This window comes from Streptomyces sp. NPDC038707 (assembly GCF_040636485.1).
Classification (GTDB): Bacteria; Actinomycetota; Actinomycetes; order Streptomycetales; family Streptomycetaceae; genus Streptomyces.
In genome coordinates, this window is the sequence record NZ_JBEZUP010000022.1 from 1 (window position 1) to 115343 (window position 115343).

Sequence of the window (115343 nt, forward strand, 5' to 3'; positions counted from 1 at the left end):
CACCGGCACCCCCTACCACCTCCACCCCGTACAGGCCACCGGCACCGACGAGACCGTCAAGTCGGCCTCGTACACGACCGGTTCGGGCACCTTCACCGTACCCGCCCGCACGGTAGCGGTGTTCACCCGCTGAGTCGGTCCGTCCCCGCACGCACAACGGGTGCCCCTCGCTCGGCGAGGGGCACCCTTCGGTCGTTCCGTGTCAGGACAGATGGACTCCAGTGGCGGCGAGCAGCGCGCCGTTCGCGGCCCGCTGGGTGACGAGGAGCTGGGAGCGCAGCGCGGCCGGGACGCGGTCGCGGTCGCGGGGGTCGACCGTGAACGCCGGGTCGTCCGCCAGCTCCGGGTGCGCCGCTTTCTGGGCGTCCGTGAGCTTCGTCGGGACCAGCCGCAGCCAGTGCCCCTCGTCGGACAGCGCGCCGTCCTGGACGGTGATGCCTCCCTCGGGGGCGTACACGAGCTGCTGGCTGGTGGAGTCCGTGGTCCTCACCTTCCACACGACCGTGTCCGTGTCGATCCAGTGGGCCTTGGCCGTGCCGAGGTCCAGGTCGGGGGCGCTGCCCACGGTCGGCAGCAGGTAGTCGCCGTCACCGCCGATCAGCCACGTCTCCTTGCCGTAGGTGGCGAAGTCCAGCGACCGGTCGGCGGCGATGTCCTTCTGGTCGCCCTTGTGGACGATGTAGCTGAGTGTGGTCGCACCGTCGGCGAGCGGTACTTCGAAGGTGACACCGAAGGCGTCCCTGCCGGTCGGCACGAGCGGCGCCGACCAGTCCGTGGGGTGCTTGGCGCCGGTCCAGGTGTGCAGGCCCCAGCCGTCGTAGTCCCCGTCGGCCCGGTGGTAGTGGATCACGGCCTTGGCCGGGTCGGGTGCCGGGTAGGTGCCGCGCGGTGCCGTGTCCGACTGACCGTCGTCACCCTGCCGGATCCAGACCTCTCCCGTCTTGTCCAGGTCGACGGTGCGCGACGGCCCGTCCGCCGTGCCGTTGCCGGTGACCGTGTAGGTCAGGCTCCGCGCCCCGTCCTCGGGCTTGACCCAGGCGAACGCGCCGTAGGCGTCACGTCCGGTGAACTCGGCCGACTGGCCCGCGGATTCGAGTCGCCATCCGGTGTAGTCGCCGTCCGGGCGCAGGTAGTGCACGACGGCGTAGGGGCGGTGCAGGGCGCTCGGCGGCCGGGGAGCCGCGGTCTGGCCGGCCTCGGTCGTGGCGAGGGCGCTCGCGGTGCGGCCCGCGAGGTCGACGGCCACGGCCTTGTAGCGCAGGGGGGTGCCCCGCCGGACGGTGTCGGGCAGGTGCTGGGTCACCTTGTACGGGGCGTGGTCTGCGGTGCCGAGCGTCTGCCACGGGCCGTCGCCGACCTGGGCGGCGAAGACCACGCGATTGAGGCCGCCGCCGCTGACGTCGGCGGAGATGTCGACGTCGCCGGTGGCACCCGCCGCGGGGGCCGTCAGTTCCAGGGCGGGCCGGGTGGCCGGCGTGCCGAGCCGCTGCGCCGCCTCCAGCACCACGGTCGACAGCGGCGGGACGGTGATGGTGACACGGGTGTCGGCGCCGCTGGTCACCGTGGCGGGGGTGCCGTACAGGCCCCGGTAGGCCGTCCGGGCAGTGCCTGTGGGGATGCGCACGGTCCGTGGCGCGGTGGCGTTGTTGGAGGCGACCAGGTAGTGGTCGCGCCGCCGGGGGTCCGTCCGGGTGAAGGCGTAGACGGAGCCTTGTGCGTAGCGTTCGGTCTGGACGCCGTCGCGCAGGGCGGGGTGGTGCCGGGTGAGCCGGGACAGGGCGGCTGTCGCCCGGTACAGGGGGTGGGAGGTGTCGTAGGCGTCCGAGGCGGCCGTGCGGTCGGTGCCGATCTCGTCGTCGTCCAGGTAGTCCGGCACCTTCGAGGCGAACATCGTCTGACGGGCGTCCTTGTCGCCGCCGGCGCCGGTGAAGCCCTGCTCGTCGCCGGAGTAGACGACCGGGTTGCCCCGGGACAGGAACATCAGCTCGTGGGCGAAGCGGTCCCGGCGCAGCAGTTCGGCGTCGTCGGCCTTCGGGTTGTCCTTGAGGAGGAAGCCGCCGATGCGGCCCATGTCGTGGTTGCCGAGGAAGGTCACCTGCTCATAGGCGTTCGCCTTGTCGGTGGTGTAGCGGTAGTCCTGGGCGAAGACGTCGGCGAGGCGGTCGGCCGGCCGGCCCTGGGAGGCGTACTGGCGGACGGCGTCCTGGAGGGGGAAGTCGAGCGTCGCGTCGAGGCGGCCCCGGCGTACGTACGGGGAGGTGACGGCCGGGTCGGAGGACAGGGTCTCACCGAAGACGAAGAAGTTCTTCCGGCCCTTGCGGGCCGCGTAGGCGTCGAGCGCCGTCGCCCACTGCGTCCAGAAGGCCATGTCGACGTTGCGGACGGTGTCGACGCGGAAACCGTCGACGCGGAAGTCCTCCACCCACTTCTCGTAGATCTCCTCCATGCCGCGCACGACTTCGGGGCGTTCGGTCCACAGGTCGTCGAGACCGGTGTGGTCGCCGTAGAGGTTGCTCTCGCCGGCGAAGGTGGAGTCGCCGCGGTTGTGGTACATGGTGGAGTCGTTGAGCCAGGCGGGGACCTTCGCGTTCCGTTCGGCCGGGGCGACCTGCGGGGTGTAGGGGAAGCCGCGGGCGTCGACCTTGTGCATGCCCTTGCTGTCGTCGAAGGGGCGGCCCTCGGTGTCCAGGTAGGGGTAGGCGCCCTTGCCGCGGTAGGCGGACGTCTTCTCGGTGTTGGTGACGGTGTCGGCCGTGTGGTTGGTGATGACGTCGAAGAAGACCTTCATCCCCTTGGCGTGGGCCTTGCGGATGAGTTCCGCGAGGTCCGCGTTGCTGCCGAAGTGCGGGTCGACGCGGGTGAAGTCGGTGATCCAGTAGCCGTGGTAGCCGGCGCTCTCGCCGTTGCCCTGCACCGGCTTGTTCTTGAAGATCGGGGCCAGCCAGATCGCGGTGGTGCCGAGCCCCTTGACGTAGTCCAGCTTGCTGATCAGCCCCTTGAGGTCACCTCCCTGGTAGAAGCCCTTGTCGGTGGGGTCGTAGCCGGTGGCGGTGCGGTCTCCGGTCAGTCCGCCCCGGTCGTTGGCGGCGGAGCCGTTGGCGAACCGGTCGGGGAGGAGGAAGTAGAACTGCTCGCGGGTCATGTCGTGCCGGGCCGGCACCGCGGCCAGCCGGGCGTCGGACGGCGGGGCGGGCGGGCGGCTCGCGGCGCTCGCCGGCGGGGCGGCGTGCAGGGCCGTGGCGAGCAGCGCGGCGGTGGCGGTCACGGTGGCGGCGCGGGTGACGGCGGCCGTCAGATTCCGGCCGTGCGGGTGTGCGGGCGGTCCGCCCGGGTTGCCGCGGGCGGTGGGTGCTGGGTTCACGGTGCGGCTCTCTTCCTTTCGTACGGTGTGCTGGGGAGGTCAGCCGGACGGCACGCGCACGGTCGTCGCTCCGAGCAGGGCCCCGTCCTGTCCTCGCTGGGTGGCGATCAGCTGGCGGCTCGCCCGGGCCTCGGCGATCCGGTCGCGGTCTCGTGGGTCGACGGTGAAGGCCTGGTGGTCCGCGAGGCCGGGAGGGGCGGACCGTTGGGCGTCGGTGAGGTGTGTGGGAATCAGGCGCAGCCAGTGCCCCTCGTCCGACAGGGCGCCGTTCTCCAGCCGGATGCCGCCGTCGGGTGCGTACACGAGTTGCTGACTGGCGACTCCGGCGCCGGTCCCCCGCCATACGACGGTCGTGTCGTCCAGCCAGGTCGCGGCGGACGTGCCGAGGTCCAGGCCGAAGGCGCCGCCGAGGGTGGGGGTGAGGTAGGCGGGGTCGCCGGCCACGCGCCACACCTCGTGGCCGTAGAGGGAGAAGTCGAGGGTCTCGTCGGAGGGGACGTCCTTGTCCTCCTTCCGGTGCAGGAGGTAGCTGAGCGAGTCGGCGTGAGCGGTCAGCGGGACCTCGAAGACCAGGCCGAAGGAGTCCCGGCGCACCGGGCGGATCGGGTCGTTCCACTCCGGCGGACGGGCCGCTCCCGTCCAGGCGTGCAGGCCCCAGCCGTCGTAGTCGCCGTCGGGGCGGTGGTAGTGGACGACCGCCGTCGCCGGATCCTGGGCCGGGTAGGCGTCGGCGGGTCTGGTGCCGGTGACCGTGTCGCCGCCCTGCTCGGTCCACACCTCGGGGGTCGCGGTGAAGTCCAGCGTGCGCGCGGGGCCGTCGGGGGTGCCGTCCTTCTCCACGGTGAAGGGGATGCCGGTGGCGCCTTGGGCCGGGGCCAGCCAGGCGAACGCTCCGTAGGCGTCCCGGCCGGTGAAGGCGGCGGTCCGGCCGTCGGGCGTGCGCAGCAGCAGGCGGTCGTAGTCGCCGTCGGGGCGCCGGTAGTGGACGACGGCCCAGTGGCGTGCCGCGGTGGGTGCGGGCGCCGTCGCCGCCCGGCCCGCGGTCGTGGTGACGAGGGCGCTCGCGGTCCGGCCGGCCCGGTCGACGACGACCGCCTTGTAGCGGAGCGGGGTTCCCTCGGGGACGTCCGGGGCGATGGTCTGGGTGACCCGGTAGGGCGCGTGGTCGGCGGTGCCGAGCGTCTGCCAGGGGCCGGTGCCGGTCTGGGCGGCGAAGACGACCCGCGGGTCTCCGCCGCCGGTGACGCCGGCGGAGACTTCCACGGTGCCGTGGGCGCCCGGGGCCGGAGCGGTGAGTGTCAGCGAGGGCGCGGCCGCGGGCGGGTGCGGTGGCCGTGCCGCCCGGTACACCACGGACGACAGGGCCGGGACGGTCACGGTGACCTTTCCGTCCGTGTCGCCGCGCACGCCGCCGGTGGTGCCGTACAGCGCGCGGTAGGGCATGCCGGGCGAGCCGGCCGGCAGGGTGACGGTCCGTGCCTCGGTGGCGTTGTTGAGCGCCACCACGTAATCGCGTCCGTCGCGGACGTCGGTACGGGTGAAGGCGTAGACGGAGCCTTGTGCGTAGCGTTCGGTCTGGACGCCGTCGCGCAGGGCGGGGTGGTGCCGGGTGAGCCGGGACAGGGCGGCTGTCGCCCGGTACAGGGGGTGGGAGGTGTCGTAGGCGTCCGAGGCGGCCGTGCGGTCGGTGCCGATCTCGTCGTCGTCCAGGTAGTCCGGCACCTTCGAGGCGAACATCGTCTGACGGGCGGCCACGTCGGCACCCGAGCCGGTGAAGCCCTGCTCGTCGCCGGAGTAGACGACCGGGTTGCCCCGGGACAGGAACATCAGCTCGTGGGCCAGGCGGTCGCGGGCGAGGAGTTCGGCGTCGTCCGCGCCCGGGTGGTCCTGGGCGATGAAGGCGCCGATGCGGCCCATGTCGTGGCTGCCGAGGAAGGTGACCTGGCTGTAGGCGTTGGTCTTGTCGGTGGTGTAGCGGTAGTCCTGGGCGAAGACGTGGGCGAGGTCGTCCGCGGGGCCGCCGCGCGAGGCGAAGTTGCGGGCGGCGGCCTGGAACGGGAAGTCGAGCGTGGCGTCGAGCCGGCCCTGGGTGACGTAGGGGGCGGTGACGGCCGCGTCGGCGGAGAACGCCTCGGCGAAGAGGAAGAAGTCCCGGCGTCCGTGCCGGGCCGCGTAGCGGTCGAGAGCGGTGGCCCACTGGGTCCAGAAGGCCATGTCGACGTTCTTGGCGGTGTCGACCCGGAAGCCGTCCACGCCGAAGTCGTGGACCCACTTCTCGTAGATCCGCTCCATGCCCCGGACGACCTCCGGTCGTTCGGTCCACAGGTCGTCCATGCCCATGAAATCGCCGTCCAGGGCGCTCTCCCCGGCGAAGGTGGAGTTGCCCCGGTTGTGGTACATGGACGGGTCGTTCAGCCAGTCGGGCACCTTGCGGTCCCGCGGGTCGGCGGAGACGCGCGGGGTGTACGGGGCGCCGTCCGCGTCCGCCGGGCGCATGCCGGCGCTGTCGTCGAAGGGGCGGCCCTCGGTGTCGAGGTAGGGGTAGGCGCCCTTGCCGCGGTACCCGTAGCGTCTCTCGGCGTAGTCGATGGTGTCCGCGGTGTGGTTGGTGATGACGTCGAAGAACACCTTCATGCCCTTGGCGTGGGCCTTGTCGATCAGTTCGGAGAGGTCTGCCTCGGTGCCGAAGTGCGGGTCGACGCTGGTGAAGTCGGTGATGGCGTAGCCGTGGTAGTTGGCGGTGGCCCTGCCGTCGCGGACCGTCACGGGTTTGTTCCTGAACACCGGTGCGAGCCAGATGGCGGTGGTGCCGAGGCCCTTGATGTAGTCCAGGTGGTCGATCGCGCCCCTGAGGTCGCCGCCCTGGAAGAAGTCCTCGTCGGTCGGGTCGTAGCCGGTGGTGGTGCGGTCGCCGGTCAGTCCGCCCCGGTCGTTGGCGGCGGAGCCGTCGGCGAACCGGTCGGGCAGCAGCAGGTAGAACTGCTCGCGGCTCGTCGCCGGGCGGGCCGGCTGGTGCGCGAGCCGTGCGTCCGTCGGCGGCGGGGGCGGTTCGGCGGCCGCCGCCGGGGACGAGGATGGCCCGGCGGCCGTCGCCGGGGGCGCCGACGGGGGCAGGACGGCTGTGCACAGCGCGATGGCCAGGACGGTTGCGTGGTGTCTGGGTCTGCCGACCACTGACGCGTCTCCTCGGGGTGTCGGTCGGGGGCGAGGACGGGGTGCCGCCGTGCGGGGGCGCGGGACCGCCCGGCACCGGTGGTACGGGCCGGGCGGTCACCGGGGGCCACCGTTCGTCCGCCGTGACCGGCGTTCTCCGGGTGGGGCGGTCAGCCGCGCCAGGTGTCGTTCAGCGTGACCACACCGTCGGCCGGCACGGTGGCCGTGCGGTTGGAGCCGCTCTCCCAGGTGACGTTGCCGCTCGCGTCCTTGCGGATGTACTTGTACTCGAACGCGGTGCCCGCGGGCAGGGACTGGTCGAGCTTCCACACGGGGTAGCTCGCCGGGTCCATCTTGAGGGCGTTCGAGGTGTTCCAGTTGCCGAGGGCGGAGGTGCCGCCGACGACGTAGATGTCCTGGCCCCACTGGGTGGTGGCGTTGACGTGGAACGAGGCTCCGGTGGCGGGATCGGGGTCGGGGTCGACGGTGGTGTCGCAGTTCTTGGCCCCGACGTGCAGGGCGAGGGCGGAGTCGGCGCCCAGGGTGGCCGTGAACCGGCCGGACGAGTCGACGGTCACCCCCTTGCCGCTCTGCACGTCGCAGTAGCTCCCGGCGGGCAGCGAGGTCTGGAAGGTGCGGGTGAGGGGGGAGCCCTCGTGGTTGATGACGACGTACGCCTTGTCGCCGCGGCCGAAGGCGATCTGGTTGTTGCCGTTGTCCCACCAGTCGGTCACGGCCGTACCGGCTGCCGTGTTGCGGAGCTTGACCATGCTCGCTATCTCGCGCCAGGCGTGCTGGCACTTCCAGCCGTCGGTGTAACAGGCGTTGACCTGACCGTTGTTCGGGCCGCCGGCGTCCTTGTCGCTGAACTCGTAGCCGGAGTGCACATCGGGTGAGCCGTAGGGCCAGGCCAGCATGAAGACGTGGGCGAGGGTGTACCGGCTGCCGTCCTTGTAGGTGAGGCTGCCTCCGTTGCGTTCGGTGTCGTGGTTGGTGACGAAGACGGACGCCTTGGCGCTGGAGACGTAGCCCCAGGCCTCGCCGAAGTTCTTCAGTTCGGCGAGCTTCTCGTTGGTGAAGACGCGCTTGAGGTCGTAGGCGTAGCGGAACTCCTGGACGTCGCCCGTGTTGTAGAACTCGGGCGGCTGGACCGCCTCGCCGGGGGCGCCGATGGTCTCCTGGTTCCAGTACACGCCGGGGTTGGTCAGGCGGGACTTGATGTTGGCGAGGTCGTCCTCGGGGATGTGCTTGGCGGCGTCGACGCGGAAGCCGTCGACGCCGAGGGACAGCAGGTCGTTCAGGTAGCCCGCGATGGTCTTGCGGACGTACTCCTCGCCGGTGTCGAGGTCGGGCAGGCCGCCCATCTCGCAGTGCTGGACGTTCCAGCGGTCGGCGTAGTTGCTGATGCTCGTGGTGCAGTCGTCCATGTCGGCCGCGGAGTACGTGCCGGGGTAGTTGTACTTGCTGAAGGACGACCCGGCGGTGCCGGTGCCGGAGGCGTTCGCCATGTGGTTGATCACGGTGTCGGCGACCACCTTGACGCCTGCGGCGTGACAGGTGTCCACCATGTTCTTGAAGTCCGCGCGGTTGCCCAGCTTGGTGCCGATCTTGTAGCTGACCGGCTGGTAGGCCGTCCACCAGGAGGGGCCCTGGATGTGTTCGTTCGGCGGGGAGACCTGGACGTAGCCGTACCCGTCGGGGCCCAGCCGGTCCGTGCAGGCCTTGGCGACGGACTTGAAGTTCCATTCGAACATCACCGCGGTGACGTCCTTGGCGCCGGGCGCGCTCGCTTGCGCCGGCGTCGGTGCCGTGACGGCCACAGCGGCTCCCGCCAGAAGGGCGAGTGCAGCGGCCACGGTCTTTCGGGCCATGGTTGCTCCAGTGGGGAAGTGGGGTGTACCGGAGTCAGCCTCGGTCGACAACGCGCCATGCCAGGTAAGGCCGTTCACTGGTTCTTTCTGCAAGAAATTGCGGTCGAGACCGTACGGCGCCGCTCACCGCAGGTCAACCCCTCGCGCAGAAATGGCAGTTGAGCAGGCAATAGTTGAAGGAGCTGCGCGGAAAGTCTTTCGCAACGGTTTTCAGAGTGTTACGTTCGACGAACTCCGGCCCCCGGCCGCGGGGTTCGCACCCGGTGCGTCCCCGACGCGCCCGGCCGAGCGGTCGGGGTCACACGGACTCCAGCAAGGGCTCCCACCAGGCCCGGTGGGTCCGGTACCAGTCCGCCGTGGCGGCCAGTGCCGTCTCGAAACCGACGCGTGGCCGGTATCCCAGCTCCGCGGTGATCTTGCTGTGGTCCACCGCGTACCGCCGGTCGTGCCCCTTGCGGTCCTCGACGTGCGTGATGCGTTCCGGGCCCGCTCCGCACCACCGGAGCAGACGGTGTGCGAGGTCGAGATTGGTCAGCGAGGTGCCGCCCCCGATGTTGTACGTCTGCCCCGGCCGTCCCGCCGTGCGCACCAGCTCCACCGCCCGGACGTGGTCGTCCACGTGCAGCCAGTCGCGCACCTGCCGCCCGTCGCCGTACACCGGCAGGTCACCGCCGCTCAGCAGGGTGGCGATGAAGCGCGGGACGACCTTCTCGGGATGCTGGTAGGGGCCGAAGTTGTTGGAGCAGCGGGTCACCCGGACGTCCAGGCCGTGGGTGTGGTGGTGGGCCAGCGCGACGAGGTCGGCCGCCGCCTTGGAGGCCGCGTACGGCGAGCTGGGTCTGAGCTGGTCCTCCTCCCGTGCGGCCCCCTCGGGTATCGAGCCGTAGACCTCGTCGGTGGAGATCTGCACGAAGGTCCGCACCCCGTGCCGCAGCGCGGCGTCCAGGAGCGTGTGGGTGCCCAGCACGTTGGTGTGGGTGAAACCGGTGCCGTCCGCGATGGAGCGGTCGACGTGCGACTCCGCCGCGAAGTGCACGATCTCGTCGTGCCCGGCCGCCAGCCGCCGGACCGTCGCGGTGTCGCAGACGTCGCCGTGCACGAAGGTCAGGCCGGGGTGGCCGCGCACCGGGTCGAGGCGGGCGGGGCTGCCCGCGTAGGTGAGCTTGTCCAGGACCGTGACCGTGACACCGGGCGGCCCCGCGGGGCCGAGCAGCGCGCGGACGTAGGCGGATCCGATGAAGCCGGCTCCGCCGGTGACGAGGATGCGTGAGGTCATGAGGTGAGCTGCACCTTGCTGTGGTCGCCGAGCACGAGACGGTGGGCGCGGGGCGGGCGGGGCGCGGCGGTCACCACGGCCTCCCGGCCGATGAGCGACCGCTCGATCCGTGCGGCCCCTTCGACGCACGCGCCCTGGAGGAGCACCGAGAACTCGATCGCGCTGTCCTCGATCCGGCAGTCCTCGGCGATGGCGGTGTACGGGCCGACGCTGGAGTTGTTGATGACGGCGCCCGCCCCGACCACCACGGGACCGACGATCCGTGATCCGCGCACCACGGCACCGTCCGCGATGCGGACCCGGCCCACCAGCACGCTGTCCGGATCGACCTTGCCGTCCACCCGCCCCTCCACCCGGTCCAGGACGTGCCGGTTCGCCTCCAGCAGGTCCTCGACGCTGCCGGTGTCGCGCCACGGCCGGGTGGTCGTCTCCGCGCGCACCGGCAGACCGCGGTCGATCATCCACTGCACCGCGTGGGTGATCTCCAGCTCGCCGCGCCCGGAGGGATGGATGGCGCGCACCGCCTCGTGCACGGCCGGGGTGAAGACGTAGACGCCGACCAGGGCCAGATCGCTGCGGGGCCGTTCCGGCTTCTCCTCCAGTCGCCGCACCACCCCGTCGCCGTCGACTTCCGCGACGCCGAAGGCGGTGGGGTCGGGCACCGGGGTGAGCAGCAGCCGGGCGGCGTCCCGGTGCGCGGCGGCGCGCCGGACGAATCCCGCGACGCCGTCCTCCAGGTGGTTGTCCCCGAGGTACAGCAGGAAGTCGTCGTCTCCGAGGAAGGCGCGGGCGACCGCGACCGCGTGGGCGAGTCCCAGGGGCCGGGGCTGGTGCAGATAGGCGATGCTCAGACCGAAGGCCGAGCCGTCGCCGATCGCGCGGCGGACCTCGTCCCCGTGCCGGCCGACCACCACGCCGACCTCTTCGATGCCCGCCTCGGCTATCGCCTGCAGGGCGTAGTGCACCACCGGTCTGTTGGCGAGGGGGAGGAGCTGCTTGGCGCTCGTGTGGGTGAACGGCCGCAGCCGGCTGCCGGTACCACCCGCCAGTACCAGGGCTTTCATCCCGGGCACCGGTGTCGCGGCGGGGACTGGATCTGTGGTCTCACGGATGTCTCCTTGAGCGAGAGTCGCGGTGTCACCGGTGGAGCTGTCCCCGACTCAAGCAGACGCCGCACCAGGGGCGCAAGGTCGTTCCGCAACTTTCAGCAACTTCTTGCATACGGTGCCGCGTTGGTGTTTGACTCACTCCGGCACCGCCCAACGGCGCTGTTCGCACCAGCAGTTCGCACAGAAGGAGGTGGGCCGCGATGACGGCTCGGCACCAGCGGGAACGGCTGGCGCGGGAGGCCCGGCATCTGGCTCCGGGCGCCTCCGAGGAGGCCGCCGTCGGGCGCCGGGTCTTCGCCGAGGGGCGTGGCCCGGTCCTCACGGACCTCGACGGCAACCAGTACCTGGACTTCGCGGCGGGCACCCTGACCCAGTCGCTGGGACACGGCCATCCCGAGGTCGTGGCGGCGCTCACCGAACAGGCCCGGCGCCTGTGGAACGTGCACGACTCGGCGACGCCGGACCGGGCCGCCCTGCTGGAACTGCTGGCCGGGCTGCTGCCGGAGCGGCTGGACACCTACGCGCTGTTCTCCACCGGCGCGGAGGTCGTCGAGGCCGCGCTGCGCGTGGTGCAGGCCACCGCCGCACCGGGCCGCAACCGGATCGGCGCGCTGCGCGGGGGCTTCCACGGCAAGACGACGGGCGCGCGGATGCTGGTGCACTGGGACGTGGGCCACCAGTCCTTCGCCGGCAACTCCGTCCTCGGGTACTCGGCCTACTGCTACCGCTGCCCGCTGGAACTCACCTATCCCTCCTGCGGGGTGCGGTGTGCCTCGCTCGTGCGCAAGCACATCGCCGACAAGCCGAACATCTCCGCGCTGGTCTTCGAACCGGTCCTCGGCGCCGCCGGTGTCATCGTGCCGCCCCCGGGCTACTGGGAGCAGATCGCCGACGCCTGCCGGTCGGGCGGCGTCCTGCTGGTGGCCGACGAGGTGCTCACGGGCGGCGGCCGCACGGGCACGTTCCTGGCGAGCGAGCAGTTCGGCCTCGAACCCGATCTGGTGACCCTGTCCAAGGGACTGGCCAGCGGATTCCCGTTCGCCGTGCTGGCGGGGCGGGCCGATCTGCTGCACCATCCGGCGGCGTCCGGAGCCGGCGCCTACGCGTCGACGTACGCGGGCAACCCGCTCGGCATCGCGGCGGCCCGGGCCACGCTGGAGGTCGTCGAACGCGACCGCCTGATCGAGCGCGTACGGGTCCTCGGCGAGCTGCTGCACGAACGGCTGAACGCCCTCGCGGGCCGTTTCGAGAGCCTCGGGGACGTACGCGGCCTCGGGCTGCTGTACGGACTGGAGTTCGTCACCGACCGGGCGAGCCGCACCCCCGCACCGCACCTCGCGCGGGCCGTCTACAGCACCGCCCTCGACCTCGGCCTCAGAGTCGCCCTGGGCGGACACATCCTGCGGCTGGCACCGCCCTTCACCATCGACGAGCCGCTCCTGCACGAGGGCGTGGGACTGCTGGAACAGGCCCTGGAGCGGGTGCTGTCGTGATCGTCGCGGAGAACCTCGTCAAGGAGTTCCGGCTCGCCGAGCGCAAGCCTGGCCTGGCCGGCAGTCTGGCCACCCTCTTCACCCGCGAACACCGCCTCGTCCGCGCGGTCGACGGCGTGTCCTTCACGATCCCGGCCGGCGCGAAGACGGCGTACATCGGGGCCAACGGGGCGGGCAAGTCGACCACGATCAAGATGCTCACCGGGATCATGACACCCACCAGCGGGCGCTGTCTGGTCCGCGGCATCGAGCCGTACCGGCACCGGCAGGCCAACGCCCGTGGCATAGGGGTGGTGTTCGGGCAGCGCAGTCAGCTCTGGTGGGACCTGTCCGTACCGGACTCGTTCCGCATCCTGCGCCGGATCTACGACATCCCCGACGCGGTGTACCACCGCAATCTCGCCCTGTACCGGGAGTTGCTGGACATCGACGCCCTCGGGACCACGCCCGTGCGCCAGTTGAGCCTGGGACAGCGGATGCGGGCCGAGATCGCGGCGAGCCTGCTGCACGATCCGGCGGTCGTCTTCTGGGACGAGCCGACCATCGGGCTCGACATGGTGCTCAAGGACGCGGTACGGCAGTTGGTCAACCGTGTCCACGCGGAACTGGGCACGACCGTCGTGCTCACCAGCCACGACCTCGCGGACATCGCCGCCATCTGCGACAGCGCGCTGGTCGTGGACCGGGGGCGGGTGGTGCACCAGGGCAGCATCCGGGATCTGCTGCGCACCGCCGACCGGCGCTCGGTCGTGTTCGACCACCGGGGCCGGCCGGATCCCGGGCCCGTCCGCGCGGAGATCGAGCGGGGGCTGCCCGGGGTGAGTGCCGCGTCCGTGGAGGACGGCCGGATCAGGGTCGACTACCCGGCGGACCGGTTCACCTCCCGAGAGGTGCTCGGCTTCCTGCTCGACCGCTTCGACCTGGCGGACTGCTACGCGCCCGAACCCGACCTGGAGGACGTCCTGCGCAGGATCTACGGCGGCCACCGGGAGTCCCCGCCCGCCGGGGCCCCCGACGGACACCGGGAAGGCACGGCATGACCGGCCCGCGTCCGCCACGGGAGGAGGTCCCCGGGCGCCGCGTCCCGTCCGCCCGTGTCCGGCGTTACCTGCCGTTCGCCACCGGAGGGCTCCAGTCCCTGCTCCAGTACCGGTCGACGTTCGTGACCACCGGGATCACGGCCGCCGCCGGCGCGGCGATCACCGTGTTCCTGTGGCGGGCGGTGTACGCGGGCGCCCCGCCCGGCGGCGGGCCGGGCGGCTTCACCGCCGAGAGCATCACCACCTACCTCCTGGTGGCGCAGGTGCTGCAGGTCCTGCACGCCAACCGGGTGGACGACGAGGTCGCCGCCGAGGTCTACCGCGGTGACGTCGCCGTCATGCTGGTGCGGCCCGTCAGCTACCCGTTGATGCGGTTCTTCGCGTCCCTGCCGGTGGTCGCGGCCAACGCCGTGCTGGTCGGCGTCCCCGTGCTCGTGCTGTTCGCGCTGCTGGTGCCGCTCACCGCGCCGCGGCCCGTGGACGTCGTGCTGTTCGCGGTGTCCACCGCGCTGTCCGTGCTGCTCGCCTTCCTCGTGAACCTGCTGACCGGGATGACGGGCTTCGTCACCACGAACACCTGGGGGGTGCGGATGGTGAAGCAGAGCGTGGTCGCCTTCTTCGCCGGACAACTGGTGCCCCTCGCCCTGATGCCGGGGTGGCTGGCCGCACTGGCGTCCGCGCTGCCGTTCAGGGGCATGGTCGACGGGCCGCTCACCCTGCTGCTCGGCCGTTACGACGGGGTGGCCGGCGCGGCCGGCGTGCTCGCCCGGCAGATCGGCTGGGTGGCCGCTCTGGCGCTGCTCACCGGCGTGCTGTGGCGGGCCTCGCTGAGCCGTCTGGAGGTGCTCGGCGGATGACCGGCACGGTGTGGCGCCATGTGCGGCTGGCCTTCTTCCTCGGCGGGGTCGGGCTGCACCGGCTGAGCGCGTACCGGATGGACTTCGCCCTGGGGGCGGGGGCCTTCCTGGTCCGCGTGGGGCTCCAGACGGCCGTGGTGGGGCTGGTCTTCCGGCAGGTGCCCGCGGTGGACGGCTGGACCTATCACGAGGTGCTGTTCCTGCTGGGCTTCTCGCTGCTGCCGCGCGGCCTGGATCACCTCTTCACGGACCAGCTGTGGGAACTGGGCCGCAAGCTGGTCCAGCGCGGCGAGTTCTACCGCTATCTGATCCGCCCCGTGAACCCGCTGTTCTCGCTGCTGTCGGAGCGCTTCTTCCATCCCGACGGACTCGGTGAACTCGCCGTGGGTGCCGTGCTGGTGGGCTGGTCCGGCAGCGAGCTGGGCCTCAGCCTCACCGCGGTGCAGTGGCTCGCGGTCCCGTTCCTCGTGCTGTGCGGCGCCCTGATCCACGCCTCGGTGAAGCTGCTGTTCGCGTCGCTGTCCTTCTGGACGGTCACCAGTCTGCCGTCGATGTACGCGGCGAACCAGGTGTCCGAGTTCGCCGCGTACCCGCTGGACATCTACCACCCCTCGTTGCGCGCCGTACTGACCTGGGTGCTCCCGTTCGCCTTCACCTCGTACGTGCCGTGCGTGTACCTGCTGACCGGTGCCGCCTCAGGGGTGGTCTGGCTGCCGGTGGTGACCGCCGGAGCCCTCGCCGTCGCCCTGACCGTCTGGCGGCACGGCATCAACGCCTATGAAATGACCGGGAGTTGAACAAGCACGTGATCCGCGACGATGACCTCGAACCCCTGCTGCGCGGCGCGCCGTGGATGCCGCGCGATCTGCGGGCGGCCGACCGGTACCGGGCGGTCGACCATGCCGAACTGGACTCCGGCGAGTTGCTGCTGGTGGTGGCCGCGGCCGGCGGACCCGCCTCGGGCGAACGGATCTTCCTGACCGCGCGCCGCGCGCCGTCGGGCGCCCTCACCACGGCCCCCGACGACGGGCCGCACGGACTCGCGGCCGTGCGCCGTGTGCTCACCGGCGCACGGCTGCGCACCAGCGGCGGCGGACAGCTGGACTTCCGCCGGGCGCCCTCGGCACCGGCCGGGGAGGTCCGGTGGCTCCCCTTCGACCAGGGCTGGTCCTCCAACTCCCTGTCCCTGGTGGAGGTGAACGGCTCCGCCTACCTCCACAAGACCTACCGGAGCGTGGACCGGGCGGTCCACGAACCCGAACTGCTGCGCCTGATGAGCGGCACCGGTCACACGCCCGAGTGGGCCGGGGACTACACCTACACGGACCCCGTGCACGGGACCCGGCACCCCGTGGGGGTCCTCTACCGCCATGCCCCGGGCCGGGGGATCGACGCGCCGCTGCGCGAGAACCTGCGCTCCCTGTGGCCACGGCTCGCGGACGGCGCCGTGCCGGAACGGCTCGTCCACGCCCATCTCGTGCCGCTGGAGGCCAGGTTGCGCGCCGCCGGGGCTTTCCTGCGCGGCTTTCACAGGGACCTGGCGGCACGCCTGGGCACCCCCGCCGCCGGGTACCCGGTGGCGGACGCCCTCGCGCGGTCCTCGGCGCGGCTGGCCGAGCTGGCCCGGACCGACGCGCCCCTCCCCCGGGCCGCGCGCGCGGCCGCCTTCGACGCCCTCGCCGCCGAGCTCGACCGTCTCGGGCGCGAGCTGGACGGCCGGACGACGGCTCCCGGCGCCGGCCCCTGCCACGGCGACCTGCACCTGTCGCACCTGCTGTGCGCCGACGCGGCCGACGGCACCTGGCGCATGAGCGTCATCGACCTGTCCACGCCCGCCCTGTCACCCGACGACCCGGAGTACGCCGCCCAGTCCCCCGTGCAGGATCTCGTCGCCGTGCGGCGCGCACTGGAGTACTTCGCCGCCGACGAGGCCGCCTTCGAGAGCTCCCGCCGGCTCGGCGTCGACTCGACGGAGACCATGTACGGCTCCCTGGACGGCGCGCCCGGTCTGCCGCCCGCGGACCGGGCCGTGCTGGAGAACGTCTTCCGCGCCGCCGACCTCTGGCGCGAGCGCGTACTGCGCCTGCTGCTCGGCCCCGCCACCGACGACCCGCTGCGGCGGCTGCTGTACCTGCGCCGGCTCCTGCACGAGCTGGGCTACAACCACGACCACGCCCGGCCCTACCACGCCGCGATCGACCTGCGCCACGCGCTCGCGCTGGCCTCCCCCGCCCCGACGACTCCCGCGAGGACATGACCGTCGTGAACGCGCCCAGGATGCACATCATCGAGACGTACTTCGAGTGCTGCGGATTCGACCACACCTTCCTGCAGGGCGGCACGTCCGTGTACCTGTGGAACCTGTCCAGGGCCTTCGCCGCCCGGGGACACCGGGTCTCCATCGTCACCCCCGCCCACGGCCGGCTCGACGACCTGCGCCGGCGCTACGAGGTGGAGGACCTGCCCTACGAGGACGCCTACACCCTGCCGGTGGCCCTCGACCCCCGCGTCTGGCAGGGCTTCCCCGCACAGGCCGACCTGGCGCTGCGCACCACCGCCCACCGCATCCGGCTGGCGGGCGTAGACCTGTACTTCCTGGCCAACGAGTACTTGAACCGCCTGCCCGACACGTTCTACCCGCCGTACTCCGCCAAGGGCCGGGACCTGGTGTTCTTCAAGCCCCTGGTGTTCCAGGCGGACAGCGTGCGCTTCCTGCGCGGCTGGTTCGGCGGCGAGAAGGCCGTCGTCCACGCGCACGAGCCGTACTACCACTACCTGCTGCCGGCCGCCCTGCGGGACGATCCGACGAAGCTGGTCGTCAGCAACGTGCAGAGCAACATGCCGATCGCCAAGAAGGTGTACCGGCCGGAGGTGGAGCGCCTCTTCGAACTGCTCGGCGTGGAAGTCGAGTTGCCGGACCCCGAGCCCGATACCGACGCGCCCGCGGCGATCGTGCAGTACCAGCAGCTCACCCACCTGCACTACACCTACCCGCCGGACCACGTGGCGATCTACGAGCTGACCGCCGAGCACGCCGACCTGATCGACTTCCTGTCGTCCGGCCAGCTCGACTTCTACGCGGGGTTCCGGGACACGCCGTTCGAGGCACTGTTCCGGCAGTTGCCCATCGCCGACGTGGTGCGGCGCAACGCCCACAAGATGTTCGTCGGCGGCTGCGCCATCTCCGACCAGTGGCTGGCCTGGGACCCGGCCGGCGTGGACCGGGCGGAGGTGCTCGGCGGCCTGGGCCTGGACCCCGCCCTGCCGACGTTCTTCCACAACGCCCGCTACGCGGTCCACCACAAGGGCCAGGTGGAGCTGATGCGGGCCGTGGACCGGGTGCTGGGCGAGGGCCTGGAGGCCAACTTCGTCATCCGCTGCATCTCCGGCAACGGCATCGACGACCCCTTCTTCCACGAGGTGGCCGCCCGCCATCCGGGCCGCCTGCACTTCGAGTGGGAACGCGTCGAGGAGGAGCGGGTCTTCTCCTACGCCGCCGCCTGCGACTTCGCCCTGTTCCCCTCCAAGTTCGAGATGGACACCTTCCTGATCGCGCAGGGCGAGGCCATGGCCGTGGGCGCGGTGCCGATCGCCACGGACCAGCGCGGCATGGAGCACTTCCGGCACGCCGACGGCCCGCAGACCACGACCGGGTTCGCGGTGAACCGCTCCTTCGCGGAGGACGACGACCTGCTCACCTCCGCGCTGGCGGAGCGCATCCGGCAGGCGGCGGCCCTGTGGTCGGAGGAACCCGGTCGCTACCGCGAGCTGTCCGAGCGGGCCGCGGCCGTCGCCCGGGTCTTCACCTGGGACCACTGCGCCGACCTGCACCTGGCGGCGTTCACCGGCCTGTGGGAGGGCCGGCCCGCCGCCCTGTCGACCGAACTGGCGTCGCGGCACGGCTGGTTCGGCCTGCTGCCGGACGCGTCGGTCACCACCGCCGCCGCGCTCGCACACGGTGACATCGCGGCGTACGAACGCCGTGCGCCCTTCGACGCGGACGCCGCGACGGCGATGTTCCGCGCCGCCTGGGAGCGGGCCGACTTCGCCGCCTGCGAGCGGGTGCTCGACCGGCTCCCCGGCGCGGTGCCCGCGGCGGAAGCCGCCCGGCTGCGCGACCGGTCCCGGATCCTCGGCGACGGACGGCTGGAGTACCGGCTCCCGCACGCCGAACGGGTGGAGGTCGTCGAGCCCCGGCGGGGCCCCGGCCGGGCCCTGCCCGAGGTGCGCACCCTGGAACGGACGGCGCCGGGGACCTTCGTGGGCGAGGCTCCGAGCCCCGCCGGCCGGCTGCTGCTCACTCTGTCCACCGGCCGGGTGACCTGGGACGAGGTGCGTCATGGCTGATCTGAGCACGGTCCGCGCGGTGCTGCTGGCGGGCGGTGAGGGACGCCGGATGGGCCCGCTCGGCACGGGACGGCTCAAGCCGCTGGTCCCCTACGGGGGCACCTGCCGGCTCATCGACTTCAGCCTGGCCAACGCCCGCGCCTCGGGCCTTCCGGAGGTGCTGCTGCTGCCCCAGTACGAGGAGCGGCTGCTGATGGACGACCTGCACCGGACGTGGAACACCGGCCCCGGCTTCCGGGTGCGCTTCGGTCCGTACGACGGCGCCTACGCCGGCCGGCACCTGCCCGCCGCGCTGCCGCCGCGCACCTGGCCACTGGAGCGGGGCACGGCCGACGCGTTGCTCCGCAAGGCGGAGTACGTCTTCACCGAGGGCACCCGGGACGTCCTCGTCCTGCACGCGGACCACGTCTACCGGTACGACTACGGCCCGCTGGTCGAGGAGCACCGGGCCTCCGGCGCGGCGCTGACCGTCGCCTACCAGCGGATCGACATGCGCTGGGTGCACCTGTTCGGCATGGTCCGCTTCGATGACGGCGGCCGGCTGACCGAGTTCACGGAGAAGCCCGAGAACCCCACCTCCGACCTGGTCTTCGCCGCGTTCTGCGTCTTCGACGCCGCCGTGCTGCGCCGGTACCTGACCGAGCTGGACGGCACCGACTGGCAGCACGACATCAGCCGGGACGTGATTCCCGCGATGCTCGCCGCCGGGGAGCACATCCGCGGCCACGAGGTGCACGGCCACTGGGAGGACATCGGCACCGTCGAGCGCTACCACCGCGCCCACCTGGCGCTGGCCGCCGGGCCCCGGGCACCCCTGCCCCTCGGGCGGATGCCGCGGACGGTGCGGCCGGGGGTCGGGCGGCGCTGGGTCGCCGACGCGCCGGGAGTACGTACGTCGGTGGTCCCCGCGGACCTCGCCAACGCCGGGCTCGTGCACGACAGCGTGATCTTCCCCGGCGTGCGGATCGGCGCGGGTGCCCGGGTGCGCCGCAGCGTGGTGCTTTCCGGCGCGGTCATACCGCCCGGCGCCGACATCGACGGAGCGGTCGTCCTGGAGGACGGACGCGTTCAGCACGTTGCCGAAGGAGTGAGCGCATGACCCTGCCCCAACACCACACCCGCGCCGGGCGCCCGGCCGACTACGACGTCCTGGTGGTCGGCGGGGTCGGGGTGGACACCATCGTGCGCGTGGACGAGCTGCGCGTACCGCCGGGCGACTCGGTCTTCGTGGAGCCGCTGAAGGACTACGTAGGGCACACCGGCAACGGTGTCGCGCTGGGCTGGCACGCGCTCGGGCTGCGCACCAAGTTCATCGACTTCCTCGGCGACGACCCGCAGGGGCGCATGGTGCTGGAGCACTACGCGCGCCAGGGGCTCGACTTCAGCCACCTGATCTCGCCGCACGGCACCCCGCGCTCGGCGAACCTGGTGGACCCGCGGGGCCGCCGCTTCTCCTTCTACGACGGCCGCCATCCCGCCGGCCTCAGGCTGCCCCGCGACTTCTACCTGCCGTTCCTGGAGCGGTCGGCCCACGTCCACCTGTCGATCATCGGCCACAACCAGGACATGTACGGGGACGTCCACCGGCTCGGCGTGACCAGCTCCACCGATCTGCACGACTGGGACGGGCACAACCCGCACCACCGCCACTACGCCCTCAACTCCGACTACGTCTTCCTGAGCGCGGCGGCGATCCACGACCGGCTGGAGAGCGTGCTGCGGATGATCCTCGACGAGGGCCGGGCCCGGTTCGTGGTCGCGACCGACGGTGCCGACGGCTGCCATGTGCTGGAGCGGGGCGGCACGGAGGTCCGCCACTTCCCCGCCGTGCGCCCCGAGCGTCCGGTGGTGGACAGCAACGGCGCCGGGGACGCCTTCGTCACCGCGTTCCTGCACTCCTGGTTCGAGGGGCGCCCGCTGGAGGAGTGCGTGCTGAGCGGTTCGGTGGCCGGCGCCTTCGTGTGCGGGAGCGTCGGCACCCACACCGAGTTCATCGACCTGCCGGGGCTGCGCGCGGCCGCCGCGCGCGCCGCGGGCGACCGGTGAGGGCCGCGCCCGTGCACATCATCCACTTCGCCTACGAGTGCGGGGGGTTCGACAACCGCCTGATGCGCGGCGGACTGTCCCCGCTGGTGTGGAACCTGTCGCGGGAGTACGCGGCCCGCGGTCACCGCGTCTCGCTGGTCACTCCCGCCCACGGGCTCCTCGAGACGCTGCGGCGGGACCATCCGATCGAGGACCTCCCCTACGTCCACGAGCACCGCGTGCCGCTGGTACCGGACCCCAAGGCGTGGCCGGACCACCCGGCGGAGATCGGCCTGGACCTCACCACCCGGGCCCACCGGCTGCGCAAGGACGGCGTCGACGTGTACTTCCTGTCCGACGCCTTCCTGGATCTGCTCCCCGACCGGCTGTATCCGCCGCCCGGCACCGAGGGCAGGGATCTGGCGTACTTCAAGCCGCTCGTGTTCCAGGTCGCGGGCGCCCACTTCATCCGGCGCTGCCTGCGGGGCGAGGACGCGGTGGTCCACGGCTTCGAGCCGTACTACCACTACCTGCTGCCGCCGCTGTTCGCCGGCGATCCGGCCCTGCGGACGGTGAGCACGGTCGCGGCCAACGCGCCCGTCGCCCAGGCGGTGTACCGCCCGCAGGTGGAGCGGGTGCTGCGCCTGTTCGGCGTCGACGCGGACCTGGACGCGTTCGCGGCACCGCTGCCGGCCGAGGACAGCCCGGAGGCGGTCATGGCGCGGGTCCTGGCCGGCACCCGGATGCACGTGGAGGCCGGGCCGGACCACATCGCCTTCCTGCCGCTGATCCTGGCCCACGCGGATCTGGTCGACTTCGTCTCGCCGGGCCAGCGCGACCACTACAGCACCTTCCGGGACACCCCGTTCGAGTCGCTGTTCCAGGCCCTGCCGGTGTCCCGGATGCTGCGCGAGCGGGCCGCGAAGCTGTTCACGGGAGGCTGCGGGATATCCGACAGCTGGCTGGCCCGGGATCCACGTGCCGTGGACCGTGACGCGGTCCTGCGGGGCCTCGGCCTCGACGCGTCGCTGCCCGTCTTCTACCACGCCGCCCGCTACGCGGTGCACCACAAGGGCCAGCTGGAACTGGTACGCGCCGTCGAGGAGGTCCTGGCGGGCGGTACGGAAGCCGCGTTCGTGCTGCGGTTCGCCACCCACGGCGGCGCCGGGCCGACCGCCCCGGCCGCCAACGCCTACTTCCAGAGCGTCGCCGACCGCTTCCCGGGCCGCGTGCACCTGGACTGGCGCCTGGCCGACGAGGACACGCTGTTCGAGCAGGCCGCGTGTGCCGACTTCTGTGTGTTCCCCTCCAAGTTCGAGCTGGACGGCTTCCTCATCGCCCAGGCCGAGGCGATGGCCTGCGGGGCGGTGCCGGTCGCGACCGCGCAGACCGTCACCGCGCACTTCGGGCACGCGCTGCCCGCGGACGACCCGAGGGCGACCGGCCTGTCGCTGCCCGGCTCGTTCCGCGACGACGACCCCGCCCTGGCCGCCGCGCTCGCCGAGCGCATCCGCCAGGCCGTGGCGCTGCGCCGCACGGCCCCCGGCGACTACGCCCGGCTGTCGGCCAACTCCCGTGCGACGGCACGCGCGTTCACCTGGGCGCGCAGCGCGGACCGGCGTCTTTCGGCCTTCGCGGACCTGCTGCGCGACCGGCCCCGGCCGTTCCCCGTCGAGGACGCCGTACGGTACGGCTGGTTCGACGCCCTGCCCGCCGCCGCCTGGTCCCGGCACCGGCACCTCGTCGCACGGTCCGCCGCGGAGCTGGGCGACACCGCGGCCTACGGACGCTGCGCTCCCCTGGACGGGCCGGCGTACGAGCGGCTTTTCGAAGCCGCGTACGCCCGGGCCGACTTCGTGCGGTGCGCCGAGACGGCCCGGGCGGCCGGGCGGGAGGACTGGGCGGCCCGGGTGCGCGCACGGTACCGGGTGCTCCCGGACGCGGCGGGCGGCCGGCTGCTGGAGTACCGGCACCCGCACGCGCGGCACGTGGAGATCGCGGTGCCCGGCACCGTCGCTCCCGCCACGCGAGGGGAGTCGCGCGCCGAGGCGTTCGCCTCCGACGAGGCCGTACCCGCGGACACCGGCATGGTGCTGGCGGCCCTGACTCCCGTCGGGGACGGCGTGTTCCGGGGCCCCCTGCCCGGCTCCCCCGCCGGACACCGTCCGCTCGCCCTGCTGACCCTGGACTCCGGGCGGGTCACCTGGGACACCCTGCCCGGCGACGCCCTCGCGGAGCGTCCGCCGTTCCGGCTGGTGGCGACCGATCTCGACGGCACCCTGCTGCGCAGCGACCAGACCGTCTCCGCCCGGACCCTGCGCGCCCTCGCCCGGGCGGCCGAGGCCGGGGCCCGGCATCTCGTGGTCACCGGAAGACCCGCCGCGGCCTGCAAGCAGTACCTGGCCGCGCTCGGCTACCGGGGGCTCGCCGTGTGCGGGCAGGGCGCGCAGCTCTACGACGCCGGAGCCGACCGGCTGCTCAGCTCGGCCTCGCTCGACCTCGGCCTCGCCCGGGAGGTGGTGGAACGCGTCGAGGCGGCCCTCGGGCCCATGGAACTCGGCGTGGTCACCGCGCCGCCGGAGAGCCGCTTCAAGGTCACCCCCCGGTTCGGCGAACGCGTCCGCCACGGCTGGGACGTCACGGCCGACCGCGGCCTGCTGTGGACGGACCCCATCGACAAGCTCGTCCTGCACCACACCGGCGTGCCGGAGGACGAGGTCGAGTCCGTGACGCGGGCGCTGTGCGGGGACCGGGTCACCGTGGTGCACTCGGTGCGGGGAATGGTGGAGGTGCTGCCGGCGGGCACCACCAAGGCGGCCGGGGTGGAGCGGGCCGCGAAGCTCCTCGGCTACGACGCGGCGGAGACCGTGGCGTTCGGCGACATGCCCAACGACCTGCCGCTGCTGGCCTGGGCAGGACACGGCGTGGCCGTGGCCAACGCGCACCCGGCGCTGCGGGCCGTGGCCGACGAGATAGCGCCGAGCAATGACGAGGACGGTGTCGCCGTCGTCCTGGAACGCCTCTTCGGCGTCCCCAAGGAGCCCTCATGACCGATGTGCTGCGCGAGCTGGCCCGCGCCCACCGCATAGCCACCGCCTACACCACGGACCGGGGGCGGCGGGTGGAGGTGTCCCCCGACACCCTCGTGGCCGTGCTCGCCGCGTGCGGTGTGGACTCGGCCACCGGCGCGGCGGCCCGCGCCGCCCTCGCGGCCCACCGCGAGCGTGCGGCGGCCCGGCTGCTGCCCGAGTGCGTCGTCGTACGCGGGGGTGCCGTGCCCCCGCTCGGCCTGCCCGGCGACGCCACGGCCGAGGTGGAGCTCGAAGGAGGGGGCGCCGCCGCCCTTTCCGGGGCCCTGCCCGTCGGCCGGCACACCCTGCACGTCACCGCGCCGGGGCGGAGCCGGTCCGCGCCGCTCCTCGTCGTACCGGAGCGGCTGGCCGGGCCGGCGGGACGGCACTGGGGGTTCCTCGTCCAGCTGTACTCGGTGCTCTCGCGCCGCTCCTGGGGCATGGGCGACCTCGGTGACCTGGCGGAGCTGGCGTCCTGGTCGGGCCGGGCACTCGGGGCGGACTTCGTGCAGCTCGGTCCGCTGCACGCGATGGAGCCCGGTCCGCTGCCGGACCCCTCGCCGTACCGGCCCGGTTCCCGGCGCTACCCCGATCCCATGCACCTGAGGGTGGAGGCGATCCCGGAGTACGCGTACCTCACGGGCGAGCTACGCCGTACCGCCGACCGGTGCGTCACCCGGGCACGGGCGCTCAACGACGGCGTGCTGCGCGGTGACCTGCTCATCGACCGGGAGACGGTACGCCACCTCAAGCACGAGGCGCTGCGGGCCGTGCACCAGGTGCCGCTCTCCCCCGGCCGGGCCGCCGCGTTCGCCGGGTTCACCGCGCGGGAGGGCGACGACCTGACGGACTTCGCCACCTGGTGCGCGCTGGCCGGCGTGCACGGCGCGGCCTGGCGTTCCTGGCCGCCCGCCCTGCGGGACCCCCGGTCGCCCGCCGTGGCCCGCGCCCGCGAGGAACTGGCCGCCGAGGTCGACTTCCACCGCTGGCTCGCCTGGGTCACCGACGGACAACTGGCCGCCGCGCAGACGGCGGCCACCGACGCCGGGATGGGGATCGGCCTGATCCACGACCTGGCCGTCGGGGTGGCCCCGGAGGGCGCCGACGCCTGGGCCCTGCAGGACTGCCTGGCCGCGGGGATGAGCGTGGGCGCGCCCCCGGACGACTTCAATCCGCACGGCCAGGACTGGGCGCAGCCCCCCTGGCGTCCGGACGGGCTCGCCGCGGCCGGGTACCGGCCGCTCGCCGCGCTGCTGCGGGCCGGGCTGCGGCACGCGGGCGCGCTGCGCGTCGACCATGTGATGGGCCTGTTCCGGCTGTGGTGGGTCCCGGAGGGCCGGCCGCCGTCCGAGGGCACGTACGTCCGCTACGACGGCGAGGCCATGCTGGGCGTGCTGATGCTGGAGGCGCACCGGGCGGGTGCCGCCGTGATCGGCGAGGACCTCGGCACGGTCGAGGCGGGCGTGCGCGAGGCCCTCGCCGCGCGGGGTGTCCTCGGCACGTCCGTGCAGCGATTCGAGTACCTCGGGGGCTCGGCGGGCCGGCACGGTCCGCTGCCGCCCGAGCGGTGGCGGCGCGACTGCCTCGCCACCCTGACCACGCACGACCTGCCGCCGACCGCGGCCTGGCTGAGCGGTGAGCATGTCGCGCTGCGCGCCCGCCTCGGCCTGCTCACCCGCCCGGAGGCGGAGGAGAAGGCCGAGGCCACGGCCGAGCGCGACGGCTGGCTGGCGGAGCTGGAGCGGCTCGGCCTGCTGCCCGACCCGGAGGGCGACGTGGTCGCGCTGCACCGTTTCCTGTGCCGGACACCGGCGCGGCTGCTCGGTGTCTGGCTGCCCGACGCGACCGGCGACCGCCGGTCCCAGAACATCCCCGGCACGTCCGCGGTCCACCCCAACTGGCGGCTGCCCGTGAGCGATGCCCAAGACCGCCCCGTACCGCTGGAGGACCTGCCCGCGCAGCCCCTCGTGGCCGCTGTGGCCCGGGTCTTCGAGCACCTTCCGCGACGTGGTGAGAGCACGTGAGGAGAGAGATGACAAGCCAGGTTCTCGATCGGGTCGGGCACCCCCCGGCAGGGGTCCGCGAGGATGCCGGCGGTTTCGACCTGAGCGCACCGGACGGCACCCGGTACCGGGTCGACCTCGGCACCGGAGTGCTCGACCCGGACGGCACACTGCTCCCCGGCTACCTGGAGGACCGCCGGGTCGTGGCCTTCGTCGGGCCGACCGTCGACCGGCTCTACGGCGACCGGCTGCGTGCCTGTCTCGCGGCCCACGTCCGGCCCGGCCAGTGGTCCCTGCACGTGATACCCACCGGTGAGCACCACAAGACGCTCGCCGCGGCGGAGCGCGTGTGCGCCCTCGCCAAGGCGGACGGGCTGGACCGGCACGGGGTGATGCTGGCCGTCGGCGGCGGCATCGTGGCCGACGTCGTCGGCTTCGCCGCGTCCATCTACGCCCGGGGCATCCGCTACATCAAGGTCAACACCACCCTCGTCGGCCAGGTGGACGTCGGGGTCGGGGTGAAGACCGGGGTGAACGCCCTGCGGACGAAGAACATGTTCGGCGCCTACCATCCGGCGCACGCCTCCCTGAACGACCCCGCCTTCCTCGCGACGCTGCCGCACCGGGAGATCCGCTGCGGGCTCGCCGAGATCGTGAAGATGGCCGTGATCCTGGACGAGGACCTGTTCCGGGCACTGGAGCGGCACCCTCACGTGTTCCGGCGCCCGGACGGCGAGGGGCGTCCGGAGCACGGGGAGCTGGAGACCTACGTCCTGCGCACGTCGATGCGGCTGATGATGGAGGAGCTCTGCCCCAACCTCCGGGAACACGAGCTGGCCCGGCTCGTGGACTTCGGCCACACCTTCAGTCCGGTGGTGGAGACGGCCGGCGACCACCGGCTGGAGCACGGGGAGGCGGTCGCCGTCGACATGGCGCTCTCCGCCCACCTGGCCCGTCTGCTGGGTCTCGCGGACGACGAGACCTGCGACCGGGTCGTGCGGCTGCTGCGGCGGATCGGGCTGCCGGTGTTCGATCCGGGCACGTGCACCGCGGAGCTGATGACACAGGCGCTGCACGCCTCCTGGCAGCGCCGGGGCCGCAAACTGCACCTCGTGGTGCCGACGGGTATCGGCAAGGCGGCCTTCGTGGAGGAGCTGACGGACGTGCCCGCGGACGTCCTGGCGGCCGCGCTGAAGGCGCTCGCGGCGGACGGGGAGCGGCGCGATGCCTGAGGCCGTGCCCAACCTGCGGGACCTGCTGGCCGCCAAGGAGCGGGACCACGGCGGTCTCGGCACGATCCACGCCCACCGGATCTTCGCCCGCCGGCCGGGCTCGCCGGGCGCGGAGTTCATCGACCTGGCGGTCCTGCCGCCGGGCACCTCGATCGGCCGGCACCGGCACGGCGCCGACCGCGAGACCTATGTCGTGCTGGACGGCGACGGCCTGATGTACCGGGACGGGGAGGAGTTCCGGGTCGGTCCGGGCGACGTCGTGGTCAACGGGCCCTACGGCGAGCACGGTCTGCTCAACGACGGTGAACGGGAGCTGCGGCTGCTCGTCTTCGAGGAGGGGTGGCATGAGCGGCGGTCCGGCTGACGGGGTGTTCACCGTGGTCGACGTGGGCGGCACCACGCTGCGGGTGGGCGACTACGATCCCACGACCGGGACCGTGCGCCGGGTGCGCCGGGTGCCCGTCGACGGCATGCGCCGCGATCCGGGTGCTCCGGTCCCGGCGCTGCAACGGCGGGTGGTGGAGCAGATCGTGCGGGAGGTCGCCGCGCACACCGGCGGCCGGCCGCCGCGGGCGCTGGGCGTGGCCTTCGCCGGGCCGATCACGGCCGCCGGTCTGGTGCTCGCCGCGCCCACGGTGTGGGGGCGGCGCGGGGATCCGCTGCCGCTGGGCGAGTTGCTGACGGAGCGGACCGGCACGCCGGCCGTCGTCGTCAACGACCTGACCGCGGCGGCCTGGCGGTACGCCGCCACCGAGCCCGGGGACTTCTGCCTGCTCACCGTCAGTTCCGGCATCGGCAACAAGGTGTTCCGCGGTGGCGAGGTCCTGCTGGACGCCGACGGCCACGGCGGCGAGCTGGGCCACTGGGTGTGCGACCCCTCCCCCGATGCGCCGCTGTGCGACTGCGGGGGCCGCGGTCACCTCGGCGCCGTCGCCTCCGGGCGGGGCGTGCTGGCCGCGACCCGCAGGGCCGCGCACGCCCGGCAGGCCGCCTTCCGTGACTCCCTGCTCGCGGCGGCGTGCGAGGGCCGGGCGGACCGCATCGGCAACCGGGCCATCGCGGAGGCGGTCCGCGCGGGCGACCCGTTCACCACGGAGGTGCTGCGCGGCACCCTGACCCCGCTGGCCCAGGCCGTCTCCGGGGTGTTCGCGTCGGTCGGGGTGTGCCGTTACATCCTGGTGGGCGGCTTCGCCCTGGCGGTCGGCGAGCCGTACCGGCGTCTGCTGGTGGCCGAGCTGGTGCGGCTGGGATGCTTCGGTCTCGACGCCGGGCAGATCGACGCCATGGTGTCGCTCGGGGCCGCGGACGACGACCACGGACTGATCGGTGCGGGCCGGCTGCTGGCGGACCGGATGCCGGCGTCGTTCGCCCAGGGGGCGTCATGACCGGGCCGGTCCTCGTCGTGGGCAGCGGCCTGGTGGGCACCGGGATCGCCCGGTCGGTGGCGCCGGGGCAGCCCGTGACACTCGCCTCGCGCCGTCCTCCCGCGGTGCCGCCCGCGGCGTACGGGGCCCGCTGGGCCGCCCTCGACGCCACCGACCGGGCAGCCTGCCGGCGGTTGCTGGACCGGCTGCGTCCCGGTGGCATCGTCCTGGTGCACGGCCCGTCCGACGTCACCTGGTGCGAGACCCACCCCGAGGAGGCCCGGGCCGTGCACGCCGGCGTGGCCGAGACCTTCGCCGGTCTCGCGCCGGACGCGCGGATCGTGCTGATCTCCACGGACAACGTCTTCGACGGCGGCTCGGCGGACAACACCGAGAGCAGCGCCGTCTCGCCGGCCAACGCCTACGGCCGGGCGAAGGCGGAGGCGGAGCGGGTGCTGCTCGCCACGGCGGCCCGGGCGGTGGCCCTGCGGGTCAGCCTCGTCTACGGCCACGAGCCGGCCGACGCGGGCAAGTGGCTGAACTTCTTCGCCGCGTGTGCCCACCGGCTGCGGCAGGGGCAGCGGATCGAGGCCCCGGACGACCACTGGACGACCCCGGTGCTGCTGGACGACGTGGCGGACGTGACGACGGCCCTGCTGCGCGCCGGGCATCCGCTGCCCCCGGTGCTGCACCTGGGCGGCCCCGACCGCCTCACCCGTGCCGCGTGGGCCGCCGTCATCGCCCGGGAACTGGCGGCGCCCGCCCACCTGGTGACACCGGTACCGCGGGCCCTGACCCGCTACGCCTCCCGTCCGGTGAACGCCTGCCTGAGCAGCGAGCTGCTGGCGTCCCTGCCCGCCACCGGGGACATCACGGTGCGCGGGGTGCGCGAGGGAGCGCGCCTGCTGGCACCCGCCTTCACCGGATCCCCGGCCGCCTGAGTCCCGCGGGACACCACCGTCCCCCCTTCTCGCACGTTCCCCCACCCGATCTCTCAGCGGAGCGACCATGAAGATCCCGTCTCTTGCGTCCGGTTACGACGTCGTCGTCCTCGGCGGCGGAGTGGCCGGATGCGTGCTGGCGGCACGTCTGAGCGAGGACCCCGGCCGCACCGTGTGCCTCGTGGAGGCGGGCCCCGACTACGGCCCCCGGCAGCAGGACTGGCCCGGGAAGATCCTCGACTCCCGGGCCCTGCCCCGCGAGGACGTGTGGGAGCGGCACACCGCGTTCTACCGCATCCGGGCCCGTGTCCTGGGCGGCTCCTCGTGCATCAACGGAGCCTGGAACACGTGGGGTTCGCACGCCGACCACGCGGAGTGGACCCACGCCGGAGGTGCGCGGTGGTCGGCCGGCGCACTGGAGCCGTACCGGCTGCGGGCCGTGGAGCGCATGAGGCTGCGCACCGTACCGGACCCGGAGCTGTCCGACTGGGCACGTGCCGCCCTGACGGCCGCGCGCGAACTCGGCTACCCGGAGGTGGACATGGGCACTCCGGGGCCGCCCGGTCACGGCCGGCCGCTGCTCAACTCCCTCGACGGGCTGCGCTGGAACGCCGCCTTCGCCTACCTGGATCCGGCGACCCGGGCGCGGCCGAACCTGACGATCATCGGCGGCGCTCTGGTGGACCGCCTGTCCGTGCGCGCGGGCCGGGTGACCGGTGCCCGCGTCCTCCTGGACGGGCGGCCGGTGACCCTGGCGGCCGGCATGTGTGTCCTCACGGCCGGCACCTTCGGCTCGCCCGCCGTACTGTTGCGCAGTGGCATCGGGCCGGCCGCACACCTGGCGGAGACCGGCATCCGGTGCGTGACGGACCTCCCCGGTGTCGGCGCCAACCTGTCCGACCAGCCGGGTGTCTTCGTGCCGCTGACCCCGACGGACGGCCTGAACCGGGCGCTGGCGGCGAAGGAGTCGGCCGGGGAACTGTACGTCAGCCGCATGCTGATCCGGGCGGCCGGCGAGTTCTGCCCGGACGGCGCGTGGGACCTGCACCTCCTGCCCACGGCCGGCCCGCCGCTGTTCGGCTCGCTTCCGCCCGGGCAGTACGAGGCCGGCGTCTCCGCCTTCCTGATGAAGCCGGTCTCGCGCGGGTACGTCCGGCTGCGCTCGGCCGACCCCCTGGAGCCGCCCGCGATCGACCCCGGCTTCCTGAGCGACCCGGCGGGCCGTGACCTCGCCGTCCTGCGGACGGGCCTGCGGAAGGCGGAGGCGCTCGCCGCGGTCATGAAGCCACTTGCGGGCCCCGCGGAGGCGGCACCGGCCCACACGCTGCCCGACTCCCGCCTGCGGGAGCGGGTGGGCACCTACTGGCATCCCGTCGGCACCTGCGCCGTGGGCCCCGCGGACGATCCACGGTCGGTGGTCGACGGGGAGGGCGCGGTCCACGGTGTGGCGGGGCTGCGCGTCGCCGACGCCTCCATCCTGCCGACCGTGCCCGCCGCCAACACCCAGCTGCCGGTCCTGGCCGTCGCCGAGATGCTCGCCGACGTCCTGCGCGGCTGACCTCCCGTCCACCGCACACACCCACCACGGAGACCGAATGGCCGCACAGACCGACATCCGCACGCACAAACTGCTGTACGGCTGCATGGGACTCGGCGGCGGCTGGGACACCGAGCCGTACACAGCCGCCGACATCGGGCGCGCGGAGGCCGCGATCGAGGCGGCGCTGGCCGCCGGCATCACGGCGTTCGACCACGCCGACATCTACCGGCACGGCAAGGCGGAGGCCGTCTTCGGCGAGGTGCTGGCCCGCAACCCGGGACTGCGGGAACGCATCGTGCTGCAGACCAAGTGCGGCATCCGGCTGCCCCACGGCGGCCGGCCCGGACGCTACGACCTGCGGGGCGCCGGCATCGTGCGGCGGGTCGAGGAGAGCCTGGTCCGGTTGCGCACGGACGTCCTGGACGTCCTCCTGCTGCACCGGCCCGACCCGCTGACCGGCCCCCGGGAGATCGCCGCCGCGCTGGACTCCCTCCACGCCCGGGGACTGGTCCGGCAGTTCGGCGTGTCCAACATGAGCGGTCCGCAGATCGCCGCCCTGCAGGCCCACACGGACCTCCCGCTGGTCGTCAACCAGCTGGAGATGAGCCTGGCCCGGCGGGACTGGGTGGAGGCGGGTGTCCTGTTCAACACACCGGACGCCTCCCGCAACGGCTTCGCGCCCGGCACGCTGGAGTGGTGCGCGGCCCACGGCGTCCGGCTCCAGGCGTGGGGCCCGCTCGCCCGGGGCCGCTTCACCTCGGGCGACGGGACGCGGACGGGCCGGCTCGTCGCGGAACTCGCCCGGCGCAAGGACACCACACCGCAGACCATCCTCCTGTGGTGGCTGCTGCGTCACCCGGCGGGCATCGCTCCCGTCGTCGGCACCACCCGCCCCGAACGCATCGCCGCCTGCGCGGACGCGGCCCGCCGCGAACCGGACCTCACACACGAGGAGTGGTACGACCTGTGGACCACCGCGCGTGACGCCCCGCTGCCCTGAAAGAGCCGACCAGGAACGGCGGACCCGCACGAGGCGACGGATCAGGTCAATCAGCCTGGACCCCTTGACGATTGATTGACCATTTCTTTACTTTCGGAGGGTCGAGGGGTGATCGCCGAACCCTTCGTGCCGAGGTGCCCGGCCCGCCCCGCCGCAGGAGGTCCGGCGACGGCCTCCCGACAGGAGCCCCATGCCCGTATCCGCAGCCCAGGTCCCCGGACCCCCGCGCGCGCCGCGGCCCGCCGGCCCGGCGGCCCCGGCGCGGGAACGCACGTGACGCGGACGGCCCCGCCGGCCTCGGTGACGGGACTCTCCCCGGAACGGCGTCGTCGCGCCCTGCGGGTGGTCGTCGTCTCGCAGGTGCTCGGCGGTGCCGGCATGGCGGCCGGCATCACGGTCGGCGCGCTGCTCGCCGAGGACCTGCTCGGCTCGACCCGCCTGGCGGGACTGCCGGCCGCGCTCTTCACCATCGGCGCGGCTCTCGGAGCCGCGGTCCTCGGACGCGTCTGTCAGCGCTTCGGGCGCCGCCGTGGCCTGGCGCTCGGCAACGCGGTCGCGGCACTGGGCAGCGCGGGGGTGGTCGCGGGAGCCGCCGCGCGCTGGCCCGTCCTGCTGTTCTCCGCGCTGTTCGTGTACGGCGCGGGCACGGTCACGGGGCTGCTGGCGCGTTACGCGGGCGCCGACCTCGCCCCGCCCGAGCGGCGCGGCCGGGCCGCCGGAACCGTGCTGTTCGCCATGACCCTGGGCGCGGTCGCGGGCCCGAACCTGACCGGCCCCACCGGCCGTCTCGCCGGTGCCTGGGGCCTGCCACCGCTGACGGGCCCCTTCCTGCTGGCGGTGGCCGCGTACACGGCCGCGGCCGTGGTGCTCCTGGTGTGCCTGCGCCGGGACCCCCTGCTCCTGTCCGGGCCGCGGCGGACCGACGCCGCCGCGGCCGGGCCCGGCACCGGTCCTCCTCACCCCGGACGCGCTGTCCCCGGGGTCGTCACCGGTGCCACCGTCATGATCACCGCGCAGCTGGTGATGGTCGCCGTGATGACCATGACGCCCGTCCACATGACCGGCCACGGCCGTACCACCCAGGCGGTGGGTCTGGTGATCGCCCTGCACGTGGGCGCCATGTTCCTGCCGTCCCCGCTGAGCGGCCTGCTCGCGGACCGGTGGGGCGGGCGCCGGGTCGGCGCCGCGGCCGGCGTCGTCCTGCTGGGCGCGGGCCTGGCCGCGGCCCTCGCCCCACCGGCCTCCATCGCGCCGCAGGCCTGCGCGCTGGTCCTGCTCGGCATCGGCTGGAACCTGGCCCTGCTCGGCGGGACGGCCCTGATCACGGACGCCGCCCCGGCACAGAACCGCGCCGCGGTGCAGGGCATGGCGGACGTGGGGATGTCCGTGGCCGGCGCGACGGGCGGCATGGTGTCGGGCCTGGTGGTGAGCGGCAGCGGTTACCCCACCCTGGCGACGGCGGCAGGGGCACTCGCCCTCGCGGTGATCCCGGCGGTGGCACTGAGCAGCGGGCGCCGCGCCCCGTGAGACGGGCGTCCGCCCTCGGTGCCGCACGGCGGTCCGGATCCGCGCACGCGCGTCACCCACGCCGTGCACGACGAGGCCGGTCATCTGTGGCACCTCTCCGCGGACCGCCGGACGGACCGTCACCCCCCTGCCATCGTCCCCGTGCTCGACCTGTTCCGGACGCCATCGGGAACGGCTTGGCTGCTTTCAGGCCAATCTTGAACCTCTGCTTCCGCATGCTCGCGCGTGTGCCGCCGCGGGACGGGACACCTCCCCCCGGTCCCGGCGGTGCGGCGCGCACCCCCTCACGGAATAGACCAGCGGTATCCGCCCGCGGCCGGTCGAGTACCCGCCCCAACGCCTTGCCGTCGCTCGGGGAGAGTAGACCAGTGCCTTCTCCTTCCGGCCGTACTGTCTGCCGAGCGGGATCAGGTGCGCGGGCCCGCCGACTTGGGGCAGGGATTCACACCGCTGTGAACTGGGGAAAAATATGCGCCAGCACGTCCGCGGCCGTTGACATGCGGCGAGAGCGGCTGACTAACGTATGGCCCGCTCCAGGAACGGTGCATCCACCACGTTCCGTGCCGCCGGACACCTCCAACAGCTCGAAGCGTCGAACTGAAAAGCAGACAGAACCTGAATCCGTGACAATCAGCCGAAGACGCATGGGTGAATCGCGCTCGTTCGAAGACGAACCCTCGACAGGATGAGGCAGTATGGAGAATTTCGCGTCGTTCACAGCGATGGAACTGGTCGATCTCATCAAACAACGAGCTGTGTCCCCCGTCGAAGTCGTGCGGGCGAGCCTGGAGCGCATCGAGGAAGTCAACCCCGCTGTCAACGCGTTCGTGACCGTCTGTGCCGACGAGGCGCTGCACGCGGCGAAGGAAGCCGAGAAGGCGGTGCTGTCGGGAGCCGAACTGGGCCCGCTGCACGGCGTGCCCATCGGCGTGAAGGACCTTGACCCGGTCACCGGAGTGCGTACGACGCGAGCGTCGAAGATGTTCGCCGACGATGTTCCCCACGAGACGATCCTGTGCGTCGAGCGCCTGGTGAAGGCCGGTGCGATCGTGGTGGGCAAGACGAACACGCCGGAGTTCGGCTTCAAGGCGACCACCGACAGCGCGCTGTTCGGTCCGGCGTCCACGCCCTTCAACGTGGCGATGAACGCGGGAGGTTCCTCCGGCGGCAGCGCCGCCGCGGTGGCCGCCGGGATGGTTCCGCTGGCCCAGGGATCGGACGCCGGTGGCTCGTTGCGCGTGCCCGGCGCGTTCTGCGGCGTCTTCACCATGATGACCACCTTCGGGCGCGTGGCCGTGCCCGCCAGGCCGAACGCCTTCCGCCGGCTGAACCCCATGGTCTGCTACGCGCCGCTGGGCCGCACGGTCCAGGACGTGGTGCTCGGCCTCGATTTGATGTCCGGCCCGCACCCGAGGGACCCGTACTCCTTCCCCGTCGGGGAATCGCTGGCCGCGGCGCTCTCGCCGTCGATGGAGGGAATGCGGGTCGCTTACACACCCGATCTCGGCGGCTATCCGGTGGAGCCGGAGGTCGAGAGCGCGGTCCGGGGAGCGCTGTCCGCGTTCGAGAACGCAGGGGCCGAGGTCGTGGAGGCCGATTTCGAACTCCCGGTGCCGCACGCCGAACTCACGGCCAAATGGCGCAGGTATCTGTCCCTGTGCCACGCGGAGTCCGCCGAGGTCAGTCTCGCTCAGGGAATCGATTTCCTGGGTGAGCAGGGCAAGGAAGTGGACCCGGCCTATCTGGACAGCGTACGGACGGGTGCCTCCATGAGCGCCGTCGAGTTCCGCCTCGCGGATCTGCTGCGCACCCGGGTGCTGGACACCTTCGAGGATCTCTTCGACACCTTCGATCTGGTGATCAGCCCGGTCAACTGCATCACGGCCATCCCGAACGACGACACCCGTACGACGGTCGGTCCCAGCCAGGTCGCCGGGCAGGAGGTCGACCGGTTCGTGGGCTGGTCGATGACGAGCCCCTTCAACCTGATCGGCAGTCCCGCCGCCACGGTGCCCGTCGGCCGGGCGTCCAACGGCGTGCCGATCGGCATGCAGATCGCCGCGCGCCGGCACCACGACGCGGCCGTCGTGCGCGCGGCCTCCGCGTACCAGGAGCGGCTACCCTGGCAGCACCACTATCAGGCCCTGGACCCGTCGCTCTCGCGCTAGTCGGGGGGGCACTTCCTCCCCCGCGGACGTCGCGACGCGGTGCCGGCGGGCCGGCCCACTCCGCTCGAGGCCTGCGGCTCGGCTCGTACGAGGCCGGTCGTCATTGAGAAAGGACAACCCCTGTGACCGACAACGGCTCGAACACGCCACATGCCCGGGCAGCACTCTTCGACCTCGACGGCACCCTTGTCGCCACGGAACACCGCAGCCGGGCCGCGTGGACCCGGTTGTTCCGCACCCACGGCGTCGAGGTGAACGACGCCGTGCTCGCCACGTTCGTCGGCCGGCGGGGCCAGGAGTCGCTGGCCGACCACGTGCACAAGTTCCCCGGCAGCACCGTGCAGGAACTCTTCGAGGAGGCGGTCGGGTACCTGAACGGTCCCGACATCCCGCCCCCGTACCCCGTCCCGGGCGCCGAGGCCCTGGTCAAGGAGCTGCACGCGCAAGGCACTCCCCTGGCCGTGGTCACCTCGGGCCTGCGGGAACACGCTCTCGCTCTGCTCGATCACATCGGCGGAGCGGGACTCTTCTCCGCGGTGATCACGGCCGAGGACGTACGGAAGGGCAAACCCGACCCCGAGGGATTCCTGGCGGGGTGCGCGGCGTTGGGCGTCGACCCGTCCCAGGCGGTGGCGTTCGAGGACGCGCCCGCCGGGATCGCCGCCGCCAAGGCGGCGGGGCTCACGTGCGTGGGCCTGACCACCACGCATGACGCCGAGGCCCTCGCGGCGGCCGACGTGATCGCCGCGGACTACACCGAACTGGCCTGGCCGCCGCGGAAGAAGACCGCGGCCTGACTCGTTCCCACGGACGGACCTCACCATGCACCGCAAGCAACCCGACTCGGATGACATCCGATCCGCCACCGAGGCGGGAGCCACCGGAGGGGACGGCAGCGGAGCCCGTTCCGCGGTCCGCCGCTGGCGGCTGCTCGCGGTGCTGCTCTCAGCGCAGTTCATCGCCAACATCGACACGGCGATCGTGAACATCGCCACGCCCGCGTTCCAGAGCGATCTGAACGCCTCCGGCGGCCAGGCCGGTCTGGTGGTCTCCAGCTACGTGGTGGCCTACGCGGTCCTCCTCGTGACCGGGGCTCGGCTGGGGGCGAGTCATGGATACCGGCGCATCTTCCTGGTCGGCACGGCTCTGTTCACCGTCGCGTCGCTGGCCTGCGCGCTGGCCCCGGAGCCCGTGTTCCTGATCATCGCCCGGACGCTGCAGGGAGCGGGCGCCGCGCTGATGGTGCCCCAGGTGCTGAGCGGTATTCAGCAGCACTTCGCCGGTCAGGAACGGGTCCGGGCGCTGGGGTACTACGCGATCGCCCTGTCCACCGGTGCGGTGGCCGGCCAGACGCTGGGCGGTCTGCTGATCGCCGCCGACCTGTTCGGCACCGGCTGGCGGCCGATCTTCATCATCAACGTACCGGTCGGGCTGGTGCTCATCTGGGCCGGAGCGAGGACGATGCCCCCGGACGAGGCGGCCGACGAGGCCCAGGATGTCGACGTCCGCGGGATGGTGCTGCTGGCCTGCGCCGTGTTGCTGGTCATCGTGCCCCTGCTGCTCGGTACGGACCTGGGCTGGCCGGCCTGGACATGGGTGTCCTTGGCGGCGAGCGTCCCGGTGGCGGCGCTCTTCCGGCGAAGTCAGCGTCTGCGTACCGCACACGGCGGACGGCCCCTCATCGCCGAGGAGGTCGTCCGTGATCCGGCGATCCGCTGGTCCCTCGTCGCCCATGGCGTCACCACCATGACCTACTTCTCCCTGCTGTTCGTGCTGGCGATCTACCTCCAGGACGGCATGGGACGCGGGCCCGCCTACGCGGGACTGGCCATGGTGACCTGGGTGGGCGCCTTCGGCCTCGCCGGTCCCCTGCTCACCCGAGTGCCCGCCGACCGGCGCCCGTTCATGCCGGCGCTCGGCTGCCTGGTCCTGGCCGCCGGCTACGCCTCCGTATGGCTCTACCTGGTCTCGGGCCAGCGCACCGGACTGCTCCTCTTCCTTCTCCTGGGCATCGGAGGGCTGGGCCTGGGCATCAGCTCCAACTCCCTTATCGGCCAGATGACCTCGGTCCTGCCGGACCGCTACGCCGCCGACCTGTCCGGAGTCATCAGCACCAACGCTCAGCTGTGCGGAGCGCTCGGCGTGGCCGCGCTGGGCGGCGGATACCTCTTCCTGGACAAATCCGGGTCCGGTGAATCCGCGGCCCACGCCCTGCGAACGGTGTTGGCCGTCTTCGTCGCCGCAGCCCTCTTCTCCGCGCTCGCGGCACAACGGGGCCGCCGCTCCGGGAACCCGGCACCCCCACAACGGACTTCCGGACAGGCCGACGCGTAACGGCCCACTGGCCGGCCGAAGCGGGCCGTCCGGCGGGCCGAGGTACACGGACGGTGGTCCTCAGGCGGGCGTCGTGACCGCGCCCCGGACGGCGTCCACGAGGTCGCTCTGATAGTGGGCGACGCCGTCCCGGAAGACCAGCGGGGTACGCGGGAGGCTGCCGAAGTCGGTGAAGGGGTCGCCGTCGACGACGGTCAGGTCCGCGAGCTTTCCCGGCTCGACGGTGCCCAGGTCCCTGTCCACGCCGAACAGCCGCGCGGGGACGGCGGTGGCGCACCGGAGGGTCTCGGCCGGGGTGAAGCCGTGGGCGTGCAGGGCGCGCAGGGCCAGATGGAGCGAGAGGCCGGGCGGGACCAGAGGCGCGTCCGTGCCCACGGCGAGCAGGGCGCCCGCGGCGGCGAGACGGCGGTAGGCGCTCATCTCGGTGGCGAGGGCCCGCCGTTGCCCGTCGGTGGGCGGGGTCCCGGCGCGTTCGCGGACCGTGGTGACGTCCCAGGGCGGCATGAGGGTGAGCACCCGGGGATCGTCGGCCAGGGCGGGGTCGGCGCCCAGCAGGTACTGCGCGGGGAACGGGGTCATGATCAGGGCGAAGCCGTCGTCGGCGTACTGCTGGACGAGATCCTGGTGGATCCGGCCCAGGGGCGTCGTCGCATGGCCGTAGGGCAGGCGCTGGGTGGCCTGCAGATGGGTGGTGAGGTCCTGCCCGGCGGCCCGGCCCGGTGCGCACAGGTGGCTGCCGCTGGGGACTCCGAGCCGGTGGGCGGCCTCGGCCGCCTGCGCCATGACCTGGCCCGAGGCGCGGACGTAGGTCTTGACGAAGTCGACCCGCAGGGCGGTGGCCCGTTCCAGGGTGCGTCGCACACCGGCGGTGGTGCGGTGGGCGCGGCCCATGGCGTACGCGGTGCGCGCGCCGTCGATGAGTTCGGCGCAGGCGAGCAAGCGCGGGCCGGTGCTGTACCCGGAGGCCAGGGACTCCCGCAGCCGGATCGCCTCGTACAGGGACGCGCCGAGGCAGGCCGTCGTGGTGATGCCGTAGGCGAGTGCGGTGAGGCTGTGCCGGGCGCCGTAGGTGGCGCTGTAGGGGTGGGTGTGGCTGTCGAACAGACCGGGCAGGACGGTGTGCCGCGAGGCGTCGAGGGTGTGGTGGCCGGGGCGGCGCCGGCGGTGGGGTTCCACGGCGGTGATCCGGCGGCCGTCGATGAGGATGTCGGCGTCCTGGCGCGGGGCGGTGCCGGTGCCGTCCCACACCTGTCCGGCGTGGACGCGCAGTCGCCCCTGGTCGCGGGCCGGGCGGTGGACGAGGGGAACGGACAGCGTGCGGGGTCCGGACCCGGCCGTCTCGAGGAGCCGGAGCCGGCCCGAGGAGAGGTAGAGCAGGGTGTTCGTCTCGCGGGCCCAACTGGGGTGGTCGGCCGGTTCGTCGGTGAGCCGGCGGGCGGGGCCGGCCGGGGTGCCGTCGCCGGTGACGGGCAGCAGCCAGAGCGCCGACTCGGCGACGAGCGCCATCCCCCGCCCGTCGGGCGACCAGACCGGGCCGGCGGCGGCGCGGTCGGACAGGGACTGGTGGGCGGCGGGCAGATGGCGCCGCTCGCTGCCGGTGCGGGTGTCCAGGACACGGATCAGGTGGTAGCCCTCGCGGAAGCGGTGGTTGAGCCGGTTGCGGTCGCAGAACGCCACGTGGCGTCCGTCCGGCGACCAGGTCGGCGCGCCGGGCGGGCCGTCGGCGGCCAGCGGCCGGGCCAGTACCCGCTCCGCGCCGGTGGCCAGGTCGCGCAGCAGCACGTTGCCGCTGGTGTCCTGGCAGGCGAGGCGGGTGCCGTCCGGGGACGGCGCCGGGTACAGCCGGCCCGGACCGGTGACCGGCTCGTCGTGCCCGCTGTCCAGGTGCAGCCGGCGTACGGCCGTCAGCCCGTCCCGGTCGGTGCAGTACAGCAGGGCCCGCCCGTCCGGTTCCCAGGCGGGCATCTGCACATGGTGCACGGCGGCGGCCTGGAGCACCTTGCGGGGCGTGCCGCCGACGGGCTGCACCCACAGGGCGTTCAGTGCCACGAAGGCGACGCTGGCGCCGTCGGGCGCGAGGGCGGGCAGATGGATGCCGCGCACCGGCCCCGCGGCGTCCGGGGCGAGCGGCTTGGTGCGCCGTCGGGGTCGCGGCACCGGCATCCGGGCGGTGAACGGGATGTCCCGCACCGAGCCGGAGGCGCCGAGGGTGCGGAGGCGGAGCCGGCCGTCGGCGACGTAGAGGAGCCGGTCGTCGCCCAGCCAGCACGGCGGTGCCGCGGCCGGGTCCTCGTCCTCGGTCACCGCCCGGCCGTCCACCAGGAGCGTGGCCCGCGCGGCCGGCAGGGACGGGGAGGCCGTGGTGCCGGACAGGTGCAGACAGGCGATCCGGCCCGAGGGCGACACGGACGGGCACAGCAGCCGTCCCTCCCCCACCCTGTGGAGCACGTGCCCGGTGCCGCCCCCGACGGGCACGCGGATCAGCGTGAGACCGCCGTCGGTGGCGCCGTCGGGCGTGTGGGCGGCGCGGACGCACACCACCGAACGCCCGTCCGGCCACCACACCGGGTCGCTGTCCTCATAGGAGCCGCCGGTGACCCGCGCGGCGGCACCGCCGTCCGGGTCCGCGGTCCACAGTCCGTACGGCGCACCGGTCACCGCGTCACCGCCGCGCTCCGAGGCGAAGACCAGTCGGCCGCCGTCGGGCGACCAGGCCACGCCCCGGTCGTCCCAGGGCCCGTCGGTGACCTGGCGCAGCCCGCCGCCGTCGGTGCGCAGGGTCCACAGATGGAAGCCGCCGCCCCGGTAACCGCCCACCGCCAGCCGCCTCCCGTCGGGGGACAGGGCCGGGCGGGTCGCCTCCAGGTCCCAGTCGGTGATCCGCACCGCCTCCCCGCCCTCGGGCGGCACGCGCCACAGCACCCCCTGCACCTCGGCGACGAGCACGGACCCGTCCCGGGAGGACGTCACCGATCCGCCGGTGGACTCGCGGTACAGCAGCGTCCGCTGATCCGCGGCGGCGGTCGCGGCCGTGGCCGGTGGCGCCGTCGGGGCCGCGACCGCGGTCAGCCCGGCGGCGGAGGCCCGCAGCAGGTCCCGGCGGCTGACCCACCCGTGATCCGTCGTCATCGCTCTCCTCACCAGGTCTCCGGACGGCCGCCCGTGGCCGGCACGGCCGGGTCCATGGTGTCGGGCACCGGCGCCGGGTGCGGGACGGCGCGCGGGATTTCGGACATCCGCCGCAAGGCCATCGAGTTCGTCAAGGCCGTCAAGGCTGTGTGGGCGCCGCGTATCCGAAACCCGCGCCCCACCAGGGGTTTTCCAGCGGTTCAACAACGGGTGATGGGCTGACGCCCGTTGACGCCCGTCCATCCTGGACGGGCTGCCCCAAGGAGTGGCTTTCATGCACAGACCGTCCCGTCGTCACCTCACCGTCGCCACCGCGCTGCTGGCGTCCACCGCCGCCGCCGTCGCGTTCACCACCGGCGCCGGTGCGACCGACACCAAGCAGCAGGCCGAGGACGCCATCAAGGGCGGCAAGGCGAAGAACGTCATCCTGCTGATCGGCGACGGCATGGGAGACTCGGAGATCACGCTCGCCCGTGACTACACCGTCGGCGCCAACGGCCGCCTGAACATGGACAAGTTCCCGCTCACCGGTGAGTACACCACGTACGCCGTGCACAAGGACGGCACGCCGGAATACGTCACCGACTCCGCCGCGAGCGGCAGCGGCTGGGCGACCGGTGTGAAGACGGTCAACGGCCGCATCTCCAAGACGCCCGGCTCCGACAAGGCCGTCCGCACGATCCTGGAGCTGGCGCAGAAGAACGGTTACGCCACCGGCAGCGTCACCACCGCCGAGCTGACCGACGCCACCCCCGCCGTGCTCGCCTCCCACGTCACCGACCGCTCCTGCCAGGGGCCGGCCGACATGGCCAAGTGCCCCGCCGACACGATCGCGGCGGGCGGTCCCGGCTCGATCGCCGAGCAGTCCGTCAACCACAAGGTGGACGTCCTCTTCGGCGGCGGCAGGCAGCGCTTCGACCAGAAGGTCACCGACGGCGCGTACAAGGGTCTGACCGTCACCGAGCAGGCGAAGAAGCTCGGTTATCAGGTCGTCACCGACGACGCCTCGATGAAGGCGGCGAAGCCGGGCAAGCCCGTCCTCGGCCTGTTCGCCTCCGGGAACGTGCCGGTCGAGTGGACCGGCAAGCCGGCCGCCCTCGGCGGCACCGACCCGCAGCGCTGCGTCACGTCCAACCCGAACCGGCCGGCCACCACGCCCAGCCTGGCGGACTCCGCCACCAAGGCGATCCAGCTGCTGGAGGACAAGCAGCGGCGGCAGCACTCCAAGAAGGGTTTCTTCCTGCAGATCGAGGGCGCCTCCATCGACAAGCAGGACCACGCGGCCGACCCCTGCGGCCAGATCGGCGAGACCGCCGCCTTCGACCGCGCGGTGAAGGTCGCCCGCGCCTACGCGGCCAAGCACCCGGACACGCTCGTGGTCACCACCGCCGACCACGGCCACACCAGCCAGATCGTCCCGCTGGAGGCCACCCCGCCCGGCCTGTCCTCCACCCTGGTGACCAACGAGGGCCAGCAGCTGAAGGTCAACTACTCGACCAACACGCCGGGCCAGTCCCAGGAGCACACCGGCACCGAGGTGCGCATCGCCGCACAGGGCCCGCTGGCCTACCGTGTGCTCGGCGTCACCAACCAGACCGACCTGTTCACCACCCTCCGCGAGGCCCTGCGCCTGAGCTGAGCGCCCTGACGGAAGAAGGGGAGACCACGCCACCGGTCTCCCCTTCTCCGGGGTGGGGTCGGGTCACTTGAGGTAGGGGCCGTCGGTGCCGATCTGGCCCGGCGCGGCGTTCTTGCCGCCGAGGTCGAGGACGTAGACGCGCAGGTTGCCCTTGCCGGGGGCGCCGATGGCCAGGGTGCCGTCGGTGACCTGCCGGACGTCGCCCGTGACGGCGTCCTTGTAGGTGCCGTTGGGGATGCCGGTGTAGGTGGCACCGTCGGTGACGGCGACCAGGGCGAAGCTGTCCACACCGGTGGCGGCGTCGGTGTAGCGGCGCTTGAAGTTCATGCCGCCGCCCGAGACACCCTCGGTGGAGTACTGGCCCATCTGCAGGGCCGGGACGGCCCGGCGGATCTGGTTGAGCCGCTGGACGTGCTTGACCAGGGGCTGGGCCAGGGTGGTGGCGACCTGACCGGTGGCGTTCGTGACCTTGGAGAAGTCGGAGGCGGTGACGGTGCCTTCGAGGTGGTCTCCGTAGTAGGCGCGGCCGGTGGTGGCGAGCGGGCAGGTGGGCCCGCAGTCGATCTTCTTGCCCGCCTGGAACTCGATCTCGGAGCCGTAGTAGAGCGTCGGGATGCCGCGGAAGGTCCACATCAGCGACATGTTCTCGGCCCAGGCGTCCGTCCCTCCCGCATACCGCTCGCTGGACTTGTTGGGCCCGTAGTCGTGGCTGTCGACGTAGACGACGTTGTAGGTGGCGTCGTTGGTGGAGTCGTCGGAGTCCTTGCCGTTGTTGAAGGCGTTGTGGGCGTCACCGAAGTTCATGTGCATGCGCATGTCGATGATGTTCATGCCGGAGAACTTCGAGTGGTCGGGGGTGTGGTAGGTGTTGCCGTTCAGGAAGGCGTTGGTGGAGGTGGGCTGGCTGCCCGGACCGAGCTTCTCCTCGTAGTCGTACTGGTCGAGGGCGGCCTGGACGTCGTCGTCGGTGTACTCCTTGCGTTCCTTCCAGGTGTAGAACTGCGCGGAGTGGTTGACCGAACCGCGGTTCCACTTGTCGTTGACGAAGGCGGCGACCTCGGCGAAGACGAAGAAGTCCTGTGCCTTGCCGGGTCCCCAGTCCTGGGCGACGCGCTGCTGGATGGCGGGCAGGAAGCGGCGGTTCCAGGTGATGCGGGGGATGTGCACGGCGGTGTCGACGCGGAACCCGTCGACGCCCATGTCGATGTACTTGTTGTAGGCGCCGATGAGGTAGTTCTGCACCGGGGCGGACTCCGTGTCGAAGTCGGCGAGGTCCTCGTGCAGCCAGCAGGAGCGGGAGTCCTCGCCCTCCCAGTTGCCGATCCAGCACTGGTGGTAGTACTTCGACGGGAACATGCCGCTGGTGGGGCTCGGCCACTGGCAGTTGTAGATGGTGTAGCCCTCGGGGGACTTGTACCCGGTGGGCTTGCCCCAGTTCAGGCAGGTGTTGCCGGACGGTTCGGCGGTGGACCACAGGTCGCCGTTGTAGTACGACTTACCGGACGTGGGTTCGACGGTCAGGCCGTCGTACTCGAAGCCGGGCTGCTTCTCGTCGTAGTACCAGGACCACTGGGAGTCGCGGACGCCGTACACGGTCGGTGTGAACAGGCCCTTGGCGCCCCAGCGCGAGCTGTGGTTGTACACCACGTCCTGGTAGATCTTCATGCCCTTGGCGTGCGCCGCGTTGATCAGGTCCTGGTAGGAGGCGCCGGCCGACTCCAGGCGCGGATCGACCTTGTAGAAGTCGTAGCCGTGGTAGCCGTGGTAGTCGTAGTCCGAGCGGTTGAGGACCACCGGGGTGATCCAGACGGCGGAGAAGCCCAGGGCCTTGATGTAGTCCAGCTTCTGGACCAGTCCCTTGAAGTCGCCGCGGAACATCGGGTCGTGGTTGGCGGCGTTCCCGGACTTGACGTCCTGGCTGCCGCCGCGGTTGTTGCCGCTGTCGCCGTCGTGGAAGCGGGCGGTCAGCACGAAGTAGATCGGGTCCTTGCGCGGGTCCCCGCCGAGCATGGTGCCCTGCTTGGCCGGTGGCGGCGCCTGGCCCGTGGTCGCGCTCGCGGCCGGGGAGGCGGCCGAGATGTTGCCGGCCGCGTCGAGCGCCTTGACGGTGTAGGTGTACGTGGTGTTCGGCTCCAGACCCGATTCGCTGAGCACCGTGGAGCCGACGCTGGTGACCTGGCTGCCCTTGGTGCCGCCCGTGCGGGTCACCTGGTAGCCGGTGACGGCGGTGTCGTCGGTGGAGGGGTCCCAGGTCAGGACGATCGACGTGTCCGTGGCCGTGGCCTTGACGGCGGTGGGGGCGGCCGGCGCCGTGGTGTCCGGCTTGTGGGACGCACAGGGGTCGGTGGCGTCCTTGGTGACCGTCTTGTCCTTCACGGTGCTGACACCCTTGGACAGGGCGTAGTCGGCGCCGTTGTTGTTGTCCCAGGTGCCGTTGCCGTTGTTGAAGGTCGCCGCCAGCCCGGCCGCGCCGCCCAGGTCGACGGTCTTCTTGAACCATCCCGGGCACGCCTGCTCCATGCCGAGGCCCGGCACGGGCGTCCAGGCGCCGCCGGCGGGGGCGTAGTGCAGGTTGACGGTGTTCCAGCCCACGGTCTGCGCGTAGTAGAAGACGGTCGCGCTGGTCGTGCCGGAGGTCGCCGTGGGCGAGGGCGACGGGACGGTGCCGCCGTTGCCGTCACCGCACGGATCGCTGTGGGCTATGACGCCGTCCTTGACGGTGATGGTGCCGGTGCCCAGGGCGTAGTTCTTGCCGCCGTTGTTGTCCCAGGTGCCGCTGCCGTTGTTGAACGTAGCCTGCCAGGTGGTGGCCGTGCCGAGACTGACGGTCTTCTTCACCCAGTCCGTGCAGCCGGCGTCCATCGCGGCTCCGGGCACCTGGGTCCAGGCGGCCCCGTCGGGAGCGTAGTGCAGGTAGTACTGCGACCAGTTGCGCGTCTTGGTGTAGTAGAACACCGTCGCCGTGTTGCCGGCCTCGGCGGCGGTCGGTGCCGCGCTCACCGCACGGCCGGCCCCGGGCAGGGCCGACAGAAGACTGATCAGTACCGCCACAGCGGCCAGGACCGCCCAGCGGCGTCTGAACCGCCAGGCTGTGGTGCGTCTCATCGAGAACCCTCCAAGGGGTGCGCCGCGGCCGGTGGCCGCAGTCCGACATGCGGGGCCGTCGAAGGTGACCCCGTGTGAAACTCCGCCGTGCAGCCCTGAGGTGCCGCAGGGGCGGGCGAGCAGCATGGAACCCGACCCTGAAACCCATGTCGGAAATTTGCTGCAACTGCTTGCGCACGGGGAAGATACTCGCTCGTTACAGGGCCGTAAAGAGTTTCGGACGCAACGGCGGCACCCGCGCCGCAGACGGATCCGCGCGGTCGTCCCGCAGCCGTCGCACCGGATCGGCCACCGTCCGCGGCGGGGCCGCCACGGCGGGCGCCCGCCCGGCTTCGACGCGCACACCTACAAGCAGCACGGCACCGTCGAGCGGTGCATGCGCGCCACGAGGCGCTTGGACGAGATGGTTCCGGGGGATGTTCGTCCGCGTGCAGCCGTCACCTCTCGGCGCGGGTCGCGGTCAGGGCTGGGCCACGGCCTGCTCGGCCTGCTCGACCAGGCGGGCCAGCTCCATCCGGGAGCGGACGCCGAGGACGGCGAAGACGTTGCGCAGGTGGTAGTCGACGGTGCGGGTGCTGACCGACAGGCTGAGGGCCACCTCCCGGTTGGTGAGTCCTTGTGCGACGCCCCGGGCGATGCGCAGTTGCTGCGGGGTCAGCCGGGCCAGCCCGTCCGGCAGGACCGCGCCCCCGGGCGCGCCCGCGGCCGGTCCGTCCGCGCCGAGCACACCGGCCGCGCCGGTCACCCCGTTCGCCCGGAGTTCCGCCGCCGCCTGCTGGGCCCACGGGCCGGCGCCGCAGCGCTCGAAGCCGAGCAGCGCGGCCCGCAGATGGGTGCGTGCCTCGCGCAGCCGGCGGCGTCGGCGCAGCCACTTGCCGTAGAGCAGCTCGGTGCGGGCGCGTTCGAAGTCCCCGGCGCCCTCCCCGTGCCGCCGCAGCGCCTGCCGGTACAGCGCGTCGGCGGCCTCGGGCGGCGCCAGCAGGGCGCGGCAGCGCAGCAGTTGGGCGGGGGCCTGCGAGTCGGCGTCACACGCCGCCCAGAGCGCGAAGTCCTCGACCGCGTCGCCGGCGCCCTCCGGCTGCCGGGCGAGCGCGCAGGCCTCCACGTAGCACGGTACGGCGAGCATCCAGACGGCGAAATGGCCGCCCCCCGAGCCGGGCCGGACCAGGGGGGCGAGCCGTTCGGCGGCCTCGCGGGGCCGGCCGTGGCCCAGATCCGCGCGGGCCAGCGCCCACTGGGCGAGTGCGGCGGCCTGGGCCAGCCCGTGCCGGCGGGCGATGGTCATGGCCGCGGTCGCATGCTCGGCGACGGTGTGCGCCTCACCGGCGATGGAGGCGGCCAGGGCGAGTACGGCGTGGTGGTGGGCGGCCGTGTTGCGCTGCCCGGCGCGGTAGGCGCTGCGCAGCCCCTCCTCGGCGTGCGCCCGGGCCAGCGCGTGGCGTCCGGCGCGGAGTTCGCCGTAGGCCAGGTACTCCAGGGCTCGTGCCTCGTGCAGGGCGGAGCCGTGGGTACGGGCCACCGCGAGCGCCCGGGCTCCGGTCCGGCGGGCGGCGGCGGTGTCACCGAGCAGCAGGGCCGCCGAGGCCGCCCGCAGCAGTTCTTCCGGGGCGTCCGCCGTCCACGCGCGGTCCACGACCCGCCGCAAGGGGGCCGCGGCCAGGTCGAAACGCGCTTGCAGGACCGCGCGCATCCCCGCGCGGTGGTCCCGCAGGGCCGCCACGGCGCCGGGGCCCCGCCCGGCCGCGAGCGGACCGGCGGGCAGGGCCGGGATCCCGGGCACCGCCTGCCCCACGGGACGGACACCGGCGGCCTCCGCCGCGCCGGACTCCCGCCGGCCCACGGGGAGACCGGCGGGCACGGGCGACTCCTGGCCGACGGCATCGGCAGCGGCGGCTTCCGTCCGGCCGAAGTGGCGCTGAGCCACGGGGAGAACAGCGGGCACGGCCGGTGCCTGACCGTCAGGAGCGGTGTCAAGGGCCTCCCCTGCCCCGAAGTCCCCCTCGGGCAGCGGCAGAGCGGTGGACGGGGACAGGGTCCCGGGACGTGACCGGCTCGCTGGACCCGCGCCGGGGGCCGGCCCCGCGCGGTGGGTCCCGGCCCACCAGCGGCCCTGTGCCAGGACGCGCAGGCACGCGGCGACATCGCCCGCCGCCCAGGCGGCGTCCGCGGCGGCCAGGGCGGCCTCGGCGGACTGCTCGGGGTCGTACGGGGCGGACAGGGCCGCGGCGAGCAGCAGGGTTTCGCGGGCGTCGTCGACCGGGCCGTCCCAGCGCAGCGCGGTACCGCGCAGCAGTTCGGCACGTGCGCGTACCGGTGCGGGGGCCGGTCGGCAGCGGGCCGTGTCGAGCAGTCGTAGCGCCCGCGCCGACTGACCGGCCAGCAGGGCCTGTTCGGCGGCGGCCGTGCAGCACCGGACGCGTTCGACGCCGTCCGGCGCGAGTTCGGCGGCGCGGGTGTGGGCCGTGCAGCGCAACGCGGGCGGGGCCGTGGACGCCGGGTCCGCGGCGGCGGACGCGAGGGCGGCGGCGAGCGCCGGATCCGGGGCCGTGACGGCCCATGAGCGGTGCAGCAGCGCCGGAAGGCCGCGCGCGTCGGGCAGCGCGCGGGCCAGCGCGTCGTGGGCCGCGCGGCGCCGTTCGGCCGGCGCTCCGGCGTACACGGCCCGGCACAGCACCGTACTGCGGAAACCGAACCGCCCCTCGGCGGCGAACAGCGCCTCCGGCAGCGCGACACCGCCCGGGGGGAGCCGGTCGCCACCGGTGCCATGGAGGCCGGGGGCGTGAGGAGCGGAGCCGCGGGGCTCGGCGCGCTGCGGACGGGGGGCGTGGTGATCGCCGTCGGTCTGTGGCTTCCGCACGGGATCGAGACGGTGCGGATCGGCATCCCGCGGACCGGGACCACGGCTCGGCACCGGCCCGGCACCGGCGCGCGGCTCCGGCGGGGAGCCGGGAACACGGCCCGCGTCAGCGGGTGACTCGGGCACGGCACGGGGGCCGTGGCCCGGCGCGGGACGGTCCTCGGTGCCGGGCTCCGCGGAGGCGGCGGGGTGCGGTCCGGTGCCGGTGAGCCGGGCCGCCGCGTGCCGCACGACGTCGGCCTCGGCGGTCGGCTCCCCCGAGACCTGGACGGCCGCGGCGGTCACGAGCAGCAGGTCCCGCTGGACCGGCGGCAGTCCGGTCAGGTGGCGGCCCGCCAGCGCGGTCAGGGTCTCCGCGTCGACCAGCGGACACGGCAGCGGCGCGATGCCGCCGAGCTGGGCCGGCGTCAGGCGGTGCGCCACGCCCAGCAGCAGGCCGGGGTTGCCTTCGGCGGCGGCCGCGATCTCCTCGCGGACCCGGGGGTCGAGCGTGCCCGGCGCGGCCTCGTCCAGCAGGGCGGCGGCGTCCGTCGCGGACAGCGGGGCGAGGCGGAGCAGCGGCAGGCCGGCGAACTCCGGGTCCACGGGCCGGTGTCCGGCCACGGTGAGCGCCAGGGCGACCCCACCGCCGGGGGCGAGCCGGGCGGCCAGCCGGCCGAGCGCGGCCCGGGAGGCGGGGTCCCACCGGTCGGCGTCGTCGGCACAGACCAGGGCCGTCCCGGGCGCCGCGGTCGCCCGCAGCGCGCCGATCAGGCCCGGCACCGGGTCGGCGGCGTCGGCGGCGGGCGCTCCGGCCGCCCGGCACAGCGCCCGGAGCGCGGCCAGGGGCTGCCGGTACGGCTCGGACGGGACGGGCGCGACCACGACCGGCCCGGCGTCGAACGCGCGGGCGACGCGGGCGAGGACGGTCGAGCGACCGCTGCCGGGCTCACCGGTCAGGACGCACGCACCGCCCTCACGCAGCCGCTCCCCCAGCGCCCCGACCGGATCCGGCCGGTACCGCGCGGCATCGGATCCCGGAGTCGTCTGTCCGCTCATTCCCGAAACCTTACTGACGCGTAAGGACGTGCGGAAGCCGTACGTCCGCGCCCCGCGATCGGCCGGGGCGGTACCGGGTGCGGGCTTCGGGAAACCGGGGAGCGGTGCGCCACGACCCGGCGGCGACCGGCGGTCGCCGCCGGGTCCGGAGGGCCGGTCAGGAGGTGTGCGGGCAGTTGCCCCGGTACTCGTCGATGGTCAGGCTCGGCCGGGGCAGCGGGCAGAGGAACTGCTCGTAGCGGGTGTCGTTGTCGATGAACCGCTTCAGCCACGAGACGCTGTACTTCGCGATCGTCGTGTTCGAGGTGTTGGGCGTGAAGTGGGTCGCGGCGTTCAGCTCCAGGTACGCCCGGTCGAGTGAGCTGGGGAGCGTGGAGTAGAAGGGCTCGGCGTGGGTGGCGACGGGGGCGACCGTGTCAGCGTCGGCGCCGAAGATCAGGGTGGGGGTCTTGATCTCGGGCCAGGTCTTGTCGAGGTTCCACGGGGTCAGCGGGATCGCCGCCTGGAGCGAGGGGCGGGACTTGGCCGCCTCCAGGCTGCCGCCGCCGCCCATCGAGTGGCCCATGACGCCGAGGCGGCTGGAGTCGATGCGGTCCCGGACGGAACTGCGCTGGGTGAGGTAGTCGAGGGCGGCGAGCAGTTGGTTGCCCCGGGAGTCGGGCTGGTCGAGCGTGGTCAGCGTGTCGATGGTGAAGACCACGAATCCCTGGGACGCCAGCCGGGGGCCGAGCCAGGCGATGGAGGACTGGGTGCCGGTGTAGCCGGGTGAGACGGCCACGGCGCCGAAGGTGCCGTCGGCGGTGCTGGTCGGGTAGTAGATGGTGCCCCCGCCGAAGCCGGTGACGGCGAGCCGGGAGACGCTGGTCTCCGCGACGGAGTACGGGCCGCGAAGCGCCTCGATGCTGGATTCGGTGGGCGCCGGGCCGCGCTCGTAGGGGTTGTCCGCCCCGTGGGCCGCCGGCCCGCCGAGCGTGGTCAGGCCGACGACTGCGGTGACCGCCGCGGCGAGGGCCGCGAGCCGTCCGGCACGACGGGTGGGGCGCGGCCGGGGGGCCGTTGCCGTGGTGCTGGTGCGCGGGTGCTGCACGACGAGTCGTCCTCTCTGTCGTGGCGAGCCGCCCGTCCGGCCGTTCGGCACGCACGAGCGCGCCGGCCGGCGGGCTCCGCCAGTGGGGTGAGCAGTGCCACTGTCGGCGTCGCGCGGCACGACCGGACCGGCAATGTCACCGGTCTCGTGCGGGAACCCGCTGCGAAAGGCGCGTCATCGTGGACGAGCGGGGGCGAGCGAGGGCGAGGTCCGTCCATGCGGCCGGAAGGGGGCGTACAGCGCACCGGGCTCGCGTACGACGGCGCACGAACGCCCGGGCGAGCCCCAGCCCCCGTGCTCAGGACGCCGGGCCACCGGGCCACCGCGCCACCGGGGGTGAACGTGACCGGCAGCCGCGCCGGTCCGCGCAGGCCGCCGGTCCGCCAGGTCAGCTCGGCCGGCGGCACCACTGGAACGAGGCCGGGAAGGCGGCGCGGCACGGATCCCCGACGGCTGGACATCACCCGCGGTGACAGCGGCCACCCGGCCTTCGGGCACGGCATCCACTGCTGCCTGAGTCGGCGGACCGGGCGGTCCCCGGGTTGACCGGTCCGTCGCAGCGGAGGAACTCCTCGACGGCGTCGGGCAGCGACTCCGGCCGGTCCCGCAGCAGGGACATCTGCCCGCGCAGCGCCACGGTGCCACTGCCGATCAGGTCGCCCGTGGTGATGTACCCGGCCACCAGCAGCAGAAGGGTCGTGGCGTCAGTTCGTCGCGGCTCGGCCGCCGCTCCTCGTCGTGGGCACTGATCAGCGCGCTGAGGAGGTCGTGACCGGGCCGGTCGCCGCGGCCTCCCAGGAGTGTGCCACGTCGACCACGAGCTGGTCGGGCAGCTGGATCACCCGGAACGGCAGCCGGGCGCGGACGCCGAGACCGATCTGGGTCTCGCCCTCGAAGCTCGCGGCGAACCGGGTGTCCCGGAAGGTGCGGTACCCGCTGATGTCCACGTCCGGGAGGGGCCGGCCCGCCCGCCCGGGGTACGCGGGTGCGCCGCTCGCCGGGTCGTAGGCGGGCGCCCCCACCCGGATGTCGAGCACGGCGCCGCCGCCCACCGGGATGTAGTCGCCGGTGGCCACCTGGGCGAGCCGGTCGACGTAGCGGACGGAGTAGCCGAGGGTGCCGCCGCCGGGCACGTCGAAGACCAGGCGGTCGAAGCAGTCGTGCCGGCCGGTCCTGATGTTCTCCAGCGGCACGGCGCCCGACGCCGCACCGCCCTTGTCGCCGCTGCCCCAGCCGGTCGGACAGGCCGTGGCCCCGGCGGTGGCCGCCGTCGCGGTGCCCGCGGCGGCCGTCACCGCGCCCAGGGCGGTTCCCGCCAGAACGAGCGCCGCCACGGCCGCCGTTGTCCGTCGCATGATGTTCCCCCTTGATCGACTGTCACGCCGTTACGGAGTGAGACCCATGGGTCCGATGGAGGGTTGCCCACCGCTTCCGGTACCCGTGTTGCGAGGCCATGAACAATCCTCATCCTCCCTTGGACCCCTCGACGGCCCCCTCCTGGGGTCGCGGCGGCGCAACCGTCCGACGCACCCGATCCGAGGAGCCGTATGTCCCGCAGGACGCTCGGCCGGGCCCTGGCCTTCGCCCTGGCCCTTGCCGCAGGCACCACCGTCACCGCGCCGTCCCCCGCGTCGGCCGACCCGATCCCGAGGGCCCCCGGCTACCGCCTGGTCGACGCCTACGCCGACGCCCCGGCCGCGGCCCAGCCGCTGCCCGGCACCCCGCCGCCCCGGCACCCCCGCCTCGCGCCGAACGGCCGGTCCGGGATGCACGCGGACGCCTGGGGCAGCGCGACCTCCCCGTGGTCCGGACCGCTCGGCGATCACCCGCGGGTGAACAGCGAGCAGATGGCGGCGCTGGGCGGGGAGTGCGCCACCGTCACCTTCGACCGGGCGGGGCGGATCGTCACCGTGTGCGGGACGTTGACCAGGTTCCTGGTCAAGCTGCTCGATCCGGGCACCCTCGCCACGCTGGCCGAGTACAAGCTGCCTCAACGCCCGTCCACGGTGGAGGCGATCACCCGGCTCGACTTCTCCCGGATCTTCAAGGACACCTCCGGCGGGGCGTACTCCTACCTGGACGACGAGGACCGGCTGGTGCTCGCGGACTCCCGGCAGCACATCGTCCGCCTCGCCCACCGGCAACGGCCGGACGGCACCTGGGAGTTCACGGTCAGTGACGACTGGGACCTGGGCGAGCGGGTGCCCCACGACTGCGCGACCCGGGCCGATCCGTACCCCAGCGGCGGCTGTGACCCGGTCACCTCCGTGATGCCGGACCGGCAGGGCCGGATCTGGTGGGTCACCCGGCAGGGCCGGATCGGCACCGTCGATCCCGCCACCGGCACCGTCCGCTCCGTGCGGCTGGCCGGTGAGGAGATCCAGAACTCCTTCTCCGTCGCCGCCGACGGCGTGTCCATCGTCTCCGACCACGCGCTGTACGAGTTCACGGCGTCGGCGGACGGCACCCCCGCCGTGGTGTGGCGGGAGACGTACGACCGGGGCTCCGGCGCCAAGCCCGGCTCGGTGAACCAGGGTTCGGGCACGACGCCGGACATCTTCGGTGACGGCGGCCGGTACGTGGCGATCACCGACAACGCCGACGACCGCATGCACGTCCTGGTCTACCGGCGCGACGCGGACGTTCCGGCCGGCCGGCGACTGGTGTGCGAGGTCCCCGTCTTCGCCTCCGGCCTCCACGACCTACAACTCCCTGATCAGCTGGAGCGACAGCCTGGTGGTCGAGAACAACTACGGCTACGGGAACGTCACTTCCCTCACCTTCGGGCGGAGCGTCGTCGGCGGGGTCACCCGGATCGACGTCCGCCCGGACCGCAGCGGTTGCGAGACCGTGTGGGAGAGCGAGGAGCGGTCGCCGTCCGTCGTGCCGAAACTGTCCACCGGCAACGGGCTGATCCACCTGTGCACCAAGGACCCCGACCCCCTCGGCATCGACGCCTGGTACCTGACCGCCGTCGACTTCCGTACCGGGCGGACCCGTTGGAAGCAGCTCGTCGGCACCGGCGCCGGGTACGACAACAACTGGGCGCCGATCACCCTGGGTCCGGACGGCACCGCCCACATCGGCGTCTTCAACGGCCTGGCCGCCGTGCGCGACGGCGGCTGAACTCCCGGCGGGGCTTCGCAAGTTCTTCGGCGGATCACCTTGTCAGGGACACGCACCTGTCTCTACAGTCCCCACCAGACCATGGATGGGAGCGCTCCCATTCCAGGGCCTCCGCCGCACCTCCCGCCTCCCCGGAGAGGACCCGCATGCGACTGTCACCGCACCACGGAGCCGTCCGGCGCCGTCCGTCCGCCCGCCGCCGGGTGACGGCGGCCGTGGCCCTGTGCGCGGCGGGCCTGGTCCTCTCCGGGCCCGCCGCGGCCGTTCCGGACCGGGCCGCCGCCGCACCGGCCGCCGGCCTCCCCTACCAGGACGCCGCACTCCCCGGCGCCAGGACCACGTTCGGTCTCACCGCGAACGGCACCGCGGGCACACCGTCCCCGCACTGCGCCGGCACCTGAGCACCGGCCGGCGCGTGGTGCCCGCCGTCGTACCCGAAGGACAGTTCCGCCCGGCACGGCACCGGAGCGGTCACCCCTTCCCCGCCCGCCCGGGTGGCGCCGACCCCGGGTGGGCGGGGCTCCCATCCGCGGGGCCCGGCCGGGTCAGCGGATGATCCGCAGCCGGCGCGGTGGCCGGGCGGCGGGTTCGGGCAGGCGCAGCGGTGCCCGGCCGGGGGTGATGCTGCCGAGCACCGTGGCGCGGCGGGCGCCGGTGCCCGAGGGCAGGGCGCCGGGCAAGCCGTGCGCGGTGAGGAAGCCCAGGACGGCGAAGGCCAGGGCCTCCTTGGCGGCCGACGGCAGGCCCAGGTCGTCGCTGGGGTGCAGGGGCACGCCCGGCAGTTCCTCGGCGAGCATGCGCATCAGCACCGGATTGCGGGTGCCGCCGCCGGAGACGACGAGCCGGGTGACGCCGTGGGCGCGGCAGGCGTCCGCCACGGTGACGGCGGTCAGCCGGGTCAGGGTGGCCAGGACGTCGGCGGCGGCCGGCACGGGCACCGTGTCCAGGGCGCGCCGCAGGTAGGGGAGGTGGAAGTGTTCCTTGCCGGTGCTTTTCGGGGCGGGTCTGCGGTAGTAGGGGTCGTCCAGCAGGACGCGCAGCAGCTCGGGGCTGATCCGGCCGGCACCGGCCCGGCGGCCGTCCTCGTCGTAGCGGGCGGCTCCGTCGGTGAAGTGGTGGACGGCGGCGTCCAGCAGGGCGTTGGCGGGTCCGGTGTCGAAGGCGAGCGGCTCGGTGCCGGGCGCGATGACCGTCACGTTGGCGATGCCGCCGAGGTTGAGCGCGGCGGGGGTGCCGGGCAGGCCGGACAGCAGCAGGGCGTCGGTCAGGGCGACCAGGGGAGCGCCCTGGCCGCCGGCGGCGACGTCCCGGCTGCGCAGGTCGGAGACGACGGGGAGTCCGGTCGCCTCGGCGATCCAGGCGGGCTGGCCGAGTTGGAGGGTGCCGCGGACCGTGCCGTCCTCCACCCAGTGGTGCAGGGTCTGGCCGTGCGAGACCACGAGGTCGGCCGTGCCGGCGCACAGGTCGCGCAGGGCGCGCCCGGCGGCGTCGGCGAAGGCCTGGCCGATGCCGGTGTCGAGGGCGCAGACCGCCCCCGTGGTGGTGCGGGCCGGGGGCAGGGCGGCGGCGATGAGCTCCCGCAGCGCGTCCGGGTAGGGAACACCGAGGTGTCCGAGGGGCCGGAGCAGCAGGGTGTCACCGTCCAGGCCGAGGTCGGCGGCGGCGGCCTCGACGGCGTCGTACGACGTGCCCGACATCAGGCCGATCACGCGCACGGTGTCTCCTTCCGGCCGGGGTCCCGCCGGGCGGGCGGGGCCGGCTGCGGCTGGGGCTGCGGCTGCGGCTGCGGCTGCGGCTGGTGCATGGTTTCCTCCGGGGGCTGTCGCGGTGACCGGTCGCCGGGCCGGCCGCCCGCCCGGTCACTCCGGGGCGACGGTGGCCGCCGTACGCTCGCTGCCGTCGTCGTCCAGCGGGGCCGGGACGCTTCGGGGGGCCCGGTGGAACAGGCTGGTGAGCCCGCCGACGGCCAGGGTGACGGCCACGCCGAGGGGGACGAGCCACTGCGCGGCGACCGCGGTGGGTACGGTGGTGCCGCCCGCGCTGACGTCGATCCTGACGCCGCGGACGAGATACGTCATCACGCCGACCGTCACGAGGAACGCGATGACGGCGTCGGTCTCGCGCGCCCGCCGGACGAGCCGGCCGAGGAGGAACGCGCCGAGGAGGGCGCCGTAGGTGTATCCGGCGATGGTCAGGCCGGTGAGGTAGACATTGCCGGTGCTGGTGCTGAAGGCGCAGGCAAACAGGGCCATCAGCACCGCCCACACCAGGGTCGTCAGCCGGGCGAGCCGGAGCAGGAACTCCTCGGTGGGCGCGGTCCGGAAGAAGCTGTGGACGATGTCGGCGACCGTCGAGTTCGACATGGAGTTCAGCGCGGAGGACAGCGAGCCCATCGCCGCGCCGAGGATGCCGGCCACGAGCAGACCGGAGACCACCACCGGCAGTCCGTGCAGGATGAAGTCCGGATAGAGGTTGTCGGAGCTGGTCAGACCCAGTTCCTGGAAGGTCCGGCCCTGGTTGTGGGACCACAGCAGCGCGCCGACGAGGGAGAACGCGGCGAACTGGACGGTGACGAAGATGCCGGAGGCGATCATGGCCTTCTGGCCGTCGCGCAGTGAGCGGGTGGCCAGGACCCGCTGGACGATCAGCTGGTCCGAGCCATGGCTGGCCATCGCGAAGATGGCGCCGCCGATGATCGCGGTGGGCAGGGCGAACGGACTGGTGAGGACGTGGGCCAGGCCGAAGTCGGTGTCGAGGAGCCGGAACCGGCCCGCGTGCAGGGCGCTCCGGACGCCGTCGCCGCCGACGTGGGCGGCGAGCACGCCGATGGCGAGGAGGGCGCCGCCCAGGTACAGGCCCATCTGGATGGCGTCCGTCCAGATGACGGCCCGGATGCCGCCGAGGTAGGTGTAGACGACGGTGATCACGGTGAGCACGACGATGATGAGGCGGTAGCCCGCGTGCACGCCGAACTCGTCGAGCAGCAGTTTGATCGGGATGGCGGAGGCGAACAGCCGGACGCCCTCGGCGAGCAGCCGGGTGAACACGAAGGTCACCGAGGCGAGTCCCTGCAGCCGCGGTCCGAACCGGCTGCCCAGGTACTGGTAGGCGCTGACGAAGCCGCCGCGCTTGTACAGCGGGATGAGGACGGTCGCGACGACGACGCGTCCGATGACGTAGCCGAGGGCGAGTTCGACGTTGCCGAAGCCCTGTCCGCTGTAGGCGCCGCCCGGCAGGCTGATGACGGTGAGCACGCTGGTCTCGGTGGCCACCACGGAGAAGGAGACGGTCCACCAGGGCATGTGGCCCTCACCGACGAAGTAGTCCTTCGCCGTCTTCTGCCGTCCGGCCAGGCGCAGTCCGATCACGGCGATCGCCACGAGGTAGACGACGACCACCATGAGGTCGAGCTGACGCACACTCACGGAAGGAAAGTTTCCTTCGCAAACGCATTCATGCGGTGAAAAGTAGTTTCAGCCGTACCCCTCGTCAACAACCCCGCCGGGTCAGCCCGGCGCCGCGCCCGGGGGCGGATCGGGGCGTCAGCGGAGCACCAGCACGGTGGCGAGGGCCGGGCCCAGGGCACCGCCCATGAGGTAGCCGAGCTGGAACAGGCCGATGGCGGCGGGGCGTCGGCGGTCGGAAACGGCCGAGGCGGCGACCACGGACTGGGTGGCGTTGGCGGCGGTGGCGGCGAAGACGGCCGGGCCGAGCGCCGCGAGCAGCACGATCGCGTCGTGGGCGAGGACGGTCGTGACGGCGGCGAGCGTCCCGGCCGCGAGCAGGACCCCCCGTACCGTGCGCCGGCCGAGCCGCGCCGCGACGGCCGCAAAGCCGAGGGTGAGCAGGGATCCGGCGATCAGGGCGGCCGACTGGCCCACGGCCACCGAGGCCATCGGCCGACCGGTCCGGTCGGCGATCAGCCGGGGTACCGCGAACAGCAGCGTGAAGTACGACCCGGACAGGGCGAGGGCGGTCAGGACCGAGCCGCGGAAGGGACGGGAGCGCAACGCGGCGGCGGGGACATCGCCGTCCGGGCGGCGCCGGACGTGCGCGGCCAGCAGGGCGGCGGCGACGGCGGCCACGGCCAGGGCGGGCAGCGGGTGGGACGGCAGCAGGACCAGCCCGCCGGACAGGGCGGCCAGCAGCAGCGCGCCCCGGGCGTCGAAGCGGTCCCCGGCGGGATGCGGCGCCGGTGCGGTGTGGCGGCCGACCGCGGGGACGGCCAGGAGCGTGACGGCCAGGACGGACAGCGCCGCCCGCCAGGAGACCGCGTCGGTGAGGCGCTCGCCGAGCAGCGGTCCCACCGCGCCGAGGATCCCCGTCCCGGCGCTGATCACGCCCATCCGGCGGGTGGTGCCGGCCAGGTTCACGGCGACGGCCATCAGGCCCGCCCCGCCCGCCGCCTGCCCGGCGCGTCCGACGAGGAGGAGCGGCAGCCACGGGGACACGGCCACCAGCGCGGTGCCCGCGGCGACGCAGGTGGCGGCGAGCCACAGCGCGGCGCGGGTGCCGCGCCGGCGCAGCAGCGCCGCGAACGGCGGCGTCGCGATCGCCAGGGCCAGCGCGAACACGGTGACCAGCCAGGACGCGGTGGCCGTGGTGGTGCCGAGGGAGCGGCCGAGATCGCCGAGGATCAGCACGGCGGCGTTGCCGGCGGTGGCCACCGGGGCGGCGAGCAACGCCAGCCAGAGGACGGGGACCTGACGGGACGGACGCACGGCGGAGGCGGCGCGCGTGACGGCCGCCCCGGGCGAGGCGGACATGGCTCTCCCGGAGGATGAGGGTGCGGTGGGCCGTCGCCCGTGCGGGGGCCGCCGGACGACGCTTCGACCCTGCGCCATCAACCTCGCCGATGGAAATGCTTTCCGCGCATCCCTAGTATTCGCCCCATGGATGAGCTGCGCCGCATCGACCTCAACCAGCTGCTCACGCTGCACGCCCTGCTGGTCGAGAAGCACGTCACGCGGGCCGCCCTGCGGCTGAACAGGAGCCAGCCGGCCGTCAGTCACGTCCTGGCCCGGCTGCGCACGCGGTTCGATGACCCCCTGCTGGTGCGGCACGGCGGCCGGATGGTCCTGACGGCCCGCGCCCAGGCGCTGGTACGCCCCCTGGAGGAGGCGCTGACCACCCTGAACGGGCTGCTGAGCGCACCGGACTTCGACCCGTCGCGCACCCGCGGCCGGTTCCGGCTCTGCCTGTCGGACTACGCCTCACGCATCGTGCTGCCCCCGCTGGTACGGCACCTGCGCGACCGGGCTCCGGGCCTGGACCTCGCGATCAGCCAGGCGAGCCGGGAGGCGATGCCGGCGCAGCTCACGGACGGCGAACTGGACCTGGCGCTCGGCGTCTTCCCGCACCCGCCCGAGGGCATCCAGGTCGAGGACCTGTTCCAGGAGGAGTTCGTCAGCCTGGCGGACAAGGCCGGGCTGCCGGAGAAGGGGGGCCTTTCGCTGGCCGAGTGGCTGGAGCGGCCGCACATCATGGTGGCCGTGCGGCCGGACGCGCACGACGAGATCGAGACGGCGCTCGCGGCGCGCGGGCTGCGCCGGCGCCTCGCGGTCACCCTGCCCCACTGGAGCGCGGCCGTGGACCTGCTCGCGGGCACCGATCTCGTCCTGACCGTGGCGGGCCGGGCCGTCGGCCCGCTGCGCCGGCACCGCACGCTGCGCAGGTTCACCCCGCCGCTGGACCTCCCCCGGTTCGCCTACCAGCAGGCGTGGCACGCCCGGCGGACGGACGATCCGGCGCACCGCTGGCTGCGCGAGGCCGTGCTGACGTGCGCCCGGCCGGGGCCTGCCGGGAGGCCGGCGGTAGGCTGACGGGCCGTCAACCGGGCCGCCGTGCAGGTGAGACCTGTTTTCCCGCGTGCGGACGGGGCAGTGTCCGGAGCAGCCGACCGCCAGCCCTGAGGGGGCCCGTATGCAGTACTACGACCTCGGCAGTCACGGCCGGCCCGTGACGACGGCGTCCGCCGAGGCGCAGATCTGGTTCGACCGCGGGCTGAACTGGACGTACGCCTTCAACCACGAGGAGGCCGTCCGCTGCTTCGAGGCCGCCGGCGCGGCGGACCCCGGCTGCGCCATGGCCGACTGGGGCCTGGCCTACGCGCTCGGCCCCCACTACAACAAGCCCTGGGACGCCTTCGACGAGCAGGACGGGCGCCGGACGGTGGAGCGCGCGCACGCCGCCGTGCTGCGCGCGCACGCGAAGGCGGCCGGCGCCACACCGGTCGAGCGCGCCCTCATCGACGCCCTGCGGGCCCGTTACCCGCGGGCCGGCGCCCCGGACGCCGAGGAGGCAGGGGTGTGGAACGCCGCCTACGCGGACCGCATGCGGGACGTGCACCGGCTGGCGCCCGACGACGGCGACGTGGCCGCCCTGTACGCCGACGCCCTGATGAACCTGACGCCCTGGCAGCTGTGGGACATCCGCACGGGCAGGCCCGCTCCGGGCGCGCGCACCGCCGAGGCCAGGGCGGTGCTGGAGGGGGCGCTCGCCACCGAGGCGGGCACCCGGCACCCGGGTCTGCTGCACCTGTACATCCACCTGATGGAGATGTCCCCCACCCCCGAGGCCGCGCTGCCCGCGGGCGACCGGCTGCGCGGGCTGGTGCCGGACGCGGGCCATCTCCAGCACATGCCGTCCCACCTGGAGGTGCTCTGCGGCGACTACCGCCGGGTCCTCTCCGACAACACCGCGGCGATCGCGGCCGACGAGAAGTTCCTCGCCCGGGCCGGGGCCATGAACTTCTACACCCTGTACCGCTGCCACAACCTCCACTTCAAGATCTACGGCGCGATGTTCCTCGGCCGCTTCCAGGACGCCCTGGAGACGGCGGACCGGCTGGAGGCGGCGGTGCCGGAGGAACTGCTGCGGGTGGACAGCCCGCCGATGGCGGACTGGCTGGAGGGGTTCCTCGCGATGCGGGTGCACGTGCTGGTCCGCTTCGGCCGCTGGGACGACATCCTGCGCCTGCCGATGCCCGCCGACGCGCGGCTGTACTGCGTGACCACGGCCATGCTCCGGTACGCGCGCGGGGTCGCGCTCTCCGCCCTGGGCCGCACCGGCGAGGCCGGCACGGAACGCGAGCTGTTCCGCGAGGCGGCCGCCCGGGTCCCGGAGACCCGGACGCTGTTCAACAACACCTGCACGGACATCCTCGCCGTCGCCGCGCACATGCTCGACGGGGAACTGGAGTACCGCGAGGGCCGGTACGGCACGGCGTTCGCGGCGCTGCGCCGGTCGGTCGAGCTGAGCGACGGCCTGGCGTACGACGAGCCGTGGGGGTGGATGCAGCCGCCCCGGCACGCGTACGGCGCGCTGCTCCTCGAACAGGGCCGCGTCGCGCAGGCCGAGGCCGTCTACCGCGCCGACCTCGGGCTCGACGACACGCTGCCGCGCCCGCTCCAGCACCCGGACAACGTCTGGGCGCTGCACGGGCTGCACGAGTGCCTCGTACGGCTCGGCAAGGAGGGTGAGGCCCGGCTGGTGGCCCGGCGGCTGAAGGTCGCCACCGCGCTGGCGGACGTACCGGTCGAGGCGTCCTGCTACTGCCGGCGGGAGACCGCCGCACGCCCCGCACCCCGGCAGGACTGCTGCGCCGGCTGAGGAGCACGCCCGCGGCCGGCGAACCCGGGCCCGCGTCGAGTTGACCGGGACCGGACATCTACGCTCGGTGTCCGGCGAGCCGGCGGTCACGCCGGACGGGTTCGAGCGGAGGGTGTGCGGTGCGCACGGGGTGGATCAGGCTGTGGCAGTGCCTGGCATGGGGCGGGATCGGGCTGAGCCTGTACGCGGGCTGGCTGACGGTCGGCGACGTACGGGACCGCGCCGCTGGCGAACGCGCCATCGCACAGGCCTGCGACCGGCTGGTGTCCGGGGCCGCGGTGATGGACCTGCACGGCGGCACCGTCCGGGCCAGGCCGAGCGAGTACGACCGGATCGACGTGCGCGAGCCGCGGAGTTCCTGCACCGTCTACCAGGCGTCCGCGTCGGGCGGGACCACCGGACTGTTCACCCTGGCGGTGCGCGGCAGCGACAAGACCGAGCCGCTGAACTGGATCGGCGACGACACCGAGCCGTTCGCCCTCCGCGACGCCGCCGAACGCACCGCGAAGACCGATCTCACCGCCGTCGCCGACCTGCGTACCGAACCCCGGCCGCTGGGCGACGGCACCCTGGGCTGGTACGGCAACCGGTACGCCACCGTCCGGGCCGAGTGCGGGCCCGGCAGCAGCGCGGCCGCTCCCCCGCTGCTGCACATCACCGCCGGCGCCGACTACGACGACGTCTCCGGGGCGGACCGGGCGCGGCTGGCCCGTATCGCCCGCTCGGCCGCCGAGAACCTCACCCACCGGATCGGCTGCCGCACCCGGCTGCCCGCCCTGCCCGGCGGGCAGCCGGCGCCGGTGCCGACCGTCCTGCGTTCCGCGCGCTCGGCCGGCGGTTCCTGCGCGTGGTTCGCCGGGTACCTGCGGCGCCCGGGACACGGGCCGTTGCCCGACCGGGCCCTCGCGGTACCGGTGCGGGACACGACGCCGCTGGAGAGCTGCCTGCTGGCGGTCAGCCCCGGCCAGGTGCGCCACACCGCCGGCGGCCTGCCCGAGGACAAGCGCGAACTCGCCGACGGCGCGGTCACCCACTCACCCTGGTGGCTGCGCATGGCCACCTACACCGGCGCCGAGGCCCACGCCGTGGGGTTCGACCCCCTCGACGGCGAGGACGTCGTCATCGAGCCGGGGACGGCCGGGCACACGCACGACGCCTGGTGGGCCTCGTCCGTCTGCGGGGGCGAGCCCGCCGTGCACACGCTCAGCACCAGCTACGCCTATGACGACGCGCTCGGTGGCCGGACGGTGTCGGCCCTGTTCCGGGCGTACGTCGACGACTTCACCGAGCGCAGGGGCTGCACCCGGGTGAAGTACCCGGACGCGGCGGACTTCGGCGACCGGTGACCGTCACCGCGGCGCGTCCGTGCGGGCGCGCCGCCAGGCGGCCTCGCGCAGCAGCCGCAGTCCGTTGAGGCCGACGAGGACGGTGGATCCCTCGTGGCCCGCGACCCCGAGCGGCAGCGGCAGGTGGCCGGCCAGGTCCCAGGCCACCAGCCCGGCGATGAACACGCCGGCGACGACGAGGTTCTGGACGACCAGGGTGCGGGCCCGGCGGGACAGTGCTGACGCCAAGACCACCGCCACCGCGCGCCAGCGCCTGGAGACCGTCGGTGCCGCCGACGTGGCCGCCACCCTCCAGGCCCTGGCGACGCCCTCCCGGCTGCGGATCCTGGCCCGCCTCCAGGAAGGCCCGTGCGCGGCGACCGAGCTGGCCGACGCCGTCGGCATGGAACAGTCCGCCTGCTCCCACCAACTGCGCCTGCTGCGCAACCTCGGCCTGGTCGACGGGGAGCGCCGGGGCCGCTCGGTCATCTACGCGCTCTACGACAACCATGTGGCCGAACTCCTGGAGCAGGCCCTCTACCACGTGGAACACCTGCGCCTCGGCCTGCGCGACACCCCCGCCGGCGGGCGGGGGTGCGAACAGCCGGAGCAGGGCACACACGCGGGCGTCCAGCGCGGTCAGCGCCCGGAGTGCGGGGCGGACGGCCGGGCGTGGGGTCCGGCGCGCTCCGGGGCGCGGTGGCGGGTGACCGGGGCCGGCGGCCGAGGGTACGGCGCGCGGCGTGTGCGGCGAGCCCGTCGTCCAGGGCAAGTGGCGGGGCGCCGTGCCGGGCGCGGTAGGAGTTGTCCGCCGGGAGGCGCTCCTGGTTGAGACGCCCGTCCGGCACCTGCGAGGCCTGTACGGGCTGGACCGTGGCGGCCGTGGGCACCTTCGCCGCCACGATCGCCAGAACACCCCTGGTGAGCCGGCCCATTGTCCGAGAGCGCACGGTCACCCGGTCGTCAGCCGGCCGGGGCGAAGAGGAAGGCGCCGTATCCGAACTCCTCGTCGACCCAGTGCCGTCGGCAGCGCATCCCGTGTGCGCCGACCGCGCGCACGAGGCCGTCCACCGTGAACTTGCGCACGACGTCGTGGAGCAGCAGCTCACCGGCGCCGAAGTCCACGGCCAGCCCCAGCCGGGGCAGCGTCACCCGCTGCCGCCGCACGCTGCGGATCGCGCCGCGCACCTCGCGCCGTGCGACGTCGTAGGTGAGTTCCGGCTCGAACGCGTCGACGTCGAAGTCGGCGCCGTAGCGGCGGTTGAGGTGGCGGAGGGTGTTCAGCGCGAACATCCGGCGGACGGGACGCGGCCCGGCGTATCCGGCCTCGTAGGCGCGCCGCACCACGTCCACGGGTTCGCTCAGGTCCACACAGACCAGCAGGTGGTCGTTCGGGGCGCAGCCGGCGCGCACGGCGCGCAGGAAGCGCGTCTGCTCGGGTTCGGACAGGTTGCCGAGGGTGTTGCCGAGCAATGCCAGGAGGCGGCCGCCCGAGCCGTTCCCCTCCGCTGCGGCCGGGGCGCCGTCCGCTGCGGCCGGGGCGCTGTCCGCTGTGGCCGGGATGGTGTCCGCGATCCGCTCGGCCCGGCGCAGCCAGGCCAGGGCCGCCAGGAAGTCGCCGCGCACGGCGGTGACCCGGGCGCGCGGCCAGCGCCGCCGGATGCGGCCGGCTGCCTCCCGCATCGGCTCGGGGCTGACGTCGACGCCCGTGTACGCCCGCAGCAGGCCGTGCCGGTCCATGGCCGCGAGCAGGATCTCGGTCTTGCGCGCACTGCCCGCGCCGAGGTCCACCAGTTCCACCGGTCTCATCAGGCCGACCAGGTGGTCGCCGTGCTCGGTCAGCAGCCGCCGCTCGGCCCGGGGAGGGTAGTAGTCGGGCAGCCGGGTGATCTCCTCGAAGAGATGCGAACCGGCCTCGTCGTAGCCGAAGAGTGACGGGATCCTGCGGGGGCGGGCCGGCCCGGGGGCGGTGAGTCCGGCCCGGAGTTCCTCCTCCGGTGTGCCGGACAGGCCATCGGCTGCCCACGGCAGCGCGACCTCCGTGACTGGCGCCGCCATGCGTGACTCGGTCATCCCGCTCTCCTCGCCGGCGCGTCATCGCCGAAGGGTGCCACCGCATCAGGACAGATAGGAGCAAAACGCATATTAAGGCCATTTGGGTACCTGCGCAGGCGGCAGCGGCGATGGGCCATCCAGCGCACGTCACATCCGCTCCGTCCATCACTCTCGCCACAGGGGGTAGGCGGCAGGGGTGACTACTCCCCCCGCACAGACGACCGACGACGCGCCTCAGGACGGCACCCCCACGCTCAAGAAGGCGCTGACCACCCCCCTGCTGTACTTCTTCATCCTGGGTGACGTACTGGGTGCCGGCGTCTACGTCCTCGTCGGCCAGATCGCCGCGGAATCGGGCGGCGCCGTGTGGCTGCCCCTGCTCCTCGCCCTGCTGCTGTCGCTCCTGACCGCCGCCTCGTACGCCGAACTCGCCACCAAGTACCCGAGGGCGGGCGGCGCCTCCCATTACGCGACCCTCGCCTACGGGCCGTTCACCGGTTTCCTCGCCGGGTTCTGCATGCTCGCCGCGGGCATCGTGTCCGTCGCCGCGCTGGCCCGGGGATTCGCCGGCGACTACCTGACCGCCTTCGTCAGCCTGCCCGTCGTCCTGGTGGCAGCCCTCTTCCTGTGCGCCCTGGCCCTGCTGAACGCCCGTGGCATCAGCGAGTCCACCCGCGCGAACGTGGCCGCGACGGTCATCGAGGTGAGCGGCCTGCTCATCATCGTCGGCCTCGGGGTCTGGCTGGTCCTGCGCGGCGACGGCGACCCCGGCAGGCTCGTCCGCCTCGGCACCGCCGACAAGGGGGCCGCCGCCGGTGTCCTGGGCGGCACGGTGCTCTCGTACTACTCCTTCGTCGGCTTCGAGACGTCCGTCAACGTCGCCGAGGAGACCCGCGACCCCCGCCGCTCCTACCCTCGCGCCCTCTTCGGCGCCCTGGTGACGGCGGGGGCCGTCTACGTCCTCGTCGGAATCGTCGCCTCGATCGCCGTCCCCACCGCGACACTGGCCCGCTCCAGCGGTCCGCTGCTCGAAGTGGTCAGGGAGGCGGGCGGGGTACCGCCGAAGCTGTTCAGCGCCATCGCGCTCGTCGCCGTCGCCAACGGCGCGCTGCTCACCGGCATCATGAGTTCCCGTCTGGCCTACGGGATGGCACGCGACGGTCTCCTCCCCCGCTTCCTGACCCCTGTGCTTCCCCGGCGCCGCACGCCGTGGGCCTCGATCGCGGCCACGAGCGCCCTGTCCTTCCTGCTGGCCCTCACCGGAGACGTGGCGACCCTCGCCTCCACCCTCGTCCTGCTGCTCCTCGTGGTGTTCTTCATCGTCAACACCGCCGTCCTCGTCCAGCGGCGCGACCGCCCGGCCCACCCCCACTTCCGGGCGTACACCGCGATCCCCGTCCTGGGGGCCGTCTCCTGCGTGGCACTCGCCACGCAGGTCGACGCCGGGGTCTGGACGCGCGGGCTGATCGTCATCGCGGTCGGCGTGGCCCTGGGCGCCGTCGCCGCCCGGCACCGGCGCCGGACCTCACCGTGACCCGCCGCCCCTCCCGGCGACCGGCCCGTGACCCGAAGGGGCGGCTGCTACGGCTTCAGCGCCACACCTCCGAAGTCGTCGACCTCGGCCGGTACCTCCGCACCGGTCTCCGCGGGGCGCCAGCGGGAGACCGAGACGAGGCCGGGCTCCAGCAGTTCCAGACCGTCGAAGAACCGGGCGAGCTGCTCCGGGCTGCGGTTGACGCGGGGGTTGTCGCCCGCCTCGTTCCACTGCTCGATCATTTCGCGCATCTGCTGGGGGTTGAACACCTCGGTGTCGTCGCACAGGACGAGGTAGCTGCCGGAGGGCAGGGCATCCGTCAGGCGGCCGACCATCTCGTACACGGTGTCGTCGGTGACGTGGGCGGTGATCCCGAGGAGGATCAGCGCGATCGGCCGGGCGAAGTCCAGTGTCCTGGCGGCCTGTTCCAGGATCGAGCCGGGGTCGCGCAGATCGGCGTCGATGTAGTCCGTGGCGCCTTCGGGTGTGCTGGTCAGCAGGGCCTCGGCGTGTGCCAGCACGATGGGGTCGTGGTCGACGTACACGATGCGGGCCTCGGGGGCGAGGCGCTGGGCGACCTCGTGGGTGTTGTCGGCGGTCGGCAGACCGGTGCCGACGTCGAGGAACTGCCGGATGCCCGCCTCACCGACGAGGTACTCGACCGCGCGGGCGAGGAACGCCCGTTGTGCTCGGGCGATGTCGAGGATGGCCGGGTTGGCCGCGGCGATCTCGTCACCGACCTGTCGGTCGATCTCGTAGCAGTCCTTGCCGCCCAGCCAGTGGTTCCAGATACGGGCGGAGTGCGGCACGCTGCTGTTGATGAGCGGACGTTCAAGTGGCATGGATGTTCCCCGGAGTTGGTCTGGCGTCACCCCCAACCTAGACGCTCGGGATCTCCGCCGCACGGAAAGACCTGATCTTCGTCCGGTACGCCTCCGTGGTGATGTCGCGGCCCTCGTCACCACACCACGGCCTGCCCCGTCCGCGGCGGACGGGGCAGGCGGGACAGGCCGGACAGGCGGGACAGGCGGCGGTGTCGCGCTGCCGGGGTGCCCGGCCCCCGGCGGGGCGGTTCAGACGCCCGCGACCGACTGGATCCAGGAGCGGTACGCCGTCACGTTGGTGTACGCCGTGTTCGTCTGACGGTCGCTGGTCGACGCGACACCGACCTGGACGCCGTTCGCCATCATCGGACCGCCGGAGTCGCCGCCGGCGGTGATCCCGTTGCCCCGGTAGGCACAGATCGCGGAGCCGCCGTAGGCGTCGGTGCAGCCGCTGGACACGGTGACGTTGGCGACCTTCAGGTAGCGGGACTGGCAGTTGATCTCCGAGCCGCACTGGGAGGTGGCGCCCCAGCCGTACACCTGCACGCTCTGGCCGACCCGCACCGTACCGGGCTGGCCCAGAGTGGCGTAGGTCGTCGGGACGGAGCGGTCGAGACGGACGAGCGCCAGGTCCGCGCTGTGGGTGTAGGTCTGGACGCCGTTGGCGACCGTCCCGCCGCTGTACTGGTCCAGACTGCCGATACGGAAGGACAGCGAGCCGCCGGCCACGCAGTGCTTCGCGGTGAGCACCCAGGTCGGGGCGATGATCGTCGCGGTACAGGTCTCCTGACCGTTCGAGTACAGCCGGGCCGCCCAGGGGCCGCTGCCGGCGTATCCGCCGCCGATGATGGGCTGGGCACCCTTGGCGGTGACGGGGGACGCCGCCGGCGTCGCGGAGGCGGTGGGGGCGAAGATCGCGAGGACGGAGACCGCGGCTGCGGCGAGAGCGGGCGCAAGCCTTGATATACGCAAGGTTCCTCGATCCGGAGGGCACGCCGGAAGACGCGCGCTGGTGTGGGGTGGACGGCCGCGCGGGCCGTGTCCATGGAGAACGGGAGAACGCCGCCCCGGACAGGACGGCATTTACGGCATGGACATGATCTAGCTTCGACGAGGAACCGTGACGGGGGTACTAGCACTTCTCCATAACTCGGCGTTATGCCCGGGGCGAGCGCGGCGCAGGCGAGTCACCCGCGGCACATGACCCCACTCACAGTCAGACCCCTGCCCCATTACGGCCCAAAATCGACGGAGTATCCGGAGGGCTCTTGGGGGGCTCTCCCGGCTTGAAGAGAGCCGCCATGAGCACAGCCGAAGCGTCCGCTTCCGCGACACCGGTGATCACCGGCAGTTCGCAGTCCTCCGACCAGGGAGCGGGCCTCGCGGCCATCGGCGGGAACGTCACCGCCGTGTGGCGGGGCTGGTGGACCTGGTCCCCGGGGAACGGGACGTGGAACCTCCAGGTCGCGTGGAACGTCATCGGGGTCGACTCGACCGTCGTCATCACGGCCTCGGAGATCGACGGCAACGGGAACCGGTTCGTCGGCGACGCGGCGTTCCAGGTCTCCAGCTCTCCAGCATCGCCACGGCCAACGGTGTGGCGACGTTCGAGATCAACATCGGTTGGGGCAGCCCGCTGCCGATGCGCACCGACGTAGTGGTCTTCAACTGACCGGTGACGCCGGGCCGGGGACAGACGGGGCGGCCCGTCCCCGGCAACAGGGGCGACCGGAGCGCACGGCGGTCCGGTCGCCCCGCCGTTCCCTACGCGCGCCCGTCCCCCTCGGCGCGTGCGGCGGCTCACGAGCCGGACGACGGCTCACAACCGGTCCCCCAAGCCGGGCGGTTCCGGAGGATGCGGTCCGCCGCCGTCCTTGATGTCCTCTTCGCAGGTTCGCCCGTCGTAGGACTGGTCATTGGGGATCACCAGCACTGCGGCGACCTCCTCAGGGTGCTCCACGGCGAACCAGTCGCCACCCGTGCGAGCACCGTGCGGCCCGAACGCCCGGTACGCTTCGATCGTCTGACACCCCAGCACCACGCGCTCCTTGTCGACCGCGCAGGCGTCCACCGCGACGCGGGACATCTCGTCGGCGCCGTCGAAGCGGTAGTGGAAGTACACCTGATCACCTTGGGCAGGCACCTGCGGGTGGGGTTCGAGGCGCCAGTCGACGACCTCGGCGGTGACACCGATCGGCCGCTCGGACGTGTCCACGACCCGCACCCTGACACCGGCCTCACCGCGCCGCGCGGTCGTGTCGGTGCAGCCCCAGTGGGCAGAGCAGCCGGATAGGGCGAGCGTCAGCACAGCCAACGGAGCCCCGGCAAGTATCCGTGCTGACAACACTCGGTGACCTCCAGTCAGGGTGAGGCGGAGCAGTGTATCCCGGGGCACGGCAACCGCCGAGCGAGAGCGACGGACGCCCGCGGCGGGCGCCGGCCTCAGGTCGCCGGGGCGGGTGAAGTCGCTTCCTCTCGCTCGTCCGTTGAAGTCGGCACGCAAAGGCTTGCCCGAGGTAGGTGGTCATCGCGGTGATGCCCGGGGTGGGCCGCTCCGGGTTGAAGACGGCGGGTGCGGGCGCGCCCGGAGGGAACATGCTCGACGGCACACCGCGGTCGCCCGGGCCGGAGACCCGGATCACATCGGTGCCGCGGCCGACGACGTCGGCGGGGCCCATCGCGAACAACGCGGGCTCGTCCGCGACATGGTCGCCGTGCAGGTGAGTCAGAAGGACGCCGCGCACCGGCGCCGGGGGCGGACCCCAGCCCGCCCCCGGCGCCGGGCCCGCTCCGCACCAACCGGTGCATCGCGCCGTGTCCCAGATCGACGAGGTGGACCGAACCCCCGTACACGACCGCGCAGGAGACCAGACACCACAGCGTCCCCGTCGAGCCAGGCCGGGACGCCTGCCGCACCCAGCGTCTTCAGAAGGTGGCGGCGACCGGGCCGCCGGACGGCGCGGGCTGCTGAACGGCTCGCTGCAGAACGTGACACACAGGTGGGCCTCTCCCCAGAAAGACGCGAAGTGTCGGACGCGGGTCTCGGTATGGGTCCGTCAGACCTCGGGCACCTGTACCGCCGGAACAGCGGGTGCGAGCGGGGTGTCGCCGGCCGCGCCCGCCGTTCCGGGGCCGTGGCGACGCTGGTGCGTCAGCAGCCCGAGGAACCCGGCGAGGAAGCCACTGATCAGTCCGGACACGGCGTGGTTGGCGGCGTTCGCTCCGGCACCGGAAGGCACCCCTACGGCCAAGTAGTTGACCAGGGCGCTCATCACCGCGCCGATCACGCCCCCGGTCACGCCGCTGATGACGGACGCACGCACGGCGGACGGCCGCTCCGAAGCGGGCCCACGGCGTCCCGGCGCAACCGTTTCGAGGCCGAGAAGGCGGTCGAGCGCGAACGGCCCCGGCCCGGCCAGCAGCACGACGAGGAACGCCGCCACCATCATGAGCGGAAACTCGGTACCCAACCCGCTCGCAGCGCCCTGCTGGGGCGTCACGAACCCGGTGTCCGCACCGACCAGTGCCATCGCCACGCACAAGTGTAGTGTCAGCAACACCGCGGTCAACCGTGACAGCAGTCCGAGGACGAGGAAGACCCCTCCGACCGTCTCCCCGACCGTGACCGCCCATGCCGTCACGGACGGCGCGGGCACACTCATACCGCTCAGGAATGCGCCGAACCCGGCTGGTCCGTCGACGAGCTTGTCGAGGCCGTGGACCGCCGTGACGACGCCGGCCAGCAGCCGAGCGACAGCCGGCGCGACAGGCTGGAGCCGTTGGGCCGGGGCGACTCCGACGGCGCGCCTCAGACTTGCCGACCGGTAAGCGGGCATGGCGGATTCCTCTCCCACGGGTGACGGGTGTGTACGTCATCGCAGGCCCGCGGTCCGGCAGACATGGCTGTGCCTCGGCGGACTCCGCCGCGTACCGTCGCGACCGCACGGGCTGATGACGTATGCGTCACTGTGCGGTGCGCCTTCACCCAGCGGAATCCCCTGGCACATCGAAAGTGCTGATGCTTCCCATCCACGGTGTGGATAGGGCGGCACCGCTGCCGGGGGCCTCTGCACGAAGGCGGACGACCTCCTCGCCGAACTCACCTCGGTTGCCGGTGCCCCTCCCCGAGGTCCACCCTGTGTGCCTGGCCAACGAGGAGGACACGTGGGGCTCATTCTGTTCCCGGGAGACGACGACACCAGCAGCCCGGACGTCTCTTGGTCCTGCACCGGCTTCGCGGCGTTCCGGCAGTGGCTGGCACAGGCTGAGGGGTTCGCGCTGAACGAGATGCACGGCTTCGGCGGACAGCGCCCCTGGGAGGACGTCCTCACCACCTTGGCACCACTGCTCAATCATCCCGACGACGACGGTCCCGCCCTTGCGCCGGCCCAGTGCGCCGCGCTTCTGCCCCGCCTGCGGGAGATCGCCGACCAGCCTCAAGGCGGTATCACCGCCCCGCTGCTCCAACGGCACATCGACGACGCCCGCCAACTGGCGCTCGTTCTGCAGTTGTGCATCGAGAAGGATGTCGACCTCGTCTTCGGCTGACACTGGTGAGCAATACCGGCGCGCTCCGGCCAGCCCAGTGGGGATGTCCGAAAGGGTGATGTCCCGGGGGTCGTATGAGAGTCCGGGGAACCGCCGGTTCGGCCAAGCGGTGATCATCGGGCATGTTCCTCCCGTACCGGCCGGGAACAAGGCTTCGCAGTGACCGGCCCGCGGGCCGAGGAGACGTGCAGGATTGCAAGAAGGGCTACTTCTGCCGGTGGTTCTGCATGGTCTGCCCTCGCCTGCCCGTGGTCGACTGAATCGGTGGCGCCGGGAGTGCCGGATCTCTCCCGCTGCCGTAACGACCGATCCCGTGACGAAGGAGCATGCACATGCGCAGATGCAAGAGTGTCCTCGCGACAGTCGCGACCCTGGCCGCGGTCGCAGGCCTGGGAAGTGCAGCGGCAGCGACGCCGGCGCAGGCCGCGACCTACTGCACGGACAAGGGCGCGAAGTATTTCTGCGAGTACGGCGTCTCGACCACCCAGTTCGCCAACGGGACGAAGGAGGAGTTCGTCGTCGGCACCGATCACGCGGTGTGGACGAACTGGACCTACCCCGACGGCTCCTGGAACGGATGGATCTCCATGGGCGGATGGGTCCAGAGCGCCATCGATGCCGACCCGCAGCAGGAAACCAGCGACTCCCTCATCTTCATCTCGGCCATCGGCTCGGACGGCAACACATGGTTCCGGGCTCGCTTCGGCGACGGTACGTGGTCCAGTTGGCAGGTCAGCTGCTTCGTCAACCCCAACGGCCGCTTCTGCCCGTGACCACCGCGGACACCGGCCCATGAGGAAAGGCGGCAGCATCGCCGCGCGCACCAGATCGGCGCGGGCGTGGCCCTCCTCGACCCACCATCACCGTAACGACTGAGGTCAGTCATCGCACAGGACGGCGCGGAGGGCCGGTCTTCGCTCCCCCGGCGGGAGTGCGGATTGCCCCGAGCTGTAACGTGGCGATCTTCGGGCGGCGTAGGCCCCCCTTCGACGGGGAACTGGTCATCATCTCAGGGCAGGAGCGGCGGCGCATCCCGGTCGAAGGGATCGACATGCGGCCCAGCCCTCTGGCTCTGCTCCCCGGGTCCCGGTTCCTGCTGGCGTCGGGCCGTACCCACCGGGGCGCGGAGGGAGCCTGGCGGGAGAACGCCGTGGTGTACTGCCCCGAGGGTCGGCAAGAGGGCGCCTTCTGCCTCGGTGACGACATTCCGGCCCTGGCCACCGACCGCAGCGGGGGATCTGGACCGCCTACGGCGACGAGGGTATCCACGGCGGCCACCCGGAGACCGCGGCCGGCCTGGCGGGCTGGGACAACCGGGGTGTCGCCACGTGGGCACCGAAGGGGAGACTTCCCGACTGGCCGCTGCAAGGCTGCACGGCCGCCATGGAAGGCGAGTCAGTGTGGCTGGTCCGGTACAGCGGCAAAGGGACCTTCCTCACCCGGATCACACCCTCCACCGGCGAAGTCGCGAGCTGCCGCAGCCCGGTGCACACTCCGGACGGATTCGCCGTGCGCGGCACGCGGGTGGTCCTGACCAGCCGCGACCACTACAAGCGCAGGACCATCGTGACCCGCGCGGAGTTGGCCGGCGACGTGTGTGTCGCCACCAGCCAGGAGCGGGTGCGGGTGCCCGGGCGGGTGGTGATGCATTGTGGCCAGGGCCGCGACGGCACCCTCTTTCTCCGCGCCGGCCGCACCTGGGTACGCATCGAAGCCTGAGACCCGCGACTGCCAGACCCGCAGCACGGAGCCCGTGAAGGTGGTGCGCCGGTAGGCCGCCGGGGAGACGCCGATCGCCGCCGAGAGGTGCCGGCGCAGAGAGACGGGTGCGCCGAAGCCCGCGTGGGCCGCGACATCCTCGACGGATCCCTCGTGGAACCGGCCTCTTGCTCGCCCCCACCACCATCATCCTGAAGCGCCGACGTCAGGAGACGGCCAGTGCCCGGCAACAAACCAGTCGACGCGGATCCGTACGGCACCCGATCATGTGTTCATGCCGCTGAGAGAGACACTTGCCCGAGTCGACGCAGACCTGGCCGCCGGCCGGATTCCCGTCGCGCGCCAGCGTCTGCGCGGTCTTGTCTCGTCCTTCCCGTACGACCTGACGCTCCGTCGGCGCCTGGCCGGGGTGTACCGGCTCTACGGCGATGCCGCCGAGGCCGGACGCTGGATGTACCTCGAGGAGGACCGCGACACCGACGAGACCGCCGCCTTCGAGGCGCGGTACGGGTCTCCCGGGTGGCGGATGAAGGCCCTCGCCTGGCGCGGCCCCGAGGCGATGGCTGCCACCCCCTTCGCGGAGAAGCAGCTGGTCGCGGTGCGGACCGCCTGCGCCGAAGATCTGGGACACCCGGTCGACTGGGACGACCCCGCCTCCTACCGGGACAGCCTGGAGGGGACGTACGAGGAGGCGCGCTCCGGGCCGTGGACGGTCGGCGGCGTACTGGCGGGCGTCGGCTGCCTGGTGGGAGCCCTTGCGTTCCTCGCGGTCTGGGTCAATGGAGTCGTCGCCCTCTTCGACTGACCCACAGGTCACCAAGGGCCGGCGGGGAGCGCCGTTCTCGGTACGTCGGTGACACACAGGTGGGTCGTGGAGCGGGCCACTGGAGGCCGGGTCCGCCACGCGATTATGGAGTTGCGAGGGTGCCTTGCGCGCCCTCCCCCGCGCCTGTCCCGGCGATCCGGGCCACAGGCCGCTGCGCATCGGCTCGTGGGGGCAGGACGAGGAGAGGAGGAGAGGCACGCGGCCCTCAGTCGAGGCAGAACTCGTTGCCCTCGACGTCCTGCATCACGATGCACGACTCGTCCCCGTCATTGGCGGGCAGCAGCCGCACGCGCACCGCGCCGAGCGCGACCAGTCGTGCGCACTCGGCTTCCAGGGTGGCGAGGCGTTCCTCACCCACGAGCCCGGTGCCGACCCGGACGTCAAGGTGAACCCGGTTCTTGACGACCTTGCCTTCGGGAACGCGCTGGAAGAACAGTCGTGGACCCACACCTGTGGGATCGATGCAGGCGAACGCCGAACCCTGTCGCTCAGGTGGCAGCGAACGGTTGAAGTCGTCCCACGTGGCGAACCCCTTCGGGGGCGGTGGTACGACGTACCCCAACACCTCACACCAGAACCGGGCCACGGCCTCAGGTTCCGCACAGTCGAAGGTGACCTGGAACTGCTTGATGGATGCCATCGGATCACCATAGTGGCGCTTGGGGCCGACGGTACAGCGCGGCCCCACGGCCTGCCGCATCCGGTCACACGGTCACACTGCTGCCGCGGCGGTGGGCGCGTGGTATGTCGTAGAGCGCAGGTCGTGCGCGGCGGGCGCGAAGCCGCCTTCGCCTTGTGGGCGAGGGTCCAGGGGCTGCCGTCTGCAGCGCCCTTGCCCTTCGAAACCGGCCCGGACGCCGGTGGAACCGACCCGCACGCCGGTGGAACCGGCCCGGACGCCTGTCGATGCCCAGTCGAGTCGTCCTCCGGCAGGCCCAAGCGCACGGCTCGGACGCCACGGCGTCCGGGGGAAGTACGCGCGGGATATTGACAGTTGCCGTGCACGCTGGCTTCATGAACCAGTGTATGGGAGCGCTCCCACTCACTCCTGTCTCCACCTCCCGAAGTACCGCGCCGCAGCACGAACTCCCCCTGCCCACCGCACGGAAGGAACGTCCGTTGCGCCCGCTCTCCTTCCTCACCGCCCGAAGATCCTCCGCGCCCCCCGCAGCGGCTCCCGGAATCCGCCCGGCAGTCCCGACCGGTGTCCGACGCTCCCACCTGGTGAGTGCGTGGGGAGCCGCGGTCGCCGTCGTCGCCGGCCTGCTGCTGCCGTCGGCCGCCCCCAGCCCGTCCTCCGCCGCGTCGGCCGCCTTCAACTACGGCGAGGCACTCCAGAAGTCGCTCTGGTTCTACGACGCTCAGCGGTCGGGGAAGCTCCCGGACGACAACCGCGTCTCCTGGCGCGGGGACTCCGCCCTCGGCGACGGCAAGGACGCCGGTCTCGATCTGACCGGCGGGTGGTACGACGCCGGGGACCACGTCAAGTTCGGCCTGCCCATGGCCTTTTCCGCCACCCTGCTCGCCTGGGGCGGCGTGGAGCAGAAGTCCGCCTACGCCACCTCCGGCCAGCTCCGGTACCTCCAGGACAACCTGCGGTTCGTCAACGACTACTTCATCAAGGCGCACCCGTCCGCGAACGTGCTGTACGGCCAGGTGGGCAACGGCGCCGACGACCACAAGTGGTGGGGGCCGGCCGAAGTCATGCCGATGGCGCGGCCCGCGTACAAGATCGACGCGTCCTGCCCGGGGTCCGACCTCGCGGGCCAGACCGCCGCGGCCATGGCGTCGTCCTCCATGGTGTTCGCGGACAGCGATCCGGCGTACGCGAGCAAACTGCTCACCCACGCCAAGCAGTTGTACGCGTTCGCCGACGCCTACCGCGGCAAGTACAGCGACTGCATCACCGATGCCCAGGCGTACTACAACTCCTGGAGCGGCTACAACGACGAGCTGGTCTGGGGCGCCGTCTGGCTGTACAGGGCGACCGGTGACGCCGCGTACCTGGCGAAGGCCGAATCGGCCTACGACAAGCTGTCGACCGAGCCCCAGACGACCACCCGCTCCTACCGCTGGACGCTCTCCTGGGACGACACCTCCTACGGCTCGTACGTGCTCCTCGCCCAGCTCACCGGCAAGCAGCGGTACGTCGACGACGCCAACCGGTGGCTGGACTGGTGGACGGTCGGTGTCAACGGGACCAAGGTGCGCTACTCGCCCGGCGGGCAGGCGGTCCTCGACAGTTGGGGATCGCTGCGGTACGCCGCCAACACCGCGTTCGCCGCGCTGTCGTACGCCGACTGGCTGACCGGCGACCCGGTGCGCAAGGCCCGCTATCACGACTTCGCGGTCCGGCAGATCAACTACGCACTCGGCGACAACCCGCGCAAGTCCAGTTACGTCGTCGGCTTCGGCGCGAACCCGCCGACGAAGCCGCACCACCGGACCGCTCACGGCTCGTGGACCGACCAGCTCACCAACCCGGTGGACAACCGGCACGTCCTGTACGGCGCGCTGGTCGGCGGGCCGAGCGCGGCGGACGACGCGTACACCGACGACCGGTCCAACTACGTGAACAACGAGGTGGCCACCGACTACAACGCGGCCTTCACCGGTGCCCTGGCCCGTCTGTACGCCGAGTACGGCGGCAGCCCGCTCGCCGACTTCCCCCGGGCCGAGAAACCGGACGGGCCCGAGGTCTCGGTCCAGGCGTCCGTGAACGCCTCGGGTCCCGGCTTCACCGAGATCAAGGCGTACCTGATCAACAAGTCGGCGTGGCCCGCACGCGCGTTGACGCACGCTTCCCTGCGCTACTACTTCACGCTCGACGGCGGGGTCACGCCCGATCAGATCAGCACCACCACCAACTACAACCAGTGCGGCAAGGTGTCCGGTCCGACGCACTTCGAGGGCGACGTCTACTTCGTCACCGTGGACTGCTCCAACGCGGTGATCGCTCCGGCGGGCCAGTCGGCCTACCGGAAGGAGGTGCAGTTCCGCATCGTCTCGGCCGGGGCCTGGAACCCTGCGAACGACTGGTCCTACCAGGCGATCCCGACGACGCCGGGCAGTACGCCGGTGGACGCGCCGCACATCGTGCTGGCGGAGGGTTCGGACACGCAGTGGGGTGCGGAGCCCGACGGCACCACACCGACGCCCACACCCACTCCCACTCCCACACCCACCCCCACGCCCACACCTACTCCCACGCCCACACCGACGTCCCCCTCGACCCAGTGCGCCGTGACCTACACCGTCACCAGCACCTGGAACGGCGGCTTCACCGCTGATGTCGGTGTGCGGAACACCGGCACGACGGCGGTCGACGGCTGGCGGCTCGGGTTCTCGTTCAAGGGTGCCGAGAAGGTGACGAGCGCCTGGAACGCCACCGTCTCGCAGGCCGGATCCGGTGTCACCGCCGCGAACGTCGCGCACAACGCCGCGATCCCGCCGGGCTCCAGCGTGAGCTTCGGATTCCAGGGCACGGGCACCCCCGCCGGAACGCCCGCGGCCTTCACCCTGAACGGGAAGGACTGCGGCTGACCGGTGGTTCGCTGACGTGTTCTCCTCCCGGCCCGCGTCGGGCAGACCATCGAGTGGTATGCGGCAGGCCGTGCACCACCGCGCGGTCCGCACGCGGGCCGGGCCGACCGCCCCCGACTGCGTCCCCTTGTGACCAGTGCCCCGGGCCCGGCACCCGTCAGGACAGAGTCCCGCACACCATGCGCAACCTCCCTGTCGCCCTGACAGGACGTGGGCCGGCCGGGTCAGGAGGGCGGCGGCCGGGCGGGCCGGACATCTCAGCCATGCGCGCGGGGGGGGGCACGAGCAGGGCCGTACCTTCTCGAACAGGGGCCCGCCCTCGTCGAACGTCCGAGCGTCGGACAGGACCCGCTGCACCAGCTCGGGATGCCAGACCAGATAGGCGGGGCGTGGCCGAGCAGCGGCAGGGCTCCGGGAGCGGTGCGCACCGTCCGGTCGAGGTCCTTCCCCGGTCCCGGGCGCGACGTGTCCGCGCGCGGGGTCATCGGCGGAAGCCGAAGCGCTCGTCGGTGCTGTAAGCGGGCCGGACACCCGCCTTCTGCTCGATGGGCGGGTAGCGGGGGGAGTCGACGCAGCGGGGACTGCCGCGGTGGTAGTCGTAGTTGCCGCGGACCTGGGTGGTGTAGGACTCCAGGACCCGCTCGACCTGCCGGTGGACGCCTTCGTCGGCGGTGACGCGGGCCAGCTCCCGCGGTACGCGTGCCACGGCGGCGAGGTACTGCTTCATCAGGTCGGTGAGGAGGGTGTTGACGGCCTCCACGGCTTTCTGACGGGAGCAGCCACGCCGGTCTTCGGTGATGAGGACGGCGTTGAAGGGGTATCTGACGGCGTCTTCCCGGTCGACGGAGTAGACGTCGTTGTAGATCCCGATCCATTCGGCTCCCCGGTCCCCGGCCTCCGTCATGGCCGGCAGCACGCGGACCTCATGGGGCAGGTCGACGCCCACGGCGTACTCGCTGAGGTGCATGAACCAGCCGAGGACGGAGGTGGCGCGCCGGTGGGGGACGTACTCCTCCAGTGTCATGGAGTGCCCGAGCCGCACGGTGGCGACCTCGCGCACGAAGGTGGCGAGCCACATGAGGACTTCGGCGGTGAACGCCTCCACCCAGGCGGATGAGCGGTGCGCGCAGATACGCGTGTTGATGTCGCGGCCGGCGCGGGCGACGGGACCGGCCGGTTCCGCGGTGCCGTCGACGGCCCGGGCCAGCTCGGCGACGGCGACGGCGACGGCGACGGCGACGGCGACGGCGACGGCGACGGCGACGGCGACGAACACGACGTCCCGCGCGGGGATGCGCTCGTCCAGCCCGTCGTCGACGGCCCACACCCAGATGACGTACTGGCACAGCGCCTCGAAGCGTTCGGGGTCCGCGTCGGGCAGGCAGACGGCGGTGGCGAAGTCGGGTTCGGTGCGGACCATCTGCCGGGTGACGGCCGGGTCGGTCGGCAGCGAGTGCTCGCGCGCCCGGGCGTACATCCGCGTTCCTCGCCGGTCCCACGCGGGGTTGAGGCCGCGCGGGGACAGGGGCATGCAGAAGTCGGGGAACTCGTAGCTGAGCCTCGGTGACATCCTCGCCTCCACGGCGTGTGGCACATGCGGGCGCGGGGGCCCTGGCCGTACCACCGGAGTACACGGCGGCCACGGCGCACGGCGCCGGTACGGCACCACCGCGGGTACGGGCGACCCTTACCGGACCCCACACCGGCGAGGACAACGGTGCGTACCCCAGGTCCAGTTGGGCCAGGCCGAGCTAGCACCGCCTACGGCTTCGACTTGCCACTCTCGTGGTCGTTCGCGTACTCGCCGAGGGCCCACCGTGCTGCCCGCCCGTTGATCCGGCTGTAACTGAGATCCAGCAGCCCTGCTCGCCGCCCGCCCTTGTGATCAACTCTGTTGGCTTTATTGACATTTCACTCAGACGTCCTACCGTTGGGAGCGCTCCCATGACAGCTTGCAACTGGAAGGAGTTCCCCCCACATGCGCACACAGAGTCCGTTAACCGGGCCTTCGCGGTCGTCCCTCCGCCGGCCTCTCCAGGCGCTCGCCATGCTGTTCGCCGTGGTCGTCGGCGCGCTGACCTGGTCGGCCCCCGCCCAGGCTCACGGCACCATCGTCGACCCCGCCTCCCGCGCGTACCAGTGCTGGAAGACGTGGGGCAGCAACCACACGAACCCGGCCATGCAGACCCAGGACCCCATGTGTTGGCAGGCCTTCCAGGCCAACCCCGACACCATGTGGAACTGGATGAGCGCGCTTCGCGACGGCCTCGGTGGCCAGTTCCAGGCGCGGACCCCCGACGGGACGCTCTGCAGCAACAACCTCTCGAGGAACGCCAGCCTGGACAAGCCCGGACCGTGGAAGGCCACCACTGTCGGCAACAACTTCTCGGTCCACCTGTACGACCAGGCGTCCCACGGTGCCGACTACTTCAAGGTCTACGTGAGCAAGCAGGGCTTCGACCCCACGACCCAGACCCTGGGCTGGGGCAACCTCGACTTCATCACGCAGACCGGCCGCTACGCGCCGGCCCAGGACATCACGTTCCCCGTCCAGACCTCCGGCTACACCGGACGCCACATCCTGTTCGTGATCTGGCAGGCCTCGCACCTCGACCAGGCCTACATGTGGTGCAGCGACGTGAACTTCGGCTGAGCCGGGAAGCGCCGCACACGGCACCGGTTCCCGCCGGCCGGCCGGACTCCGTCGGGGCAGGGTACCTGTCTGGTCACACCTGCCCCGACGGGAGAACCATGACCAATGGCATGCGGCTCATTGACACGACCGTCCAACGCACCCTGCCCAGCCCTGAGCCATGGGCGGCACCGCGCCGGGCGGTCGTCGGCTTGACGCCGCGCTTCCACAGCAGACGGCGGTACTTGTCGAAGTCGTCACCCCGGTCGGCATACAGGCGCCGGGGGCCTGGGTGACGTCATGCCGACGGTCGCCGGCGAGCGTGACGACGAGCGGGGCTGTGACGACCGACGATCAGATGGCGCTCGGGGCGGGGGCTGCCCCGGTCAACAGTGCTGATGATCGGCTGGAGCGAGCGGCTCGACGGGACTGGGCACCCACTGCTGACGGAGCACTGTGGCCGAGGCTCGGCCGATGCCCTAGGACGCCGGCCCGGAGACGAGCACAGCGGCTGCCGACCCGCTGATGCTCGCGGTCCGAGCAGCTCCCCGACTGCTGCGGCACGCGGTGCACGCAACGCCGCCGTCGGCAGCCGATGTCTGGGGCCAGGCCCGCATTCTCCGTACCCGCCCAGCCCGAACCGTGTGGTACGTCCCGTGCCGGGCTGTCGTCCGAGCTCCTGCCGCTACCGTTGCACGCTGCCGTGATGTTTCTGACGGCTGTGATTCATCGGCCTCGTCGTGGGCGGGCTCGTGTTCCTCCACGACAAGTCTTTGCCCATGGCCATCGCGACGGGCCCGGTGGCCCCTTGAGGCGGCATTCCATGCCCACAAGCAGATCATCTCAAGCTGGCGATGTCACAGGCGAGTCGGAGCAGATTGACGTGGATGCCCGCGCGTGCGGATGACGCTCGCTCGCGCCGCGCCCGCGCTGATCGACTGCGACGACCTGATACCGGGCAATCAGCCAGGGCCGCCCCCACCTCCCACTCACCCTCACGACCGGCCAAGCCGCGCAGCGGCACGACCGGCTCCCCCGGCCCCGGCCCCGGCCCGGAGACGAGCCGAACCCCGTCGCGAACCACCAACACGCTCGGACCACTCCACGACCGCCCCCAGGCATCGCCTCGCCCCGATCATGCCCCGACAGCCACAAGCCGCGCTCCAGGTCACCCTCCTCTAAGGAGCGCCGCCATGAGGCACCGGGCACGTCCGCGGCGACGATGCCCTGCGACCGCAGCGGGTCAACCGCCACTGTCAGACCGAGGTGGCAACATCAACGAGGTGAACGCCCTGAGGCGTCTCAGCTCACGTCCAGGCGAACGAAGAGGAGTATTCCCCTTGCGACCGCACCGCGTAGCACCCGGCATCGCCGCTGGCATCCTCGCCCCGGCCCTCCTGCTCGCCACCCCGTCCTTCGCCGCCGCGGCGGCACCGACCGCGGTGACGGTACCCGCGGTGTCCTCGTCCGCGGACGAGCCGGACGCCGACGACCTGAGGGTGGCCATAGTCCGGATCCTCGCCGACCCGGACAGCGGCCGGCGTGTGACACGAGAAGCGAACGCCCTCCTGGACGCCAATGACCCCGAGGCGATGCGCGCCTGGCTGGAGACCGGCTACCGCATCGCCCAGGCCGAGGACGACCGCGTCGCCATCACCCGCATCCTCGCCGACCCGTCCACCAGCCCGGTCCTGCGCGCGGCAGCCAACGCCGCCCTCGACGACAACACACCCGAAGTACTGCGCCACTTCCTGGAAGTCGGCAGGTACCAGGTCGCCTGACCGGCACGGCGCCGCACCGCAGCGCGTCGCCCGGGTGGCACCCCTGCCGCACGCCCGGTCGCCGGAACGACGAGAATCCGGTCGGGGCCGCCTGCACCTCTGTGTGCCGGCGGCCCCGACCGGCAGGCCCCGTCCCGGCTCGGCGTCCTCCGCACAGCTCTGTGGTCCCGTCGCCCGGTGCGGCGTGGGCCACTGACACCTCCGACAGCAGAAAGCACATTCTTCGATGACCACACAACCCCTGCGCACCGAGCACAGCGGTCCGCAGACCGTTTCCGCCGTGACCGACTTGCCGTTCAAGCCTCAGCTCGTCAAAGCGGTGTTCAGGGACGTGACCTCGTTGCACGTCTCCCGGTCGGCCGCGTGGGCCGCCGCGTCGGTGACGCGGACCCTGATGGCGGAGATCATCGACGGCGCGAGAAGCGCGGCGGCCGAGGAGGCCAGGAAGAGGCTGATTCCCAAGGACCTCATCTCGGCGATCGACCGGAACGTCGAGGTCGAGGTCGGATCGGAGTGGTACCTGCACAGCCCGACCTTTCACGGCCTGTTGGGCGAGCTGCACAACGCCGATGGTTCGCTCGTGTCTCTTCGTGAGCGCCGCGGGACGCGTACACCGAGTGGTGTGGCTGGCGCTCACCGGTTCGAGGCCGGGGTGAGAAGGCTGCTGGGCAGCCGGGGGGTGAGGGCGGTCCCGGCGATGGTCCGCGACCTGGACGGCATCGCGAGCGTGTTCCTGACGGCCCTGGCCCGGGACGCGGCCATGGTCGTCCGTGAGGGCGGGGTCAAGCGGTTCGGGACGGTCAGCCTGGTGGTGCCGGGCGGGCCAGCCCCGGCCCCGCCGCTCAAGGACCCCCTCCTCGCCCTGTCCATCCGCCGCGGGGACCGGCGGACTGTTGGCGGGGACGACGTCCTGGCCGCCGTCACGATGCAGCTGTTCGGTGATCTCAGGCAACGCGCCATCACCGAGGCAGCCGGGATGACACGGAACACGCCGGCCAACTGACCGGACTCGCCCCTGCGCTCCGCCCACGGGCGAGGACCCGGCCGCCCCCGGCCCGGACGGCCGGACCGGCCGGCTTGATGTGAGCAGCCAGCTTCTCGGGGACTGAAACGATGCGGTAAGGCGCTGACCCAGTAGCCCTTGGGCATGGCACCTGCAGTGCGGGGACGAGTGCGTTCTCACTTACGGGTTGGTCGCGCACGAGCGCCGGCGGGCGAGAGCCAGACTCGTCGGCGGGCGAGAGCCAGACTCGTCAGCGTCGTGATCGCCATGGCGCCCATGCCGATCAGCGCCGCGGTGGTGTAGGCGCTGTCGTCGGGGAAGAGGTGGCCTGGGCCGGTGCCCGCGGCGAGTGTCAGGCCGCCGATGGCGCTGCCCAGGGAGTACCCGACGCTGCGGACCACGTAGTGGAAGCTCATGGCGCTCGATGTCTCGCTCTTGGGGGTGACGGCCAGGATGACGCCGGGCATCGCGGCCGAGAAGCCGCCGACGCCGAAGCCGAGCACGCCCATCGCCGCGAACAGTTCGGCCAGGTCCGACCGGGCCGCCGTGAACAGGGCGAACCCGCCGCCGACCACGACGGCGCCGGCGGCCAGGAGCAGGGGGTCGGCGATCCGTGTCCGGACCCGCGGCGTGAGCTTGCCGGCGACGAACCCCAGCACCGAGAACGGGATGAGGACCAGCCCGGCGACGAAGGTCGTCAGCCCGAAGCCGTAGCCGGCGCCGTGCGGCGTCTGCGCGTACCGGGTGATGAGCGTGAGCAGGAGGTACATGCCGATCCCGCCGACGAACATGGCGAGGTTCGCCCCGGCGACCGCCGGGTGCCGCACCGCCCGCACATCGACCAGGGGCGTCGTGCTGCGCAGTTCGATGACGGCCCAGACGCAGAGCAGCACCACCGCGACGACGACGAGCCCCGCCGCCACGACGAGGTGCCGGCTCCACAGATTCCGTTCGCCGGCGAGGAACAGCACCAGGAGCAGCGCGGCGGCCAGGACGACCGCGCCTGCCACGTCCACGCGGGCGGAGCGGCCCTCGGGGGCTTCGGGCATGGCGCGCCACGCGGTCAGGAGGGCGGCGGCGGTGACGGCCAGGCCGAGGCCGTAGGCGGCCCGTACCCCGCCGAACTCGGCGAGCAGCGCCGCCAGCGGGTAGCCGACGCCGGCCCCGATGACCGAGACCACCGAGATCAGGGCGATCACGGCCGCGCTGCGCTCCTCGGGGAGGTGGTCCCGCGCCACGCCGATCATCAGTGCCGTCAGCCCGAGCCCGACGCCCTGGGCCGCCCTGCCGGCCAGCAGCCACGCGAACGGCAGCGGCAGCACGGTGAGCGCGCTGCCGGTGACGACGACCACCAGCGTGGCGAGGATGGTGACCCGCCGGTGCCGGCCGGCTCCGAGCCGGCCCAGGACCGGCGTGGTGACGGCGCCGCTGAGCAGCGCGACGGTCAGCGTCCACTGCGCGCTGCCGAGCGAGACGTGGAACGAGGTCGCCACGCTGGTGATGAGTGGCGTCCCGAGGCTGGCGACCGCTGCCACGACCAGGGCGATGAACATCAGGGAGGGGACCAGCAGCCGCGCCTCGGAACGCGCCACCGGTGACGTCTTCGCCGCGCCCTCGCCGACCGGCTGCCCGGTCACCGCTTCGACCCCTCTCGGTCCTGGCTGTCGAGCTCTGCCAGATGCTCCAGCGCCGGAAGGGCCGCCACCAGCGCCTCGATCTCGTCGCCGGTGAGCTCGCCGATCAACCGCTCGAACGCGCGAACGCCCGCTTGGCGCCGCGTCCGGACATAGGAGGCGCCGGCCTCGGTCAGGCACACCAGCGTGACCCGCTTGTCGGACGCGTCGCCCCGCCGCTCGACCAGGCCGGACTCCTCCATCACCCGGACCAGGGCGGTCATCGCGGGCTGGGTGACGCCCTCGACCGCGGCCAGATCGGTGATGCGCCGCGGGCCGGTCCGGTCCAGGGTGGCCAGGGTGGCTGCGGACGTCAGACTCATGTCCCGGGGCAGGCGTCTCGCGGCCCTCGTGGCCAGGCCGTAGAGGGCGGTCCCGATGGCTGCGGACGCGTCAGGAGTGGTGCCTTGACGACTCATGGTCGAAGCATAGCTCTTTTATATTCATGATTTATGTAAGTGGGTCGGCGTCCGCGGCTCCCTCACCGACGTCGTCACCGCCCCCACCTGCCCGGCCGAGGGCCCATCGTGTTCAGGGGCCGGTTTCCGGGCCGGACGAGCCCCTCTCATCGGCTGCCGAGGACGTGAGGGCGGAACGCCAGTCGATCCACTCACGGGCGAACCGGGCGGGCGTCAGTCCCACGGTGGAACGGAAGACATGGCCGAGGTGCGCCTGATCGTAGAATCCGGCCTCCCGGGCGACCTGCGGGAGCGGTGTGCCCAGGGCCTGTAGACGAAGCGCGTGGTTGAACCTCAGGATCCGGGCCATCACGGCGGGCGAGCGGCCCACCTGTGTCCGGAACAGCCATTCCAGGTGCCGGACGCTGCACAGGGCGCGGGCGGCCAGGTGGGCGGTGCGCACCCGGCCACCGGTGCGACGCAGTTCCTCCCAGGCGGACAGCACTTCCGGTGCGACCGCGGGCGCGTCGCGCAGCAGCGGGCTCAGCACGCGGTCGAGCAGCCGGGGGCGTTCGTGCGGCGCTGCCTCCCTGAGCTGCTCGGGCAGGGTTCTGAGGGACCTCGGCAGCAGGTCGGGGGCTTCGAGACCGGCGGCGTCCCATTCGTGCATGGGCAGGCCGAAGAGACGATAGCCGGCCATCGGCGTCAGGCGTACGGCGAAACCGCTCACACCGCCGGAATGCCCGACCGCGAGCGCGGTGGGAGCGGGCAGAAGCCACGTACCAATACCCCGACAGGTGCAACGGCTTCGTTCGCGTCTACTTCAACAGCAACTGGTCGGGGGTGTACGACGATGTTCCCGCCTGCGGCAACGTCAATCTGACCAGGACGAAGAACAACAACGCGTCGTTCCGCGTCTACTGATCCCGCCGGGACCGCCCCGTCGGAACGGGGGCGGGGCGGTCCCGGAGCCTACGAAGGGACCGTCACCGGTGACCCGCTCGCCCCTCCCGGCGTCCTTCCTGCGGCCCGCGGCCGCCGTCCTCCTCTGCGCGGGGGTGCTGCTGGGCTGCGGCCGGGAAGGCCCCGACGCCCCGTCCGGCCCCAGCGCCACGCACCGCCGGCCGGCCACGGCACGGGCCGCGGAGCCGGAGCGTGTGCTGCCGCTGGACCGGTACTTCCTCACCCCGTCGGACACCGCCCGGATCCAGCGCGGGATCGGCGTCCTGGTGGCCGACTGCATGCGGGGCGCCGGACTGCGGCCGCCTCCCGGTCCGTTGGCACCGCCTCCCTCGCCGCCCCGCAACGAGCGCCGCTACGGGGTCACCGACGCCGCTTCCGCCGCGGAGTTCGGCTACCACCTGCCGCCCGTCCCGTCGCAGGTGCCGGGAGAAACGCTCGACCGGGCCCGGTCCGAGGCGCTCACCGGCACGCACGACGGGACCCGGCCGCGGGCCGGCGTGCCCGCGGAAGGCTGTATCGCGGCGTCCGCCCGGCAGGTCACCGGCGCACCCGGGTACCCGGCGGATCCGGAGAACCTGCGGCGCCTGAACGTGGAATCGTTCGAGCGCTCCCTCGAAGACCCGGGAGTCGTCCGGGGCATGGCGCGCTGGTCCGCGTGCATGCGCGAGGAGGACTTCCGCTACCGCACCCCGCTGGAACCCTCGTTCCCCGCGCACGAGGCGACCCCCGAGGAACGGCGGACCGCGCTCGCCGACATCGCCTGCAAGAGGCGGACGGGCCTGGTGGAGCTCTGGTACGCGGCGGAGACCGGCATCCAGCGGGACCTGATCCACCGCCACCGCGCGGAACTGGACGCGCTCATGACCGACCGGGCCCGGCTGCTCGCCCGCGCCGACCGTGCCGGGAGGAACCCGAGCACCTGACCCGGCCGGTGCTGCCCCCGCAACGTTCAAGGCCGACGAGGCTGGGCCGGCAGTCCAACAGTTGCTGTCTCACATCGCGCGGGGCGAGGTACTGCGCGGAGTCGCAGGGCACGTGTGATCACGGCGTCGCACCTGTGCTGGACAGGCCCGTTCACCGGCTCAGTCCGCGGCGGTTCGGCAAGCAGGTGACGGTGCCGCGACGCGAGGGTGCGGACGCCCGCAAAAGCCGGCCGTGGAGTCCTCCCACTGGAGGCCGGGCCCTGCCGGCCGCGGCATACTGGCGCACGAACCCACAGGTCGTCAGCGCTCTGATGGCCGCTGACCGACCGATACCGGGCCCTCCACGTGGTGATCACCGGCGCGATCAGCGACCGCTGCCCGTCCGATGACAACGGCTGACAGAAGCGGGCGTGCGGCCGGGCGCCGAGGGCAACGGCTCTGCCCCCGCGGCCCTTACCGCGCGAAGGGGCGCGTGGCACGGTGGATCGGGCCTGCCCTACCCGTCCCGCAGGCGAAGGAGGAACCGATGCCACGCGCCCGACGCCGCCGGGAGGCCGAGCCGCGGACCGCCGCGGAGACAGGACGGCGGCAGCCGGGTGCCGAGGTCGAGGCCGGTGCGCCGCACGGACGGGCGGCGCTCTCCCCTCAGATCGCCCTGGCCCTGCAACGGGCCATCGGCAACCGGGCCGTGGCGGACTTGATCACCGCTCAGCGCGCGCCCGGCCCGGCCACGCCCGCCTCCGGGGTCGCGGACGTCCTCGGCCAGCCCGGTTCCCCTCTCCACCCGCCGCTGCGGGAGGAGATGGAGGCGCGGTTGGGCGCGGACTTCTCCACGGTCCGGGTGCACGACGGCGTGACGGCGCAGCGGTCGGCCGCCGCGGTGGGCGCCCGGGCCTACACCTCCGGTGAGCACATCGTGATCGGCGAGGGCGGTGGTGACCGGCACACGGTCGCCCATGAGCTGGCACATGTGAAGCAGCAGCGCCTGGGACCGGTGGCGGGAAGCGACAACGGCGCGGGCCTGTCCGTCAGTGATCCCTCGGACGCCTTCGAGCGCGCCGCCGAAGCGACGGCGACGGCCGCGCTCGCCGGTCCGGTGCCCGACCGGGGTGCCGCCGCGGCGGTCCGGCAGGCCCCCGTGCGAGGGCACGGAGGCGGCCCGCGCGGGCTCGCGGTCCAGCGCGCCCGGATCTCCGACGTCCGGCCGGGCCTCTCCCAGGACGAGACGTCCACCATCACGGACTGGCTGGCCAGGACGGAACTCGACGTCCCGGTGTCCATCCCCGCAGGGAACCCGGGCACCCGGTCCGCGACGGCCAACAGCGGCCGGGCGAGCGACCCCCGGCTGGACGCGAACCTCAGGGTGGCCACGATCACCTGGGACCAGTTGCTGCGCGGCACCCCGGTACGCATGGCCTACGGCGTCCGTGACGTGTACGTGACGCCGAACAGCGGTGACTCCCTCGGCGCGGCGGTGAGAGAGCTCACGGAGTTACAGCGCCTCTCGGAGATCGCCGACGACCCGGTCCTGAGGCCGTTCACCGACTCGCTGATGAACTGGCTCGTGCACCAGCGGGGCAACCGCGGCGGTGACCTGGAGGTGGTGACGACCGCGACGGCGTCGGACGCGGGCCCCGGGGCCCGCGTCGTGATGGGCGGTCGTCCCGGTTGGGACGACACGGCCAACGAGATCGTCACCGCCGACGACGAGGACCGCCGGCACATCATCGCGTGGCACACCCTGCGCGACGCGTTCCAGAACGTCTTCGACCGGGCGCTGGCGCCCGGGGAGGACATCCATGCCCGGATGCGCCGGCTCAACGACGTACTGGAGGCGGAGAGCACCTGGGCCGAACTCGACGCCGTGGAGTCGGAGACCGGTTCGGACGGCGACGTGGAGATGACGAGCGCCCCGCAGTCGCAGGAGGACGGCTCGAGTCAGCACAGCGCCATGAGCGGCGTCGTCACCGGCCGCAGCCCCTCCCCCTCAGTCTCGGAGACCAGCAGCGCGAGCTCGGAGCGGCTGCGCAGCCGGCTGACCGAGACCATCACCCGGGTGATGACCCTGCTGTCGAACAACCCCTACAACCTGTGGGCCGGCGAGAGCCTCGCCAACCAGTCGATCAACCGTGTCGGACAGCAACTCTCGGCCCGGCTGGATCAGTTCGAGGACGATGACGAGCTGATCGAGGAGGTGCGGAACCGGGCGGCCGCAGGCGCCGACACCGCCAACCAGGACCGGAACGTGTGGACGCAGGTCCGGGACACGCTGGAGGGCGTGGCCGCCTCCGACGCCCGCAAGTTCATCCAGTCGATCGTGGACTCCTTCGACATCGACATCCCAGTGACCGGCGAGGACGAGACCTCCAGCACGTACGGCGGTCTGGCGGACCAGGCGGCCGTCGTCCGCAACATCCTGGCCACCGGCCTCGCCCGGGAGGTGCTGCAGATGAGCGGAGGTACCCTGCCCAAGGACTTCGACGGACTGATCTCGCACGTGAGCGGCTGGCTGCGACGGTACCTGCGCCCGCAGACCCTGCAGACCGGCATGTCCCGGGGACGCCGCCTGGTGGGTGCACGGAGCCAGCAGGGCGACGGGAGTTGACGTCTCGTCAGGGCGCCGGGTCGCGGTCCGCGTCGCCATCAGGCTCCGCGGCGGCGGCGACCGAGCGGCGGGCGGATTGCGGCAGCGCCCGCAGGCCGCGGCCGTCGTCACGGGTGCCGCTCGGCGCGGCCCCGGACCCGGTGAACACCGACCGGCGCAGCGCCGCGTCGGCGGTGATCTCGGCGACGCCGCGTGAAGCCGCGGCGCGCAGCAGGTCGCCGGTGCAACACCAGGGGCACGGGAACGGCCTCGGCGACGGCGGCGGGCCGGTCCGGGGCCGGTGCGGGCGGCGAACTCGGCGGCGCGACTCCGCTCGACGGGGCTGCGGCACCACCACTCTCGCCGGCCATCTGCAGGTCCTCGCAGCGCGGCAAGGGCACCAAAAGCAGGCGGGCCCGCACAGTCCCCACCGGCCCGGGCCGGAGCGGACACGATGACCGCGGTTGGTTCTGCGGATCCGCCGCGGATCCTCGGGGCCGTACCGCGCCGCGACGCACGGGCGGGAGGAGGATCCGGCTGCTCGGCGATCGAACCCCGGCCGGCGACAGGGACGCGGCGCCGGCCGCCGCCGGCCAGGGCCGGTGCCCGGGCGCGGTCACCCGGCCCGGCGTGGGCAGGCCCGCCGGCACGGTGCCGGACGGCGGCAACACACCGACGAACGGGAAGCGACCGACCGGCAGCCGCCGTACGGTCGGCCGCGGCGAGCGGAGGCAGACCCCTCCTCGTCCAGCGCGACGGCGCTCCTGCACCCGTCCCGGGCGCCGGGGCCGCGCCCCCGGGCGGCACGGCGTACCCGCGGCGTGCGACCGCAGGGGACGCGGGCTGGGCCGCAGTCGGCCTCGACGCCTTCTCCGTCACGCCCGGCACGGGCGGCCGGTGCGTGCGCCGGCCGGCAACCGCGCGCGTTCGTCCTTCGTGTACGGGTGGTCGGCCGCCCGGCACAGGTCGCGCCACCAGGCAGCGGGGTCGACGTCCAGGCTCTGGAGCTGGCCGCCGACGGCCAGCCGGACGCGCGTACCGGAGGCGGTCGTGGCGAACGGGTCCGTGCTCACGCTGGCCGGGCCCTCCCCGAGCGCGCCGCCGTCCGAGACGCGGTGCAGCCGTAGGCCCCGGTCGAGGGTGAGGGAGACGAGGGTGTGGTCGCCGATGAGCGCGAGTGGGTGCGTCGTGGTCGGGTAGGGGACGACGCCACCGGTCCGGCGGCCGGTCGCCGCGTCCCAGAAGCGCAGCTTGTGGTCGCTGTGGCCCACGGCCACGAGAGTGCCGTCCGGACTGAACAACACGGTGGGTGTCTGGTCCAGGGCCCAGGCAACGCCGGTCGGCGAGGACCAGTTCGCAACGCGCCTGCCCTTCACCAGGTCCCAGATCATCAGCCGGCCGTCGCCGTGCCCGGAGCCGGGGACGATCAGCGCCTGCCCAGGGTGTCCGGGGCGTACGACGAGCTGACCGTTGGGGGTCAGGGCCGGCCGGGGGCCGGCCCCGGGCGGTGCCACGCGCACCGGAGCGGACACGACGGCGCCCGTCGTGGGGTCGACGCGGAGTACGTCGTTGGAGGTGAGCAGCACGGCCAGTTCACCGTTGTCCAGCTGGGCCATGGACTCGATGGCGGACTTGCCGGCCGTGCCGCGCAGGTGCCCGGCGAGATCGACGTCGAGACGGCTGGCCAGGTCGTCGGCCGCGTACAGCACGAGCCTGAGACTCCTCGTGTCCGCCACGGCCACCCTGTCGCGTTCCTCGGAACTCACCCACAACGGCGCCCACTCGGGGTCCTCCGGTTCTTCCGGCAGCGCCACACTGCGCGCCGGGGCACCTGGGCTGCTCAGGTAGAGCCGGCCCTCCTCCAGGGTCGCGAACCTGTCGTGGTGCGGGTCCAGCGCCAGGGGCTCGCTCCCGGACGCGCTGAACGGCAGCGGCCCGACGTCCCTGTTGAGGCGCAGTCGTACGAGGCCGTCACCGACCGCGGCCACCGCCAGGGGACGTCCGGTCGAAGCGCGCGACCAGATCGCCGTCTTCACGTTCTCGCTCGACGTGTCGTTGGTGGGGACCACCGCTGTCCAGGTGTCACGGGACAGGACGCCCGCGGCGGAGACGACACCGTACTCCGTGCCGTCGCCGCTGGACTCGGCGGGGCGGAAGTACGTACGGTAGCAACCCGTGGCGTCGGTCCCGGAGAAACGGGACGGAGCTGCCCCGGCCACGGCGCCGCCGTCCACGCGCACAAGCCGCGCATCATCGTTCAGCCGGGCGCCGCTCACGGAGAGCACCTTGCCCCGGGCCATGAAGGCATGGATCGCGCTGACGTCCGTCACCAGCCGTCGTCGCTCCCTCCCGGTCGACAGGGAGAAGACCCCCGCCGACGACTGGTAGCGACCGGACAACGGACCGCGGACCCAATGGAGGGTCACCTGGTCGTTCCCGGCCGCGAACGCGGCGTCGTCCACCACCCGGCCCGCCGTCATCCGCCCCGCTCCCGTGACCGGGGTCGCCGCGGGCACGTTCCAGATGTCGAGCGCGCCGCGCTGGTCGATCCCGCCGCTCGCGCGCCGGTTGCCGTAGGAGTGGAGGCGCAGCAGGCGGGAGGAGTCGTCGGAGAAGTCCAGCGAGGCACCGTACACGTCATCCGACTCCGGTCGTGCCCCGGTGACCAGCCGCGGTTCGGGATCCTTGCCGACCTCCCAGAGCCGGACCGATCCGTCCACGGACGCCATGGCGTACCAGCGTCCGTCGTCGCTGATCGTGTCCCGTGAGTCCTGTGCGGGGACGCCGCGCAGGCGGTGGATCTTCGGGTGGTCCGTGCCGGCGCCGACGACGACGGTGACTGTTCTCCGGCCCCGGTCGGGATCGGTGGTCACGGCGAGTACGTCCGTCCGCGAGGCGGCCGTGACCCGGTCCACGCTTCCCGGCCACAACCCGGCATGCACCCGCTCCACGTCCCGCATCCGCAGGTACTGCCGGAACAGCTGGGCTCGGGCCTTGTCCGTGCGGGCCGTCGCCCACGCGCCCATCGTCATCTGCACGGAGAGCCCGAAGTCGTTCGCCGACCGTTCCTGTGCGAGGTCGGCCAGCTGTTCGGAGGCGGCGGTGCGCAGCTGCCTCGCGATGAGGTCGCGGCTACGGCCGGCGTCCCAGGCCAGCCAGCCCGCCATCAGCGTGAGAGCGGTGACGGCGGCGGCGAACCCGCGCAACACGTACGCGCCCCGTCGCGCGTGGCGCCGTCCCGCCGTCAGATAGGCCCGCTCCACGGCGGTGATGTCGCGGTCACGTTCCGGTTCCCACCGGTCCGCGGCGGTGAGCAGCTTCCCCGGGACGGGCACGAACGGACGGCGGCCTTCCGCGTCCCACGCGGCGGCCTGCTCCGCGACCTGGGACTGCCAGGCACGGAATTCCTCACCCTCGCGCAGACAGGTGCGAAGCCACCCCCACTCCCGCAGCAGAGCCTCATGAGCCATGCGCAGCGACTCACCGAGGGCGTCGCCCGATGGCGGCAGGGTGAAGGCGAGCAGCTTCTGCCGTGCCATGTGCCGTGCCAACAGCCTTTGCGATTCGTCCAGTTCGCCGACCGGCACGGTGTCCGGCAGGAACCGGCCGAGTCCGTCCGGGCGGGCCAGACGCTGGAACAGGCGCCGCGCGGTCTGTTCGTCGGCGACGCCTTCCGCGAGGGCCGCGTCGAGGGCGCGTTGCGCGTGCCGCGCCAACGCACCGGACAACCCGCCCAGTTCGTGGTAGGCGGTCAGGGTCAGCTGTCCCCCGGAGCGTCGCCGCCACAGCTCGGCCATGGTGAACTCCAGCAGCGGCAGGGCGTTGCTCTCGCCGCGCGTGTCCTGGGCGCCCTGGGCATCACGCAGCAGCAGTTCCTTCAGCCCGTCCTGGAGGCCGGCCCCGGGGATCGCAGCGAGCCGTGCGGAGATCACCTCGCCCAGTGCCTCGGGAGTGAGCGGGTCCAGCGGTACGACGGCTCGGGCCCGCTCGGCGGCCGGCAGCACGGCGGACAGCACGTCCAGCGTGGCGTGCCGGGCGGACACAACCGCCCGTGTCCCGTGGTCGGCCGCCGTGCCGGCGGTCAGTTCCCGCCACCACGTCACCACCTGCCGGGCCGCGGACGGCGCGGCGGCGGCGTACTCCTCGAACTGGTCCAGGACCAGCACGCCCATCCGGTCCTGGAAGGCCCCTCTGAGTTCCTCCCGCAGCGCGGCGAACGCGACCGCGTCCCCGGCCAGTGCCTCCCGTACGACTGTCAGCAGCGCCCCGGCATCCCCCTCGGGTACGGCCGCCCGCCACAGGGCCAGGAGCGCCTCGCCGAGCGTCGCGGCCGGGCCGTCCGCCTCCTGGGGGATGCGTACCACGACGGTGGCGTCCGCCGCCCGTAACCGCGGCAGCAGACCGGCGTACAGCAGTGACGACTTGCCCGTGCCCGACTGCCCGGTCAGCAGGGTCAGCGGCTGCTCGCGTACCGCCGCGACCAGTGCGTCCGTCTCCGCGGCACGCCCCGTGAACAGGTGCGCGTCCTTCTCCTCGAAGCGCAGCAGACCCTTGAACGGGCCGGCGTCGTCGGGGGCGTCCGGCGCCCGGGCGGCCAGTCGAGGGGCGGGGATGAGGTAGGCGGTACCGTCGAGTCCGGCACGGCCGCGCGTGGCGAGCATGCCGACCACACGGCCGGCTTCGACGTCCCAGACCGGGCCGCCGCTGAAGCCGGGCTGGATCGCCACGCTGCCGTGCCCCGCGTCCAGTTGGATGAGGCCCGCGCCCTGGCCACCGCGCAGGACACCGTGCGCGTTCACACCGGTGTCGGTGCTCTCCGGGAAGCCGTACAGGCGAGCCGCACGGCCGTACAGCGGCGCGTCGGGGCCGGCCAGGGGAAGCGGCGCGGTACCGGCGACCGCGCGGTCGAGCCGGAGGACCGCGATGTCATCGGCGGGATGCCAGGCGATGACGGTGGCGGTCACGTGTTCCCGCGTCCCTGCGGGCACCAGTGGGAAGTCGACCGCGAGCGGTTCGACCGGCCGGCTCGGTGCCGTACCGTCGCCGTGGGCCACCACATGCGCGCACGTGCACACCAGGTCCCGCCCCAGCAGGAATCCGGCGCCCAGCAGCTCCCCCTGGTGGTCGAAGATCCGGGCGAGCCCCTGCTCGAACTCCGTGCCTGGCGACGGGAGGGCGGAAGCCTGCGCCTCAGCCGCCGTCAACGGCGGGCTCCGCGTCCGGGGCCGACTGGTCATCGGCGCCGTCCCGGCCGGCACCGCCGGGCTCCGCGCCCGGGTCCGGCCCGTCGTCCGCGTCGTCCCGGCCGTCACCGCCGGGTCGTCGCTCCCACTCCAGGGCCACCTTGAAGTGCGCCTCGGTAGCGGCGCGGGCCAGCACGACGCCGGCATCCGCGCTGAGCTTCACCCCGAATTCGAGGCAGACCCTGTCGGGAGCCTGCGGCATGGTCCGCAGCGAGGCCAGAACGTCCTGGACGGCCGGCCGGACGCGGTCGACGGCCTGCCGGAGCGTGTCCGCCGCGGCACTCGCGGCGTTCCCGGGCCGTCTGCGCACGGGTTCGTACGCGTCGCTGTCCGGCGGCGCGGGACCGTCGACCTCCACGCGCAGCACCGACCCGTCGCTCACCCGGAACTCCGTTGTCCGCGCCATGAGTTCACCCGTCCCCGTTGCTTGCTCTCAGTGCGCCTGCGGTGAAGGCACCCAGCCTAATGGGACGGTGTCGGCTCTGTCTCGGACGGGAACCAGCGAGCGACGGTCCCGTCCAGCGGTCGCGTCCGGCGCCCGCCGCCTCCCACCTCGAGGGGAGGGCGGGCGGCGAGCCGGTGCCTGCCGCACGAGCCGGACGGACGACGACCCCGTCGCCTGGTCCGACCTGGCCCACGCCGCACGCCTCGGCGGCACGGCGCCGCCCGCGCACACGGAACCAGCCTGATCACCCACCCGTCGGCCGAGCCGGACGTCACACCGAGACCGCCCGCTTCCTGACCGCCCGGGGCGTCCTCGTCCCATTCGACCGGGAGGGCCTGCGCGTGTGCGGCGGCGACTGGATCGCCGTCCGGCACCCACGGCTGCACGACGGCATCCGGGCCCTGCCGGCGGGCCGCTAGCCCAAGGACCGGTCAGGGTACGTCATCGCACGCCCGGTGCTCGGAGCGGCCCTGGTGGGCCGGGACCGGCTCTCCGCCAGCCCTGAGGCGCTGGCGCGGGCCCACCGGGAGGTGTCCGGAAAGGACCGCTGACGGGAAAGAGCGGGTTTACCCGGGCGATTGCCGGGACCGCACGCCGTGCCCGAACCCGCGCGGGCTAGTTTCCCCGGGTCTTGCAACCGGCGAAAGGACAGCCCATGGAACACCAGCCCATGTCCCGATGGCTCCGGGCCCGTCGGGCGGCCGCCGTCGGGCTCGGCGCGCTCGCGGTACTCGCGGGGGTCACCGTCGGGACGGCGGCCCCCGCGAGCGCCTCCACCGCCGCCCCCGACCCGGCCCAGCTGACGGGCCTGGCGCTGACCTCGGTGAGCAACGGCCGCGGTCTCGACGTGCAGAACGGCAACACCGGCAACGGCGTCTTCCTGGTCACCAACAGCGCCCCCGGCTACCACCAGAAGTGGAGCGCCAACCTCGGTACGGACGGCTCCTTCACCCTCGTCAACGACGACACCGGCAAGTGCGCCACCGCCGGGCTGCCGCTCACCCAGCAGCCCTGCGACGGCCGCAGCGGCGAGCGCTGGTACTTCCAGCCCGTCGCCGGCGGCACCGGCGCCTTCATGGTCCGCAACGCCCAGGACGACAAGTGTCTGGACGTCTGGTACAACGCGCAGTACAACGACGCCTGGACCGACACCTACGGCTGCAACGGCAGCCAGGCCCAGCAGTGGCGGTTGCCCGCGAGCGCTCAGCAGGCCGCCGTCGCGGCGGCGGTCGACCACGCGGCGGCCCGCTGCGTCAAAGACACCTCCAGCTGCTCCTGGCGCACCCGGGTCCAGGCCCCGGCCGCTCCGCTGCCGCAGCAGTGCGTCTCGCCCGTCTGGTACAACGGCACGACGGCGGCGGTGCCCTGGACGTTCTCCATGAAGCGCACCACCGGCTGGCAGTCCGAGCTGGGCTTCAGCCTCGGCACCGACCTCGGCACCGGCGGTGCGACCCCGGTCACCACGAAGATCAGCACGCAGATCAACGGCAAGGTCACCCAGAGCCTGACCGACGAACTCGGCAACAGCCTCACCATCAGCGTGCCGCCGGCGCAGTACGGCTGGGTCGCACTGTCCGAGCTGGCGACGAAGGTCACCGGCACCTGGACCTTCGACGTGAACGGCTACCCCTGGACCGCCGACGACACCCTGACCGTCCCGCTGCTCAGCGACGACCAGGGCGGTGCCAGCATCTACCTGGCCCGGACCAGCGACACTTTCTCCGGCTGCGGCAGCGCTTCCTGACCGTCCCCCGCCGGACTCCCGGGCAAGAGGTCCTCGGCCGCCGGCACGCAGGACGCGGAGGGTGCCGTAGGGCGCTTCGGTCCGCGACAAGCCGACGGCTGGGGCCGAGCGGCATGCGACCCGGCCACTTCCAGAAGGCGGTGACGCAGAGGGCAGGCGAACACCCACCGGCAGGTGTCGGCACGACGTCTCAGCAGTTGCTGTTCATGAGGTTTCGGGCAGGGCCGCCGGGGTGTGAACCCTGCCCGAAGCAGGGCGCGGGGTCGTATGCGAGTTCACGCGTCAGTGCGGCATGCCGGGCCCGGAGAGTGGAGTGATGCATGCCGAGCCGGGCAGCCGCGGACCGCAGGCTGCCCGCTTCGACGAGCGTTTGCGGTATGGGGGTTGAGCTGGGCGTCCAGACGGGCAAGCACCCTGATGCCCGCATGCTCCGCCCCGTCGCATACCGCCGCCCACGGGGGCGCCGCCTCCTGTCGGCGCACTTCCGCCTCCAACCGTTCCACCTGCGCCTCCCGGCCCCATCGGGCCCCCGCTCGCGGGCGTTGCGCCGGTAGGAGGTGCACAGGCCGCGACCGCTTCAGCGACCGCCCGCCGGCCCGCGAGGAATGCCGCCGGCTCTCGCACCACGTCAGGCTGCGGTTCGGGCTCCCGGCAACCGTCCGCAACGGCCTCGCCGCACGGGCCGCGCGAACGTTGCCGCCCTTCAGCTGCGTCAGACGCTCGGCCACCGTCCCGTACGGATACCCGTACAGCACCGGCAGCCCCGGGCCCAGCGCTGTCATCGCATCGAGCAGCGGCACCCGCTCCACCGCCGCCGACATAACGGCCACCACCACAACGCCCGCGCGCCCTCTCTGGTCAGCCGGGCCGGCTGGGCGGCCAGAGAGACAGAGCCCGCCTGCCCCGTACGGTGGAGCACTCGTTCCACGCCACCCGGCCCTGGCATCCGCAGCAACGAGTCGGCAGGCGAACACCCCCGAGGAAGTCCGCCTGGTGACGCTGTGCTCGGACGGCGTCTCCGGCCAGGTGGACCGGAGGACCTGGCTGGAGCCGTGCGCGGCGCACCGGTGCTGGCGGGTTGGGGAACGCGCACACGGACCCCTCCGCGCCCGACGGTGGGCACGGCCCTCACGAGCAGGACGCCCTCCTGGCCGGCCACCGCGCTTGGCGTCCCAACCCCGGCTATTCGGCCAGCGATTCGGCACCCTGAGGCCAGAGAGATCACTCATCCGTAGTGAATTGCCGTACATCGTCCTGCCCAAGGCCGTCGGCGTCTGTATCTGTTGTCCAGGACCGGAAACCAGACTCCACGGCCCACCCTCATGAAGGGACAACTCGCCATGTCGACATACCGTTTTGCCCATGTGATCGCGGTGGCAGTCGCCACAGCAGCCCTGAGCGGCTCCGCGGTCAACGCCACCGCAGCCGCGGACACCCGTGCCGCCGCAGCCCGGCAGATCCTGCGCACCAGCGGCATCTCCTTGGCCGTCGCTCACCAGGGAGGCACTCACGCGGGCTCCACCGCCAAGGCGAACATCACCGATACCGCCAACGGCAAGGGCGCCCTCACGAGCCCGTGGGGTCACAAGCCGAACCGGCGCGTGGCCCTGGACCCCGGCATGCTCAGCGGGCTGCTGAAGTTGAACACCCAGTACAGGTACCGCATCGCCGTGTCGGAGATCGTCGGAGGCAAGCACAGCTCCACCTCCCGCCACTACGCGGGCAAGGCGATCGACATCAGCCACATCAACGGGAAGCATGTCGGCTCGGGTGCCCCGCACAAGGCGCTGATGGCCGCCTGCCGCAAGCTGGGTGCCACGGAAGTCCTCGGCCCGGGCAACGCCGGGCACAGCAGGCACGTGCACTGCGCCTGGCCCCGCTGAGCATCCGCCGTACGCGCCTGACGGCAGTCCCCCCGCGCCAGAGGACCGGGGCCAAGCCTGTCGGCGCAGCCACACGCTGGATCCCGGCCACTCGCGCACGCCCCTCCAGGAGACTGGACAACACCGCCGCCCAGGGCCGAACACCCCGCACACGGCAGGCCCTTCGCAGAGCCTGCCCCGCCTCTGGTGGAGGGCCGGGTTTCAGCAGGTCAACGAGGGATCCGTCGCGGTTTCAGCGAGACCGTGGGGAGTTCGGGTGCCGGCAGCGGAGCACCGTCGTAGCCCTCGACCGCGCCGAAACGGTCCCCCGATGTCCAGTCGGCGCGGGCCTGGGCGATCTCCTCGTGCGTCCGCCCGATGAAGTTCCACCACATGATGATCTCCTCCTGGAACGGCGGGCCGCCGAGCAGGATCAGGCGGGCGGGGGCGGCCGCTCGGTTCGTCAGGGTGAGGGTGGTGCGGCCCGGTGCCGCGTAGCCGAGTTCGGCCGGTTCCAGGGCGGCGCCGTCGAGGAGCACGTCCCCGGTGTCGACCAGGACGCCGTGCTCGAAGCCGGGGTCGACGGCGAGGGTGACGGTGGCGCCGGGGTCCAGGTGCAGTTCGGCGCCCAGGAGCGGGGTGAAGGTGCGCACCGGGGAGGTGTCCCCGGCGAGGGTGCCGAGGAAGACCCGGACCTCGCCGCCGTCGAGCGGCACGGACGCGGGCGCGTAGTGCTGGAAGTCCCGCCCGGTGTCGCGGTGTTCCTCGGGCAGGGCGACCCAGAGCTGCACGCCGTGCAGGACCGTGGTGGCGGGGGTGGACACCTCGGAGTGGCAGATGCCGTGGCCGCTCGTCATCAGGTTCAGCTCGCCGGGGCGGACGTAGGCGTGGACGCCGTGGCTGTCCCGGTGTTCGATCTCGCCGCTGAAAAGCCAGCTGACGGTCTGCAGGCCGATGTGGGGGTGCGGGGCGACGTCCATGCCGCCGCTCGCGGCGACGTCGTCCGGTCCGTAGTGGTCGGCGAAGCACCAGGCGCCGATCAGCGTCCGGGACCGCTGCGGCAGCGTGCGCCGTACCCGCATGGCGCGGGGGCCGCCCAGGGGCACGTCGCGCGGGGTGAGGATCTCGATGCCGGCGGGCGCCGGCGCCCCGGCCGGGCCGTCGCCGACGTGGGGCGCGGGCGCCGCTTCCGTGTTGCTCACCGGTCCGCTCCTCTCCCGGAAAGGAAAGTTCGATTTTCAACATTCATACGGTGATGATAGGACGTACATCAGAACATCGCGCGACGAAGGAGATCACGTGGCCGAGACCTTGACGGCGACCACAGGCGGACGGGTGTTCGTCGACAAGCAGAGCCCCGACGCCTACCGCGCGATGACGGCCACCGCCGGGGCGGTCCGCGCGGTCGCCGCCGACGCAGGACTGGACCGCCTCCTCGTCGAACTGATCAACATCCGCGTGTCCCAGCTCAACGCCTGCGCCTACTGCCTCGACCTGCACACCCGGGCCGCCCTGCGCGCCGGGGAGACGGCACAGCGGCTGGGCGTGCTGCCCGCCTGGCGCGACACCGAGCTGTTCTCCCCGCGCGAGCGCGCGGCGCTGGCCCTGGCCGAGGCCACCACCCACCCGGCGGACGCCGACGCACAGAGCGCCGCCTACGCCCTCGCCCGCTCCGTCCTGTCGGACGACGAGATCTCCGCCGTGATCTGGGTCGCGATCACCATCAACGCCTTCAACCGGGTCTCCGTCATGAGCAAGCACCCGGTGCGCCCGGCGCCCTCCCGCTGACCGCGGGGCGCCGGACCGTACGGCGTCCCGGCCGGCGACCCGTCGGAGCGTGGTGGTCACCTGCGGGGCGGTGGGGTGTCACACGCGCACCAGCGGCGTGTCGACCAGGTGCTCGGCGAGGAACCACGTCTGGAGTTCTCCCGTGCGGATCACCTGGGAGACCAGCAGGTCGTTGGTCCCGTCGTCGCCCAGGTCCGCCACTCGGGCCGCCGCGTCGTGCGCGTCGGCCAGGATGGTCTCGTGTGCCTCGATGAGGCGGGAGAGCATCGCGGGCACCTCCTCGACACCGTCCGGCGGACGCGGGACCGAGGTGAGCTCGGCGACGTGCCGGGGGTCCCCCACGGCCACGCCGCCCAGCGTCTGGACGCGCTCGGCGATGGTGTCCACGAGGGCGAGCTGCTGAGCCGCGTGCTGGTCGAGGACGAGATGCAGCTGGTAGAAGGTCGCGCCGCGCATCAGCCAGTGGTGCTTCTTGTACAGGCCGTGGAGGATCTGCGTGTCCGCGAGGACCTTGTTGAGCCGCTGGCAGGAGTACATGCGGGCCTCGTACGACAGGGCCAGCGGGAACTGTTTGACGGTGCCGAACTCCTGGATGATGCGGCCCTTCTGGTGCAGCCTGGGCTGGCTGCCGGTGTGCGTGGTGCCAGTGTGCGTGGTGTCGGTGGTCATGGTCCGCCTTCCGCGGTTCGTGCGTCGTGTACACGGTGACGCTAGCCGCCGGCTTCCTTGCCGCCTTGTCCGAGAGCGCATGCCCGTGTGCGCGTCAGCGCAGACCGCTGCGGGCCGTGCCGCACCGCGGGAGGGCATGCCGAACGGCCGCGCGGGCGGGGACGGTTCGCCTGCGCGGCCGTTCGGGGCGGCCATCGGTCAGCCGGTCGCGAGGACCGCCTGGCGGATCAGGTCGGCGACCGCCTCCGGGCGGGAGACGGCCACCGCGTGGGAGGCGCCCTCCAGTTCGACGACCGTGGCACCGGCCCGCTGCGCGCCGAAGCGCTCCACCTCCGGGTTGATCGCCTGGTCGGCGGCGGCCACCAGGGCCCAGGACGGCCTGGTCTTCCAGGCGGCGGCGGACGCCGTCTCCTCGAAGGCCGCGGCGGCGAGCGGGCGCTGCGCCGCCGCGAGCGCCCTGGTGGTCTCGGCCGGCACGTCGGCGGCGAAGACGGACGGGAAGGCGTCTTCGGTGATGGTGACCTCGACCGCGGGCTCGCCGCCCGGCACCGGGTACGTCCACTGCTTGAGGCTGCTCACCAGCGGGGAGGCCGGGAAGCGGCCCTGGAGCTCTCCGAGGCTCTCGCCCTCCTCCAGGACGTAGGCGGCGACGTAGACCAGGCCGACGACGTTCTCGGCGGTGCCGGCCACGGTGATGAGCGCGCCGCCGTAGGAGTGCCCGACCAGCACGACGGGTCCGTCCACCTGGGCGGCGACCGAGGCGACGTAGGCGGCGTCGGCGGCGAGGCCGCGCAGCGGGTTGGGCGGGGCGAGCACCGGGATGCCATGGCTCTGCAGGTGGGAGATGACTCCGGTCCAGCTGCCGGCGTCGGCGAACGCGCCGTGCACGAGGAGGACGGTGGGAGTGGTCATGGACGTTCTTCCTTAGGAGGTCAGGAGGTGTTCAGGAGGGGTTCAGGCGCCGTGCAGGGCGGTGTGCAGGGTGCGGGCGGCCATCGTGATGGCGGCCTCGGCGGCGTGGGTCTCGCGCAGCGCGTTGAGCATCACGAAGTCGTGGATGATGCCCTGGAAGCGGACGGCGGTGACGGGGACCCCGGCCGCGCGGAGCTTGTTGGCGTACGCCTCGCCCTCGTCGCGGAGCACGTCGGCCTCGGCGGTGATGACCAGCGCCGGGGGCAGGCCGGTGAGCTGTTCGGTGGTGGCGCGCAGCGGAGAGGCGGTGATCTGGGCGCGGTCGGCCTCGTCGGTCGTGTACTGGTTCCAGAACCACTGCATGCCGTCGCGGCGCAGGAAGTAGCCGGTGGCGAACTGGTGGTAGGAGGCGGTGTCGAAACGCGCGTCCGTGACCGGGTAGAACAGCACCTGCTGGCGCAGCGGCAGTCCGCCGCGCTGCTTGGCCAGCAGGGTGAGCGCGGCGGTCATGTTGCCGCCCACCGAGTCCCCGGCGACCGCGAGCCGCGCGCCGTCCAGGCCCTTGCCGGTGCCTTCGTCGGCGATCCAGCGGGCGACCGTGTAGTTCTGCTCGACGGCGACCGGGTAGCGGGCCTCGGGCGAGAGGTCGTACTCGGGGAAGACGACGGCCGCCTCGGCGCCGACGGCGAGTTCGCGCACGAGCCGGTCGTGGGTGTGGGCGTTGCCGAACACCCAGCCGGCGCCGTGGATGTAGAGGATCACGGGCAGGGTGCCGGTGGCTCCGGCGGGCCGGACGATCCGCGCGCGGACGCTGCCGGTGGGTCCGCCCGGTACGGTGATCCACTCCTCGTCGACCGCCGGCTTGGCGATCTCGCCGGACTGCACCTCGTCGACGGTCTTGCGGCCCTCGGCCGGGGGCAGGTCGAACAGGTAGGGCGGGTTGGCGGTCGCCTCGGCGAACGCGGCGGCCGCGGGTTCCAGTACGGGTCGTACGGGCTCCATGGCATCGGGCATGTCGGTCTCCTGGTTCGGTGTCGCTGGTGTGCCGGTGGCCGACGCTAGGGCGCCCGGGAAGCGGGGATTGCCGCCACGCGCACGGACCCTTCTCCCGCAGCGCACCGCCCTCTCCGCCGGGCCGCGGCCGTACCGGACGTGCCGCTCTCCAGGCGCGGAATTCGTCACTCTTGCGAGTGATGTTCAGCGGTCAAGGGCACACGCGGGCGCCGGTGTACGGCACACGGCGCGCCGCCCCGTCCCCGCGGCGGGCCCGTCCGCCATTCCCTTCGGCGACCTGTCGAAAAGAGTGCCGTCGAGATCAATTGCGCCTTGTCGCCGGGAAGCGGAAATTCCATGTTTGAAAAGCGCGGTGTCCGCTTTGCGGGGTTCTCGCGATCCGTACGGACGCCCACGCGCCGATGGACGTCGTGAAGCGGGCGCTGCTAGCATCCCACCGCATCGATGATTCGGCATTCCGCCGATGGCCCGTTCATCGGGAACCGGCGAGGACTGACCACCCTCTCCCGCACTCGATTCCATTCCGTCCAGGATTCAGTCATACGAAATACCGGGGGATCCGTTGACGAATGCCTCTCTCGTGTCCTCTTTTCTCCGGCATGGATTCGTCCGTGTGAGAAATGCGGTAGATCTCAGTCCGGGATCGCGTCTCCAGACCTTTTTCGAGGCCACACTCCGACGCGAGGGACTCACCGTGGACGGGCGGCTCACGGCGCCCCCGGGCGTGACCTCGCTGCCGCCGACCCGTGTCGCCGATCTCGCCGAGGTGGCGCCCGCGCTCTGGGCAGCCGTGTGCGCCCTGCTCGGCGGGGCCGGCCGGATCAGGCGCCCGGCCCGTCTCGGAAACGCCCTGATCTGCAACTTCCGCACCGCCGAGCTGTCCGACAGCTGGCACGTCGACGGTGACTTCTTCGTGCACCACCCGGACAGCCCGGAACAGGCGCTGCTGCTGTTCGTGCTGTGGACCGACGTGGAGGAAGGCGAGGGTGCCACCCTGGCGGCGCCCTCGGCCACCGCGGGCATTCTCCGGTACCTGGCCCGTCATCCGGCCGGACTGACCAGCGCCCGGATTCCCGCCCGGGATTACGCCGGGGACCCGGCGCACCACCTGGCCCTGACCGGAAAAGCGGGCGACGCATGGATCCTGCACCCGCTGACCGCCCATCAGTCGGCACCCAATCCCCGGGGGCGGCCCCGCTTCCTCTCCAATCCCGTGGTGGCACTCGAGGAGCCGATGAATCTCACCGACGGCCCGGAAAGGAAAAGCCCGCTCGAGGAATTGACCCGGCGTCTTCTGGGACAGCCGTGGAGTCCGCACGCGGACGCGGTGCGGCAGACCTTCGTCCCCGGACGCATCGGCCGCTGGAACGGCGAGGGAACCTACACCGACCGCGCCTCCGTGTCCTCGCGCTGACGTCGTGAAAGGCCGGCCCATTTCCCGGAACGGGACGAGGTGAGCCCATGCACCCGCACGATCCGACACCCCCGCCCGACAATCCCGCCGACATCTCCGCCGCCCTCTCCCCCACCGCCCACGTCCCCGGCTCCCCCGGCACCCGCCCCTCACCCCGCGTCCTGCTGATCAATCCGCCGCTGTGGAACCCGTACGCGCCCCATCTGGCCGTACCCCTCCTGCTGGCCGTGCTGCGCCGCCACGGCGTGGCCGCCTCCGCGTTCGACCTGTCCGCCGAGACGATGCGCCACCTGCTGAGCCGGGACGGAGCCGGCGACTACGCGGCCCACCGGCCGACGGCGCTGACCGGGCGGGACCGCGACCGGTTCGAGGCGGCCCGGTCCGCGGTGGACCGCGCGGCGGCCTTCCTGCGCTCCCCCGCCTCCGTGACGGACACCGACGGCCACCGGGCGGCCACCGCCGTGTGCCATGCCGTCCTCGACGGCGTCGCCGCCCTCACCCCGGGCGCCCGGCTGACCTTCGACCGCTTCGACCTGCGTCACCGCCCGGTCTCCACCCGGCAGGTGATGCGCGCGGTCACCGACCCCGTGCACAATCCGTACCCGCACGTCTTCGAACAGGTCCTGGTGCCCCGGCTGCGCGCGCTGCCGGACCTGGAAGTGGTCGGGCTGTCGGTGTCCGCCGACTCTCAGCTCATCGCCGCGCTGACGGCCGCGCGGCTGATCCGGCGGGAGCGGCCGGGCACGCACATCACCCTCGGCGGCAACTTCGTCACCCGGATCGCCGACCGGCTGTGGCCGGGGCACCCGTTCTTCACCCTGGTGGACTCCCTGGTGTGCTACGAGGGCGAGGAGTCCGTCACGGCCCTGGTGGACCGGCTGCTCGCGGGCCGGCCCCCGCACGGCGTGCCCGGCGTGGTCGTACCCGACGGCGACACCCTGCACCGCCGCCCGCCCGTGACCGTCTCGCTCGGCGAGCTGCCCGTGCCCGACTTCACCGACCACCCCCTGGCCGACGGCTATCTCGCGCCCGGCCCCGTCCTGCCGGTCATCGCCTCCCGCAGCTGCGCCTGGAAGTGCGCCTTCTGCGCGATCCCCTTCGCCTCCGACGCGTTCCGGATGCGCTCCCCCGAGGCGGTCGTCGCGGAGCTGGACGAGCTGCACCGGCGCCACGGCATCCGGCACTTCCAGTTCGTGGACGAGATCCTGACCGTCCGCAGCATGCGCGGCCTGGCCCGGGGGCTGGCCGGCCGCGACTACCGCTGGTACGGCGAGACCCGCTTCTCCCCCACCATCGACCGCCGGCTGACCGACGCGCTGTACGCCGCCGGGTGCCGCCGGCTCGACCTGGGCCTGGAGTCGTACAACCAGGACGTCCTCGACCGCATGCGCAAGGACATCAAGGCGTCGTGGATCGCGCCCAACCTGGACGCGCTGCTCGCGTCGGGCATCAGTGTCCATCTCTTCGGGATCGCCGGCTTCCCCGGTGAGGCGCGCTGGCAGACGGCGCGCACCGTGGAGTTCGCGGCCGCGACCCTCGCCCGGTCGCGGGAGCGGTACGGCGTGCCGGACAGCACCTTCGGCATCGGCCCGTTCGTCCTGGACGCGCTGTCCCCGGTGGCGTCCGCACCGCAGGACTACCAGGTGCGCCTGCTGCACCCGGATCCGGGCGAGGACCTCCGGATGGCGCTGCGCTACGACTACGTCGGGCCCCTTCCCCAGCCGCGCGGCGCGGAGGACCGGGACATCGCGGCCCGGGCGGAGCGCATCCTCAGCGGCTGTCCCGACGCGGCGGACCGGCCCGCCGAGGAGGTCGTCTTCCTGCGGGCCGATGCCCGGCGGGGCCACCGGACCGGCCGGGCGCAGGCCCGCCGCGGACACCGGACCGACCCGCCGGGGGTGCCCTGCCCGGGACCCCTATGGGACCGCGTGGTGCTGCGTCCCGCCGGCGGCTGGGTCGTCCGGCTGCGCGACGGCGACCGGGCACTCCTCTACGAACCCGGGGACGGAGCCCTCCTCGCCCTGCCCGGCAGGCTGCTGGACGCGCTGCCCGCACGCGCCGTGGACGTGTGCCGCGACCGGGCCGAACGCACGCTGCTGCGGGCCGCGCTGCACCACCGGTGCCTGGAACCCGCCGGCCCGGACACCCGGTCGCTGACCTCGGCGGCCCAGCTGACCGGCGATCTGCTGCTGCGTCTCGGACCGGGCACACGGCTCGTCCACGAGGGCACCGACGCCTTCCTGACCTCCTGGATCACCGGGCAGCGCCTGCGCCTGTCCGCCTCCGGGGCCGCCGCCGCCCGTCTCGTCGCCGACGCGAGCGGAGACAGCCACGGCGACGGCGACGACCAGCACTCGTGTCCCGGCGACGGCGGCGGCCTCCGGTGGGCCGGGCTGGCCGCGCGCTGCGCCCCGGGATCCGTACCACGGCTGCGCGCCTTCGTGTGGCGACTGCTGATCGCCCGGTTCCTGTCCGTGGAGAGCCCGGACAGGTCAGCGGACCGAGTTGCCGGAAGGAGGTGAACCCATGGCAGAGGAGCAGACGGACACCGCCGCGGCGGAGGTCGAGTTCGAGGACGACGGTTTCTTCGAGCCCACGATCGAGGAGGCCATCATGGCCTCCGGCCTGCACAAGCAGTTCGTCGTCGACTGATCCGGCGGCAGGGTCGGGTCCGGTGCACCGGGGCCAAGCCGGTGCACCGGACCCGCACCCCCCCCATCATCGCGCGACCGCCCCCACCCCGTCACCTCACCCTGTCCACGCCCCGGCACCGCGCACCCCCAGACACACCCCGCACCGCCGGACGGCACGGAGGGACCCACCCCGATGACACGAAGCCCCCTGCCCCTGTCACCGGCGCCGGTCGCCCGGACCGCGCCCGCGGCCACCGTCGCCGTGGTCTCGCTGCCCTTCTTCACCCCCTTCGCGACCTGCTACCCGGCCGTGCTCATCACCCGGCGGCTGCGCCGGCTCGGCTGCCGGTCCCGGTTCCTGCCGGCGCACATGGAGTTCTACGCGTTCGCGCGCGGCCGGGGCCTGCCGGAGCGGACGTACAAGCTGTTCACCAACCGGCACTTCGCCTCCGATGTCGCCCTGCTGCCCCTGTGGGCGCCGCCGGCCGCCGCCCACCGGGCCGAGCGCGCCGAGCTGGCCCGGACCGAGATCCTCGCCGGCGCCGGGGACGAGGCGCGGCTGCGGGAACTGTTCGGCACCTATCTGGACCGGCTGGCCGAACGCCTGGTCGGCACCGAGGTGCTGTGCCTGACCAGCACCCACTTCCAGTTGCTCCCGAGTCTGCTGCTGGCCCGCCGCACCGCCCGCGCCGCACGGGCCGCGGGTGTGCCCCGGCCGCGGGTGGTGCTCGGCGGCTACTTCGGCTCCTCGCAGGTCGCCCGGGACGTCCTGGCCCGGCACGAGGAGGTGGACGTGGTGGTGTACGGGGAGGCCGAGGACGTCCTCGGTGACGCGGTGCACCACGCCCTGGCGGGGCGGCGCCGGCTCGTGGCCGGCCGGGCGCACACCTTCAAGGAGGGGTACGCCGAGCAGTCGGCGCTCGTCGCGGCCGGAACGCGCCGGCCCTGGCTGCGCGACCGGCTGGTGGTGAGCCTGGAGCTGTCCCGCGGCTGCTACTGGGACCGGTGCGACTTCTGCAACTTCAACGACGCCTACGACGCCCGGTTCAAGATGCACGACCCGGCCCGGGTGCTGGCCGAGATGGACCATCTGGCGCGGACGTACGGGCAGCGCCGCTTCCAGTTCCTCGACACCGCGCTGCCCCCGCGCCTGACCCGGGCGCTGGACGCCTCCGCCGAGCGGCGCGACTACCGCGTCTTCTGCGAGGTGCGGCCCGACTTCGGCCCCGAGCGGCTGCGGCGGCTGGCCGGCCTCGGCCGGGTGACCGTACAGCTCGGCATCGAGACCCTGCTGGCGGACCACCTCGCGCTGATGGACAAGCGGCAGAGCGTCGAGGAGGGCGTCCGGATGCTGCGCGCGGCCCGCTCGCTGGGCATGCGCAGCGTGTGGGGCGTGATGATCGGCCATCCCAAGGAGACACCGGACCACCGCCGGCGCCTGCTCGACGAGATCCGCGCGCACCGCGAGGCCGGTCTGCCGGCACCCAAGTACCTGACCGAGTGCGAGTTGCGTCCCGGCAGCGGACTGTGGGACGAACGGGCCGCGCTCGGACTGCGGGTGGAGTTCCCGTGGCGGATGTTCGACAGCCTCCTCAGCCCCCGCGAACACGCCTGCTCGCTGATCCCGAGCCGGGTGCGGGGCATGCCCTGCGAGGAGCCCGGCTACCGGGCCGAGCGGCGGGCGATCAGTGCGGAACTCACCGCCTGGCAGCGCGAACAGGGCATGGAGGCCGGTCTCGATGCCTGACCCCACGCAGACGCCCGTCCGGGCCCGCTTCCTCGGCACAACCGTGGAGTTCCACTGCGCGCACGCCCGCGACGCGGACCATCTGCGCTACTACCTCAGCGATCACCTCGTACCCGAACATACCTGCCGTAGCGCTGAGTTGGGCGTACGGCTGGAGGCGGACGGGGACGGCTGCCTCACCGCGGCCCTCGGCACGGCGACTGCGAAGCGCGTCTGGTGGCGGACGCCGGGCGGGGCGTGGCGGCTGTACGAGGAGTGGGGCGTACGGGCCCGGCTGCCCTCGCCGGTGCCGCCCTTCGGTCTGCCGCCGCTGCGCGACCGGGTGCGCCTGCGGCACGGTGCCGCCCTGGCCGCTCCGGACGGCGGTTCCCGGGCGCTGGCGGTCACCGGGGCCAGCGGGACCGGCAAGTCGGTCGTCGTCGCCCATCTCCTGCGCCGCGGCTGGCGGTTCGTCTCCGACGACCTGCTGGTGCTGGACCGCCGTACCGGGGGGCGGCTGTACTACTACGGGCGCCCGGTCGGCGTCCGCGCGCGCAGCCTGCCGCTGCTGCCGTGGCTGGACGCGGCGCTGCTGTCCGGTGCCCCGTGTGTGCCCACCCGGTGGGGCGGCACCTGGATGGTGCGCCCGCAGCGGCTCGGCCGCTGCGCCCCGTCCGACCGGCCCTACCGCCTGTCCTGGCGCCTCGATCTGGCCCGCGGCGACCGCTTCACCGCGCGCGCCGACGGGCCCGTCACACATGTCACCTGGGATCCGCACCGGCATCTGGCACCCCTGCTGGAGACGTGCGGGCGGCTGACCGAGGGAGGCCCCTGTGCCGGCTGACCGGAAGACCGAGCGCCTGCTCGACTTCTTCGGCACCGTGGTCCGCGTGCGGTGCGCGCCCGCGGACGCCGTCGACCTGGACTTCTTCTTCGGCCCGCACCGGGCCCGGGCCGGGGCTCGGCCCCGGTTCCGGGTGGAGCTGGCCGCGGCCGAGGGCGGGTTCCTGCGTTCGCTGCTGGCCAAGGACGACGTACCGAAGTCCTTCCGGCTGTGCGCGGAGCCGGGCGGCGGTGTCATCGAGGAGCGGCGCTTCACCCGCTGGTCCTCGGTGCCGTCGCCGCTGCCGCCGTTCCGGGCCCTGCGGGACACGGTCGCCGCAGTGCAGGCCACGGTGCTGGTGCGCGGGGGCCGCTGCGTGGCGTTCTTCGGCGCGCCGCACAGCGGCAAGACCAGCCTCGGGCTGGTGCTCCTCGCGCGCGGCTGGGCCCTGGCCTCGGACCAGCTGCTGGTGGTCGAGCGCGCCACCGGCGCGGCCCGGCCGTATCTCACGCCGGCCGGGGTGCGCGGCCGTACGCTGACCGCGATGCGCGAGGGTGCCCTGGCCGGGCTGGAACAGCGCCGCTCCCTGTGCACGGTGAGCGGTGAGGTGGTGCTCGCCCGGCCGGAGAGCCTGGGTGCCGTCGTGCCCGTCGGGCAGCGGCTGCGGCCCGTGCGTCTCGTCGCCGTGCGCCGCGCCGGCAGCCCGGCCGCGCCGACGCTGGTGCCCGGCGGGCCGGTGCCGCCCGTGTGGCCGGCCGGGGCCTGGTCGTGGCTGGGCGGCACGCTCGCGACCGACCGAGCACGAAGCCTGCTGACGCTGCCCGCCGAGGGCGGCGAGGAGGCGGGCGCGGACCTTGTGGAGGAGTACTTCGGTGCCTAGCCTGACCGTCGATCACGTCACCAAGCGGTACCGCACGGGGACGGAGGCCCTCGCCGACGTCTCCTTCGCCGTGGAGCCCGGGACCCTGCTGGCCGTGGTGGGCCACAACGGCGCCGGGAAGTCGACGCTGCTGAACATCGTCTCGGGGCTGATCCGCCCGACCTCCGGCACGGTCACCACCGGCATCGGGCGCGGCCGCCTCCTGTGGGCGCCGCAACGGACCATGGTGGACTGGTCGTTGACCGTGCGTCAGAACATCGAGCTGGTGGCACGGCTGACCGGCACGCCGGTCGCCGCGGTGGACCGGGTACTGGAGCTGCTCGACCTGGACAAGGTCCGCTCCCGGCAGGCCGAGTACATCTCGGGCGGGCAGTTGCAGCGCGTGCAGATCGGGCGGGCGCTGGTGGCCGACGCGGCCGTGTACGTGCTGGACGAGCCGACGGCCGGGCTCGATCCGGCCGCCGGTGAGCTGGTGATGGGGCATCTGCGCGCCCGCGCCGCCGGCGGCAGCACGGTGCTGGTCTCCTCGCACGACCTGGACGCCGTCGAGCGGACCGCCTCCGACCTGGTCCTGCTGGACGAGGGCAGGCTGCGCGCCCACCTGCCCGTCGCGGAGTTCGTCCGCCGGGCCGGCGCCACGATGAAGGTGAGCGTCGTGTTCGCCGAGCCGATGCCGGACGCCGTGCCGGACCGGCTCGCCCGCACGCTGCCCGCGGAGTGGGACCTGACGACCGCGCCGGACCGCGCGGGCCTGTCGGTGCGGGTGCCGCTGGCCACGGGGCTGCGCCCGGTCCTCGCCTGGCTGCCGCCCGAACTGCGGGTGCAGGACCTCAGCGCGGAGAAGCAGTCCCTGCGCGATGTCTACCTCGCCCGCTACGCCGACCGCACGCCCGCCCCCTCGACCGAGACTGTGACGGTGCAGCAGTGAAGACCTCCCTGACGCTGGCCCGTTTCCACCTGCTCAGCGTGTGGAACTGGCGGACCAGTCACCTGAGCCGGGTCATCGAGGCCCCCGCCTACTTCCTCTTCATGGTCACCGGCCTGGACACCCTGGTCGCCGGCACCCGGGTCGACGGCATGGCGTACGACGAATTCGCCTACGCGGGCGTCCTCGTGGTGATCGCCGTGCGTGCCCTGTTCTGGTGCATGGGCGATGTCGCCAACGACCGCAAGTGGGGCGTGTACGCGGTCGCCCGGACCACGGACGTGTCGTTCCCGCAGTACGTCGGCTCGATCCTGGCGGCGAACACCGTGGTCGCGGGCGTGCAGATCGCGGCCATCTGCGTCCTCAAGCAGGTGCTGGGGCGCGGCAGTCCGGGCCAGGACCTGAGAATGGCGGGGCTGGCGGTGCTGGTGTGTCTGCTGACCGTGCTGACGGGGTGCGCGCTGGGCTTCGGGATCAACAGCTACAGCAAGCGCGACCTGATGACGTCCCTGTTCAGCCTGCCGCTGGTCATGACGGCGCCGCTGTTCTACTCCCTGGACGGGCTTCCCCTGTTCATGCGGGCACTGGCCGCGGTGAACCCGTTCACGTACTGCGTCCTGCTGGTCCGCTCGCCCGGCACGGACAGCTTTCCCGTCCAGGCCGTCACGGGCTGCCTCGTCGCCGTACTGCTGGTCCTGGGCGCCCTGTATCTGGCCGCCGGGCGGCATGAACTCGCCTCCAACGAGCAGGGCTGACCGGCGATGCGTACGCACGGGGCGCGCCGTCCGTCCGGGGCGCCGGAGCCCGTGGCGGTGCACGGACTGCTGGCCGTCGGCACGGCCGGGTACTGGTGGCAGGACGCCGAGAGCGGGGCGCGGCTGCTGCGCGGGGACGCTTCCGGGGTGTGCGAGGTCCGCGTACCGGAGGGGCCCGACGGCCTCGTGCCCCTCGCCGTCCACCCGTCCGGCACCGGGCCCGCCGCCGTCCTGTACGGCCGTCCCGGGGGCGACTACGGCTGTCTCACCGAGGCCGCCGCACCGGACCACGTGCTCGCCCGCCGTCCCACCCTGGTCCGCCTGCCCCGGGTGCCGTCGGCGACCGGCGGGCCGGCCGGGCCGGGCTTCGTCTACACCGGTTTCCCTCCGGGCGCCCGCCTGGAGGACCCCCCGGTGGACGGGCTCAGGGTCGCGGTGCACCGCACCGGCGAGCCCTTCGCGCACGACCGGCCGGTGCCGCTCGGCGACGCCCCGGACGCCCTGGTGACCCTGGAGCCGACGGCCCGGCCGGACACCGTACTCGTCAAGTCGGCGGCGCGCGGTGCGACCACCCACCGGCTGCTGCGCCTCGTCCCCGGGTCCGGCCGCCCCACCGTCACCGAACTGCCGGCGGTGTCCTCCCCGCGCACCCGGCTGGTGCTCGGCGCGCACCGCTGGTGGCGCGGCGAGGCGCTGGGCACGCCCCGCGCCGTCCTGTACGTCCTTCCGCCCGGCGCGACGGAGGTGTCCGCCGGAGAACCGGTCGTCTTCCCGGACGGGACGGCACCGGCCTGGTTCTGGGGCACCCGGCTCGGGGTGGTCGTGCGGGCCGTGGTCGCGGGCGGAACCGAGGCGCTGTACCGGGTCGACGGCGACCGTCCGGAGCCACGCCTGGTCGCCGGCGGCGGGCCCGGGGACTCGTTCCCGGAGGTCACCGCCGCGCCCGACGCCGACTGCGCGCTGTGGCTCAGGGTCGGCCGCCGGCCCGACGGCAGCACCGCCGGCCACGTCGAACTGCTCCTGGACGGTACGCCGGACCCGCGCGTCCTCGGCAGGATTCCCTGGCCCGCGTCCGCGTTTCGCGCCACCCGGTTCTGGACGGCGGGCGACGGCCGCCGGCTCCCGGTGCGGCTGTCCGGCACCGCGGGCCCCGTCCTTCTCATGGAGCACGGCGGGCTCACCGCCCTCGCCAACGCCCCGCTGGAACGCGCGCTGGAGGACCTCGCCCGCGCGGGACGGCTCACCCTGGCCCGGGCGGTGACCCGGTCGCTGGTCCCCGCGCACCGGGTGCCGTCCGGCGAGCGCGGGTACGACGACCTGCTGCACGCGGCCCGTCACCTGCGCGAGCACATCGGGCCCGGACGGCCCCTGCTGGTCCTCGGGCACAGCATGGGCGCGGTCGGCGCCGCGCGGGCGGTGCTGCTGGAGCCGGGCCTGTTCGACGGCTGGGTCCTGCGCTTCCCCGTCACCGACCTGGTCGGCTTCCCCGCCCTCGGGATCGGCCGGTACTGGACGGCGCTGCTCGGCGACCCGTCCCGCCCCGAGCAGCGCCGTGCCCTCGCCGCGCTGTCGCCGCTCCATCTGCCGTTGCCCGAAGGCCCGTTGCCGCCGTTGCTGATCCAGACCGGCACCCATGACACCCGGGCCGACGCCCGGCACGGCCGGCGCCTCGCCGAACGGCTGCGCGGCCGGGCGGCCGTGACCCTCAGCGGTTATCCGGTCGGCCATGTGGAACGGTTCTGCCAGGCGGCCTCGCGCCGGGCGGTGGCGGAAGTGACGGCCTTCCTCCTCGACCGCGCCGCCTCCATGGGCGACGACGCCTCTCCACGCTCCGTCCGTGATGACCCCGAAGGAGCCCCGCCATGACCGTCACCGGCATCGACCGTGCCTCGCTCATCGTCGTCGACGACGTGTACGCGGACTTCGCACGCGCCCGGGCCGCCGCACTGGACCGCCCGTTCACCCCGCGCGCGGACAGCGCATTCGCCTACCGCACCGCGCCGGCACCCCGCTGGATGGAGGAGGAGGCCATCGGCCGGATCTGCGAGGTGCTGGGCCCCGGCAGCCGGGCGGAACTGATCGCCAACCACCTGCACATGTCCACGGCGACGGACTGGAAGGTCAACCTGCACCGCGGTGCCCGCATCCACATCGACGAGGCCCGCTGGGCGGGCGTGCTCTACCTGAACACGGCGGAGCAGTGCCGGGGCGGCACCTCCCTCTACGCCCACCGCCGCACCGGAGTGCGCCACTTCTCCGAACTGCGCGGCCGCGCGGACGCCCAGGAGATCCTCGCCGACGGTGGCGACATCACCCGGTGGCGGGAACTGCTCTCCCTGGCGATGGTGCCGAACCGGCTCGTGCTGTTCGACCCCGGCCAGTTCCACCAGGCCCAGGAGTATTTCGGCGACAGCAGGACCACCGCCCGGCTGATCCACAACTTCTTCTTCCGTCACGTCCCGGCCCACTTCGACCCCGGCCGGGCACGGTCCGCGCACGCCGACGGCCGAGCGTGAGCGTCCGGTCCGTACGCCGTGCCGTCCGACAGCACCCGCCCGCGTGCGCCCCGGCGTATGTGCGCATCAGCCTTGCAGGCTGTAGCTGAACGTCTTCTTGAACGCCTCCATGTTGGCCTGCGCCACGTACTGACAACCCTCGAGGAAGTGCTCCTCGGTGTCTGTGGCGAAGCCGTTGTCGCTCACCAGCCGGGCGAGCGAGTCGTACTCGTTCAGCATCCGAAGGCGCAGGTCCGGGGTGTTGGGCACATCCTTGCGGTGGAACTGGGACTCCGCCGATCCGCCGGTCGGGGCGAAGAGCGCGTGCTGTGTGAACGCGTTCTCCAAGGTGAGCCCCCGCGTGGTGACCACCTGGTTGA

The 115343-nt window shown here is 73.0% G+C and carries 79 protein-coding genes and 9 pseudogenes; 55 read left to right on the top strand and 33 right to left on the bottom strand.

What is annotated here, in order from left to right:
• Positions 1 to 133 (top strand): alpha-1,6-glucosidase domain-containing protein (locus AB0E62_RS26170; protein ID WP_362198769.1); only part of this gene is annotated, 133 nt, incomplete at its 5' end.
• Between the two features lie 81 nt (positions 134 to 214).
• On the opposite strand, the pseudogene AB0E62_RS26175 reads toward AB0E62_RS26170, so the two are convergent.
• From AB0E62_RS26175 to AB0E62_RS26195, 5 genes and pseudogenes are all read right to left on the bottom strand, one after another.
• A pseudogene (locus AB0E62_RS26175) lies at positions 215 to 3265 on the bottom strand (alpha-amylase family glycosyl hydrolase); the annotation flags it as partial.
• 150 nt (positions 3266 to 3415) lie between these two features.
• Positions 3416 to 6475: pseudogene (locus AB0E62_RS26180) on the bottom strand (alpha-amylase family glycosyl hydrolase); the annotation flags it as partial.
• A 209-nt stretch (positions 6476 to 6684) separates the two neighbouring features.
• Positions 6685 to 8385 carry a carbohydrate-binding module family 20 domain-containing protein gene (locus AB0E62_RS26185; protein WP_362198514.1) on the bottom strand — a complete coding sequence of 567 codons (1701 nt, stop codon included), beginning with the start codon at positions 8383 to 8385 and terminating at the stop codon, positions 6685 to 6687.
• A 298-nt stretch (positions 8386 to 8683) separates the two neighbouring features.
• Positions 8684 to 9661, bottom strand: coding sequence for a dTDP-glucose 4,6-dehydratase (gene rfbB / locus AB0E62_RS26190; protein WP_362198517.1), 978 nt, complete (start codon positions 9659 to 9661; stop codon positions 8684 to 8686).
• Positions 9658 to 10725: a glucose-1-phosphate thymidylyltransferase gene (locus tag AB0E62_RS26195; RefSeq protein WP_362198520.1), complete on the bottom strand. Its 1068-nt coding sequence runs from the start codon at positions 10723 to 10725 to the stop codon at positions 9658 to 9660. The genes rfbB and AB0E62_RS26195 overlap by 4 nt, the downstream gene beginning before the upstream one ends.
• 245 nt (positions 10726 to 10970) lie before the next feature.
• Between AB0E62_RS26195 and AB0E62_RS26200 the strand changes: the two genes are divergently transcribed.
• The 20 genes from AB0E62_RS26200 (at position 10971) to AB0E62_RS26295 (ending at position 37712) form a co-directional block, all read left to right on the top strand.
• Complete coding sequence (locus tag AB0E62_RS26200; protein ID WP_362198523.1) at positions 10971 to 12263, top strand: aminotransferase class III-fold pyridoxal phosphate-dependent enzyme; 1293 nt, start codon at positions 10971 to 10973, stop codon at positions 12261 to 12263.
• Positions 12260 to 13303, top strand: coding sequence for an ATP-binding cassette domain-containing protein (locus tag AB0E62_RS26205; protein WP_362198526.1), 1044 nt, complete (start codon positions 12260 to 12262; stop codon positions 13301 to 13303). Before AB0E62_RS26200 ends, AB0E62_RS26205 begins: the two co-directional genes overlap by 4 nt.
• Positions 13300 to 14160 (top strand): ABC-2 family transporter protein, encoded by an 861-nt coding sequence (locus AB0E62_RS26210; RefSeq protein WP_362198529.1) that lies wholly within the window; start codon positions 13300 to 13302, stop codon positions 14158 to 14160. The genes AB0E62_RS26205 and AB0E62_RS26210 overlap by 4 nt, the downstream gene beginning before the upstream one ends.
• Positions 14157 to 14957, top strand: a complete 801-nt coding sequence (locus AB0E62_RS26215; RefSeq protein WP_362198532.1) for an ABC-2 family transporter protein — start codon at positions 14157 to 14159, stop codon at positions 14955 to 14957. The genes AB0E62_RS26210 and AB0E62_RS26215 overlap by 4 nt, the downstream gene beginning before the upstream one ends.
• Positions 14954 to 16417, top strand: coding sequence for a hypothetical protein (locus AB0E62_RS26220; protein ID WP_362198535.1), 1464 nt, complete (start codon positions 14954 to 14956; stop codon positions 16415 to 16417). The genes AB0E62_RS26215 and AB0E62_RS26220 overlap by 4 nt, the downstream gene beginning before the upstream one ends.
• Positions 16414 to 18507 (top strand): glycogen/starch synthase, encoded by a 2094-nt coding sequence (locus AB0E62_RS26225; RefSeq protein ID WP_362198538.1) that lies wholly within the window; start codon positions 16414 to 16416, stop codon positions 18505 to 18507. Before AB0E62_RS26220 ends, AB0E62_RS26225 begins: the two co-directional genes overlap by 4 nt.
• A complete protein-coding gene (locus AB0E62_RS26230; protein ID WP_362198540.1) occupies positions 18500 to 19606 on the top strand; it encodes a sugar phosphate nucleotidyltransferase in 1107 nt (368 codons plus the stop codon). Before AB0E62_RS26225 ends, AB0E62_RS26230 begins: the two co-directional genes overlap by 8 nt.
• Positions 19603 to 20553, top strand: a complete 951-nt coding sequence (locus tag AB0E62_RS26235) for a carbohydrate kinase family protein (protein WP_362198543.1) — start codon at positions 19603 to 19605, stop codon at positions 20551 to 20553. Before AB0E62_RS26230 ends, AB0E62_RS26235 begins: the two co-directional genes overlap by 4 nt.
• Positions 20554 to 20564: 11 nt before the next feature.
• Positions 20565 to 23582, top strand: coding sequence for a Cof-type HAD-IIB family hydrolase (locus AB0E62_RS26240; RefSeq protein ID WP_362198546.1), 3018 nt, complete (start codon positions 20565 to 20567; stop codon positions 23580 to 23582).
• Positions 23579 to 25627, top strand: coding sequence for a 4-alpha-glucanotransferase (malQ, locus tag AB0E62_RS26245; RefSeq protein WP_362198549.1), 2049 nt, complete (start codon positions 23579 to 23581; stop codon positions 25625 to 25627). Before AB0E62_RS26240 ends, malQ begins: the two co-directional genes overlap by 4 nt.
• An 8-nt stretch (positions 25628 to 25635) precedes the next feature.
• Positions 25636 to 26838 carry a sedoheptulose 7-phosphate cyclase gene (locus AB0E62_RS26250; RefSeq protein WP_362198552.1) on the top strand — a complete coding sequence of 401 codons (1203 nt, stop codon included), beginning with the start codon at positions 25636 to 25638 and terminating at the stop codon, positions 26836 to 26838.
• Positions 26831 to 27202 (top strand): cupin domain-containing protein, encoded by a 372-nt coding sequence (locus AB0E62_RS26255; protein WP_362198555.1) that lies wholly within the window; start codon positions 26831 to 26833, stop codon positions 27200 to 27202. The genes AB0E62_RS26250 and AB0E62_RS26255 overlap by 8 nt, the downstream gene beginning before the upstream one ends.
• Positions 27183 to 28223, top strand: coding sequence for an ROK family protein (locus tag AB0E62_RS26260; protein ID WP_362198558.1), 1041 nt, complete (start codon positions 27183 to 27185; stop codon positions 28221 to 28223). The genes AB0E62_RS26255 and AB0E62_RS26260 overlap by 20 nt, the downstream gene beginning before the upstream one ends.
• Positions 28220 to 29143, top strand: coding sequence for a sugar nucleotide-binding protein (locus tag AB0E62_RS26265; RefSeq protein WP_362198561.1), 924 nt, complete (start codon positions 28220 to 28222; stop codon positions 29141 to 29143). Before AB0E62_RS26260 ends, AB0E62_RS26265 begins: the two co-directional genes overlap by 4 nt.
• A 67-nt stretch (positions 29144 to 29210) precedes the next feature.
• The gene (locus AB0E62_RS26270; protein WP_362198564.1) at positions 29211 to 30701 is read left to right on the top strand and encodes a GMC family oxidoreductase; all 1491 of its coding nucleotides are present in this window, start codon (positions 29211 to 29213) and stop codon (positions 30699 to 30701) included.
• Positions 30702 to 30738: 37 nt separating this feature from the next.
• Positions 30739 to 31683: an aldo/keto reductase gene (locus tag AB0E62_RS26275; protein ID WP_362198567.1), complete on the top strand. Its 945-nt coding sequence runs from the start codon at positions 30739 to 30741 to the stop codon at positions 31681 to 31683.
• A 273-nt stretch (positions 31684 to 31956) separates the two neighbouring features.
• The gene (locus AB0E62_RS26280; RefSeq protein ID WP_362198570.1) at positions 31957 to 33210 is read left to right on the top strand and encodes an MFS transporter; all 1254 of its coding nucleotides are present in this window, start codon (positions 31957 to 31959) and stop codon (positions 33208 to 33210) included.
• Between the two features lie 695 nt (positions 33211 to 33905).
• On the top strand, positions 33906 to 35378 hold the full coding sequence (locus tag AB0E62_RS26285; RefSeq protein ID WP_362198573.1) for an amidase: 1473 nt from the start codon (positions 33906 to 33908) through the stop codon (positions 35376 to 35378).
• Between the two features lie 122 nt (positions 35379 to 35500).
• Positions 35501 to 36175 carry an HAD family phosphatase gene (locus AB0E62_RS26290; RefSeq protein ID WP_362198576.1) on the top strand — a complete coding sequence of 225 codons (675 nt, stop codon included), beginning with the start codon at positions 35501 to 35503 and terminating at the stop codon, positions 36173 to 36175.
• Positions 36176 to 36200: 25 nt separating this feature from the next.
• Complete coding sequence (locus tag AB0E62_RS26295) at positions 36201 to 37712, top strand: MFS transporter (RefSeq protein ID WP_362198579.1); 1512 nt, start codon at positions 36201 to 36203, stop codon at positions 37710 to 37712.
• A gap of 60 nt (positions 37713 to 37772) precedes the next feature.
• Here AB0E62_RS26295 and AB0E62_RS26300 read toward each other — a convergent pair whose 3' ends face one another.
• Positions 37773 to 40841, bottom strand: coding sequence for an amidohydrolase family protein (locus AB0E62_RS26300; RefSeq protein WP_362198582.1), 3069 nt, complete (start codon positions 40839 to 40841; stop codon positions 37773 to 37775).
• Positions 40842 to 41115: 274 nt separating this feature from the next.
• Between AB0E62_RS26300 and AB0E62_RS26305 the strand changes: the two genes are divergently transcribed.
• Entirely contained in the window at positions 41116 to 42480 is a 1365-nt protein-coding gene (locus AB0E62_RS26305; protein ID WP_362198585.1) for an alkaline phosphatase, read from the top strand.
• Positions 42481 to 42543: 63 nt separating this feature from the next.
• Here the strand turns inward: AB0E62_RS26305 and AB0E62_RS26310 are convergent, their stop codons facing one another.
• On the bottom strand, positions 42544 to 45585 hold the full coding sequence (locus tag AB0E62_RS26310) for a carbohydrate binding domain-containing protein (protein ID WP_362198588.1): 3042 nt from the start codon (positions 45583 to 45585) through the stop codon (positions 42544 to 42546).
• Between the two features lie 226 nt (positions 45586 to 45811).
• Here AB0E62_RS26310 and AB0E62_RS26315 point away from each other — a divergent pair.
• A pseudogene (locus AB0E62_RS26315) lies at positions 45812 to 45964 on the top strand (IS5/IS1182 family transposase); the annotation flags it as partial.
• 81 nt (positions 45965 to 46045) lie between these two features.
• On the opposite strand, the gene AB0E62_RS26320 reads toward AB0E62_RS26315, so the two are convergent.
• From AB0E62_RS26320 to AB0E62_RS26335, 4 genes are all read right to left on the bottom strand, one after another.
• A complete protein-coding gene (locus AB0E62_RS26320; protein WP_362198591.1) occupies positions 46046 to 49480 on the bottom strand; it encodes a LuxR C-terminal-related transcriptional regulator in 3435 nt (1144 codons plus the stop codon).
• 157 nt (positions 49481 to 49637) lie between these two features.
• Positions 49638 to 50567 carry a dienelactone hydrolase family protein gene (locus AB0E62_RS26325; RefSeq protein ID WP_362198594.1) on the bottom strand — a complete coding sequence of 310 codons (930 nt, stop codon included), beginning with the start codon at positions 50565 to 50567 and terminating at the stop codon, positions 49638 to 49640.
• Between the two features lie 460 nt (positions 50568 to 51027).
• On the bottom strand, positions 51028 to 51249 hold the full coding sequence (locus AB0E62_RS26330; protein ID WP_362198597.1) for a hypothetical protein: 222 nt from the start codon (positions 51247 to 51249) through the stop codon (positions 51028 to 51030).
• A gap of 67 nt (positions 51250 to 51316) precedes the next feature.
• Complete coding sequence (locus AB0E62_RS26335; RefSeq protein WP_362198600.1) at positions 51317 to 51922, bottom strand: hypothetical protein; 606 nt, start codon at positions 51920 to 51922, stop codon at positions 51317 to 51319.
• Positions 51923 to 52114: 192 nt separating this feature from the next.
• On the opposite strand from AB0E62_RS26335, the pseudogene AB0E62_RS26340 reads away from it, so the two are divergent.
• A pseudogene (locus AB0E62_RS26340) lies at positions 52115 to 53693 on the top strand (hypothetical protein).
• A gap of 146 nt (positions 53694 to 53839) precedes the next feature.
• Positions 53840 to 54094: a hypothetical protein gene (locus AB0E62_RS26345; protein WP_362198603.1), complete on the top strand. Its 255-nt coding sequence runs from the start codon at positions 53840 to 53842 to the stop codon at positions 54092 to 54094.
• A gap of 144 nt (positions 54095 to 54238) precedes the next feature.
• On the opposite strand, the gene AB0E62_RS26350 is transcribed toward AB0E62_RS26345, so the two are convergent.
• From AB0E62_RS26350 to AB0E62_RS26360, 3 genes are all read right to left on the bottom strand, one after another.
• On the bottom strand, positions 54239 to 55408 hold the full coding sequence (locus tag AB0E62_RS26350) for an anhydro-N-acetylmuramic acid kinase (RefSeq protein ID WP_362198606.1): 1170 nt from the start codon (positions 55406 to 55408) through the stop codon (positions 54239 to 54241).
• Between the two features lie 144 nt (positions 55409 to 55552).
• Entirely contained in the window at positions 55553 to 57112 is a 1560-nt protein-coding gene (locus AB0E62_RS26355) for a sodium:solute symporter (protein ID WP_362198772.1), read from the bottom strand.
• A 123-nt stretch (positions 57113 to 57235) separates the two neighbouring features.
• Complete coding sequence (locus tag AB0E62_RS26360; protein ID WP_362198609.1) at positions 57236 to 58459, bottom strand: MFS transporter; 1224 nt, start codon at positions 58457 to 58459, stop codon at positions 57236 to 57238.
• 126 nt (positions 58460 to 58585) lie between these two features.
• Between AB0E62_RS26360 and AB0E62_RS26365 the strand changes: the two genes are divergently transcribed.
• From AB0E62_RS26365 to AB0E62_RS26375, 3 genes are all read left to right on the top strand, one after another.
• Entirely contained in the window at positions 58586 to 59515 is a 930-nt protein-coding gene (locus tag AB0E62_RS26365; RefSeq protein WP_362198612.1) for a LysR family transcriptional regulator, read from the top strand.
• A gap of 100 nt (positions 59516 to 59615) precedes the next feature.
• Positions 59616 to 61304, top strand: coding sequence for a hypothetical protein (locus AB0E62_RS26370; RefSeq protein WP_362198615.1), 1689 nt, complete (start codon positions 59616 to 59618; stop codon positions 61302 to 61304).
• Between the two features lie 119 nt (positions 61305 to 61423).
• Positions 61424 to 62650: a hypothetical protein gene (locus AB0E62_RS26375; RefSeq protein ID WP_362198618.1), complete on the top strand. Its 1227-nt coding sequence runs from the start codon at positions 61424 to 61426 to the stop codon at positions 62648 to 62650.
• Positions 62651 to 62653: 3 nt separating this feature from the next.
• On the opposite strand, the pseudogene AB0E62_RS26380 reads toward AB0E62_RS26375, so the two are convergent.
• Positions 62654 to 62869, bottom strand: a pseudogene (locus AB0E62_RS26380) (hypothetical protein); the annotation flags it as partial.
• On the opposite strand from AB0E62_RS26380, the pseudogene AB0E62_RS26385 reads away from it, so the two are divergent.
• Positions 62808 to 63212, top strand: a pseudogene (locus AB0E62_RS26385) (metalloregulator ArsR/SmtB family transcription factor); the annotation flags it as partial. The pseudogenes AB0E62_RS26380 and AB0E62_RS26385 sit on opposite strands and share 62 nt — an antisense overlap.
• A 380-nt stretch (positions 63213 to 63592) precedes the next feature.
• Here the strand turns inward: AB0E62_RS26385 and AB0E62_RS26390 are convergent.
• Positions 63593 to 64702, bottom strand: a complete 1110-nt coding sequence (locus AB0E62_RS26390) for an L-histidine N(alpha)-methyltransferase (RefSeq protein WP_362198621.1) — start codon at positions 64700 to 64702, stop codon at positions 63593 to 63595.
• A gap of 178 nt (positions 64703 to 64880) precedes the next feature.
• On the opposite strand from AB0E62_RS26390, the gene AB0E62_RS26395 reads away from it, so the two are divergent.
• On the top strand, positions 64881 to 66218 hold the full coding sequence (locus tag AB0E62_RS26395) for an APC family permease (protein ID WP_362198624.1): 1338 nt from the start codon (positions 64881 to 64883) through the stop codon (positions 66216 to 66218).
• 47 nt (positions 66219 to 66265) lie between these two features.
• Here the strand turns inward: AB0E62_RS26395 and AB0E62_RS26400 are convergent, their stop codons facing one another.
• Both AB0E62_RS26400 and AB0E62_RS26405 read right to left on the bottom strand, forming a co-directional pair.
• Positions 66266 to 67060, bottom strand: a complete 795-nt coding sequence (locus AB0E62_RS26400; RefSeq protein ID WP_362198627.1) for an SAM-dependent methyltransferase — start codon at positions 67058 to 67060, stop codon at positions 66266 to 66268.
• A 231-nt stretch (positions 67061 to 67291) separates the two neighbouring features.
• On the bottom strand, positions 67292 to 68014 hold the full coding sequence (locus AB0E62_RS26405; protein WP_362198630.1) for a trypsin-like serine protease: 723 nt from the start codon (positions 68012 to 68014) through the stop codon (positions 67292 to 67294).
• A 329-nt stretch (positions 68015 to 68343) separates the two neighbouring features.
• Between AB0E62_RS26405 and AB0E62_RS26410 the strand changes: the two genes are divergently transcribed.
• Complete coding sequence (locus AB0E62_RS26410) at positions 68344 to 68700, top strand: hypothetical protein (protein ID WP_362198633.1); 357 nt, start codon at positions 68344 to 68346, stop codon at positions 68698 to 68700.
• 161 nt (positions 68701 to 68861) lie between these two features.
• Here AB0E62_RS26410 and AB0E62_RS26415 read toward each other — a convergent pair whose 3' ends face one another.
• On the bottom strand, positions 68862 to 69389 hold the full coding sequence (locus AB0E62_RS26415) for a hypothetical protein (RefSeq protein WP_362198636.1): 528 nt from the start codon (positions 69387 to 69389) through the stop codon (positions 68862 to 68864).
• A 709-nt stretch (positions 69390 to 70098) separates the two neighbouring features.
• Positions 70099 to 70878, bottom strand: coding sequence for a DoxX family protein (locus AB0E62_RS26420; protein WP_362198639.1), 780 nt, complete (start codon positions 70876 to 70878; stop codon positions 70099 to 70101).
• A 328-nt stretch (positions 70879 to 71206) separates the two neighbouring features.
• Between AB0E62_RS26420 and AB0E62_RS26425 the strand changes: the two genes are divergently transcribed.
• The 4 genes from AB0E62_RS26425 to AB0E62_RS26440 all read left to right on the top strand — a co-directional run bounded on the left by AB0E62_RS26425 (position 71207) and on the right by AB0E62_RS26440 (position 74114).
• A complete protein-coding gene (locus AB0E62_RS26425; protein WP_362198642.1) occupies positions 71207 to 71590 on the top strand; it encodes a hypothetical protein in 384 nt (127 codons plus the stop codon).
• A 332-nt stretch (positions 71591 to 71922) separates the two neighbouring features.
• Complete coding sequence (locus tag AB0E62_RS26430; RefSeq protein WP_362198645.1) at positions 71923 to 72363, top strand: hypothetical protein; 441 nt, start codon at positions 71923 to 71925, stop codon at positions 72361 to 72363.
• 610 nt (positions 72364 to 72973) lie between these two features.
• On the top strand, positions 72974 to 73309 hold the full coding sequence (locus tag AB0E62_RS26435; RefSeq protein WP_362198648.1) for a hypothetical protein: 336 nt from the start codon (positions 72974 to 72976) through the stop codon (positions 73307 to 73309).
• Between the two features lie 274 nt (positions 73310 to 73583).
• Positions 73584 to 74114, top strand: a complete 531-nt coding sequence (locus AB0E62_RS26440) for a DUF6584 family protein (RefSeq protein WP_362198651.1) — start codon at positions 73584 to 73586, stop codon at positions 74112 to 74114.
• A gap of 226 nt (positions 74115 to 74340) precedes the next feature.
• On the opposite strand, the gene AB0E62_RS26445 is transcribed toward AB0E62_RS26440, so the two are convergent.
• Positions 74341 to 74775 carry a VOC family protein gene (locus AB0E62_RS26445; protein ID WP_362198654.1) on the bottom strand — a complete coding sequence of 145 codons (435 nt, stop codon included), beginning with the start codon at positions 74773 to 74775 and terminating at the stop codon, positions 74341 to 74343.
• 584 nt (positions 74776 to 75359) lie between these two features.
• Between AB0E62_RS26445 and AB0E62_RS26450 the strand changes: the two genes are divergently transcribed.
• Positions 75360 to 77678 (top strand): glycoside hydrolase family 9 protein, encoded by a 2319-nt coding sequence (locus AB0E62_RS26450; protein WP_362198657.1) that lies wholly within the window; start codon positions 75360 to 75362, stop codon positions 77676 to 77678.
• Positions 77679 to 78159: 481 nt separating this feature from the next.
• On the opposite strand, the gene AB0E62_RS26455 is transcribed toward AB0E62_RS26450, so the two are convergent.
• On the bottom strand, positions 78160 to 79248 hold the full coding sequence (locus tag AB0E62_RS26455) for a hypothetical protein (RefSeq protein ID WP_362198660.1): 1089 nt from the start codon (positions 79246 to 79248) through the stop codon (positions 78160 to 78162).
• A 477-nt stretch (positions 79249 to 79725) separates the two neighbouring features.
• Between AB0E62_RS26455 and AB0E62_RS26460 the strand changes: the two genes are divergently transcribed.
• Positions 79726 to 80331 carry a lytic polysaccharide monooxygenase gene (locus AB0E62_RS26460; RefSeq protein WP_362198664.1) on the top strand — a complete coding sequence of 202 codons (606 nt, stop codon included), beginning with the start codon at positions 79726 to 79728 and terminating at the stop codon, positions 80329 to 80331.
• 127 nt (positions 80332 to 80458) lie between these two features.
• Here AB0E62_RS26460 and AB0E62_RS26465 read toward each other — a convergent pair.
• Positions 80459 to 80646 (bottom strand): annotated as a pseudogene (locus tag AB0E62_RS26465) (IS5/IS1182 family transposase); the annotation flags it as partial.
• Between the two features lie 1004 nt (positions 80647 to 81650).
• Between AB0E62_RS26465 and AB0E62_RS26470 the strand changes: the two are divergent.
• Both AB0E62_RS26470 and AB0E62_RS26475 read left to right on the top strand, forming a co-directional pair.
• Positions 81651 to 82091, top strand: coding sequence for an ALF repeat-containing protein (locus AB0E62_RS26470; protein ID WP_362198667.1), 441 nt, complete (start codon positions 81651 to 81653; stop codon positions 82089 to 82091).
• A gap of 226 nt (positions 82092 to 82317) precedes the next feature.
• Positions 82318 to 83094, top strand: coding sequence for a hypothetical protein (locus AB0E62_RS26475; RefSeq protein WP_362198670.1), 777 nt, complete (start codon positions 82318 to 82320; stop codon positions 83092 to 83094).
• A gap of 25 nt (positions 83095 to 83119) precedes the next feature.
• Here AB0E62_RS26475 and AB0E62_RS26480 read toward each other — a convergent pair.
• From AB0E62_RS26480 to AB0E62_RS26495, 4 genes and pseudogenes are all read right to left on the bottom strand, one after another.
• A pseudogene (locus AB0E62_RS26480) lies at positions 83120 to 83240 on the bottom strand (DUF1330 domain-containing protein); the annotation flags it as partial.
• A gap of 30 nt (positions 83241 to 83270) precedes the next feature.
• Complete coding sequence (locus AB0E62_RS26485; protein ID WP_362198673.1) at positions 83271 to 84731, bottom strand: MFS transporter; 1461 nt, start codon at positions 84729 to 84731, stop codon at positions 83271 to 83273.
• Positions 84728 to 85090: a MarR family transcriptional regulator gene (locus AB0E62_RS26490; protein ID WP_362198775.1), complete on the bottom strand. Its 363-nt coding sequence runs from the start codon at positions 85088 to 85090 to the stop codon at positions 84728 to 84730. Before AB0E62_RS26490 ends, AB0E62_RS26485 begins: the two co-directional genes overlap by 4 nt.
• Positions 85091 to 85298: 208 nt before the next feature.
• Complete coding sequence (locus tag AB0E62_RS26495) at positions 85299 to 85895, bottom strand: helix-turn-helix domain-containing protein (protein ID WP_362198676.1); 597 nt, start codon at positions 85893 to 85895, stop codon at positions 85299 to 85301.
• Between the two features lie 262 nt (positions 85896 to 86157).
• On the opposite strand from AB0E62_RS26495, the gene AB0E62_RS26500 reads away from it, so the two are divergent.
• The 3 genes and pseudogenes from AB0E62_RS26500 to AB0E62_RS26510 all read left to right on the top strand — a co-directional run bounded on the left by AB0E62_RS26500 (position 86158) and on the right by AB0E62_RS26510 (position 89656).
• A complete protein-coding gene (locus AB0E62_RS26500; protein ID WP_362198679.1) occupies positions 86158 to 87051 on the top strand; it encodes a hypothetical protein in 894 nt (297 codons plus the stop codon).
• Positions 87052 to 87165: 114 nt separating this feature from the next.
• Positions 87166 to 87341, top strand: a pseudogene (locus AB0E62_RS26505) (IS5/IS1182 family transposase); the annotation flags it as partial.
• Positions 87342 to 87577: 236 nt separating this feature from the next.
• On the top strand, positions 87578 to 89656 hold the full coding sequence (locus AB0E62_RS26510) for a DUF4157 domain-containing protein (RefSeq protein WP_362198682.1): 2079 nt from the start codon (positions 87578 to 87580) through the stop codon (positions 89654 to 89656).
• A gap of 854 nt (positions 89657 to 90510) precedes the next feature.
• Here AB0E62_RS26510 and AB0E62_RS26515 read toward each other — a convergent pair.
• Both AB0E62_RS26515 and AB0E62_RS26520 read right to left on the bottom strand, forming a co-directional pair.
• Positions 90511 to 94839: a trypsin-like peptidase domain-containing protein gene (locus tag AB0E62_RS26515; protein ID WP_362198685.1), complete on the bottom strand. Its 4329-nt coding sequence runs from the start codon at positions 94837 to 94839 to the stop codon at positions 90511 to 90513.
• Positions 94826 to 95284, bottom strand: coding sequence for a CU044_2847 family protein (locus AB0E62_RS26520; RefSeq protein ID WP_362198688.1), 459 nt, complete (start codon positions 95282 to 95284; stop codon positions 94826 to 94828). Before AB0E62_RS26520 ends, AB0E62_RS26515 begins: the two co-directional genes overlap by 14 nt.
• Positions 95285 to 95993: 709 nt before the next feature.
• Between AB0E62_RS26520 and AB0E62_RS26525 the strand changes: the two genes are divergently transcribed.
• Positions 95994 to 97067 carry an RICIN domain-containing protein gene (locus AB0E62_RS26525; RefSeq protein WP_362198691.1) on the top strand — a complete coding sequence of 358 codons (1074 nt, stop codon included), beginning with the start codon at positions 95994 to 95996 and terminating at the stop codon, positions 97065 to 97067.
• A 1340-nt stretch (positions 97068 to 98407) separates the two neighbouring features.
• Positions 98408 to 98950 (top strand): hypothetical protein, encoded by a 543-nt coding sequence (locus AB0E62_RS26530; RefSeq protein WP_362198694.1) that lies wholly within the window; start codon positions 98408 to 98410, stop codon positions 98948 to 98950.
• Positions 98951 to 99159: 209 nt separating this feature from the next.
• Here AB0E62_RS26530 and AB0E62_RS26535 read toward each other — a convergent pair whose 3' ends face one another.
• On the bottom strand, positions 99160 to 100131 hold the full coding sequence (locus tag AB0E62_RS26535) for a pirin family protein (RefSeq protein WP_362198697.1): 972 nt from the start codon (positions 100129 to 100131) through the stop codon (positions 99160 to 99162).
• A gap of 97 nt (positions 100132 to 100228) precedes the next feature.
• On the opposite strand from AB0E62_RS26535, the gene AB0E62_RS26540 reads away from it, so the two are divergent.
• On the top strand, positions 100229 to 100717 hold the full coding sequence (locus AB0E62_RS26540; protein ID WP_362198700.1) for a carboxymuconolactone decarboxylase family protein: 489 nt from the start codon (positions 100229 to 100231) through the stop codon (positions 100715 to 100717).
• A 78-nt stretch (positions 100718 to 100795) separates the two neighbouring features.
• Here the strand turns inward: AB0E62_RS26540 and AB0E62_RS26545 are convergent, their stop codons facing one another.
• The 3 genes from AB0E62_RS26545 to AB0E62_RS26555 form a co-directional block, all read right to left on the bottom strand.
• The gene (locus AB0E62_RS26545) at positions 100796 to 101386 is read right to left on the bottom strand and encodes a DNA starvation/stationary phase protection protein (protein ID WP_362198703.1); all 591 of its coding nucleotides are present in this window, start codon (positions 101384 to 101386) and stop codon (positions 100796 to 100798) included.
• A gap of 198 nt (positions 101387 to 101584) precedes the next feature.
• The gene (locus tag AB0E62_RS26550) at positions 101585 to 102298 is read right to left on the bottom strand and encodes an alpha/beta hydrolase (RefSeq protein WP_362198706.1); all 714 of its coding nucleotides are present in this window, start codon (positions 102296 to 102298) and stop codon (positions 101585 to 101587) included.
• Between the two features lie 42 nt (positions 102299 to 102340).
• Positions 102341 to 103312 carry an alpha/beta hydrolase gene (locus AB0E62_RS26555; protein ID WP_362198709.1) on the bottom strand — a complete coding sequence of 324 codons (972 nt, stop codon included), beginning with the start codon at positions 103310 to 103312 and terminating at the stop codon, positions 102341 to 102343.
• Positions 103313 to 103892: 580 nt separating this feature from the next.
• On the opposite strand from AB0E62_RS26555, the gene AB0E62_RS26560 reads away from it, so the two are divergent.
• The 10 genes from AB0E62_RS26560 to AB0E62_RS26605 all read left to right on the top strand — a co-directional run bounded on the left by AB0E62_RS26560 (position 103893) and on the right by AB0E62_RS26605 (position 114984).
• Positions 103893 to 104726 (top strand): phytanoyl-CoA dioxygenase family protein, encoded by an 834-nt coding sequence (locus tag AB0E62_RS26560; protein ID WP_362198712.1) that lies wholly within the window; start codon positions 103893 to 103895, stop codon positions 104724 to 104726.
• A gap of 47 nt (positions 104727 to 104773) precedes the next feature.
• The gene (locus AB0E62_RS26565; RefSeq protein WP_362198715.1) at positions 104774 to 107248 is read left to right on the top strand and encodes a radical SAM protein; all 2475 of its coding nucleotides are present in this window, start codon (positions 104774 to 104776) and stop codon (positions 107246 to 107248) included.
• A gap of 4 nt (positions 107249 to 107252) precedes the next feature.
• Positions 107253 to 107378 carry a hypothetical protein gene (locus tag AB0E62_RS26570; RefSeq protein WP_267925859.1) on the top strand — a complete coding sequence of 42 codons (126 nt, stop codon included), beginning with the start codon at positions 107253 to 107255 and terminating at the stop codon, positions 107376 to 107378.
• Between the two features lie 174 nt (positions 107379 to 107552).
• Positions 107553 to 109106: a radical SAM protein gene (locus tag AB0E62_RS26575; RefSeq protein ID WP_362198719.1), complete on the top strand. Its 1554-nt coding sequence runs from the start codon at positions 107553 to 107555 to the stop codon at positions 109104 to 109106.
• On the top strand, positions 109099 to 109929 hold the full coding sequence (locus AB0E62_RS26580) for a hypothetical protein (protein ID WP_362198722.1): 831 nt from the start codon (positions 109099 to 109101) through the stop codon (positions 109927 to 109929). Before AB0E62_RS26575 ends, AB0E62_RS26580 begins: the two co-directional genes overlap by 8 nt.
• Complete coding sequence (locus AB0E62_RS26585) at positions 109919 to 110788, top strand: hypothetical protein (protein WP_362198725.1); 870 nt, start codon at positions 109919 to 109921, stop codon at positions 110786 to 110788. The genes AB0E62_RS26580 and AB0E62_RS26585 overlap by 11 nt, the downstream gene beginning before the upstream one ends.
• The gene (locus tag AB0E62_RS26590) at positions 110781 to 111716 is read left to right on the top strand and encodes an ABC transporter ATP-binding protein (RefSeq protein WP_362198728.1); all 936 of its coding nucleotides are present in this window, start codon (positions 110781 to 110783) and stop codon (positions 111714 to 111716) included. The genes AB0E62_RS26585 and AB0E62_RS26590 overlap by 8 nt, the downstream gene beginning before the upstream one ends.
• Positions 111713 to 112468 carry an ABC transporter permease gene (locus tag AB0E62_RS26595; protein ID WP_362198730.1) on the top strand — a complete coding sequence of 252 codons (756 nt, stop codon included), beginning with the start codon at positions 111713 to 111715 and terminating at the stop codon, positions 112466 to 112468. The genes AB0E62_RS26590 and AB0E62_RS26595 overlap by 4 nt, the downstream gene beginning before the upstream one ends.
• A gap of 51 nt (positions 112469 to 112519) precedes the next feature.
• Entirely contained in the window at positions 112520 to 114334 is a 1815-nt protein-coding gene (locus tag AB0E62_RS26600) for a prolyl oligopeptidase family serine peptidase (RefSeq protein ID WP_362198733.1), read from the top strand.
• The gene (locus AB0E62_RS26605) at positions 114331 to 114984 is read left to right on the top strand and encodes a DUF6445 family protein (protein WP_362198736.1); all 654 of its coding nucleotides are present in this window, start codon (positions 114331 to 114333) and stop codon (positions 114982 to 114984) included. Before AB0E62_RS26600 ends, AB0E62_RS26605 begins: the two co-directional genes overlap by 4 nt.
• Positions 114985 to 115343: the final 359 nt, after the last annotated feature.

What these genes read in the sequence shown, in the direction of transcription:
- AB0E62_RS26435 (WP_362198648.1), top strand. Translation starts at nt 72,974, where the DNA reads ATGGAAGGCGAGTCAGTGTGGCTGGTCCGGTACAGCGGCAAAGGGACC.
- AB0E62_RS26475 (WP_362198670.1), top strand. Translation starts at nt 82,318, where the DNA reads ATGACCACACAACCCCTGCGCACCGAGCACAGCGGTCCGCAGACCGTT.
- AB0E62_RS26275 (WP_362198567.1), top strand. Translation starts at nt 30,739, where the DNA reads ATGGCCGCACAGACCGACATCCGCACGCACAAACTGCTGTACGGCTGC.
- AB0E62_RS26455 (WP_362198660.1), bottom strand. Translation starts at nt 79,248, where the DNA reads ATGTCACCGAGGCTCAGCTACGAGTTCCCCGACTTCTGCATGCCCCTG.
- AB0E62_RS26195 (WP_362198520.1), bottom strand. Translation starts at nt 10,725, where the DNA reads ATGAAAGCCCTGGTACTGGCGGGTGGTACCGGCAGCCGGCTGCGGCCG.
- AB0E62_RS26565 (WP_362198715.1), top strand. Translation starts at nt 104,774, where the DNA reads ATGCACCCGCACGATCCGACACCCCCGCCCGACAATCCCGCCGACATC.
- AB0E62_RS26550 (WP_362198706.1), bottom strand. Translation starts at nt 102,298, where the DNA reads ATGACCACTCCCACCGTCCTCCTCGTGCACGGCGCGTTCGCCGACGCC.
- AB0E62_RS26295 (WP_362198579.1), top strand. Translation starts at nt 36,201, where the DNA reads ATGCACCGCAAGCAACCCGACTCGGATGACATCCGATCCGCCACCGAG.
- AB0E62_RS26530 (WP_362198694.1), top strand. Translation starts at nt 98,408, where the DNA reads ATGTCGACATACCGTTTTGCCCATGTGATCGCGGTGGCAGTCGCCACA.
- AB0E62_RS26210 (WP_362198529.1), top strand. Translation starts at nt 13,300, where the DNA reads ATGACCGGCCCGCGTCCGCCACGGGAGGAGGTCCCCGGGCGCCGCGTC.
- AB0E62_RS26580 (WP_362198722.1), top strand. Translation starts at nt 109,099, where the DNA reads ATGCCTGACCCCACGCAGACGCCCGTCCGGGCCCGCTTCCTCGGCACA.
- AB0E62_RS26525 (WP_362198691.1), top strand. Translation starts at nt 95,994, where the DNA reads ATGTCCCGATGGCTCCGGGCCCGTCGGGCGGCCGCCGTCGGGCTCGGC.
- AB0E62_RS26370 (WP_362198615.1), top strand. Translation starts at nt 59,616, where the DNA reads ATGCAGTACTACGACCTCGGCAGTCACGGCCGGCCCGTGACGACGGCG.
- AB0E62_RS26310 (WP_362198588.1), bottom strand. Translation starts at nt 45,585, where the DNA reads ATGAGACGCACCACAGCCTGGCGGTTCAGACGCCGCTGGGCGGTCCTG.
- AB0E62_RS26300 (WP_362198582.1), bottom strand. Translation starts at nt 40,841, where the DNA reads ATGACGACGGATCACGGGTGGGTCAGCCGCCGGGACCTGCTGCGGGCC.
- AB0E62_RS26575 (WP_362198719.1), top strand. Translation starts at nt 107,553, where the DNA reads ATGACACGAAGCCCCCTGCCCCTGTCACCGGCGCCGGTCGCCCGGACC.
- AB0E62_RS26250 (WP_362198552.1), top strand. Translation starts at nt 25,636, where the DNA reads ATGACAAGCCAGGTTCTCGATCGGGTCGGGCACCCCCCGGCAGGGGTC.
- AB0E62_RS26225 (WP_362198538.1), top strand. Translation starts at nt 16,414, where the DNA reads ATGACCGTCGTGAACGCGCCCAGGATGCACATCATCGAGACGTACTTC.
- AB0E62_RS26260 (WP_362198558.1), top strand. Translation starts at nt 27,183, where the DNA reads ATGAGCGGCGGTCCGGCTGACGGGGTGTTCACCGTGGTCGACGTGGGC.
- AB0E62_RS26605 (WP_362198736.1), top strand. Translation starts at nt 114,331, where the DNA reads ATGACCGTCACCGGCATCGACCGTGCCTCGCTCATCGTCGTCGACGAC.
- AB0E62_RS26215 (WP_362198532.1), top strand. Translation starts at nt 14,157, where the DNA reads ATGACCGGCACGGTGTGGCGCCATGTGCGGCTGGCCTTCTTCCTCGGC.
- AB0E62_RS26345 (WP_362198603.1), top strand. Translation starts at nt 53,840, where the DNA reads ATGCGACTGTCACCGCACCACGGAGCCGTCCGGCGCCGTCCGTCCGCC.
- AB0E62_RS26440 (WP_362198651.1), top strand. Translation starts at nt 73,584, where the DNA reads ATGCCGCTGAGAGAGACACTTGCCCGAGTCGACGCAGACCTGGCCGCC.
- AB0E62_RS26555 (WP_362198709.1), bottom strand. Translation starts at nt 103,312, where the DNA reads ATGCCCGATGCCATGGAGCCCGTACGACCCGTACTGGAACCCGCGGCC.
- AB0E62_RS26520 (WP_362198688.1), bottom strand. Translation starts at nt 95,284, where the DNA reads ATGGCGCGGACAACGGAGTTCCGGGTGAGCGACGGGTCGGTGCTGCGC.
- AB0E62_RS26410 (WP_362198633.1), top strand. Translation starts at nt 68,344, where the DNA reads ATGAGCACAGCCGAAGCGTCCGCTTCCGCGACACCGGTGATCACCGGC.
- AB0E62_RS26570 (WP_267925859.1), top strand. Translation starts at nt 107,253, where the DNA reads ATGGCAGAGGAGCAGACGGACACCGCCGCGGCGGAGGTCGAGTTCGAG.
- AB0E62_RS26255 (WP_362198555.1), top strand. Translation starts at nt 26,831, where the DNA reads ATGCCTGAGGCCGTGCCCAACCTGCGGGACCTGCTGGCCGCCAAGGAG.
- AB0E62_RS26545 (WP_362198703.1), bottom strand. Translation starts at nt 101,386, where the DNA reads ATGACCACCGACACCACGCACACTGGCACCACGCACACCGGCAGCCAG.
- AB0E62_RS26185 (WP_362198514.1), bottom strand. Translation starts at nt 8,385, where the DNA reads ATGGCCCGAAAGACCGTGGCCGCTGCACTCGCCCTTCTGGCGGGAGCC.
- AB0E62_RS26230 (WP_362198540.1), top strand. Translation starts at nt 18,500, where the DNA reads ATGGCTGATCTGAGCACGGTCCGCGCGGTGCTGCTGGCGGGCGGTGAG.
- AB0E62_RS26490 (WP_362198775.1), bottom strand. Translation starts at nt 85,090, where the DNA reads ATGAGTCTGACGTCCGCAGCCACCCTGGCCACCCTGGACCGGACCGGC.
- AB0E62_RS26510 (WP_362198682.1), top strand. Translation starts at nt 87,578, where the DNA reads ATGCCACGCGCCCGACGCCGCCGGGAGGCCGAGCCGCGGACCGCCGCG.
- AB0E62_RS26270 (WP_362198564.1), top strand. Translation starts at nt 29,211, where the DNA reads ATGAAGATCCCGTCTCTTGCGTCCGGTTACGACGTCGTCGTCCTCGGC.
- AB0E62_RS26320 (WP_362198591.1), bottom strand. Translation starts at nt 49,480, where the DNA reads ATGAGCGGACAGACGACTCCGGGATCCGATGCCGCGCGGTACCGGCCG.
- AB0E62_RS26285 (WP_362198573.1), top strand. Translation starts at nt 33,906, where the DNA reads ATGGAGAATTTCGCGTCGTTCACAGCGATGGAACTGGTCGATCTCATC.
- AB0E62_RS26235 (WP_362198543.1), top strand. Translation starts at nt 19,603, where the DNA reads ATGACCCTGCCCCAACACCACACCCGCGCCGGGCGCCCGGCCGACTAC.
- AB0E62_RS26360 (WP_362198609.1), bottom strand. Translation starts at nt 58,459, where the DNA reads ATGTCCGCCTCGCCCGGGGCGGCCGTCACGCGCGCCGCCTCCGCCGTG.
- AB0E62_RS26305 (WP_362198585.1), top strand. Translation starts at nt 41,116, where the DNA reads ATGCACAGACCGTCCCGTCGTCACCTCACCGTCGCCACCGCGCTGCTG.
- AB0E62_RS26400 (WP_362198627.1), bottom strand. Translation starts at nt 67,060, where the DNA reads ATGCCACTTGAACGTCCGCTCATCAACAGCAGCGTGCCGCACTCCGCC.
- AB0E62_RS26445 (WP_362198654.1), bottom strand. Translation starts at nt 74,775, where the DNA reads ATGGCATCCATCAAGCAGTTCCAGGTCACCTTCGACTGTGCGGAACCT.
- AB0E62_RS26390 (WP_362198621.1), bottom strand. Translation starts at nt 64,702, where the DNA reads ATGACCGAGTCACGCATGGCGGCGCCAGTCACGGAGGTCGCGCTGCCG.
- AB0E62_RS26335 (WP_362198600.1), bottom strand. Translation starts at nt 51,922, where the DNA reads ATGCGACGGACAACGGCGGCCGTGGCGGCGCTCGTTCTGGCGGGAACC.
- malQ (WP_362198549.1), top strand. Translation starts at nt 23,579, where the DNA reads ATGACCGATGTGCTGCGCGAGCTGGCCCGCGCCCACCGCATAGCCACC.
- AB0E62_RS26200 (WP_362198523.1), top strand. Translation starts at nt 10,971, where the DNA reads ATGACGGCTCGGCACCAGCGGGAACGGCTGGCGCGGGAGGCCCGGCAT.
- AB0E62_RS26460 (WP_362198664.1), top strand. Translation starts at nt 79,726, where the DNA reads ATGCTGTTCGCCGTGGTCGTCGGCGCGCTGACCTGGTCGGCCCCCGCC.
- AB0E62_RS26365 (WP_362198612.1), top strand. Translation starts at nt 58,586, where the DNA reads ATGGATGAGCTGCGCCGCATCGACCTCAACCAGCTGCTCACGCTGCAC.
- AB0E62_RS26430 (WP_362198645.1), top strand. Translation starts at nt 71,923, where the DNA reads ATGCGCAGATGCAAGAGTGTCCTCGCGACAGTCGCGACCCTGGCCGCG.
- AB0E62_RS26420 (WP_362198639.1), bottom strand. Translation starts at nt 70,878, where the DNA reads ATGCCCGCTTACCGGTCGGCAAGTCTGAGGCGCGCCGTCGGAGTCGCC.
- rfbB (WP_362198517.1), bottom strand. Translation starts at nt 9,661, where the DNA reads ATGACCTCACGCATCCTCGTCACCGGCGGAGCCGGCTTCATCGGATCC.
- AB0E62_RS26265 (WP_362198561.1), top strand. Translation starts at nt 28,220, where the DNA reads ATGACCGGGCCGGTCCTCGTCGTGGGCAGCGGCCTGGTGGGCACCGGG.